Source organism: Marinobacterium sp. BA1, assembly GCF_041155135.1.
GTDB classification, from domain to species: Bacteria; Pseudomonadota; Gammaproteobacteria; order Pseudomonadales; family Balneatricaceae; genus Marinobacterium; species Marinobacterium iners.
Genome location: NZ_BAAFHC010000001.1, coordinates 3,781,635 through 3,896,977, shown reverse-complemented (window position 1 = coordinate 3,896,977; position 115,343 = coordinate 3,781,635). Strand labels below are relative to the sequence as shown.

Here is a 115,343-nt window from a genome sequence, read left to right as displayed (position 1 = left end):
GGTTCCAGTTGCCAGTAGTGTAAAGTACGCCATCAATCACCAGAGGCGTCGCTTCCAGTCCACGGGTAGATTCAAACTCGTGGTACCAGCTCAACCCAAGCTGGTCGACGGTTTCAGTATTGATCTGCTGCAAAGGACTGAAACGCTGCTCACGGTAATCACGCCCATGGGTCAGCCAGCTGCCCGTTTCCGAGGCGGCTTCAACCAAGCGATCGGCGGTAACCGGTGCAGCAAACACAGGCTGAAATGAAGCCCCTGCCAATACCGCAACCAAGGGCAGTGTATGTAATACAGAATGAATACTGCGCATAGTCACCTCCTCAGAACGGGATCGCCAGACGCAGGGTCACGCCATCTGTTTCAAAACCGTTTTCCACGCTAAGGTCACGGGTATATTCTGCCTGTAACTGGAAGTCCTGACCCACCCAATGGGTGTAGCCAATGCTCATGGTGTCGGTATCCATCTCATTATCCAGTGACATGCCATTAACGGACTCTTCACCACCAATCTGCTTCACATAGCGACCCCAGACATAACGCCCCGGACCCACATCGTAGGACAACATGGTGTTGAAGCGGTAAGCTTCATCCTTGGAGAGGGTGGAGTTGCCAAGGTAGTCATCGTTGTCGCCATACCACTCCACCTCACCGATCACGTCCAGATACAGCTTGTCGGTGAGACCCTTGGTATAACCGGCCTGCAAAACATAGCTCCAGCGGTTGGCGCCCACATTCACAGCTTTGTTGGAATCATATTCACCAGTCGGCATATAAATGAACGGGGTTATGCCGAACCACTGCTTGTTTTCGTTATCCGCCAACGGCCAGAAGGTGGAGCCAAAGAAAATGTCACCCACACCCTGACTGTCCTGTCCCGCCATGCCCACATCAACATCGACAATCGGCACAATCACCTGGGGGTCAGCCGGCATGCCCAGCAGCTCGGTGTAATGGATGAAACGCTGAATCAACGCGTTGGCCTCAAAGCCCGCGTTATTGGCTACAGTATTGCCATCTGCATTTACCTTATCGGCACTGCGGTGATCCAGATAGGTAACGGACAGATTAACCCCAGCAGGCGCAGGGATATAATCACGAGGATGAACCGTCTCGGCGATGGCCATAACCTGTTGGGAAACGAAGAGCGAGCTGGCCAGCACAGCGCCAGACAACAGTGTTTTCTTATAATATGTCATGGTTTCACTCCAGTATGTTGACTGGAGCAGATTAATGAGTCCTTAAGGCCGCTTAAATATTCTGTTTCCAACCTGTTTGTAACAAATTGAAACGCAATGTAACAAATTATTTACATTTGATTAACCCTGAAACATGGTATAGCATTGCATTAATAAAATAATGACAATAAGCCATGACAAAAGATCGCATAATATCTCCCAAAGGGCGACTTGAGCTTATTCCTTTCAGCCCTACCAAAACCAATTACACTCATTCTTCAGGCAAAATTCTGATTGAAGAGTACTCGCCCCTGCCTCGCGTCGATCTTACTCTTCCCGAGATGGACCATCATGTTCTTATTTTAAATAATCAGCCACCTGCATGCGAAGTGCTGTATAACTGCTCGGGTGAGCGCTACAGGGGCGTCTGGCAAAATAATGACTTTGCACTCGTTCCGGCTTTCAGTGAAAACGAGTGGGTGATCGATGAAGAGAACTCAACTTGTATCCACTTCCTTATTCCAACAACAGAACTGAAACTTTTTGCAGAAGAGGAAGCTGAAATAAATGGTGGTAATATCGAGATGGATCTTTTCTTCAATCGACAGGACGAAGTATTGAAAAGCCTTTCGACACTGCTTTACCATGAAATGCAGCAGAGTTATTACCACGGTACAACCTACGTTGAAAGCCTGGAAAAGGCGCTGATTTCACACCTGATACAGCACTATACGAACACATCTCTGGCACTGACCAACACCCCTGATATCCCATCCCACCGCTACACCAGGGTGACTGAATATATCGATGCCCACCTGGGGCAGAAAATCACATTGAACGAACTGGCAGCTCTCTGTCACTGCACACCTCATCACTTCTCGCGTGCATTCAAGCGTGATATGGGCATCACCCCCCACCGCTTCATTATCCGGCGCAGGGTGAACGCTGCCATAAAGCTGATTAGATCACAGGGAAGAAGTGGGTTGTCACTGTCAGCCATTGCTGATCTGTGTGGCTTTACCGATCAGAGCCACATGACCCGACATATCAAGCAGGAAACCGGAGCGACCCCGATGGAGATCAGGCGCAGTTAGTTAAGTATCAGCGTGTAGCCAACCCCTCTCACATTTTCAATTGCAGGCCCCTGATACTGCTTTTCTTTTCTAAATCGACATCTCAGCTTTGAAACCAATACATCGATTGACTTATCAGTTGGATCCCAATCTCTTTTAAAAACATATCTGGAGATCTCACTTCGCGTAATAATATCACCCTGCCTTTTCAACAACAGCTCCAAAAACCTGTACTCTTTCTGGCTAATTCTGAAAGACCGTCTATCGGGTGATACAACAACACTCATATTCTTCTGAAAAACCCAATTTCCAAATCGAATATTGTTTTTTTCATCATGATTGCCAAAGCGATCTATCCAGCGCTTTGCCGATCGAATCTGCAAGCAGAAAAAGGTATCGTATTCCAGACCTTCGTGAAAATCATCCACTCCTGCATTACGCAATATATATTCATCAGCCCTGCTCAGATTATTGGCTGCAAGTATAATTGGCACACTGGAACATGAACGTATTCCAAGAACAGATTCCATACTATCCTTATAGCCTGCAGAAGATATCAGAATAACAAGGCTTTCTCGGGTATCCAAAAGCGCCTGATATTTTTTCAACAAGGTACTATCAACCTTACCCGTTATTACACACTCAGGCCGGACGCAAAAATCAGTTTCGATCTGATCGCAAATAGCCATCGCAGGCACATCTGAAAATATAATGATTTTCATACATTCACCAGATCTTATAGTTATAGTCATGGCAAATTTACCCTTGATACGCTCTCTCTGTATTGCACAATCTTGATCGGTTTTAGTAGATTTCTGCAGCCCCTCCTGCTTGCGCATGACCCAGCCTGTGCCATGCTTGGAACACGCGATATTCAACGCTGAACAAACTACGCAAGGAGATCGTCATGAATACGCACACGATGGCCCGCTCACTGCTGGGTCTGGCACTGGGTCTGGGCCTCAGTGCATCGGTTTCAGCTCAGGGTTCCATGGGGATGGGCGCTGGTCCACACATGCAGGGGCAGGGACCGGGCATGATGGGCGGTTATGGTTCCATGATGGGATATGGCATGGGAATGGGCATGATGCATGGCGGCCCGATGATGGGTGGTATGGGCATGATGCCCTGTCCGATGATGGGAGGCCTTCAGGGGGGGGCCGGATATGCTGTCGAGCTGGACGAAGCGCAACAGAAACAGATGAGCAAAATACAGGAGCAGCTCTGGCAACAGCAACAATCCCACATGCAGGAGATGCAGGCCCACCAGCAGGAAATGATGAAGCTTTACCAGGACGGTCAGCCTGACAGCAAACAGCTGCTGCAGGCACACAAGCAGATGCAGGAACGTCAGCTGAAACTGTTTGAGGCACGCCTCAAGGCACAGGACGAGATGAATAAGGTGCTGACCGAAGAGCAGCGCCAGCAGATGTGGCAGCTGCAGCGTCAAATGTTCCGTCCTTGGCAGTAACGCCCGTTTTGGCAACGGGCGCTAGACCAGCGTCCCGTTGCGATAGTCATTGATCGCCTGATCAATCTCTTCCGGCGTATTCATGACGAAGGGGCCGTATTGTGCAATCGGCTCGTTAATCGGTTGCGCCGCCAGCAGTAACAGCGCTGCCCCTTCCGGACCCGCCTGCAGCTGGATCAGCTCACCTTCACCCAGCTCGGCCGCCTCATGCAGATTCAACCCTGCATCGTACATCTGTGCGCTACCTTCAAACAGATACACGAATCCGGCTCTGTCATCCTGCAGGGGCACACTGAACGTGGTATTGGCCGGCAACCTCAAATCCAGCATCAAAGGAGCTCGACTGATGCCGCTGACGGGACCCGAATAGGTCTGTCCGTTCAGCGTGATATCGCCCGCGATCAGTTTCACACGCGCCCCTGTCTGCAAGTCCTCAATATTGGTGATCTCCTCAGCTGCAAATTCCTGGTATCGCGCCGGAGTCATTTTTTCGGCTGCCGGCAGATTGATCCAGAGCTGAAAACCGCGCATCAGGCCCTCCTGCTGCTCTGGCATCTCTTCATGGATAACGCCACGTCCAGCGGTCATCCATTGCACGCCTCCGCTGCCCAGTACAGCCTCATTACCCAGATGGTCTCGATGGCGCATCTGCCCATCAAGCATGTAGGTGACGGTCTCGAAACCGCGATGAGGGTGAGCCGGGAAGCCGGCAATGTAGTCGTCCGGGTTATCGGAGAAAAAACAGTCCAGCATCAGAAAAGGATCGATACGCTGGCCGGGAGACTGGCCTACACTGCGCAGCAGACTTACACCGGCACCGTCACGGCTGGGGCGGGCTGTGATACGGCGCTTAATGGTACGGTCGGTCATCTCAAGACTCCTCGTGCACGGGGCAACGCTGATATGAATGGAATGACCCCATTATTGTATCTACCATGCAGATCAGGAATAGTAAAAAACAGCGATTAAAGATCAGTTTTGTTGATGATCAGGAATCAACCTTCCCACGCATCGACTTGATATTGCCGCGCTGCTTTTTCTTCTCGATCCGCTTGCGCTGTGAACTTCGAGTGGGTCGTGTCGGGCGTCGCGCTTTCTCCACCCGCGTCACACTGCGAACCAGCTCGACCAGCCGTTGCAGCGCATCTTCACGATTCTGTTCCTGAGTTCGGTACTGCTGCGCCTTTATCACGACCACCCCATCCTGAGTGATGCGGCTGTCGTTGGATGCCAGCAGCCTCTCCTTGTAGAACTCGGGCAGAGACGAGGCATGGATATCAAAACGCAGATGGATCGCACTGGCGACCTTGTTCACATTCTGACCGCCAGCCCCTTGAGATCGAATCGCATTGAGCTCGACTTCACTGTCGGCAATGCTGACGGCATTGGATATCTGTAACACTTAACGCTCCTGCTGTTCAGTACGAATTACCGCCAGCGAGACCATGGCCTGAATGGCCGCGTCAGATTCACGGGCCGTCGTCAGAGTCAATTGCAGTTGCTGCAGCGCTGCTGGAGCCGCCCAACGCCAGGCTCGCGTGTATGCCTCTCCGTTGAGTGGAGTATGTGTCGATTCATCCAGCACCTGCTGTACTTCCAGCGGCTCCGGTGCCGTTTTGGCCAAAGTGGCAAACCAGCGGCCGGTACTGTCCGGATCAGCTCTGCGCGCCATCACCGCGCAGAGATTGTCGCCGGCCGGAAGTGTGAGCACAAACTGGCCGAACTGACCTTCATAGGGCACCGGCCAGGCATCACCTTCACGCCCCTGCAAAAAAGGGGCTGCCTGTTGCACAGACAGTTTGGGCAGCCCCTGCTCTATCAGATTCGCCCTCAACGCACCATAGTCATCAAAATGCTTCAGGCAGAACGACATGTACACTTTCTGCAGAAACAGGGCGCGCTCTTCAGCATGAGCTGTAGTCGGTATCAGCATCAGGAGGGTTAGCAGCGCCGAAGGCAATTTCAATGTCACGGGTGTAATCCTTGCTTAAATGTTTGACACCAGTTTGAACGCTGGCAACAGGTCAGGCAAGCCGCATAAATCTGACAACCCTGATGTTATCAACTAGGCTGCAGGGCATAACAATAAAACATGCATTTTGCAGGGATATTAGCGCCATGTTCTGGATCAAGGCACTACTGATACTGACACTGGCCGGGCTTGGCATCGTGGTCAGCTGGGCGGTGACGGATACCGCGCTCAACATGACATCTGACCAGCAGTTCTGTGGCAGCTGTCACAGCATGAAACCGATGCAAGCCTCCTTCCTACGCGATCCCCATGGTGGCCGCTCCACCACTGGCGTGCAGGCATACTGCTCCGACTGCCACCTGCCCCATGACAACTATGTGAGCTACCTGTTTCAAAAAGCCCGCAGCGGTGCCTGGGATGTATGGATGGAGTTTGTCATCGGTGCCGAGGACGTGGACTGGCACGCCAAACGGTTACGCGCCAACGAATATGTCTACGATTCCGGCTGCCTGAAATGCCACAACAACCTGCAGTCCGGCTCTGAGCTCGACAACGCCCAATTCGTCGCTCACAAACCTTACTTTCTCGGCACTATTCAGGACCAGTGTGTCGATTGCCACCGCGTCGGTCATACCGACCTGGAACGCTTCCTGCCCCCGCCCCCGCAACTCTCGCCCATGCCCGCGACTGAAGGATGAGGAAACTGTCATGAGACTGATCAGAATACGCTGGTTACTGCTGCTGAGCCTGATACTCGGTCCTGCCCCCCTGCTTGCTGAAGAGGGCGGTGGCATCGACATGAATCCGGTACGCAGCATCGTATTCAGCAAAAGCCTGACCGAGCTGGACCAGAAGTGTGTCAGCTGCCACCAGGATGAGCACCCCGGTGTTGTGGCCGACTGGAAGAAGAGTCGCCATAGCCATGTCGGTGTGGGCTGTAATGACTGCCACGCTGCCAACAAGGGAGATGTGGATGCCCAGCTGCATGCCGAGGAAGGTCTCAGCAACGTCTATATCACACCGCTGGTCTCGCCCGACACCTGCGGTCGCTGCCATGCCCAGGAACAGGATGAGTTCAATCACAGCGGTCACTTCCGCGCCTATCGTCAGATCATTCCAAAGAACAGTCTGCACGCGCTGGTTAAGTTCCATGAAGGTCGTGATAACCCCGAACTTGGCAACGCCCCGGACGAGACCGGCTGCATGCAGTGCCACGGCACCGAGATCAAGCTGATGGCCGATGGCAAACCTGATCCGTCAACCTGGCCCAACTCCGGTATGGGCAACATCTATCCGGACGGGGCAACCGGCAACTGCGGTGCCTGCCACACCCGCCACCGTTTCTCGCTGGCTGAAGCGCGCAAGCCAGCCGCCTGCGCCAGTTGCCACATGGGGCCTGACCATCCCGATATTGAAGTATTCGAGAACAGCAAGCACGGCCAGATATACGCGACAGAAGGCCATGAGTGGACCTGGGACAGCCCCGCCGATGGCTGGGAGCCCGGTGACTATCGCGCCCCCACCTGTGCCACCTGCCACATGAGCGGTATTGGCAAACTCGGCTCCACCCACAACATTACCGAACGCTTGTACTGGAACCTCTGGGATGAGCGTTCCGAGAAGCGCAACTCCACTGACGTGATGAGTCCGTTGCTGGGAGATGGGGATCGCGGTCGCAAGCTGATGATGCAGGTCTGCAGCTCCTGTCACGGTGAGTCACACACCAAGGGCTTCTTCGCTCAGGGTGACAAGGCCGTCATGCTCTACAACGTGGAATATTATGACCCTGCCAAGAAGATGCTGGAGGATCTGAGAGCCAAGGGACTGCTTAAAGAGAATCCATGGACCGATGAGTTCCAGATTACTTTTTACCACCTCTGGCATCACGAAGGCCGTCGCGCCCGTCATGGAGCCATGATGGCAGGCCCGGACTACGCTCATTGGCACGGTTTCTTCGAGCTGCAGCAGGACATGTACAAGCTGGAAGCACTGTATGAGAAACGGATCAAAAGTGGAAAAATAGAGGACTGACCCTCAAGCGGTCGGTGACCGCCCTCAATGACGAGGGCCGGTCACCGAATCCATTAGTTGCTGTACGTCTTCAGCACTGGTCTGTTCAAAATTGTGCCAATCAAGGTAATACTCGCTCAACAATGGGTTGGCCTGCACCTGATCCGATTCATCATGCGCCTTGTGCAACTCGATATGCATCGGTGAAATAACCAGTACACGCTGTTCCTCTTCCCAAAGCACTTGTTGCAAATCATACAACGCATTCATGATGATGAAGTGTTTGCGGTAAAGCGCCAATGCACCGTCCGCGTTCAGTTCATCGAATGCGTGCTGCTGTTCCAGCGTACGCATCAAATGATACTCACTGACCCCTTCTGGGTGTTGTCGCAGTTCATTGAGCACCTGCGGCAGGATAGGATTGATCATGCGACACCTTCTGCACCTGTCTTTCTGTATAGGACCTGTTGCATTATAGTCAATGAGATTCCAGCGCCGGCAATACGGCAGACAAAGGATATGTGCGAGGTCAAGTATGGATGAACTCTGGCTGCTTTTTCTGGCCCTCCCCCTGTTTTTGTTGGTCGGCGCGGCGCTTGGCATTCGGGCCTGGGTAGTGACCCGCCAACTGCGTGAACAGGTAAGCCAGCTGCAACACCAGCTGAAGGCGCTGACGCAACAGGGCTTCCATCCGTCATCAAGCACTTCGCAACCTGATCAGGAAAAACGGCCAGCTTCAGCCGCTCAAGCAGCACCCATACCACCTGTACAGGAGCCCCCGGCAGATGCCAACTGGGGCATCATCACCTCAACTTCTGCAGCTTCAGCCGCACCATCCTCATCGCGCCCAACGCCTGACAAACCGCCATCTCAATCGCAGGCAGGGCTGATTAGACGCTTAACTGACAGCCTTAAAGAAAACTGGATGATCTGGCTGGGTGGCATCTGTGTCGGCCTTGCCGGAGTGTTCATGGTGCACTACTCCATCGAGCAGGGGCTGATGGGACCTGAAACGCGGGTCATTCTATCCATGATCGCAGGTGTGGGGTTGCATGGTCTGGCCGAGTGGCTCAGGCGCAAACGCGGCCAGAACGATGTATTCGCAGCGCTTGCCGGTGGAGCCAGTATCATCCTGTATGCCGCACTCTTTGCCGCTTTCAAGCTGCTGGAGAGTATTTCACCCGGATTGATCTTCGCGGGCATGGCGCTGGTGTCCTTTGCCACACTGGCACTTGCCCTGAGGCACGGACCCGTGCTGGCAGCACTGGGCATGTTGGGCGGCTATCTGGTACCCATTCTGGTCAGCACGGGTTCTGGGCAGATCGAACTGGCACTGGTCTACATCAGCATCCTGACACTGTTTTCGCTCTGGTTACTGGCCTATGTGGAACGCCTTTGGCTCTGGGCAGGTGTCATCATCGGCAGTCTCGGTTGGTGGGGTTTAAGTCTTGCCACTACACCTGCTGACGGGGTGCGCTCGCTTTATCTGCTGGCATTGGCGTATCTGTTTCTCGCCGTACCCGCTCAGGACTGGCTGCTGCAACAGACAGGGCCCGCTGCCAACCGCTGGCTCGATCTGTTGCATCAGGTTCGTGGCCAACGCCATTGGCCGGTATTGCCAACCCTGATTCTGATCGTATTGGCTCAGGGTTACACACTGGCACTTGAAACCGTCCATGCCAGCAGTTACCTCACTCTGCTGCTACTGCCTGCACTGTTATTGCTGGCAGCAAGCCGGCGCCCACTTTTCAACCCGCTGCCGGCACTGATACTGGCAACAACCGCGCTGGCTGTGGTGATGCCGATGCTGAGTTATTTCGGCGATCAGCTACTGTTTACAGCTCCCGATGCAACCACTCAGGCCGCACTGGTCTCCCGCTTTGTAATGCTGACCATTCTGTTCACGGCAGGCCCTGCATGGCTGGTGTTCAGGCGGGTGCAACATGCCGCCTTCTGGATCGGCCTCGGCTGTTTGACGCCGTTGCTGATGCTGGCACTGAGCTATTACCTGTTTACCGCTTTCAGCAGTGACTGGGCCTGGGGCGGTGCCGCATTAATACTGGGGCTGATCTACCTGGCTCTGTCACGAATCGCCCTGCAGCAACCCGGCAGCGACCTGGTGCGAGTACTGCTGATCAGCAGTGCCCACCTGGGACTGTCGCTGGCAGCCGTTATCTGGCTGGTGGATGCGACACTGACACTGGCACTGGCCGTTCAGTTGATCAGCCTGTCATTGCTGCAACGTCGCTACCAGCTGCAGTGGTTGCCCTGGGTTATCCGACTGGTGCTCGCCATCGTAGTATGCCGATTGACCTTCAACCCCTGGCTGTTGAGCTATGCCAACGACAGCCACTGGTCACTCTGGACCTACGGTGGCGCCAGCGCCTGTGCTGCCGCCGCTGCCTGGATTCTGCGAAGTGATGTGAAAATGACTGCCTGGCTACAGGGCGGTGCAGCCCACCTGCTGATACTCACGCTGGCAGCCGAAGTCCGCTGGTGGCTGTATGATGGCGATATTTTCCGGCAGGAATACAGTTTTCTGGAAGCCAGCCTCAACACCCTGATCTGGGGCAGTGCCGGTTGCATCTACCTGTGGCGTGCGCGACTCAGCCAGCATCTGACACGTTTCTATCAGGTGATCGCAACACTCCATCTGCTCGCTGCAGCCGCCAATCACCTGATATGGGTTTTACTAATTTTCAACCCGCTCTGGAGTAGTACCGAGATCAGTGACACCCCGCTGTGGAACCTGCTGCTAATCAGTTACGGTGCCCCCTCGTTGTTGCTGGTACTGCTATGGCGACAGCTGCCTGCAGCAATAGGTCGCTGGGCAGGACTGGCCGCCGGGCTGAGCCTGCTGCTGTTCATCTCCATGGAAATCCGCCACCTGTGGCAGGGTGAACTGAGTCTGGCCAGACCGACTCCGGATGGCGAGCTGTACACCTACTCCGCCATCTGGCTGCTATTGGCCTCGGCAGCACTGCTGGGGGGAAGTTGGCTCCACAGTCGGACACTCTACCGCAGTGGAATGGCATTGCTGCTGGTTGTGGTCGCCAAGCTATTCCTGATCGACATGTCAGACCTGACAGGGCTCTGGCGGGTAGCCTCCTTCATGGGGCTAGGGTTGGGACTGCTGGCGTTGGCATGGCTGCATCAACGGCTAACGCCGGCAGAAGACCTGCCGCATGAGCCTGCCCCTCGGACCGGAGCGGGCTCGTGAAGGGTCAGTGAGTGCTGACAGGCTCGGGTCGCTTCGCCAGCCGACGCCCGAGTCTGCGCAGATCTTCCAACAGCATGAAGTTGACCGGCACCATGATCAATGTGACGACCGTCGCAAAGATGATGCCGAAGCCCAACGAAACTGCCATCGGGATCAGGAACTGGGCCTGCACCGCCTTTTCAAACAACAGTGGCATTAAGCCGATAAAGGTAGTGAGCGAAGTCAGCATCACAGGTCGGAAGCGTGCAACCCCCGCAACCAGCACCGCCTGTCGCGTTGCCTCGAAGTGTGAGTGCTCTCCTCCCGCCTGCAGCTCCTTGCGCCGCTGGTTGGTGAAGTCCACCAGTACCAGGCTGTCGTTCACCACTACGCCAATCAGAGCCATCAACCCCAGCAGGCTCATGATGGTCAGGTCCATCCCCATGATCCAGTGACCAACAATCGCTCCAATGGCGCCAAAAGGAATCACCGACATCACAATCAGCGGTTGCAGGTAGGAGCGGAACGGGATTGCCAACAGGCTGTAGATCACGAAAAACACGAATGCCAGCCCCAGTGCCAGCGAGGCAAAGGACTCCCGCTGCTCTTCGGCCTCCCCTTCAAGGCTAAATTCTGCACCGGGATATTGCAGCACCAGCTCAGTCAAAAATTCGTTTAGATCGCGATTCAGCACCGTGGTATTGGTGTTGACCTTGTCCATATCGGCAACCACATTGGCGGTACGATACTGGTCAACACGGTAGATGGCCGAAGGGCTTTTGCCCGGCACCAGCTGCGCCACTTCATCCAACGGTACCTGCCCGGCACCCGGGGTGTTGATCAGAATCCCCTTGAGGCCGGCAATCGCCTGACGCTCTTCCAGCGGCAAACGTACCATCACCCTTACATCGTCTCGGCCACGCTGTACCCGCTGCACCTCGATACCGAAAAAGTTCTGCCGCACCTGACGAATGATGTCACTGCGAGTCAGGCCAAGCAGATGAGCCTGTGGTGTCAGCTCCAGCTGCAGCTCTTCCTTGCCGTCTGACAGGTTATCGGCGATATCAAACAGGGTGGGATAGGTTTCCAGTCGCGCCTTTACCTGCTGCGCCATGGCACGCAGATCATCCACATCTCCCGAGCGCAACTCGATGCTGACCGGGTCACTGGCTCGCCCTATTTCCGCTCTGAAAGTCAGCGTCTCGGCTCCGGGGATCGGCCCGATTCGCTCACGCCATTCGTTAATGAGTGTCGAAGCGCTCACCTCCTGCTCCCGCTCTTCAGCCGGCTGCAGCTCAAAGCGAATTCGGCCCGTTTCGGCACTGCCACCGGCACCGGTAGTGGAAAATATATTCATGATCACACTTTCACCGGTATTCGGATCCCGGTAGTCCTCCTGCAGTGCCCGAGCCGCTTCGACCATCCGCACGATATGGCGGTCGGTCACTTCAAAGGGGGTACCGCTGGGCATCGTCAGTGAAGCGCGCGCCGTATCCGCTTCAACCCGCGGGAAAAACACGAAGCGTGTCCAGCCCGACAGAATAAAGGCCAGTATCAGAATGAACACGCCGCTGAACAGCGCCAGTGTAGTCAGTCGATGTTTCAGGCTCAGCGCCAGCAACGGCTGATAATACTTGAGAATCATGCGCTCAAAACCATCGGCAAAACGCTGCTGCATCTGCGACAGCCTTCCCTGCTGTTCAACTTCGTTCTGACGCAGCTTGAGGTGCTTCAAGTGGGCCGGCAATACGAACTTGGATTCGATCAGCGAAAACAGCAGCACCGGAATAACAACGACCGGTATCTGGGCGAACAGCGCACCACGGGCACCCTCGATAAAGCCAATTGGCAAGAATGCTGCAACCGTGGTCAGCACACCGAAGGTCACCGGTACCGCTACTTCCTGTGTGCCACGAACGGATGCCTGCAGACCGGACTCGGCATTGCGCAGGTGACTGTAGATGTTCTCACCGGTGACGATGGCATCATCCACCACAATCCCCAGTACCAAAATAAAGCCGAACAGTGACAGCACGTTCAGGGTAACGCCGAACAGTGGCATAACCAGAAAGGCGCCCATAAAACTCACCGGTATACCGATAAACACCCAGAACGCGATGGAGGGGCGCAGGAACAAAGTCAGCAGCAGCAACACCAGGATGCCGCCCTGCAGTGCGTTTGTGGTCAGCGTTTTGATGCGGCTTTTGACCAGCAGTGAACCGTCGCCCCAGTAACTCAGCTCCAGCCCCTGCGGCAGGTTGGCCTGCTGCTTATGAACATAGGCCTTGACCTTGTCGGCCACTTCGATGGCACTTTGATCACCGACACGATAGACATCCAGCATTGCTGCAGGTTTGCCGTTAAACCGGGTACGCAACGCCGACTCTTCAAAGCCATCGGTCACGTTGGCGATATCCCTCAGTCGCAGCAGACTGCCATCGGTGTTGGCCTTGATGACCAGCGGCTCAAACTGGTCACGATAGTACGCCTGCCCCTTGGACCGGATCAGAATATCGCCGCCATCGGTGCGGATGTTGCCGGCTGAGAGATCCAGTGAGCTGTTGCCGATCCGCTCGGCCACTTCCGACAGCGTCAGATCGTAGGCGCGCAGCTGATCCTGTGAAAGCTCGATAGCGATCTCGTAGTTGCGTACCCCGTCCAGCTCGACCTGAGTGATCCCCGGCGTGCGCAACAGATCATCACGCACCCGCTCGGCATAGCCGCGCAGCTCCTGTTCACTCAGCTCTCCGGCGACGGCGACCGTAATCACGTCACGCTTGAAAGTGGCCAGTGAGATGACCGGTTGATCCGCCTCACTGGGGAAAGTGCCAATTTCATCCACGCGTGACTTCACATCCGCCAACAACTCACGGGCATCGTAGCCGCTGTCGACTTCGATCGTGATCGTCGCCCCCCCTTCCACTGAACGGCTGTTGATCTGTTTCACCCCTTCCAGATCACTGACCGCCTCCTCGACCCGGGTTGCAAGACTCAGCTCGGCATCTTCAGGAGTTGCGCCGCGCAGACTGACATTGACACTGATGGTGTCGGTCTCGAAACTGGGAAAAACCTCCAGCGGAATATTGTATTTGAGTGACATCAAACCGGTGAAGAGAATGGTGACCATCAGCAGGTTGGCGGCCACATGGTTGCGTGCGAACCAGGCGATCATGGCTGTTCTCCTGCTGCACGGCGCTGACCTTGTACTGCAGGCCCTTCGGAGCGTTGTTCCGATTCAGGCTTGGCCGCACCTCGAATTTTGACCTGAGTACCTGAAATCACCTGACCGAGCGACGTCAGCACCAGTTCGTCACCGGGCTCAAGCCCCTCGCCAATCAAGGCCTCGGTCTCATTCTGCCAGTCAATGCGGATCGGCTGACGCTGCAGTACACCGTTCTCAACACGGTAGACATAACTGCCCTGATAGATGGCACGGTTGGGAATCACGATTGCATCCGGAATTTCCCGCCCCTCGATGCGCGCAGTAACGTACTGCCCCACTTTCAGCGGAACCCGATCAACTGCCTTCTCGCCATAGGGGTCATCCAGCTGCGCCAGCACATGTAACTGACGGCTGGTGGCATCGATAGCGCCTTCCGTCTGCACAATACGGCCGCTCCAAACTTCACGCTGGACCAGATCAGAGATCAGCTCCACCCGTGGCTGTGTGCCACCGGTCTGGTCAAAGCGATATTCTTCGGGCAGATCCACAAAGCCAAGATCACGACTCTGCAACGGCAGACGCACTTCGAGATAGTCCACTGCGTAGATCTCGGCAAGGGTGGTATTGCTGGACACCACCTGCCCCAAATCAACACTTTTTTCCAGTACACGGCCGGCATAGGGGGCACGGATGCGGGTTCGTTCCAGATTAAGCCGCGCTTTGGCCAACACCGCCTCGGCCGACGCCAGACTGGCACGGGCACTGGCCAGTTGAGGCTTGCGCAACACCAGTGCCGGTGCTTGCCCGGAGTTCCCCAGACGCTCCCAGTCTGCAGCGGCCTGGTCGGCCCGTGCCTGTTCTTCGGCCAGTTGCTGTCGGGCACTGATCACGCTGGCTTCAGCCTGCGCCACTTCGGCCGCATAGTCACGGCTATCTAGCCGGATCAGCTCTTCACCCTTCTCGAAAAAGCCTCCAGCACGGAAATCAGCGGCCAGCCAGACAACCTCACCGCTAACCTGCGGTTGCAGAGTGCTTTGGGTACGTGGCCGAATGCGACCGTAGCTTTCGATCATCACCCGGTAGGGAGCAGCAGCAATGGTTTGGGTATCTACATTGATTCTGGCCGGTTGCGGCGGCTTACCACGGTGCACTTCAGGTGGATTGCTGTATATAAGCCAACCGAATGTGGCCATTACCAGAATGACGATCAGGGGAAGAATACGTTTGATCATTGTCCGGCAGGCTCCTGCTCAGGCTCTGTTGTTGGAAGGTCGGTTTGAAAAGTGCCGCCCAGCGCACGATACAGCTCGATCCGGTTCTGGAGCAGCTGGCGGCGCAGCCCCAATACACTGGTCTGGGCATCAAAGGAGCGTCTCTGGGCTTCCAGAACGGTGGTGTAGCTGGTCAAGCCCTTCTGATACTGCTCAAAGGCCAAGTTTTCGGCATGCACGGCATTGCGCTGAGCCTCAAGGTACTGAGCGTGGCGTTCGAGCAAACTCTGTCGAAGCGACAATGCATTTTCCACCTCGGCCAATGCGGCATACACTGCTTCCAGCCAGCGTTGTTCCAGCTCCTGCCGACGCGCCAGCGCCTGATCCTGCAACGATGCCTTGCGACCGGCATCGAACAGTGTTTGCGTCAGCCTCGCACCTATGCTCCAGCTCAGGTTGCCCAGTGACAACAGATCACTGAGGGCATCACTGCTGCCCCCAAGGCCCGTACTGGTCAGACCAAGGCTGGGAAAGCGATCACGGTGGGCAGCGGCCAGAGCCGCATCGGCTGATAATAGTTCCAGCCACTGCTGCTGCAGATCGGGGCGACGGGTCAACACATCGGCCGGCAAACCTGCCGGTATGTCAGTCTCCAGCCAGGGCAACGCGGCTTCTGCGATCAACCGAGCGGACGGATAGCGCCCGAGCAGCAACTCCAGCTCACGACGAATTTCAGCCAATTGCTGAGTTTGCTGTTCAACACGGGCGTTTTCGGCATGCAGGTTGTTACGCGCCAGATACAGGTCCAACGCCTCATTCAGCCCCTGGCGATAGCCGGATGCAATCACCTCGACATTCTGTGCCAGATTGTCACGACGCTGACGGTACAGGTCGAGCAGCAGCTGGGCTTCCTGCAGAGCAAACCACTGAGTGCCAAGTTTGACCACCAGCGATTGTTCCTGTTGTCGCAACCCGGCTTCAGCCGCAGCCAGATCAAGTCGGGCCTGACGCTGACGCGCACTGAGTCGGCCCCACAGATCCAGATCCAGGCTGATACTGAAATCGAGGGAGTCTACCCGATCACTGTCTTCCCTGCGGGTACTGCCCAGATTAAGTGCCAGCGAAGGCAACCGATCTGCACGGCTTATATCCACAGCTTCACGGCTGCGACTCACATTGTACCGAGCGGCCTGCAGTCCGGGATTGGCCGCCAGGGCTTCCGTCGCCAGTTCCTGCAAACGTGGATCATTCAGTTGTACCAGCCAGCCACGCAGCTCTTCCGAGACCGGTTCCGTGTCGCTCCCTTCAGCGCTGGTCCAGTTGTCGGGCAGTTCGGGTTGCGGCGACATCAATTTTGGCGGGCTGCTGCAGGCGCTCAGCACCAGCAGCATGGGTAAAAGGAGTAGGATTCGCACATCGGTTCCCTGTTTCGTACGGATACAAACCGGCAGCGCGCATCATAGAGTGCGCCAGCCAGTCCCGTGAGAGCCTTATATTAGAGGATTGTTCCTTTAGCGGCAGCGGCTTTTACAGATCTTTACATGCTTAGCCGCCGGAGCGGAGCAGTTCGTAAGCACGGCGAACTTTAATGAACGCCTCACTGTCTCCCCCTTTGTCAGGGTGAAGCTGAGCGGCCAGTTGGCGGTAACGACTGCGAATTTTTTCCTGGCTGGCACCGGCGTCAAGCTCCAGTGTTTCCAGAGCCTTGTGCCGCGCACCGGGGTGATCGAGTTGCTCCATGAAGCCGGCCAGCAGGCGCTGTACATCTCGTGCACTGGTGTGTTGCAGCTGCGTCCAGTCAAGATAGTAGTCACGCAGAGGATCGGCCGCTCCGGGGACAGATGCCTGCTCGGTGATACTGTCTACCGGTTCAGCATGGCAGCGTACACTAAGCGGAGAAATTTCAAGTCTCAGTTGTTCTTCGTACCAGAGGCGGGTCTGCAAAGTATAAAGACCGTGCATGATCATGAAGTGTTTCTGAAACAGGCGTAGCTGATAGTCATCGGCCAGTTCGGCAAAGGCAGGATGCGCTTCCAGCCCTTTCATCAGCCTGAACTCGCTGATCCCGTCCGGATGGGCCCTCAGCAGGGCCAGCAGTTCAGGGATCAGGGGGTTTGCAGCTATGTCAGGGCTCATTTCGACTCCGTTCAGCGCTGTATTTGTTCAGTGGCGGTCTGGCACAATGCACCTATTATTCGATTCAACTCCCCAGCTCAAACAAAAGGCAGACTCACCATGCTGTTGCGACTTTTTATCCTGCTGTTACTGGCGCCTGTTGTCCATGCTCAGGAGTGGAAAAAAATTCTTGATCTGGCACCTGAAGGCAGTCAGATGGCACTCGTGGTGGCACCCTTGAGTACAACGGGTGTCCTGGAGATCGATTACCGCGGCGACACTCTGCTGCCTCCGGCCAGCACGTTGAAACTGTTTACCGCCACAGCCGCCGAGCTGACCCTGGGGCCGGACTACCGCTTTCCCACTCGCCTTTGGCAACGCGGCCAACAGCAGGGTGGTCGCTGGCAGGGTGACCTGCTGTTTGAATTCACCGGCGCACCTGACCTGAGCGTGGCCCAGCTGGGTGAATTACTGACACAACTGCGCCAACAAGGTGTACGCGAAATAGAGGGAAACATTCTGCTCGATACCAGCCGTTTCAGCGGTTACGACCGTGCCCACGGCTGGCCCTGGAATAATCTGGGCGTATGTTACAGCGCACCCGTGGCGGCATTGACCCTCGAAGGCAACTGTATTCAGGCCAGCCTGAATAGCCGCGGCAGCGGTAAGCCCGCCCGCTTCTTTGTGCCGGCCCACCAGCCGATCGAAGTCACGTCCAGCGTAATGGTGCTGCCAGAAGAACAGATCGAACAACAGCTGTGCGAACTGGAAGCGCGCTTGGGTCCTGGCAACCGTTACCATCTCAGCGGCTGCATCAGTGATCAGCGTGATGTACTGCCGCTCAAGTTTGCCATCAACGACCCTGTTGCACACGGCAAGGCACGTATTCGTCAGGAACTCAGCCGACAGGGTATCGTACTAAGAGGCGATATTGTGCCGGGGGCACTGGGTTCGGGTTGGCAACTGCTGGCGCAGGTACAGTCAGCGCCGTTGGCTGAACTGTTGCAACAGACCCTGCAGCGTTCCGACAACCTGATTGCAGACTTGTTGCTTAAAACCCTGCCGATCCACTCCGGTGAAGCCGGCAGTTTTGCAAGCGGCGTCCGCGCCATGAAAACGATTATCCAACAGCATACCGGTGTTGACCTGCACCTGGCGGCTCTCAGTGACGGCTCAGGCCTGTCACGGGACAATTTGATTCAGGCCCGCCAGCTGGCCAACCTGCTGCGCTGGCTGGCTGCCCACTCCGAACTTCACAGCTACCAGTCACTGCCGGTTTCGGGTGCCAGCGGTACCCTGAAATACCGTGCCAGCACACGACAACCCCCGTTGCAGGGAGCGATCAAGGCGAAAACGGGCACCGTCAACGGAAGCCGCAATCTGGCCGGATACATCGATACGGCCTCAGGTGAACGCTATGTATTTGTACTGCTGCTGAGCAGTATCAGCCTGCCGGAAAAATTCCACGGCCCCAGCCCGATCACGGCATTTGAACGTGAGCTGCTGGAATGGATTTACCACAACGGCTGAAAAAACAAACCCGCCAAGTTCGGCGGGTTTGTTTTCATGTCCTGTTGGCGGCCAGAAAGATTATTTCTGTTTTTTGCCGTCTTCATTCATCAGCTTGCGAACCTTGATAAAGGCCCACACCATCACTGCAGCCATACCCACAATACCCAGCAGGCTCGGCGCCAATACCTCGAAGCTGTACAGATCAATCCCGAACATCACAATCACCTTTACGTTCGTTACCCTAGTTGGGAACAGATTACCTCTTAAGCCTGGAGCACATATTGACTCAGCTCAACGAGTCCTCCTCTCGACTTTTCAGCATAGCTCATCAGTACAATCCAACTTGAAAAACGCTCACATCTGGCGCATATCTAAATCAGCACATTCAAAAAGGAGATCACCATGTACTCACACAAGAACTGGACGCCGGAACAGATCAGCAAGATGAACGAAGAGAAATTCCTGATCGAGATGCTGGACATGTTCCGTTTTTCACCCTCCAACGATGACAACAGCGCTGTTGAGCAGATGCGTAAGCAGCTCGATGCAGTTGAGCAAATCCTGCAGACCAGGCTCGAGACCAAGCGCTCAAACTGATCCGCTCACCGGGCAGCCGTTCAGGCTGCCTGCTTTTCCCGTCTCCCCCGCTTAATCTTGCCCCTTAGCCCCCCTCCCACTGCCAGAACCTGAGCTGACTCATAATCTGCTTTTACATCCTCCCAGGCAGCTATCGACCATACCCAGCAATGAAAAATCAAAAATTGCTTAATGATTAATCATAAATATCATTTCGATCAATCAAAATATTCATAAATAACAAAAAGATCTAAGTAAAAAATGAAATATTTTCCTTTATAAACAATAGGTTATGCAAAAGCATATCCAGCTGCGAAAAATCCAGAATAAAATCTAAAAAATCCTTTATTTTCAATTGGTTATATATGAAATAACAGGCCTGTTTTTTTGCCATTCATCAGTATTGCATTTATAATTATCATTAATAGATAAATGATGAATCACAAAAGGATTAAGACGATGCAAGAGAAGGAAATAAAATTGCTTTTCAAGGCGGGGGTGTTTGATTCCTGCCAGGCGATTCCGGTCTCGATGTCACGCGGTTGGACCCTGAAATTCATCACGCGTGATCAGGAGGTGGTGACACTCAACCTGCAGCGCTCAAAAGGGGAACGGGAATTCAAAAGCCTGGATGGTGCAGCAGCGGTTGCCCGTCGAATCGGGTTCGACTGGCTCAACGTGCAGATTGGCGACTTGCAGTGGCGTGAAAAGGTGTCTTGAGGAGGAGTCGGCAGGTCAACAACCAGCCAACTCCCGTGTAGCGGTTTAATCAGGGTTGCAGACGTTCTATCTGCCAGCCGGTGTCATTGTACTGGTAGCGGAAGCGATCATGCAGGCGGCTCTCCCGTCCCTGCCAAAATTCGTACAGCTCGGGTATCAGCCGATAACCACCCCAGGTTAACGGACAGGGAATGACGGCTCCCTCAAAGGTTTGATCCAGTTCGGCTACGCGCTGTTCCAGCGTGATACGATGATCAATCGGGAAGCTTTGATGCGAAGCTGCCGCACTCAGCTGACTGCCGCGCGGCCGTTCGTGAAAGTAGGTCTCGCCCATTGCGTGATCAAGCTGCTCGACACGTCCACGGATCCGCACCTGACGCTCAAGTCCGCGCCAGTAAAACAGCAACTCGGCTTTCGGGTTCTGCTGCAACTGCTCCCCCTTCTCGGAGCGAAAATCAGTGAACCAACAGAAACCATCCGCATCGAAACGCTTGAGCAGCACAATACGTGCGGCTGGCCAGCCATCCGCACCGGCCGTGGCAAGAGTCATTGAGGTTGCATCGTCGGGATAGGCCTCCAGCGCCTGCTGCATCCAGTGACCAAACTGCTCCAGCGGGTCAGCCGCCAGCTCGTCACGACTCAGTCCCGCCGCCACATATTCGCGGCGCAGGGCACTGATTTCGGGGGTATCACTCATAGATTTCTCCAGTCGAATGGGCTCAAGCGGTTACTATAACCGAAACAATCAGGGTTATACTGCCCGGGATCACGCGGGGTGCAGTTCAGATCAAGGAGATTGAAATCGATGCATGGACCAAAACAGACAAGACGGATACTTGGGTTATTGCTGACAGGCTTGCTGCTTGGCGGCTGTGCAGCCAGTGGCAATGAGCGTCCGTTCCAGTTTAAAAACCTGGGCAAGTCCGAGATCGATATGGTCGCCGATCTGCATGTTGAAACAGTTACTCATCTGGCGCGAGAACTGGCTATCAAGCTGTACAAGCGCAACCCGCGGGAGCTGGCGAAAGTACCCGGTATGACCATCGAAAGACGCCTGGAATTGCTGCTGAACTCCCCTCGACTGATCACCCACCCAGAACTGAACAACCTGTATGCAGAGAAAGCCGTGCCACTGGCGTTTGATCCCGCGTTTCAGGGCGACCGGGTATTTGCACTGATGGTCGGCATTACCGGGATGCTGCACGCTTCGTACAGTTATCGTGACGAGTTTTACATGCTCAACGAGATGGATCAGCAAAAACTGTACAACTGCGCCCGTAATCTGGAAGCCGTGGCCTGGCGACTCAATACCTACCGGCAGGAAAACGGTGAGCCTTTCCTGTACGCCAACAGCCCAACCAATCTAAGCTACGAGCGCATTATGTCCAAGTTGATCGCCCATCAGGACATGATGGCAAAAATTGTCTCTGACTCATCCAACCGGGCGATCAATACCGTGGTGCATGGCATCGCATCAACCACCTTGCTGCCGATCTAGCTGCTACACAACGGCTTAAGCACGCGAATATCCGCGATTTTGTGGTTTTCGTTCAGAAACAGGGTGACATCAGCCTGATCAGGCATTTCGTCCAGCATGGCCCGGGTCAGGCGTTCATAGTGCTGAATGAAACGTTTGATTTCGTTACCATCCATGATTCGCAGATGGTCAGTCGGCTGCTGAGTGTCATAGATATACTGGATCCGCTCGGCCAGTTTTTTCTCCTGCAGCGAACGCCACTCATACACCGCATCCATACTCGGTACGCAGAGCATCAGCAATACATCCAAACGTGAAAACAGCTCTCGATAGGACCCTTTCAGCTGTTCATTGACATGCCGCCGCCAAACTCCGTGCGGGTCTTCGTTGCGCTCAAGAATATTCACCGGCTCAACCAGAGTTTCCTCCTGCTGCGGCTGCGCGCCGACGCACCAGCCCTCCAGCACGATCAGATCCGCGCCGCCGATCCATTCCTGCCACACCGAGTCGGGGCAGCGATCATCGATCGACTTGTCGAACACCGGAATTTTGGTCACCCGTTCGGGATCATCGGCGCACAGGCTGTCGATAATCTCCATGCCCAGCTCTACATCATGTGTACCGGGTACGCCTCGGGTGACAAACAGAGGATGAATGCTGCGCGCCATCGCCTCGCGGTCGGCACGGGTCTTGTAGATATCATCGATGGAGAAACCCACCACTCGCAGATCAAACCCTTCACCCAGAATCACTTCCAACAGATTGAACAGGGTCGACTTGCCGGCACCCTGCGCACCGTTGATGCCCAGCACCAGCGGTCCTTCCTGCTGTCGCTTGCGCGCCAGAATCCAGGCAGCCAGCGGCACATAGATCTCCTCGAACATCTCCTTCAGGCCAATATCCACCTTCAATGACTCCAGGGTGGCAGCGAACGCCTGCTCCACCGCCTGCACGGCATGACGACGTTCTTCAACACTGAGGCAGAGCTGGTCGCGTGGCCAGCGAGTAAGCAAACTCATGGGTGATCACTCTTGAAGCAGGGAACAGATGAACGGAACGAGAGTCTACCCCATATTATCCAAACACCGATACTTTGCACTCCGGGGTGATCCTGCACCCTTCAAACGGTATTTGACGCTATGCGCATCCTCCCCGGATTGTGTATAAACTGATTGTACAACACCCGGTTCGGGACCATTTAAAAACGCACAGGGAGCCAAGCATGAATCCGGAATTTCGCACCGAGCATGACAGCATGGGTGAGGTACAGGTACCCCGTGATGCCCTGTACGCCGCACAGACTCAACGGGCTGTGGATAACTTTCAGATCAGTGATCTGTGCCTGCCGGCTGCGTTCATCACAACGCTGGCCCAGATCAAGGCAGCCTGCGCACGAGCCAATGCGGAGCTGGGCCTGCTGGAAAAAGAGCAGGCAGATGCCATTGTTGACGCAGCCGACCAGCTGATCGCTGGTGAACATCTCGACCAATTCCCGGTGGACGTATTCCAGACCGGCTCCGGCACCAGCAGCAACATGAACATGAACGAAGTGCTCAGTGCGCTGATCAAGCAGCGCACTGGCCTTGAGCTGCACCCGAATGATCACATCAACATGAGCCAAAGCTCGAACGATGTGATCCCCACCTGTATCCATGTCAGCGCACTGCTGCAGCTGGAAAACAGCCTGATCCCGGCACTGCGCCATCTGGTCGGCATTCTGACGCGCAAGCGCTCTGAGCTGTCCCAGATCGTCAAGACCGGTCGTACCCATCTGATGGATGCCATGCCTATCCGCATGGATCAGGAGGTATCAGGCTGGCTGACACAGATACAGGACTGCATCGCACGACTGGAAAGCGTGCGCCCGCGACTGTTGCAGGTGGCTCAAGGCGGAACGGCGGTGGGTACCGGGGTCAACGCCCCGCGCGCCTTCTCACGCCTGTTCTGCCGTCAGCTCAGCATTCGTACCGGCTTGACCCTGCAGCCTGCACAGAACCACTTTACGGCTCAGGCCTGTCAGGATACGGCAGTTGAGCTGTCCGGCCAGCTCAAGACCTGCGCCACGGCATTGATGAAAATTGCCAATGATCTGCGCTGGATGAACTCCGGCCCACTGGCAGGTCTTGGCGAAATCGCCCTGCCTGCCCTGCAACCTGGCTCTTCCATCATGCCCGGCAAGGTCAACCCGGTGATCTCCGAAGCAGTCATGATGGCCGCCGCTCAGGTGTGTGGCAACGATGTCAGCATCAGCATTTGTGGCCAGCACGGCAACTTTCAGCTCAATACCATGCTGCCGCTGATTGCCTACAACCTGTTGCAGAGCGAGATGCTGGTCGCCAACGCTGCCGTCACACTGGCCGAAAAGGCGATCGAAGGCTTTACGGTCAACAGCGACAATATCGAGGCGGCCCTGTCGCGCAACCCGGTTCTAGTCACGGCACTCAACCCGGTTCTGGGCTATGAGCAGGCGGCCACCCTTGCCAAACAGGCCTATACCGAAGGTCGACCCATCGTCGACGTGGTCGTGGAACAGACCGACCTTGAGCGCGAAGAGGTGGAAGGTCTGCTCGATCCGCTGCGCTTAACTGGCATCGAATAGGCCGCTTCCGCTATACTTTTGCGCCTGAAATCTGGCCTAAAACCCTGCACTTTGCAGGGTATGACAGGAAACTTGCATGAACCGCGATCTCGACCGACTGCAGCCCTACCCGTTTGAGAAACTGGCCGTCCTCAAGGCCGGTGTTCAGCCCCCCAAAAGCCTTGAGCACATCTCGCTCGGCATTGGAGAGCCCAAACATCCGGCTCCGCCCTTCGTAACCGATGTACTGGCGGAAAACCTCAGCGGTGTTTCCACCTACCCGACCACCAAGGGGATGCCGGAACTGCGTCAGGCAATGGCAAGCTGGTGCGAACGCCGCTTCGGTCTGCAGACCGACAGCATGGACCCTGAGCGCAACATTCTGCCGGTCAACGGTACCCGTGAAGCTATCTTTGCTTTCACTCAGGCGGCGGTCGAGCGCAAGCCCGGTGCTCTGGTCATGTCCCCCAACCCCTTCTATCAGATCTATGAAGGGGCCACCTATCTGTCCGGGGCCGAACCTTACTACCTCAACTGCCTGGCCGAAAACGGCTTTATCCCCGATTATGATGCCGTTCCAGCGGATATCTGGCAGCGAACCCAGCTGCTGTTTGTCTGCTCACCGGGTAACCCAACCGGGGCCGTGCACAGTGTCGAGACCCTGAAAAAGCTGATCGCCCTGGCCGATGAACATGACTTCATCATCTGCTCGGATGAGTGCTATTCCGAGCTGTACCCGGACGAGGACAACAAGCCTGCCGGATTGCTGCAGGCCTGTGCCGAGCTGGGCCGGAACGACTATGCCCGCTGCATCGTGTTCCACAGCCTCTCCAAGCGCTCCAACCTGCCCGGCATGCGCTCCGGTTTTATCGCCGGTGATGCCAGCCTGCTGGAACCTTTCCTGCTCTATCGTACCTACCACGGCTGCTCCATGCCGGTTCAGCACCAGCTGGCCTCCATCGCCGCCTGGAATGACGAAGGCCACGTATACGAAAACCGCTGCCAGTATCGACATAAGTTCGATGCGGTGCTGCGCGTACTGCAGCCGGTGATGGATGTGAAACAGTCCGATGCCAGCTTCTATCTCTGGGCACCCACCCCGATGGCGGATGATGAATTTGCCAAGGGTCTATTCGCACAGCAGAATCTGACCGTGCTGCCGGGCCGCTACCTGTCCCGCGAAGTGGACGACGTGCTGCCGGGGTCCGGTTTTGTGCGCATGGCACTGGTGGCAACGGTATCCGAGTGTGTTGAAGCGGCCGAACGCATTCGCCGCTATATTGAATCCCTGTAAGGAGTTGCCCGTGACCACGCTGTACGGCATCAGCAACTGCGACACCGTGCGCAAGGCGCGCAAATGGCTGGAAGCCCGTGGTGTTGCATTTGAATTTCATGACTTTCGCAAACAGGGCCTTGGCGCTGACAAGGTCGCCCATTGGGGTGATGCAGCCGGGCTGGACAAAGTACTGAACAAGCGCGGCACCACCTGGCGTCAGCTGCCGGATGAGGTCAAGGCCACTACCGATGCGGCTGCCTTGCAGGCCTTGATGGTCGAACAGCCGACTCTGATCAAGCGTCCGGTGCTGGAACTGGACGACGGTCGGGTTGAAGTTGGCTTTAAAGACACCGATTACGCGGCCCTGTTCGACTGAACAGTGCCTCCCTTTTTGATGAATCGAACAACGGAGTAAACAATGGCGAATTTCGCATTTGGTTTGGGTGTAGGTACAAAATCGTCTGCCGGCGACTGGCTGGAGGTGTACTACAACGCACCGCTGCTGAACGCGGATGACACGCTGATTGCCGCCGTGGCCGACAAGGTGGGTTACGAGGGCGGCAACCAGACCATCGAACTGAACGCCTCCCAGCTGAAGGCACTGGAAGCGGCCTTCCTGTCCGTGGACGCCGAAGCTCAGGCTGAAGTGGTTGAGATCCTGGAAGGCACCCAGCAGCCGCTGGTCCTCTGCATCCTGGAAACCGACGCTGCGCCGCAGACCACCGCCGAGGTGTACCTGAAGCTGTCGCTGTTGTCGCACCGTCTGGTCAAGCCGCACGGCATCGACCTGAGCGGCATGTTTCCGCTGCTGCCGAATGTGGCCTGGACCAATGAAGGCGCCGTTGCACTGGACGACCTGCCGCGCCGTCAGCTCTCGGCTCGTGCTCAGGGCAAGGTGCTGGACGTATTCTCCGTCGACAAGTTCCCGAAAATGGCCAACTACGCGGTACCGGCCGGCATTCGCATCGGTGACGCATCACGTATCCGCCTGGGCGCCCACGTGGGCGAAGGCACCACCGTGATGCATGAAGGTTTCATCAACTTCAACGCCGGCACCCTGGGCGTGAGCATGGTTGAAGGCCGTATCTCCGCTGGTGTTGTCGTGGGCAACGGCTCCGATATCGGTGGCGGCGCGTCCACCATGGGCACGCTGTCCGGTGGCAACAACGTGGTGATCTCTGTGGGTGAGAACTGCCTGCTGGGCGCCAACGCCGGTCTCGGCCTGCCGCTGGGTGATCGTTGCACCATTGAAGCGGGCCTGTACGTTACCGGTGGTTCCAAGGTCACCCTTCTGGACGAGCACAACCAGGAAGTGGGCGTAGTCAAGGCTGGCGAACTGGCCGGCACCCCGGACCTGCTGTTCCGCCGCAACTCGCAGAATGGTCGCATCGAGGTGAAAACCAACAAGAGCGCCATCGAGCTGAACGCCGAGCTGCACAAGCACAACTGAGCGTAACAGCGCTGACCGACCCCGTTCACCCGATGGTGTACGGGGTTTTATTGTTTTCAAGCCGCAGGATTCAACATGACTTCGACCTCCCCTACGCTGGATCTGGCCATGGAGCTGATCAGCCGCCGCTCCGTCACCCCCGAGGATGATGGCTGTCAGGAACTGATGATCAGCCGACTGGAAAAGCTCGGTTTCCGCATCGAGCGCCTGCCGTTTGAAGAGGTGACCAACCTCTGGGCGCGCCGTGGCGACTCCGGTCCATTGTTCTGCTTCGCTGGTCACACCGATGTAGTGCCCTCCGGCCCCGAAGAGCAGTGGCAGTTCCCGCCCTTCGAGCCCTGTATCGAAGAAGGCTATCTTTGCGGTCGCGGCGCTGCCGATATGAAAGGCAGCATTGCCGCCTTCGTCACCGCTGTCGAACGTTTTCTCGCCAACCACCCGGACCATCAGGGCTCCATCGCCCTGCTGATCACCAGCGACGAAGAAGGCCCCTTCATTAACGGTACCACCCGCGTGATCGACCATCTGGAAGCACGCAACGAGAAGATCGACTGGTGCATCGTCGGCGAGCCTTCCAGCACGGAAAAAGTGGGTGATGTGATCAAAAACGGTCGCCGCGGCTCACTCAGCGGCACGTTGAAGGTACGTGGCATTCAGGGCCATGTGGCCTACCCGCATCTTGTGCGCAATCCGATCCACGAAGCCGCTCCGGCATTGGCTGAACTGGCGGCCACCGTTTGGGACGAAGGCAATGAATTCTTCCCGCCCACCAGTTTCCAGATCTCAAATATCAATGCCGGCACCGGTGCCACCAACGTGGTTCCCGGCCATGTGGATATTGCTTTCAACTTCCGCTTCTCAACTGAAGTGACCGCCGATGAACTGAAGGTGCGTGTGCGCGAGATCCTCGACCGGCATGGCCTTGAGTGGGATATCGACTGGATTCTGTCCGGCAATCCCTTCCTGACGGCGGCCGGCAGTCTGGTGGATGCGGCACGGGAGTCAATCCGCTCTGTAATGGGTTACGAAACCGAGCTGTCCACCTCCGGCGGCACCTCTGATGGTCGTTTTATTGCACCCACCGGGGCTCAGGTACTGGAGTTGGGGCCCTGCAACGCCACCATCCACAAGATCAACGAGCGTGTACGCGCCAGCGACCTGGATGATCTGTCGCACCTGTACGAAAACATTCTGGCTCGGCTGCTGGTTCAGGCATGAGTACATTTGCGCTGATCTGTCCGGTATGCAAGTCGCCCCTGCAACAGCAGGAGCAACGGCTTGGCTGTGAACACAACCACAGCTTTGACCGCGCCCGTCAGGGGTACTGGAACTTGCTGCTGCCGCAGCGCAAACGCAGCAAGGAGCCGGGCGACAGTGCCGACATGGTGCAGGCACGACAGCGCTTCCTGCAGGCGGGGCACTATGCACCGCTGGCACAGGCCATTATTGATCTGCTGCAGCCTTATGTGCAGACAACTCAGGCCGGAAACCTTCTGGATCTTGGTTGTGGCGAGGGCTGGTACACCGATCAGCTGCAGCGCCAGTTGAAACTGAACGTGGCCGGGCTGGATATTTCCAAACCGGCGGTACGCACCGCCAGCCGACGCAACCCCGATATTCTCTGGATGGTCGCCACTGGCGCGGATATCCCGCTGGCCGATGAATCGGTCGACATGGCCAGTCTGATCTTCGGCCGCCTGCTGCCTGAACCCACCGCTCGTGTTCTCAAACCGGGTGGTCTCATGTTGGTGGTCTACCCCGGCCCTGAGCACCTGCGTGCTCTGCGCGGTTTGATCTATGAACAGGTACGTGACAGTTCGGGCTTCAGCCCTGAGCAGGCACTGGCGCAACAGTTCGAGCCCGTCGCACTGGAAAGGCTGGCGTTCGAGTTCAGGCTCGACAACGCCGAGGCGGTGCAGGACCTGCTGGCGATGACACCACACGGCCAGCGCCTGAACAGCGCCGCCCGTGAGCGCATTGCCGCCTGCTCCGCCCTGACCGAACAGGCCGATTTCAGACTGAGCCTGTTACGCAAGCGATGAGCCGACTCAAGGACTGGCTTCGCCAGCAGGCACAGAACCCCCGAGGCAACCTGCGCCTGCTGCTCAGTGGAGCCGGGCTGTTCTTTTGTGGCGTCGGTGGCATCAGCATGGCCCAATACAGCCTGCCACCAGGGCTCAAGGCAGAATTGCTGGCACTGGCCGGCTTGATCCTAACCATCGCTGGCAGCATACTCGCCCTTATTGGTTACCTAAGCCTGAGCGTTCTGCGCATCTGGCACATTCTGGACGACGACGATGAGCAGCACCGAGATCCGCCACCCTGACATTGAGATCTATATCAAGAACCGTTCCCTGGAACAGATACTGCAGTGGCTGCGCGATCGGGCCGACAATGTTGAATCACACAACAGTGTCGGCGGCACGCACTCACTCACAGCCATTTTCAGCGGTCAGCGCATTCCGGTCATGATCCATGAAAAGGCGGTTGGCAAAGCCTGGATCAGCGTCTGGTTCCGCTCCGATGCCACCCCCTGGATACGTGACGTTGACTGTGCCCATGAAGTCGCCGCAGCACTGGACACCCAGGTTCGTTGCATCGTTTCTGGATGGCAGGATGGTGACGACCCGGACGAATGGTGGAAAATCGAAGGGGGTGAAATAAACAAAATTACCTGGCGCACCGACTGACAGGAAAACAGCCATGACACCCGCCCGCGAAACACTGCACGCACTGATCCTCGATGGACAGGGCGGCGCCCGTTCTCTTTCCTCCGAGGAGCTGGAACGTTGGCAACCAGAAGATGGCATTCTCTGGTTACATCTGGACTACACCCTCGACTCCACGCGCCAGTGGCTGGAACAGGACAGTGGCCTGCCGGAGCTGGCCATCGACGCCCTGCTGGCCGAAAACACCCGCCCCCGCGCCGCCATTCTGGATGAACACCTTCTGCTCGCGCTGCGCGGTGTAAATACCAACCCGGGGGCCGATCCCGAAGATATGGTTTCGATTCGCCTCTGCGTCGGGGCGCGACTGGTGGTATCAACCCGCAAACGCCGTTTGATGTCCGTCGCTAAGCTGCTGGCGCTGTTCGAGCAGGGGGAGGGCCCTCGCAGCAGCGCCGAGTTGGTCATTCGCCTCAGCGAACTGCTGGTGGAGCGGATGGGAGTGACGGTTGAAGAACTTGAAGAGCAACTGTCAGACCTTGAGCTGGACCTGCTGACCCAACCCGGCAGCGAGATGCGCCAGGCCGTGCGCAGTCTGCGCCGCCAGACCGTTACCCTGCGGCGTTACTTTGCACCTCAGCGGGACGCCTTCAACCAGATGCTCAGCGAACGCCTGAGCTGGTTTACCACTGAAATGAAGCTGGAACTGCGTGAAATCAGTGATCAGCTGCTGCGCCACATAGAGGATCTGGACATCATTCGTGAGCGTGCCGCCATGGCACAGGAAGAGCTGGCCAGCCAGCAGGGCGAACAGCTCAACCAGCGCATGTACGTACTGTCGATCATCTCAGCCGTCTTCCTGCCTCTGGGCTTTCTCACCGGGTTGCTGGGGATCAACGTGGGCGGTATTCCAGGTGCTGATAACGATTATGCCTTCCTGATTTTCCTGCTGTTGCTGGGCCTGCTGGTCGGCGGCCTGTTAATCCTGTTCCGGCGTTGGCGCTGGCTCTGAACGCCGGGCGCGCTGCTGCACCACCACTGCCGTAACGATCAGCCCCAGGCCAATGAAGGTTGCCGGGGCAATAGGCTCGTGTAACAGCAAGTAGATAAACACCAGCGACAGAAAGGGCGACAGGAATATCAGGTTGGACACACGGCTGACATGAGTCGCGGCACGCAGTGCGCCCAGCCAGAGCATGAACGTCAGCCCCATCTCGAACACCCCGACCCAAAGCGCCCCGAGAATGCCCTGAGTGCCGGGCCACTGCACTTCGCCTTGCCACAGCATCAAGCCCCATACCAGCGGCGTTCCGCAGAGAAAGCAGAGCAACAAGCTGACCGCAGGAGAACTCTCGGCCCGCGCATTGAGAATCCAGTACAGTGCCCAGATCAGAGTGCTGCCCAATGCCAGCGCCACTCCGAGCGTACTGTCAAACTGAAGTGCCAACAGCTGCCCTCGGGTCGCGATCACCAGTGCGCCAAAGTATCCCAGTGTCATGGCCAGCAGATCTAAACGCTGCAGCTTCTGCTTCAGTAGCGGCACAGCCAGCAGTGACAGGGTCAGCGCCCAGGTGTAGTTCAGGGCCTGAGCTTGTTGCGCCGGCAATAGATCATAGGCCTTAAACAGCACCAGATAGTACAGTGCCGGATTCAGTGTCCCCAGCAGCAGATAGAGACCGGAACGCTTGCGCCACTGCTGCAGCAACTCACGCCAGCGCTTCTGCCAGCTTACGCAGGCTGCCAGTACCAATGTGGAGAACAGGCCGGACCAGGCCAGCAGCTGCAACGGCGTCATGACCTGTAACGAGAGCTTGAATGCCGTTGCTACCGTGGACCAGAGCAAAACGGCACTGAGTCCAAGCAGCATGGCCCGCGACTGTGATTTTTCCGACATGGGTTATGATCCTTGCAGACACAAACCGACTAGGAAAACATATTGCGCTTGGCCTGTCAGGCCGTTGCGGTCAAGGTATGGCGTGCGGTCTCGATGGTACCGGCCAGTTCACTGGCGGCATACAGGGCGACTTGCTCAAAACGGTCTGACCGCAGTGCCTGCGCACGGGGTGTCCGGGCCTGAGTGTCCAGTCGGCTCACCAGATAGGCGTAGTCGCCGGGAATATGATCATTGATGGAATGATTAAGCCGCGACACCACTTCCGGCGTGTGCAGCTCATTCAGATCGGGATAGCTCAACGGCGCTGCCGGGGGCAGCTCGAAGCCGCTGCCGGGCTGAACCGGTGCCTGCGGGCGATAGATTTCCTGGTTGGATGCAATCAGACTGAGCAGAAACGCAAACTGGGCACCATTGGGCGACTGCACTGCCTGTGGCAGTGAGGCCGTATAGTTCTCAATTCGTGTCTGGATAGGATCTGTCTGCATCATGCCTCCGCCTGAGCTGGTATTATCGGCAAGCGACTGTAATCCTTTACCTTTTCTTCAATATCAGGGAAAAAACATGGCACGCTGGCGTCCGGCACAACCCAAAAGCTCGCCCTACATCACGCTGGAGGGCTACGAGCGTCTCAATAACGAGCTGAAATACTTGTGGAAGGTCAAACGCCCCGAGGTTACACAGGCCGTAAAAGAGGCTGCGGCCCAGGGTGACCGTTCCGAAAACGCTGAATACATCTACGGCAAGAAACAGCTGCGCGAGATCGACCGTCGCGTCCGCTACCTGTCGAAGCGGCTGGAACACATCAAGGTGGTGGATCGCGCCCCTGACGACACCAGCCGAATTTTCTTCGGCGCCTGGGTCACGTTGGCCGATGAGGATGACAACACGCGTCGCTACCGTATTGTCGGCGCAGATGAAATCGACCCGGCCAAAGGTTATATCAGCATTGATGCACCACTGGCACGGCAGCTGCTCAAGAAACAGGTGGGCGATGACGTGACCATCGAGCGGGTTGATCAGGATGAACTCTGGCTGGAGGTCGTCGCGGTTGAGTATAAGTGAGCCAAAATACGCCTACACTTCAAACACACATCAGGCGTGTAAACCCAGCTAAAACAGACTGTGATTACATCGTGTACCAGGCAAGCTCATACCCAAGCACAGCGACCTTCGGTCACAATGGCAAACAGTTGATTCTGCGTTCCAATACCCAGCTTTTCATAGAGGTTCTTGCGGTGTGAGAGCACTGTATTTACGCTCACGCCCAAATCCAGTCCAATGGCTTCAGAGCTATAGCCCAACACTATTCTGCAGGCCACATCCATCTCTCTCTGGGTTAGGCGATCACCGCAGCTGCGCGACAGCCGTGCTCTCACCCACGGCAGATCAAACCTAACCTGGGCCTCCGTCGAAAGACTGATATGACGCTCCAGTGTGGCGGCTATCAGTGCCGTGTTGTCCTGTAGAGCTCCCATCAGTAGACCTTTACGCTGGCGCGATTTGAGCCGGTACAGGTTCAGGCAATAAGCTTGCTCGCGGCCATGGCCTATAAACGCCAGTTTTTCACGGATGCCACAGCGCTCAATCAGGGTACGACGATACTCCGGGTCACTCAACTCTTCCGGGCGTAGCGTGAGAAGTTGTGTTGAGGGTTCATGTGCACCGGCATCCAGTAAGGCCCGGTTCGGGTCGCGCTCGTAATAGACCTCGTCGTACAGGCGGCGGCATTCCTGTGCCAGTGGCTGATCGATGGCTCCAGATGAAAACAGCGTTATGGGCGCTGTACGGCTGGCATCATAACTGATCAGAACACAATGGTCGGCACCGGTCAGTTCATGCATGCACTGCATCAGGCGGTGTTCAAATCCCTGACGGCCAATCTCACCCACAAGGCTAGCCAGGCTGTGTTGTACGGTTGTCGGGTTCATTGTCAGACCTCCAGGGCCCTGTTCTTGTTATGCATGGTATCTCTGGCGGACACCTTGATCCGAGTATTACATGCAGTTGCCACAATTTCGAGTACAGCTCACAAGATCCTGTGAGTGCCGGGCCCTCCCCGCCCGAGTAGTCTGAAACCACGTTTAAACAAGAATAAAAACTCGGAGGGATGCCTTATGGCTCTTACCAAAGTACAGCGAGCAGCTCAGGCCGCTGGCAAGACACTGGCCAATCGACAAACCCCGTTCATCTTCAACGAGTGGTATGTGGCCGCCCTTGGTCATGAGATTGGGCGGGAACTTAAGGCTCGCACCATTCTGGGTCGTCAGCTGGTTTTGTACCGTCAGGAAAACGGCGAGCCCGTGGCGCTGGATAACCGTTGCGGCCATCGCTCCTTCCCTCTATCACGCAGCAGTCTTGAAGGTGACACCATTGTCTGTGGATATCATGGTCTGCGCTATGATGCCAGCGGCAGCTGTGTCGAGGTGCCATCACAGTGCAACTGCGCCGGCATATCGATCCGCAGCTATCCACTTGTCGAGCAAGGGCCCGTTGTCTGGATCTGGATGGGTGAGCCTGATCAAGCTGATCCGAAACAGATTCCCGCCATGCCGATGCTGGACCAGGGTTGGATCACCTCCTGCGACTACATGCCTCTTAAGGCCAGCTACGTATACCTGCATGAAAACCTGCTTGATCTGACCCATCTGAGCTTCCTGCATGCCAACACCTTCGGTACACCCGACTATGCCGCCGCCGAGTTTGATACCGAAATCAGCGAAGATCGTTTTATCCTCAAGCGCTACGTGGTACCCACACGGTTGCCACCGGTTTGGGCCAAGCCCACCGGTCTTGGAGGACGGGATGCGGCACGGATCACCACGTCAGATTTCGTGTCACCGGCACTGCATATCGTACATGCTCAATTTTATGACATCGCCTTGCCTGAGTCTGAGCGACCCGATACCCGTATCAAGACGGCCCATATTCCCACGCCCGAGACCGCGACTTCTACCCATTACTTCGTTGTTCATGGGCGCAATTTTGCCCCCGAGGACGACAGCATCACCGACTTCATGCACCAACAACTAATGGCTGCCTTCCATGAAGACATTGTGGGATTGGAAGCAATGGAAGAACTGCTCAGCAATATGTCACCTGAAGATGAGTTCTTTGAAATTTCAGTAAAGTCCGATATTGCCAGCGTAGCCATGCGTCGTTACCTCAAGCGCCGTGCCGAGGCTGAACGCAGTCAGCACTCCGCACCAGGGGCAGTTCATTCACAGCCTGCCATCAATACAGCGGTAGAGGTGTAAACATGAGCATCCAAATCCATGTTATCGATGCCAACGGCCATCAGCAGCGGTTGCAAGCCGATCCCGGCAGCAGCCTGATGGAACTGCTGCGGGATCAATCCTCGGGCGTTGAAGGCATCTGTGGCGGCTGCTGTGCCTGCGGTACCTGTCACATCGTACTGGAGAGCGACTGGCAACCCTTGCTGGGTACAGCCCAACCGGAAGAAGAGGCACTGCTGGACGCACTGGATGAGCGTACATCAGGCTCACGCCTGAGCTGCCAACTGCGCCTGAGCCAAGAGATGGATGGTCTTAGCCTGCGCATTGTGCCGGCTGAATGTTGAGCCTTAACTTTCGGGAGAGTCGGTATGCAACATCTGGTTATTGTGGGCGGTGGGCATCTGGCTGCCGCCTTGATTACGGGGCTGTACAGGCAGGGTTTTGACGGTCGAGTGACACTGCTCAGCGCAGAAGACTCGCTGCCCTGCAACCGCCCGGTCCTGTCCAAGGAGTACCTCAAGGGTGAACTGACAGAGGAGGGACTGGCACTGGTTGCACAACACGTCTGGGACGACCCGCGCTTCACCTGTCAACTCAATACCCGAGTCAGTGAAATTGATCGACAGCAGAAAACCGTGGTGGCCAACGGCCATCTCGTACCATACGACCAACTGGTTCTGGCTACAGGGACAACGCCGCGTCGGCTGGATATCCCCGGTCATGAGCTGGCAGGTATTCATTATCTCAAGACACTGTCTGACGCCAGACAGCTGCGCGGTGCACTGCAGCCCGGTAAACGCCTGGCCGTGATCGGTGGCGGCTTTATCGGGTTGGAAATAGCGGCTGCCGCACGTCAAAACAGCATGGCCGTGACGGTTCTGGAAGCCGGCAAGCGAACTCTTGGACGCGTGGTAGCTCCTGAGGTGTCCGAGTGTTTCATGCAGCTGCATCAGAATCATGGCGTTGATATCCGCACGGGTGTCGGTGTGGAGAACTTTATGGGCCAGCAAGCAATTGAGGCGGTACGTCTGACAAATGGGGAAGTGTTGGCCGCGGATCAGGTTGTAGTGGGAATCGGGGTAGTCCCGGAGGTTTCACTTGCGCAGCAGGCAGGCCTTGAATGTGACAACGGCATTGTGATCGATCAATGCTGTCGCACCTCTGACCCCGCCATTCATGCTGGCGGTGACTGTGCTGTTCAGTTCAGCCCCCTTTACAACCGTAACCTGCGGTTGGAGTCGGTTCAAAACACCAGCGCCCACGCTCAGACCATCCTGGCACAGCTGGCCGGGCAACCAATACCCGAGCCAGCTGTTCCCTGGTTCTGGTCAACGCAGTACGAAGCACGCCTGCAAATTGCAGGTCTGAATCCGGATTACGACCAGCTGATCGCGCGTGGTCAGGATACTCAGGCGCGCAGCTGGCTTTATCTCAAACAGGGCCGACTGGTTGCATGCGATGCAATCAATCGACCGGCGGACTTTTTGCAAGCCAAGAAAATGATCATGACAGAAACCCAAATCGACATCCCAAAAGCGGAGGATATCAACATTCCATTGAGCCAATGTATCGCCTGATTCCAGCAATTTCATCACGAGATAACAATAAAAAGGATGCACCTATGCTGACATTCAAACGCACCAAGATTGCACTGCTTGCCTGTTTCATCTGCCTGCCAGTCATGGCAGAACCGGTCACACTTCACTTTGCAACCGCGGGTCCTCCTGGCCATGTTCAGAACAGTGTAGTTCTGCCGACATGGGCGAGTTGGGTTGAGGAGGCAACGGAAGGCCGGGTCAAGGTAAAGCTAGAGTATAATCTGGGAGATCAAAGCACCTATTTTTCAATGGTGGAAGATGGTGTGGCGGACGCCGCATGGAGTTTTCACGGCTATGTTCCCGGTCGATTCCAACTGTCAGAAATGGTTGAGCTGCCCGGCCTGGGTGTCAACGCTGAACTGGCGTCACAAGCCTATTGGGAGACCTATAACCGCTATTTTTCAGACTCACCTGAACACCAGGGGCTTGTCCTGATGGGACTGTTTACTCATGGCCCGGGCCAGATCCACAGCCGCAAGCCGATCAACTCGATGAGTGATCTAAAAGGTGCCAAAATCCGCCTTGGCGGTGGTGTTCAACAGGAGTTGGGCAAGCGCCTGGGGATCACGCCAGTTGCGGCACCTGGCCCCAAGGTGTACGAGATGATGCAACAGGGCATCGTGGACGGTGTATTCATGCCGGCAGCCAGTCAACGTGATTTTCGCTTGGCCGAAGTATCGTCCCACCTGACACTGCTGCCCGGAGGACTTTATCTGGGCAGCTTTGCAATCATTGCCAATGAAGATTTCATGGATAGCCTGAGCCCTGAAGATCGTGAAGCAATCATGTCAGTATCCGGGGCACGCCTGTCAGCCATGGCCGGTAAGGCCTGGGATCAGTCTGACCGAGAAGGTATTGAAATGGCAAAGAAAGAAGGTGTGAATATACATTTTGTCGATGCCAACGATCCACTAATGAAGGAGATTCAGCAAGCGACATCAGGTATGGACCAGGCTTGGAGCAAAAAGGTCGAGCGTGATCATCCGGACGCGGCAGAAGCATTAGAACATTTGCGTCACCTGGCATTGGAGCTTAAACAAAAAATGCAGGGTACTGCCACCAGCAATTAAACACCTCAGCCCCCTCCTGATTGCACGGGAGGGGGCTTTCGTGAAAGGCTGTTTGAATCGAAGCTTAGTCACGCAAGCCCGGTTTGACCAAAGCCCAAGACCCGCACCGCGCCCGCTCTAGACAACATCCTTTCCCGCATCAACAACACGATTGCGTCCCTTGCGCTTGGCTTCGTAAACCGCTCGGTCTGCCATGCGCAGCCACTGTTCAGAGCGCTGCCCTATTTCAGGCACCAGTCGGCAATAACCGATACTGACACTCACACGAACCTCCTGACCATCAGAGGTTGGCACTCGCAGTTGCTCAATACCGCGCCTGAGTGTTTCCAGCCGCTCAGCGGCATCAGCAGGCGAATTGGCCACTGCAAAAATAACGAACTCTTCCCCGCCAAAACGAATCAGATAATCGGTTTCGCGCCGGAAGTGTTCACGCATGGTACGGCTGATTGCACGCAGGCACTCGTCTCCCACTGCATGTCCAAACCGGTCATTGACCTGTTTGAAGTGATCGGCATCCACCATGGCCACCATAAACGACAAGCCGTTGCGCTGACATACCTGGTAACAGGCTTCATAGTGTTGCTCAAAACTGGTTCGATTTCCGAGGCCGGTCAGCTCATCCGTTGTACTTGTAACAGCAAGTCGTTCGTTGGCAGCTGCCAGCTCCCGGTTGAGGGCACCCAGCTTGCGATTCCAGTAAAACAGCATAAACAGAACAATGGCTGTTACCGACAGAATCTGCCACAACAGGGAGTAATCCACCCTCTGCTGGAGCCTGACGGTACGCCACTCACTGTCCATTCGATGCAGGTCTTCACTGCTCAGGCTTGATACCAGCTTTTGCATCAGCGTACCAAGATGTTGATCAGCCGCCGAGGTCGCCAGGGCCAGCTCAAGGTCCATGGGGACACGGCCAATAACACGAATATCAGCCAGCCCAAGGTCCTGCAGCTTCTGACTGGCCGTGGCCAATGTGCTGATGTAACCATACCACTCCCCACGTTGCAGCCCTTGAACCCCCTCTGTTTCATTGTCTACTTCTATCAGGTTCAGACCCGGGTAGCTTCGACGCAGCTCTGACAACAATGGTGAATCACGCACAATTGCAATCGGGTGCTGGTCAATATCACTCAGACTGCTGATAAAGGGCGCCTCAATGCGACCAAGTACAATGCTTGGCAATGTGTAAAATGCAGAAGTGAGGACAAGCCCTTCAGACTGCCCCTCTGATCGCCCAATTAGCGGCACCAGATCACATTTCCCCTCCTTCAACGCTGCGAGAGAATCCCTCCAATGCCGGGTCGGACGCAAGTTAAAGGTCACCCCTGAGCGGTGGCTGAAGATATCCAGCAGTGTGGCCGAAAGCCCCTGATGCAGGCCTCTGCTATCCAGCCCCTCAAGCGGCATCCAGTCAGGATGAATGCAGTAGCTGAGACTGTTGCTGCGTGTTTCAAGAAAATCCTGTTCTGCAGCACTTAGCCCCGTAAACGCCGAGTTGGTCTCAAGCTGTGCACCCAACCAGCGGTTCTCGATAGTTCGCATTTCCGTTGGCGTAATGGCGGCAAGGGCCGCATCGATGATCGGAACCAGTGGCTCAAGCTCGGGACGCAAGCCGAAGCGCAGATCCTCGCCACTCACATCGGGCAGGCTCAGCTCACCGGCGATGCGGACATCTGTAAGGCCCAATTCACGTACCCAATGATTGCCGTTTGGAAGGGCAGCCAGTACCAGATCCACCGTGCCGGAGGCCAAAGCCCGGAACATGGAGGCCTGATTGTCAAAGCTAATGACCCCTTCAGACGCCAGATCACGTACCTTGCGTTCGTAGAAGATGCCGGTACTGATGGCGACTTTCTGACCACGGAAATCATCGGGCGAGTTCAGGCGGAAGCCAGGCTTGCGGGTAAAAACCACGATAGGCACGTGGTGGTAAGGTTGTGTGAAACGCGTGAAGCTTCTGCGTTCTTTCAGATCGGAGATATTCGCGATGACATCTATTTCACCTTGTTGAAACAATTCAATCAGGACGCTCCATTGATCAACCACAGGCGTTGCCTGCAAGCCGGTCAAATCCATCACGCGTGTCAGGATGTCCACCGAGAGTCCCTGTACGCGCCCACCGTCCTCAAAACTCAGTGGCGCGTAATCGCTCATAAGCCCCACTCTCAGAGGGGCCTGTTGACGCACTGTCAGCTGCTGAGCCGGTGTAAGCTTCAAGGCCTTGTCATCCAAAGCCTTGCCGCCGAACTCCTGCCAGCGTTCGCGCAAGGCTTCAATCCAGTGCGGGTCGATGGCCGCCAGTCCTTCATCAAGCCTCTGGTACAGCTGGGGCTGATCCAGGTGAACGGCAATTCTGAAATCTTCCGTTTCCTGCCCACCCAAGGGTGCTGCAGCCAAGGGCTCGATATTCACAAACCCCTGCTGGCGAGCCATGTAGCGTAATGTCACCTCCGGGCCGATAATTGCATCAACCCAGCCAAAGGCCAATGCACGCACCAGATCCGGCTGCAAGCCATATTCCACAACCTCCAGACCGGACTCTTTCAAGATGCCTGCGTAATAAATATCAGTCAGAGTGCCAATCCGATATCCCTTCAGGTCGGACAGCGCCTCGATGGCGGGCAGCGGTCGATTTTCATCATGCATGATAACGGTATGGCGCAGATGGTAAGGCCGAGTGAACAACATTTTGTCAGCTCGGTCTTCGCGCCATGAAATCTCATCTACCGCATCCAGTTCACCACGCAAAAAGGCGCCATAGATTTCCGACCAACTCCCGACGCGATACTCAAACTCAACACCACTGGTGCGACTCAACTCTTCGAGGATATCAATGGAGAAACCACGTAGACCGCCGGGCCCAAGGCTTGAATAGGGTGCATTGTCAGCAACAATACCGATACTGACCGGAGAGTGCTCAGGCTCCGCCCTGACCTGGATCGTCAACAGGCACAGAGCCATTGTTATGAGCACAGCAAAATGAAGTTGAAAGGGCTTCATAAAATCCATTATTGATGCCACAGCCTCTTATTCACACCAGGCAACCCTGTGGTTATGGAGCCGTTAGCGGATAAAACAGCCACTATGATGTGAACAGCACAACAAAATTAGACATGCAAAGGCATATGCCAATCACGCTCTGAACATGATAACGGCTTTGGCAGGAAAAACGATGGCTTGGATCAGGAAGGAATCCGGAAATGGTGGGTCGTATAGGACTTGAACCTATGACCAATTGGTTAAAAGCCAACTGCTCTACCAACTGAGCTAACGACCCTCCGGCAGCGAAGAGTGGTGGGTCGTATAGGACTTGAACCTATGACCAATTGGTTAAAAGCCAACTGCTCTACCAACTGAGCTAACGACCCGCTCTTTGCAGTGACCATGCCAGACAGGCAAGGTCATCATGATTTGGCTCCTCGAGCTGGACTCGAACCAGCGACCAATAGATTAACAGTCTACTGCTCTACCAACTGAGCTATCGAGGAACTGTCCAAATCATCATCCTTAATGGCGGAGGGACAGGGATTCGAACCCTGGGGGCCTCTCGACCCGTCGGTTTTCAAGACCGGTGCTTTCGACCACTCAGCCATCCCTCCAAAGGATGGGCGCAGATTTTACAGTCCTGCGCCGAAGTGTCAAGCGCGAAGGCCAAATTATTTTGCAAGTTACCGAATTCACTGCCTTTTTACGGCTGTATCGCCCAGTTCTTCAAGCCTTCGCGGTGGAGCAAACAGATAGCCCTGTAGCTCATCGCAGGCCTGCTGCCCAAGGAATTCCGCCTGTTCAGGTGTTTCAACCCCTTCGGCCACCACCTTCAACCCCAACGAGTGGGCCAGCAGGATGATGGTTTGCACAATAATCCTGTCATCAGCATCGGTACTAATGTCACGCACGAAAGAGCGATCAATCTTGAGGTAGTCAATGGGCAAACGCTTGAGGTACTCCAGTGATGAGTAACCGGTGCCAAAGTCATCAATCGCCACTTCAACACCGAGTGCCTGCACCTCGGAGAGCTGCGCCACAGTGGTGTTGAAGCTTTCCACCAGCGCGCTCTCCGTCACTTCGATACAGAACTGCTCTGGCCCAAGGTGGTACTCTTCCAAAACCTCACGCAGTGCATCCACCCAGCTGCCACTCTGGAACTGGCGTGGCGACAGGTTGATAGCGACCTGCAGGCCTTTCAGCGGCGTTTGTTGCAGGTCTCGCCCCACCTGATGCAACAGCCAGACCGTCATCGACTCCAGCGCCTGGCTGGCTTCGGCAATGGGAATGAACTCAGCCGGCGATACCAGCCCCAACTCATGGCTGTGCCAGCGCATCAATGCCTCGTAGCCGCAGACTGCGCCGCCAGGCAGTACCTTGGGCTGATAGACCAGATACAGCTCGTCACGCTCAAGCGCTTCGTTCAACCCAGTTTTGATGCGTATATTGCGCTGGTTACGAGCATTGATTTGTGGATCGAAGAACGCATAGCGCCCTCGACCCTGCTCTTTGGCAAAGTACATGGCGGCATCGGCATGGCCTACCAGAGTGTCCTGATCCTCGCCATCACGCGGATAACTGACGATGCCGATACTGGAGCCGATGCGCACAGCATGCCCTTCGACTTTGAATGGGGTTTTCAGCTGATCAATCAGTTTGTTGGCGACCGCAGCCAGGCTGTCATCCCCTTCCGGCTGCGGCAGCAGTACAGTGAACTCGTCCCCCCCAAGACGGAAGGCACTGTCCGACTCCCGCAGGCAACCCTTGAGCCGCTCGGCCACCTGACACAGCAGCTGGTCTCCCACGGCATGGCCATGGCTATCGTTGACTTCCTTAAACAGGTCCAAGTCGATGAACAATAAACCGAAAGGTTCATCGTAACGCTTACCCCGACGAAGTGCTTCTGACACTCGGCGCATGAACTCAGTGCGATTGTAGAGGCCGGTCAGCGTATCGTGGTAGGCGAGATGATGCAGGTTGCGCTCTACGTTTTTCTCTTCAGTGATGTCCTGAAAAATGCCAAAGTAACCATCCAGCTCACCCTTGCGATTGAGTATGGTGCTGATTGACAGGCGCACTGGATAAACCGTTTTGTCAGCTCTGCGGTTCCACAGTTCACCGTTCCATTTGCCATTGCGCTGAATGTCCTGCCACATGCGGGCGTAGAATGCCGCGTCCTGATGCTCGGATTTCTGAACTGATGGAAGCTGCCCCAGCAGCTCCTCGCGACCGTAACCGGTCATATCAAGCAACGACTGGTTCACGTCCACAATGCGGTTTTCAGCATCGGTAATCATGATCCCTTCAGCCGAGTGTTCAAAAATGCGCTGGGCGATACGCGCCAGATTCTCGTTGCGCTCCTGCTCAGTCACATCGGTGGCAACAGTGCATAAGGCATAGGGCATGCCATCTTCCCCCACCAGGGGAAACTTGACCATGAACCAGTTGTGCATCTCCCCTTTTACCGGCAAGTTCGCCTGAAACTGCATTGCCTTGCCTGTTTGCATCACCTCGCGATCACGCTTTGCAACCTCTCCTGCCCAGGGTTCGGGAACCAGATCAAACACGGTTGAGCCATTCTCGTCAGGTTTTCCAAGGGTTTCGATAAACCGTTCGTTGACCATGCGGTAGAACCCCTTGGGGTCCTTGATGTACACCATGGAGGGGATAAAACGCAGGATATTTTCCATCTGTCGATTGGCCTGCAGCAATTGCCCCCGGCTTTGTTCAAGTCGCGCCGCCATCTTGTCAATGGCCTGTCCGATCAGGCTCAACTCATCGCGCCCCTTGAGGCCCGTACGCTGCCCCAGCTCATCGGCAGCCAGTGCCGCCGCCGTATTGGTGATCAACAGCAGGCGCCGACTCACCGCTCGCTCAATCAATATCCATGCCAGGGTCGCCAGCAGCACCACCGCCAGTGCTACCCACACAAAGAGCCGGTCCAGCCGGTGCAACAAGGGCGCCATGGAACGCTCAAGATCCAGCTCAACCAGCACCAACCCCCAGCTATCCTGCAGAGAAGCGTTCCGATCAAAGTAAATGTAGGGCATCAGGCCATACAGGGTATTTTCACCCGCATTCTGGTGCTGATAGATCGGTTGCCGAGAGGTTGTCGCTTGAGCGATCAGTTCAGGGGCAAAATGCAGTCCAAGGCTGCTCAGTGGCCGACCCACTTGAGCAAGGCGACTGGAGGCAATCACCTGTCCCTGAGGATCGGTCACTAACAGGTATTTGACTTCACGATGTGCGCTGCTGGCAGCGACTTCGCGTTTTACACCTTCCAGATCACCGTGACCTAGCATGTACTCGGTCGTACCCTGCAATCGATTGAGTGTATAGCGCAGGCTGTCTTCCATGTTCTGATGCAGAAGCTGGCCCAGATAGGGTTTGATCAGACCGAAGGCCAGTACCAGCATCAGAAGTGCAAACAGCACGATGGTGATAGGAATGATACGCCGCAGCGGCAACTCAGTGATCAGTTTCATAGCTCGGATAATCCGCGTAGACCAGCCCTGACAGGTCAGGCAACTGTTGCATCAGTCCCTGCTCAAGCATCAGCCTTGCCAGCGCTTCTGCCTGCTTTTGCAGCTCAGAAGGCTTGCCGCTCATCAGGACTGAGGAGCGTTTCGGGCCCGGCTGTTCCAGTTGTTGCAGGCTTCTGAGTACTTCAGCGGCCGAACCGCCAATACGGGCCGTCATCACCTCGGCCGCCGCCTCTGGCGACTGGTGCAGATATTCCAGCGCCCGATGCCAGGCATCTATAAGATGATGGATCTGCCTGCGGTGGGATTTCAGCAGTGACTCACGCACTACCAGCAAATCCACCACTTCTCCTGGAATCATTGAAGAGTCAAACAGTATGACCGCCCCCTGCGCCAACAACTGTTGACGAACGGGTTCAAACGTCACCACCGCATCCACCTGGCCTTTGAGCCAAGCTTCATGGTGTTCGTTAACTTCAAGATGAACAATCTCTACATCCGTGGCGCTCATCCCATGCAATGCAAGCGCACGTGACAGCATGTAGGCACCCAGTGCCGTCGCCTCTACCCCGACACGCTTGCCACTCAGGTCTTGTATCTGCTTAAAACCTGGACGCGCCAGAATGACATCAGCCCCGTTGGATATATCCGCCACCTGTACAATCACTGGCTTCAGGCCAGCTTCACGCAGACTAATCACTTCATCCAGTGTCAGCGCTGCCGCGTCAATGGCACCGTTGCGGTAGGCACGCATGACCTCACTGGCCGACAGGAGCTCAACCAACGCAACGTCATCTCCCGACAGATAGCCCCGTTCACGTGCAAGATAAAGCGGCTCATAACCGGGCCAGAGGTTTGTGCCCAGCTTGATAGGGGATGAAGGGGGCGACAGACACGCTGTCACCAGAAAGGGGATCAGCAGCAGACACAGTATTTGTAGTCGTCTCTTCAGCCGCATCCCGGCAACTCTCCATGACTAAATATGACGACAGTTTACCGCAACCAGGCAGCCAAGTCCTCGCTGCCGGAACCAAAACGGGATGCTCGATACCAAAGTTCCATACCCTGTGAATTACTCTACAGACCCGAGTCGAATTGTCTTCATGCATACATGTTATGCACTAAAGTATTCACAATCCACAAGCCTTTTCGATGCGGTTGATAACCTGATCCGTTTTGCTCACATATTCTGTGTAAAACCTCATGGATAAGTTCGGGACAGTGTGCAAAACAAAACAATAACTATCTGTAAATAAAAGATATTTCAAAAGCGTACAATTCTTGATCGAGATAGAGATGGTTTTCCTCAGGCCCGTTTTGTCAACCCCAATCCCGACACCAATTCCGTTAAGTTAACGCTTTATCTGAAGTAGAGCCTGATTTTTATTCACACCTCAGACAGGATCGTAAAACATTTCCCTTTGGCCTGTGCATGAAACCTGTATGGGCTGAGGATGAAAGTCCAGAACGCCCCTCAGGGACGCCGCGCCATCCACCACGCGTCTTCCCAGTATGGGTTATCCAGCCGCGAGATCATCACGCCACGACTGGTAGACGCGTGGATAAATTCGCCATTGCCGATATAGATGCCGGCATGTCGCTGCTTCCAGCCAGTCTTGAAAAATACCAGATCAGCCGGTTGCAGCTGATGCCGCTTTACCGGAGAACCTATACGGGCCTGTTTTTCGGTTGTACGGGGTAACTGGGTGCCATTTAGATCTGCATAGACCCGCTGGATAAAGCCGGAACAGTCCACACCTGAACGGTCCTGGCCACCGTAACGATAGGGGGTACCTGCCCACTGGCTGTAGTGGTCAAGGAGTTGCTGTCGCTGTGGATGATGCAGATCAGCGGGCGTATGGCCATAACGCGGAGCGCTGCTGCAGCCCGCCAGCAGCAGCGCCATGAGTGTCAGCAACGTAAATGAGCGTGGCATGACCGTCTCCTGAAGTATTCATGTTTAATGTTTAACCACTCAAGGCATTCAAGGTCAAGCCAATAACCCGCTTCAGTGCAGCTCTATCACGCGCTTTCTGCTAGTATGCTCGCAACTGATTTCAAGCGAGAAAAAACCCGTGTTTGCTGAACTGATGCTGCATGACCGCCTGCTCAAGGCGATCGATAAACTTGGCTTTACCCAACCCACCGCTGTTCAGCTGGCGGCTCTGCCCCCGGCATTGGAGGGCAAGGATCTGATCGTGGGTGCCGAAACCGGCAGCGGCAAAACGCTCGCCTTTGTTATCCCCATGCTGCAGCACTTTCTGGATAACCCATCGCCCAACACCGGCACCCGTGGTTTGATCCTGACCCCCACGCGCGAGCTTGCCGAGCAGGTGTGTCAAAGCGTCAAGGATCTGGCCACCTTTACCCGCGTCACCACCATGACCGTCTGTGGCGGCACCGGCTTCAAGGAGCAGGCCGCCGAGATGCGCAAGAACCCGGAAATTCTTGTGGCGACTCCAGGCCGCCTGATGGAGCACCTTGAGCGTGAAACCCTGGATTTCGGAGATCTGGAATTCCTGGTTCTGGACGAAGCCGACCGCATGCTGGACATGGGATTCCGTGATGAGGTGCTGGCGATCACCGAGATCTGCCGCAAGAATCGCCAGTCGATGGTGTTTTCCGCCACCCTGACCCACCCCGGGGTGCATGACCTGCTGCCGCGAGTGTTGAACGAGCCGGAACAGCTGCTGCTGAACACGCCGCAAAACGCGCAGGCCAACATCCAGCAGCAGATCATTCTGGCCGATGACGACAAGCACAAGGAGCGTCTGGTGGAGTGGCTGCTGGCCAACGAAACCTATGACAAGGTGATCATCTTCACTAACACCCGTGTCAAGGCGCAGTGGCTGGCCAAGAGCCTGCAGCGCCAGAACCGCCGCTCCGGAGTCCTGCACGGCGAGATGAGTCAGGATGAGCGCAAGCATGTGATGGGGCTGATGCGCAGCGGCAAGATCAATATCCTGGTTGCCACCGACGTGGCCGCCCGAGGCCTCGATATTCAGGGGCTGGACATGGTGATCAACTTCGATATGGCACGCAAGGGTGACGAACACCTGCACCGCGTCGGCCGTACCGGACGCCAGGACAAGCCGGGGTTGGCGATCTGTTTGATCGAGCATACCGAATGGAATTTGATGTCCAGCATTGAGCGTTACCTGCGCATCAAATTCGAGCGCCGCACCTTGAAAGGCGTGGAAGCCAACTACAAAGGGCCGAAGAAGCTGAAAGCCTCGGGCAAGGCTGCCGGTACCAAAAAGAAAAAGAGTGACGGCAAGGACGGCAAGAAGTCAGCCGCCAAACCCGAGGGCAAACAGCGCCTGCGTGATCGCAAACAGGTGGGCAAGCGCCGTACGACCGCAGCACCCAAGCCCCCTGCCGATTTGGCTGATGGCTTTATGCCGTTGAAGAAAAAACGTTCCGACAGCGACAGCTAATCCCGCGTTGTACTGCCACTGATGCCGGCCCGCTGCTTCCTGCAGTGACCGGCTTTCACCATCGCCTCCACCCCGACCTGTCCCCAGCGCATCAGAGTTCTCACCCAAAGAGCGATCGCTCTTTGTTGTTATAATCGCAACTTTATTTCGCAAAATCGACAACAAAAAGCATTATTTTTGCCCGAATCAGGCCACTGTTTTACATAATTGCAACAATCAAACTACATACATTCCCGCATTCACTGCTAGAATCCGCCTCCACCAGACTGCGTAAATATTAATCACTATCAGAATATGCAGGCTTGTTGACAACAAACAGGAACGACCATGTCTTCAACTTCACGAATTTTGTGTTCGCGTTTGCGTGAGCGCATCATGAGCGCCGAACAGGCCGCTGAACTGATCTCTCCCGGCGCCAACGTCGGCATGAGCGGCTTCACCGGTGCCGGTTACCCCAAGGCTGTACCCGCGGCGCTGGCCGAGCGTATTCGCCATCACAATGCCGCCGGCGGCAAACCGTTTCGGATCAATGTCTGGACCGGTGCCTCCACTGCTCCCGAGTTGGATGGCGCACTGGCGGAAGTGGATGGCATCGAAATGCGGCTGCCGTTCCAGAGCGACCCGATCTGCCGCGGGCGGATCAACAGTGGCACGATGGAGTATGTGGATTACCACCTATCTGAAGTGTCGCAATACGCCTGGTCAGGCTTTCTCGGCAAGATGGATATCGCCCTGATCGAAGTCGCCGGTATCCGCGAGGATGGCAGCCTGATCCCTTCTTCGTCCGTCGGCAACAACAAGACCTGGATCGAGCAGGCCGACAAAATCATTCTTGAGGTCAACGCCCAGCAAAACGCCAAGCTGGAAGGGATGCACGATATCTATTACGGTACCGCCCTGCCCCCCAATCGCAAACCGATCATGCTGACCCATCCGGCGGATCGCATCGGTGAAGCCTATCTGCACTGCCCTGTGGATAAAGTGATTGCAGTGGTGGAAACCTCGGCGGCGGATCGCAACTCCCCGTTCAAGGCACCGGATGCCACCTCCAGGCGGATCGCCGAGCACATTCTCGAATTCTTCCAGCGCGAGATCGAAATCGGTCGCCTGCCAAAAGAGTTGCTGCCGATTCAGTCCGGTGTGGGCAACATCCCCAATGCGGTACTGGAAGGGTTGGATGCAGGCCCGTTCAAGAACCTGACTGCCTTCACCGAAGTGATTCAGGACGGCATGCTGAAGATGCTCAAGTCCGGCACCCTGGGCGTTGCCTCGGCCACCGCCTTCTCATTGAGTCCCGACGGCATCCGCGAGTTCGATGAGAATATCGACCTGTACCGCGACAAGATCATTCTGCGCCAGCAGGACATCTCCAACCATCCGGAGCTTGCCCGTCGGCTCGGCATCATCGCCATGAACGGGCTGATCGAAGCCGATCTTTACGGCAACGTGAACTCGACCCACATCATGGGCAGCCGGATGATGAACGGTATCGGCGGTTCAGGGGATTTTGCCCGCAACGGCTATCTGTCGATCTTTGTCTCGCCCTCCACGGCCAAGGACGGCGCGATCTCCTCCATCGTGCCGATGGTGTCCCATGTGGATCACACCGAGCACGACGTGAAGATCATCGTCACCGAACAGGGTCTGGCGGATCTGCGCGGACTGTCACCCCGCCAGCGTGCCCATGCGATCATAAACAACTGTGCACATCCGGATTTCCGCGAACGCCTGCTGGACTATTTCAACCGCGCCTGTGCCAGCGGTCGCGGCATGCATACGCCACACCTGCTGGATGAAGCCCTGAGCTGGCACCAGCGCTACGAAACCGAGGGGCGGATGTAACCCGCCCCTCAATCCCGATGCTCTAAGCGTTTGGCGCCCCTCCTGAGGCGCCTTTTTTTGCTCAAACACCGCGATCAAGGCGCCGATAGAGCTCTGCCGGAAACCCCGCCGCCCTCATTCTTTCAACCACTGGCGCGTGATCATAGGTCAGTGCTTTCAAAACAACCTCATCCTGCTCGGGATCATAGATTGCGAACTGAGCTGAAGGGTACCCATTACGTGGCTGCCCGACCGAGCCCGGGCATATTAATGCGTGCTGGAAGTCACTCAGTGAAAGGCGTTCGTCAGTACGGTGACGATCCTGGCCTTCGGCGTCCCGCCCATACAGGCCCGGCATATGAGAGTGGCCATGAAAACAGAGCCGGCGCTGAAGCTCGCCCAGCTTGTCCAGATTCTCCCTGTAGGTCATCTCGTAAATATAACCATAGAAAAATTCAGGGTCCAAAGGGGACCCATGCAACGCCATCCACTGCGCAGTATCCAGCACCGGAGGCAGCCTCTTGAGCCACTTCAGCTGCTCATCCGAGAGCTGCTCCCGCGTCCACTCGGCCACATAACGGGCATTTTTTGACAGCCCCCGGTCAAAAGCCCCCAGGGCAATAGAATGATCATGGTTCCCCTTGATAATATAAAACCCGGAGCTCTGCAGCCGTTCCACCACTGCGATTGCATCGGGGCCGTAACCAACCAGGTCCCCCAGCACTACTCCCTGCTCTATTCCCTCCTGTTGCAACCAGTCAAGAACAGACTCAAGAGCTGGCATATTCGCATGTACATCCGCCAGTAAAGCCAACGGTCGAGCTGAATCCAGAGTTTGTTCGCTCCGGCCGCTCAGTACCTGTCCCTGAGCATTCAGGCCTGCTATGGAGTCGGCGTCAGGTACTGAAAGCTCTGCGGCATTCGGCATTGACCAGCCCATTGAAATCCTGCTGGTGTCACCTTTCTGCCCCCCCGGAGAATCGGTCAAGGTAGCGCAGATCAGATTGGCGATATCTCGTTTCTTGCCTGCCGGCATGAAGGCTGAGCGCAACTGATAGGCAATACTGGCGCGGTAGTTCAAATCTCCAAAAATCTGATCCAGTTGTTTGCCAAGATCCTTTGCCAAGGCTCTGGCAAAATCGCGGTCCAGCCAGTCCAGCTTGCGGATTAAGACGCCAAGCATCATTGAGAAGGAGATAAACTTGTCCCACTCATATAGTTCATCATCCACGTAAAAAAGCCCGCTATCGGCATCAAGAGCGTAGTTGGACAGCCCCTCATCCAATTTGACTTCAAATTCCTGTGCCTTTATCAAATACATTCTGAACATTTCGGAAAACGCCTGAAGAGCATCCGCTCGAGCCTGCTTAGTTCCCGGTTTTAACTCCAAAAACTTATGCAGTGGACGCAGCCGAGGCGTGATATTCCCTATCAATACTTCTTCATCCTGAAGCTTGACGCCATCCTGTTCAGAATATATATAAAACCAGGTTTTTTTCGGATGATGGATTTCCAGCTTGCATTCTCTTTCCAGCACTTTTCTCAGCCAGGGGTCGGCTTGCCGAGCGGTCAGCCTGAGGTCACGCCGAATTTTTACAACCTCATGATTGCTGGCATAAATTTGGGTCTCAGGGCGCCCGGTAAAATCACCGTTGACAGAGAGCATCCTGGCACCCTGTAACATCGTCTCGTGTATTTTCTCAGGACTAAAACCTTCATTTCTTCTGACTACACCCGCTATTTTAAGCTTTTTCTTCAGCATCAATTGACCCATGCATAATGAAAGAGCAGCAATCCATGCTGCTTGCTCTTTTTAAAAACTGGCAGCTATCAGGAAGGACAGAATTCTGCAATTTTAGGCAGATTGGTGCGGACTGCTGCCCAACCCATTCCCAGGTTGGTATTACGGCTGGTAATAAGCACAACCAGAGAATTAGGCTTTTCAGGTACCACCGCCATAAAATGATAGGTTTTTTCAGTACTCATCTGTACTTCCTGGATCATGTGGCGCACAGGCTGACCGCGCTGACTGGACAACAGCGACTCCACGGCTCGTACATTACGCCCGCGCATCATATCGACAGCGGCCGCCGCAACAGCTTCCAGATACGAAGAAGTAAAATAGGGGACATTATGGGCAACAGACAATAGCAGTCCGCTCTCCAGGTCAACTACAGCACATCCCAGAGCACCATCAACATCATTCACAATGCCCTGCATCATTTCATCCAATTTAGACATGATCTTTCAACTCACAATTCAAGATAATTGGTAATACATGCTACCGCTTTATTTTGCGCAGCACCCGATCCCATAAGCCAGAACTCGGCTTCTGGACTTCCTTTTTATCTTTTTTATTTTTTGTATCTTTAATAATCAATCCTTCGTAAAAGCAGGCCTCAACAAATCCCTTTACCTGCTCAACGTCCATACCAGTCCCCGCTGCTATATCGACCAGGCTTGCCTTATTTGTTCGCATAAAAGCGGCTACTTTAAGGTGTTCAGCCCTAAGTCCGGGAAGACTTACCGATGGCCATCCTGAAAGTCTAAAAACCGTATTTTCCGCATCAATTTCCAGGTTGTGAAAATTGGAGTGCAGAGCCATAAACCATTTTAAATTTGATAACGGCCTCTCAATAAAAATCTTCTTTTCCAATTCGGATAAAAGCCCGGCCTTATCAATGGCAGACATGTAAAACTTCTTGCTTAAAGAAACACCTTCCAGAAAAACTTGAATTTCAATACTCGAGTAAAATCGGCATTCTTCAAAATCTATCAGAACGACCTCACCTGACTGGATTAATATCTTATGGTAAAAATTATCACTTTTAACATCCACATTATGGATATATTCCGCAATAGTTCCTAGCCAGGACCGCTTTTCCCTGCTCAAGCCTTTCCCTGATGATTCCAGGCTGTTGCTGATTTCCGAACCCAATTTCACTGATGTCTGCCCCTCCGGCTGATCCATCACGTGGGTCAACGTGGGAACACTGGCAGTATTTTTAACAGGCACCCGGGGCACAGGGCGAAGCCTGTTCGAATGTTTCTCAAGCCAGGTATCTACCTGATTAAGAACGCTGACCAGTTCAGAAAAGATCGGAACGCCACTGGAGTCCATACCCAGAACAAAAAAACCATCCTCCGGTTTTAACTCTGCTGTACTATTACTTTTCAGATCGGTACAGCAGATCAGAGGCCTGAAATTCCCTGTCTTCTGATAATCCTCTTGCCTGCACAGCCAAACATCTGCATGCTCACGCCGAGGTTCCAGAACCCAGCTTGAGTTCAGCCGGATCTCGGCCAGTACAAGTACCGAGAGTAAGTTTTCCCTGTCCATCCCACATAACCCCTCAAAATAGAGGGATATTTCCCTTGTTGGCTCCATATCCTTCACTCTGCGTTGAAACAGGTCTCAGCTCGAAGAAATTACAAAACGAGCCGCTAAAGTTAAAATTCAATTTAATTTAAATTTGATGTAGTAAAAACGAACAGGCAACTCAGGTCATAAACCAATTGCAACAACCACATTATAAAACCTGATATCGGATTAACAATATCTAAAACCTCAAATATTTCAAGCAGGTATGATTTTATTAAAAGATATGAATGTATCAAATTAAAGACATAGAAATCATTATTCCCTGATAGAATTTATGGTTTGCAAGCGAATAGAGACATTATTTCATTCCCCTGATATATCCACCTGTCTGAATTAATTCAAGCCGCAACTCATTTTGTACACCTATCAAACCTTTTCTTTTGGTCATTACCTGACCGGTGCATCTTTGCATGCTTGATACCCCTGAAGGCGACAGAGCAGACGAGGGACAGAGGCTTTCTACGCACATCCTTTTTCAGCACCATTCAACTACGCTGTCAGTCAGGGATCTGTTAGATTTGAGTACAGGGCCATACAGCTGAAGGGGGAGATCAGGCACCATGCACAGCACGCAATTCCTACACATGCTGATCGCCCTGGCTCTGGGCATGCTAATCGGCCTCCAGCGCGGCTGGCACGAGCGCAACACCCCGGCCGGGGGCCGCATTGCCGGCATTCGGACCTTCGGCCTGCTGGCACTGTGTGGTGCTCTGGCAGGCATTCTCTCCTCCCCTCTGGGCCCCGGCATCGCCATCGCCATGGGGCTGGCAGTGACGCTGCTGCTGGGGCTGGCGCACTGGCTCGATTCGAATGATGACCACGACTACGGCATGACCACCGTTGTGGCCGGGATCGTCACCTACCTGACCGGCCTGCTCACCGTACTGGGTGACCTGAGCCTGGCCGTTGCCGTGGCGGTCATCACCACCATCGTGCTGCACTTCAAGCAGACGCTGCATCAGGCGCTGGAGCATCTGAGCGACAGCGAGATGCGCGGTATCCTGCAGCTGGCACTGATCTCGGCCGTACTGCTGCCGGTACTGCCCAACCAGAGCTACGGCCCTTGGGATGCACTCAACCCCTACGAAATCTGGCTGATGGTAGTGCTGATCGCCGGTATCAGTCTGGCGGCCTACTTTGCCATGCGCCTGACCGGGCCCGACAAGGGGGTGATGATTACCAGCATTCTGGGAGGGCTGGCATCCAGTACCGCACTGACCCTGAGTCTGGCACGCATGAATGCCCGCGTGCCCATGCCTCGGCTGCTGGCCTGTGGCATTCTGCTGGCCTCGGCCATCATGTATCCACGCATTCTGCTCGAAGTGGCTGTGATCAACCCCGAGTTACTGCCGCCGCTCCTGCCTCCGATGCTGGCCATGATGCTGGCCTGCGTAATCAGCGCAGTGTGGCTCTGGATCAAACGAGAACCCTATACAGAAGTGGATACCAGCAAGCTCTCGACACAGCCCTTCCAACTGATCCCGGCCCTTCAGTTCGGCCTTTTACTGGCGGCCATCCTGCTGATCGCTCACGGCATTCGAGAGCATATGGGCGAGCAGGGGCTGTGGCTGGTGTCCATTGTCGCCGGCCTGACCGATGTTGATGCCATCACGCTGACGCTGGCTCGCATGGCACAGGACAGCATCGGCAGCGAAACGGCCGTCACCGGAATTACCCTGGCCGCGATCACCAACACATTGGTCAAGGGTGGTCTGGCACTGTTTGCCGGCCATGCTTCACTGTGTCGCCCGCTCTGGCCCGGCTTGCTGTTCGCAGTTGCCCTGGCACTGCTAACCTTATGGATACTCTGAATCCGCAATCAATGGATGCTGACATGCACGAGACCTTGCTGAAACCCGAACAGTTGCGCCATCGCTGTGACCTTGAAGCGCTGGGCATCACCTCAACCACCGATATCACGCCGGACTACTCGGTTCTGGGGCAATCACGGGCGCTGGACGCGATTCAGTTTGCCATCGGCATGGATCATCCCGGCTACAACATTTTTGTCAGCGGCTCTACCGGCGTCGGCAAACGGGAGCTGGTATCCCGCATCGTCAGCGCCGAGGCCGCCAGCGGTGAAGAACCGAGTGATTGTTGCTACATCCACAATTTCGACCGCCCCAACCAGCCGTTCAAACTGATCATGCCCCGAGGCATGGGGCAAAACCTGCATGAAGATCTTCGCAAGCTGATTGAAGTCCTGCTGCTGCGTGTTCCGGCGCAGTTTAAAAGTGATGAATATCGTAACCAGCTGCAGCAACTGAACGACGAGTTTCAGGCGCGAGAGGAGCAAAACTTCAAGGCACTGGGGCAAAAGGCGCGCGAGTCCGGTATCACTCTGATGCGTACTCCCGGTGGTTATACGCTGGGGCCAGTACGTGACGGCAAGCTGATGACGCCGGATCAGTTCAACCAACTGCCGGAGGAAGAGCGGGCCAGAATCAAGGCGGCGGTGGACGAGCTGAATGAGGAACTGACCGAGCTGGTGCATGAGGTTCCAAAAATGCATCAGGAACATCAGGCACGCATCCGCGAGCTGGAGCAGGAAACCACACAGGGTGTCATAGACCCGGCACTGAATAATCTCCGGCAGAAATACGGCAGCCATACCGAAGTGCTCGACTTCCTCGATACCATCCATCAGGACATGATTGAGAATGTGGACGACTTTTTCCCCTCTGAAGAAGAGGAGCGTGCCCCGCTGCACAAACGTGCCCGCTCCGGTAAGTTCCGCCGTTATCAAATCAATGTGCTGGTGGGGCATGAGAAAAACGGCGGTGCGCCCGTTGTCTACGAGGACATTCCCAGCTACCAGAATCTAATCGGTCGAATTGAGTACGAAGCCCACTTCGGCACTTTGAGCACCGATTTCAGCCTGATCCAGCCCGGTGCTCTTCACCGCGCCAACGGCGGCTACCTGGTGGTGGATGCCCAGAAACTGCTCTCCTTCCCTTTTGCCTGGGAGGGCTTGAAACGTGCCCTGCGCAACCGTGAGATTCGCATCGACCCGCTGGAAAAGATGTACGGCATCAGTGGCACCCGCTCGCTGGAGCCGGAGCCGGTACCGCTCAATGTGCGCGTGGTGCTGATCGGAGACCGGCGCCTCTACTATCTGCTCAAGCATTACGATCCGGAGTTCACCACCCTGTTCAAGGTCTATGCCGACTTCGCCGAAGGCTTTGATCGTGACCGCGAGAACCTGCAGGGCTATATCGGCCTGATCGCCATGCTGGTACGTGAAGAGGGTCTGACGCATTTTGACCGCAGTGCGCTGGAAGCGGTGATCGAGCACAGCTCGCGCCAGATGGACGACAGCGAAAAGCTGTCGCTTAACCGCGGGCAACTGATCGACCTGCTGCGCGAGTCCAGTTTCTGGGCCTTGCGCCAGGGCGCATCACAGACCGGTCGCAGCCATGTGCAGAAAGCGATTGAGCAGCAGCGCTACCGTAGCAGCCAGTATTCCGAACTGCTGCAACAGCAGATCGAACGCGGCACCCTGATCGTCAACACCAGCGGCAGCGCCGTTGGGCAAGCAAACGGATTGTCGGTATTCCAGCTGGGCGATCAACGCTTCGGCAAACCCAGTCGAATATCGGCCACCGCCAGAATGGGTACGGGGCGCATGCTGGATATCGAGCGTGAAATCAAACTGGGGGGGCCGCTACACTCCAAGGGAGTGATGATCCTCGGGGCTTGCATCGGTGCCCGTTATGCCCGTAACCAGCCTCTTTCACTCAACGCCAGTCTGGTGTTCGAACAGTCCTATGGCCCGGTGGATGGCGACAGTGCTTCCGCCATCGAGCTTTGCGTGCTGTTGTCCGCCATCACAGGTTTGCCGCTGAAACAGAGTTTTGCCATTACCGGCTCGATCAACCAGCATGGTGAAATTCAGGCAATTGGCGGCGTCAACGAAAAAATCGAAGGCTTCTTTGAGCTGTGTTGCTCCCGTGGGCTGGATGGCAGTCATGGCGTCATCATTCCGGCCAGTAACGAGCCACATCTGATCCTGAGTGAAGAAGTAGTGGATGCCTGTCGCGAAGGGCAGTTTTCCATTCACGCTGTCAGCCAGTTGGATCAGCTGATTGAACTGCTGTTCGGACGAGAAGCCGGGGCTGCCGACCGTGAAGGGCGTTACCCACCCTCTACGGTAAACGGCATCGTGCAGCTGCAACTGTCAGACTGGGCAGAACAGGCGCGCAAGCTCGCCGCCAAGGGAGATGACTAGTCTTGTAAACCTTTTACTCACGCCACAGGCAGGAGGATTCAAACGATGAACGCAGATGAGGTGACACAAACCCTTACACTGGGGTCGAAACAATATACTTACAGCAGTCTGAAACAGGCTGCCGACTCATTGGGTGATATCAGCCGACTGCCCTGTTCACTCAAGGTACTGCTGGAAAATCTGCTGCGCCATATCGATACCGATGCGGTACAGCTTGAAGATCTGCAGGCACTGGTGGACTGGCAGCATCAAGGCGGCCACTCCGAGCGTGAGATCGCCTACCGCCCGGCTCGTGTATTGATGCAGGACTTTACCGGCGTTCCCGGTGTGGCTGACCTGGCCGCCATGCGTGATGCCGTTGCAGCGCTCGGGGCCGACCCACAACAGGTCAATCCGCTGTCGCCAGTGGACCTGGTGATCGACCATTCGGTGATGGTGGACCATTTTGCCAGCGCCGATGCCTTTCATGACAACGTCAAACTCGAAATGGAGCGCAACCACGAGCGTTATGCATTCCTGCGCTGGGGTCAGACCGCGTTTGACAACTTCCGCGTTGTACCACCGGGCACCGGCATCTGCCATCAGGTCAATCTGGAGTATTTGGGTCAGACGGTTTGGCGTGAGGAACGCGACGGCACAACCTGGGTTTACCCGGACACACTGGTGGGGACCGATTCCCACACCACCATGATCAACGGCCTTGGCATTCTGGGTTGGGGCGTGGGCGGCATTGAGGCCGAGGCCGCGATGCTGGGGCAGCCGATCTCCATGCTGATTCCCGAGGTTGTAGGCTTCAAGCTCACCGGCGCGCTGCGCGAAGGGATCACCGCCACCGACCTGGTCCTGACCGTGACCGACATGCTGCGCAAACATGGGGTGGTGGGCAAGTTCGTCGAGTTCTACGGCGACGGTCTGGCGCAGTTGCCACTGGCCGACCGCGCCACTCTGGCCAATATGGCGCCCGAATATGGTGCTACCTGCGGTTTCTTCCCGGTGGACGAGGAAACCCTGCGCTACCTGCGTCTGTCCGGTCGCAGCGAGGAGCAGGTTTCGCTGGTCGAGGCTTACTGCAAGGAACAGGGCCTGTGGCGCAACACAGGCGATGAGCCGATTTTTACCTCAACACTGGAGTTGGATCTGGATACCGTAGAAGCGTCGTTGGCAGGCCCGAAGCGACCTCAGGATCGAGTCGCGCTGAGCCAGCTGAAATCTCGTTTTGACGAGTTGATGGCGCTGAACCTCAGTGCCCCTCCAGCCGATGCAGTGAGCGATCTGGAAGCCGAAGGTGGGCAGACCGCACCGGGCACTCAGGGTGGAGCGGACGTTGAATACGCCGGAGAACGTTTCCGACTCAATCATGGTGCGGTGGTCATTGCCGCCATTACCTCTTGTACCAACACCTCAAACCCCGGCGTCATGCTGGCGGCGGGACTGCTGGCCCAGAAGGCCATCAACCGGGGCCTGAAACGCAAGCCCTGGGTCAAAAGCTCACTGGCACCCGGCTCCAAGGTCGTGACCGAGTACCTGCAGGCAGCAGGGCTGAACACCGCACTGGATCAGCTGGGCTTCAACCTTGTGGGCTACGGTTGTACCACCTGTATCGGCAACTCCGGCCCGCTGCCGGAACCAATCGAAATCGCGGTACGCGAACAGGATCTCACGGTGGCATCCGTACTTTCCGGTAACCGCAACTTCGAGGGCCGTGTTCACCCTGCCGTCAAAACCAACTGGCTGGCTTCACCACCGCTGGTGGTTGCCTTTGCGCTGGCTGGTCGGGTGGATATCAACCTGTCCGATGAGCCGCTCGGAACAGACCAAGATGGCAAACCGGTCTACCTGAAAGAGATCTGGCCCAGCCAGGCCGAGATTGCCGAAGCACTGGAGCGGGTCAACACCGAGATGTTCCAGCGTGAATACGCGGCAGTTTTTGATGGCGATGCTCAGTGGCAGGCGATTGAAGTGGCCACCGGCAAAACCTATGACTGGCCCGAGTCCAGCTATATACAACAACCGCCGTTCTTCAACGGCATGAGCCGCGAGCCTGACCCGGTACGGGACATCACATCTGCTCGTATTCTTGCTCTCTTGGGCGACTCCGTGACCACCGATCATATTTCCCCGGCCGGTGCGATCAAACCGGACAGCCCTGCCGGTCGCTACCTGCAGCAACTTGGAGTAGCGCAGAAAGACTTCAATTCCTACGGCTCTCGCCGTGGCAACCATGAAGTGATGATGCGTGGCACCTTTGCCAACGTACGTATTCGTAACGAGATGCTGGACGGGGTAGAAGGGGGTGAAACCCGCCATTTCCCCAGTGGTGAACAGTTGTCGATTTACGATGCGGCCATGCGCTATCAACAGGACGGACGCGAATTGGTGGTGATCGCTGGCAAGGAATATGGCACCGGCTCGTCACGCGACTGGGCCGCCAAGGGTACGCGTCTGCTCGGCGTGCGAGCGGTAATAGCCGAGTCATTCGAGCGTATCCACCGCTCCAATCTGCTGGGAATGGGGGTATTGCCGCTGGAGTTTGTCGATACCGACCGCAGGCAGCTGAACCTGACCGGCGAGGAAGAGATCAGTCTGACCGGGCTGGATCAGCTCAAGCCACAGCAGCAGCTGACCTTGAGCATCCGCTACCCTGACGGACGCGATGTTCAGGCCAGCGTGCGCTGCCGCATCGATACCGGCAACGAGCTGGCCTACTTCCGCCATGGCGGCATTCTGCACTATGTGCTGCGCCGGATGATCGGCGCTGCCTGATCAGGTTCGGAAGTGCACCACCATATCGTGCATTTCCACCGCCAGCCGTGACAGTTCGCGGCTGGCGGCACTGGTCTGGTTGGCACCGGCAGCGGTCTGGGTGGACAGATCACGGATGTTGACCAGATTCTGATCCACTTCACGGGCGACTTGTGCCTGCTCTTCAGCGGCACTGGCGATCACCAGATTGCGGTCATTGATCTGGCCAATTGACTGGAAGATCTCTTCCAGGGCGGTTGAGGCAGCATTGGCCCCCTGCAATGTGCGTTCGGCGCGCTCACGGCTGGTTTGCATCGACTGCATCACGTTGTCGGTACCTTCACGCATCGCCTGAATCAAGCGCTCAATCTCCGAGGTGGAAGACTGTGTACGCTGTGCCAGCGTGCGCACCTCATCCGCCACCACAGCAAAACCGCGCCCGGCCTCTCCCGCCCGCGCCGCTTCGATCGCTGCGTTCAGCGCCAGCAGGTTAGTTTGCTCCGCCACATTGTGGATTACATCCAGAATCTGACCGATGTTGCGACTGTGCTCGGCAAGCTCACCGACCTGTTTGGCTGTATGCTCCACATCTTCCGCAACCGCATGGATATCGGTAGTGGTAATACGCACCCCTTCACGGCACTGCACCGCCAGTTGATTAGATGCCTGCGATGCTTCGGAAGTGGTCACCGCGTTGACGGCCACATCATCCACCGCCGTGCTCAACTCTGTTATGGCCGTGGCGGCCTGCTGTAACTGATCACTCTGTTGCTGCAGGCCGCGCTGGCTTTCATCGGTCACCGAATTAAGCTCTTCCGCCGCCGATGCCAGCTGGCTGGATGACTCCATCAGCGAGCGGATCATGCTGCGCTTGGTCTGCTGCATCTCCTGCAACGAACGGAACAGATCACCGATCTCATTACGGCTTGCGGTATCAATTGCACGGGTCAGGTCGCCCGATGCGATCGCCTGAAAATGGCTTTGCGCCAGCAGCAGCGGGTCGATCACCTGACGCCGCACAAACCACAGGCTCAGACTCACCAGCAGGAGTGCCAGCAAAGTCACCGCTATCGCTTCTCCCGTGGCCAGATGGTAGGTGCCTTCCGCTGCTTCCATGCGCTTGGCGTTGTTGATACGCATCTGTTGCTGAAACTCCAACAGCGCCGCATAGTAACCCTCACTGGCGTCCCGGGCTTCCAGGTTCGCAGCCAGGAATGCGTCGCGGTTACGGGCCTCCAGCGCCTTGTTCAGACGCTCAATCGCCTGTTGGAACTGTGCGAAACGGCGCTCCATCTGCTGCGCGATCGGCCGGATCAAGTCAGACTTTTGCGCAACAACAAAGGGCTGGAACAGCTCGGCCGCTTCCCGCGCAAAGCGCACCGAAGCATCATGACTGAAGCGGGCATTGTCCAGATTACCGTTCTGGTATTCGGCTTCGGCACCAATCACCGCGAGCCGGGCACGCAGCACAGTGATCAGGGTGTTGGTGACAGGCACCGTTTGCTCACGCGTGATCCGATCCAGTTCGGCCAATGCACGATGAGCATCACGGGCGGCCAGCCAGGCGTTGATACTGGTCAGAACGAGTACGGCACTGAAGGTCAGCAGAATGACCAGCAGTGCCGTACGAATTTTTATATGGTTGAGTTTCATGAGGGCCTTCTAAACTGTTGTTTAAATGCGACTGTAAACGATTAGGATTTTCGCGTATTCAGTCGCAGAAGGCACAACTCAAATCAGCAACGCTGTGTTGCAGCCTCAGGCTGCTTCCTGGCCCTGCTGCGTCAGCCAGTGATTGATGGCACCAATACCCTCCAGTACCGGCTGTGCAACTTGCTCCAGATCGGCATCCGGCTGCAGCGCCAAGTCGCCATCAAAGTTCACATAGGAGAGCCGCGCGACCAGTTCCTGCGCCGGCATGCCGAATGCCGTGCCCGGCAGCAGGGCAACACCGGCCTCTTCCAGCAGCGCTGTGCAGAGCTGATCCGAGCCGTGGATTCCACGTCGTGCCAGCTGGTCACGCCAAGCGGCAAAGTCCGGGAACAGGTAAAAGCCGCCTTCAGGTGAAGCAGTGGCAACACCCGCCTCGTTCAAACGGGCTGCAGCCGCGTTGCCGATCAGGCTCAACACTTCACGCTCACTCGCTACATAGGCCTGAACATCCGGCCCAAATGTATAGGCCTCGATGGCGGCATACTGCACAGGAGAGCTGACGCAGGACCAGGTCTCGGATGCCACACCAAGCAGACGCGGCAACAGATTTCCCGCCAATGCTTCAGGCACATGCATAACGCCCAGGCGCCAGCCACCGGCTCCACACCACTTGGACAGCCCACCGGTTACCAGTGTGCCTTCCGGATAGTAGCGCGCCAGTGAACGATGCTGACCTGTATGGTTGAGCATGCCGTAGATCTCATCACTGATCACCAGAATGTTGTAGCGTCGCATCACACCAACCAGCGCCTGCAGTTCGGCTTCGCCGTAGGTGGTGCCACTGGGGTTGCCTGGATAGTTTAGCACTAGAATCAGCGGCAGTTCGGGCTGCTCACGCGCGGCACAGAACTTCTCCAGCTGCTCGGCGCTCAGTCGCCAATGACTTTCTGCTGTGGTCTGCAGCCGATGTACCGCATGACCAGCCAAATGCGCCTGCGGCTCATAGGAAACCCAGCTGGGAGAAATCAACAGCACTTCGGCGCGAGTAAACGCCGCCATCACTGCATAAATCAGCAGCTTGCTGCCCGGACCTACCAGTACACGCTCAGCCTGCCAGTCCACACCATCCTGTTCTCGATGAAATGTGGCTACAGCTTCACGCAGAGGCTTCAGCCCTTGCACCGGCAGGTAGGATTTGTCTGCGGCGTGCTCGCTCAGGCGTGTCGACACCTCCGCCGGCACCGGAAAGGGTGACTGGCCAAAACCGAAACGAAACACCTTGCGGCTGGCTTCAAGTGCACCGGATCGCTCGTTGATCAGCAGTGTTTCAGAGTGGTTGATGGGGCGAAGATAGGCATCGACTAACATGATTGCGGGTCCTGTGGGTATTGATATGTGGGGTAATATGGACCAGCTGAAAATCTTTTCAATAATGGACTATCATATGGAAAATTATTTTCATATTTCAGATGGATTTTCCACCAGATTCCTTATTTATCTTTTATTTTCATAAAGATATGAATATGAGGCAAAAACGGGATAAAAAGGAATAAAAATGCGATGAGCACCCCTTTCACCTTTCCACCCGGCTCGCTGGCTCAGCTGCGCAAGCTGCCATCCCTGCTCAAGCGCGGCGAGTTGCAGCTGCCAATGGGCAAACGGCTGCTGAACGCGCTCTGTCTGATGCTGGATGATCCTCGCCTGGTCGCGACCCAAAGCATCACCGAGCTGGCACAAGCTACGGGGGTCAGCCCCGCCTCCCTGACCCGGCTGGCCAAGCTGCTGGGCTTTACCGGTTTTGTGCAGTTTCAAGCCCTGTTCCGTCAGGCTCTGAGCCAACCGGGACGCTACTACAGCGCACAGGCCAGCGCACTGGTGAGCGGTGATCAAAATGCAAGTATATCCAGCCGGGTCGGTCAGCATCTGCAGCGTCAGATCCACAACCTGACCCAAAGCGCCGGCCAACTGAATGAAGAGCAGCTGCTGACGGCTGCCGGGATGCTGGTCAAGGCGCGCCGTATCCGTGTGGCGGGGCGGCGTCAGTCATTCGGCTTGGCGGTAATATTCAGTTACATGCTGGGACTGATTCGCGATGATACGGCGGTGGTCGGCGCGGCCGGAGAAGGTCAGGCGCAGGCGCTGGCCGAGCTGGGCAAGCGCGACCTGCTAGTGATGTTCGGTTCCGAGCCGTACAGTCGGGATTCGGTGATGCTTGCCCAGGTGGCACATCAATATGGCCTGCCCCTGCTGACCCTCACCGACAGCCATCACTCCCCCTTGGCACAGCTGGCCGATTGTACCCTGATCAGCTCTGGCGACAGTCCGCTGTACACCAACAGCATGATTGCCAGCCAGTTTTTGAGTGAAACCCTGTTGCTGCAAACGGCCCGCCTGCTCGGTGAAGATGCGGTGAAACGGCTGAGCCTGCGAGAGGAGTTAATCAATCGACTGAATGACGAATTTTAATACCGGCTTCCGCCAGACCTTCCGTCTGATCCACAACTTCAAGGATAGACTGGGTCTCCAGTACCTCAGTGTAAAGCCGATAACCGTTACGCCCATCCTGTTTAGCCGCATAGAGCGCGGCATCAGCCTGCCGCAGCACCTCTTCATGGTCTTCGGTGTGGGTCAGACTGGCACCAATACTGAAGGTCATGCTCAGGGATGCACCACAGGGTGTTCTGACTACCTGACCGCGGATTACTCGCAGCAGACGCTCACAGATATGTTCGACCAAGCCCCTGTCTGCATCACGGATCATGATCAGGAATTCGTCTCCCCCCCAGCGTGAGGCCGCGTCATACTCACGCAACACCGAGCGCAACACCGTCGCCACCACCACCAGGGCTTCATCGCCGACAGCATGACCGTAGCGATCATTGATCTCCTTAAACAGGTCCAGATCGATCCAGATGATGCCCAGTGGACGACCTTCGCGGGCACTGCGCTTGAGCTCTTCCCGCAAACGCTGATCCATTCCGCGTCGGTTCAGCAAGCCGGTCAATGGGTCGGTCTGGCTGAGCTGGTTCAGCGCTTCGGTCCGCTCCTGTACCTTCTGCTCAAGGTTGGTGCGCGCCTCGTATACCTCACGACTCATTTTTTCGAACTCTTCCACCAGCCGTGCGACTTCACCACTGGCACGCACATTCAGTGGCTCGCCGGTGTATTCTCCCTTACGGAAACGTCGAATGGCCCGGTCCAGCGCTTGAAGAGGCTCCAGCACCACCCGGCCCAGTACAATGTGAAACACCAGTACCGTAATCAGCAGCGAAATACCAAATATCATCAGAATGGAGTTAAACCGGCTTAGCGGCAGCAAACGGTGCAGGTCCATCAGGGTGACTTCATACCAATCAATATCAGGCAGATACGCCACCCCGGCAAGATAGCGTTTGCCATCGAGGGTGACAAACCGACTGATCACTTCCTGGGGATCTTCCTTCACCTGCGCCATGGCCTGCTTCAACTGTGTGTAGTCTTCGCCCGGCATCATTACGCTCAAACGGCTCTGTTCGTTGTCACTCTTGGTGAGACTGGCAAAATCGATCATCGACTGATCACGATACAGCTGGATCGCGCCCTGATGATTCACGAACAGACTGGTGATGCCCTCTTCACCGCTGTCGACAATATCATTGAGGAAACTACTGAGATTAAGGCCGGTACCGGCAACTCCCAGAACCTCACCCGAGGGATTACGCAGCAGCACATCCACCCATAGCTTGGTAACGCCGAGGTGAGCATCAGGGTTAACATTGATATGCAGGTCGCGGTTCTGCTCGATCAAATCGAAGAACCAGCGATCTGCCGGCTCAGAGGCACTGAGCCGGTAACGCATCTGGTCGCCGGCAAACTCGTTTTCGGCATTGTTGTAATAATAGTGCCCATTGCGCAATATACCGAGGAAATAGTTGCTGTCGGTAAAGCTTTCGCGGTAACGCTCCAGCTCCATCAAGCCATGATACTCGGCGAGGATGTTATCCGGGTCTTCCAGCCATTCGATCAACACCGGTGAGCTCGACAGCTGACGTGCAAGCACGATCTCACGCAGCAGCGGTTGCAGCACCCGCTCCTTATCGTAAAGAACCTGCTTTTCAACGTATCTGAGCGCCCACTCCGTAATGATCCGTTCTGCCAGGGTCTGAACCGAGATCCAGACAGCAGCGGCTGACGCAAGAATCAGTACGACTGCGAGGAGGCTGAGCCTTGATTTAAGATTCAACCAGCACTTCTCCCCTTCCTCGACCCTGAGGGTGTGTCACTATCTGGTGACATATGAATGTATTGAATGACTATAGATGATAACTGATCGGTTAACCGAGAAAAGTAAAAAATCCGCTCAATGAAAAATCTTTTCCCTTTATAAGACATTTCTTTCGCGCATTGCCTCAAGGGCACCACTGATCCAGTGTATCCAGATAGTTGGCCCGCTCCCAGCCGGAGGGGTCCTCGGCACGGGCATAACTGACACTGCCGCGCAGCTGATCCAAAGATTCATATTCATGTTGATCCAGCCAGTTCAGGATCGTGTCCCGCATCTGCTTCAGCACACCCTCTCCCTGCTGCATCAGCACGCTGGCCAATTGAGCGACTTCGGCACCGACGAGCTGAGTGCGAATAACATCTTCACCGGTATGCACGCCACCGGTAATCGCCATATCCAGCGCCACTTGAGCACGGATGATTGCAGCCCAGCGCAGACGCTCATTCAACTCGGCCGGGCTGGACAGCTGCAATTGGGGTTTTATCTTCAGCGTATCCAGATCCAGCGTTGGCTCAATAAAGCGGTTGAACAGGACCACCGCATCAGCACCCGCTTCACGCAACAGGTTCACCATATGCACCGGGCTGGAAAAGCGGGACGACAGCTTCACCGCCAGCGGCAACTGCGGTACGGCTGACCGTACTGAGGTGAGGATATCCAGATAACGCTGTTCCACTTCGGCGCCGCTCTCGCGTACCGAAGCCGCTATATGATAGATGTTCAGCTCAAGTGCATCGGCGCCGGCCTCTGCCAGTTGCACGGCATGCTCTGCCCAGCCGTCTCGGCTGACCCCGTTGAGGCTGGCGATCACAGGTACTTTCAGGCGCGACTTCATACTCTGTAGCCGTTCGAGATAATGCTCTTCAGCGGTACGGAAGGCATCAGGTACGGGCAGGAAATCATCCGATTCAAAGTGCCCTATTTCCTGTTCATACAAGAAATGATGCAGCAGCTCATGGTCACGGCTGCACTCCTCCTCAAACAGGCTGTGCATGACAATGGCCGCAGCCCCTGCATCTTCGAGCCGACAGGCGCCATCCAGTGTGGCCGTCAACGGTGAAGCTGAAGGTACCAGTGGACTATCCAGTTCAAACCCCAGATAGCGGGTATGCAATCGCTTACTCATTCTGGCCTCCTGTTTCCGGCTCTGTGCCGGCAGGCGCACTCTCTGCCGATGCACTTTCTACGGCGGACCAGCTCAGTCCGGCCAATTGTTCATAGCGGTGGTAGCGTTCGTTAACCTCCCTCTGGGCCTGCTCCAGAAACACCTTGGACGCTTCGGGGTTGGCCCGTGCAAGCATGCTGAAACGCGCCTCGGAACGGGCGAACTGAGCATAGGGGATGGAAGGCGGTTTGGAATCCAGCTTGAGCGGATTCTCGCCCTGCTCGGCCCGGCGCGGGTCGTAGCGGAAGAGTGGCCAGTGACCGGATTCCACCGCCAGGCGCTGATGCTCATGGTTGTCGCCAGCCAGATTAAAACCATGCGCAATACAGGGTGAATAAGCGATGATCAGTGAAGGACCGTCCCAGCTTTCAGCCTCCTGAAAGGCGTGCAATGTCTGCATATCCTTGGCGGCATAGGCAACATGAGCGACATAGACGTGCTCGTAATCCATGGCGATACGGGCTAGATCCTTCTTCGCCACCGGCTTGCCGCCGGCGGAAAACTTGGCGACGGCACCGCGCGGCGTCGCCTTGGAAGTCTGGCCACCGGTATTGGAATAGACCTCGGTATCCAGCACCAGAATATTGACGTTACGACCGGACGCCAGCACATGATCAAGCCCACCGTAGCCAATATCGTAGGCCCAACCATCACCACCGATAATCCAGACACTGTGACGACACAGTTTGTCTGCCAAGTGATAGAGCTCATGCGCACGCAAGTCATCCATTCCCTGCAGGCACTGGCGCAGCCTCGCAACCCGCTCTCGCTGGGCACGGATACCGGCCTCATCGTTCTGATCAGCCTGCAGCAACTCCTCCACCAGGTGCGCTTCCAGTCGGTCACTCAAGGCCTGCAGCAGCTCAATAGCGTATTCCGTTTGCTTGTCCAGCGCGGCCCGCATGCCGAGGCCAAATTCGGCGTTGTCTTCAAACAGGGAATTGTTCCAGGCAGGTCCACGCCCTTCCGCGTTCATCGTCCAGGGAGTAGTCGGCAGGTTGCCGCCATAAATAGACGAACAGCCAGTGGCGTTGGCAACCAGCATGTGATCACCGAACAGTTGGCTGAGCAGCCGAATGTAAGGCGTCTCACCACAGCCGGAGCAGGCGCCACTGAACTCGAACAGCGGCTGCATCAGCATGGATCCTTTCATGGTGCTGGCCTTGAGCCCGGTACGGTCAAACTCCGGCAGCTGGCGGAAAAACTCCCAGTTAGCCCGTTCACGTACCAGGATATCGTCCTTGGGAACCATGTTCAGCGCCTTACGGCTCTGGTTCGATTTGTCATGAATTGGGCATATCTCGACACAGAGGGTACAGCCAGTGCAATCATCAGGCGAGATCTGATAACTGATCAATGTACCCTCAGGGAAGTCTTTCGCGCCTTTGATCGGCACTGCCTTGAAGCCCTCAGGCGCCCCTTTCACCAGTGTCTCGGGAAACGCCTTGGAACGGATCACCGAGTGCGGGCAGACAAATACGCATTTACCGCAGTGGGTACAGAGCTCCTCTTCCCATTGCGGCAACTCAAGTGCCAGATCCCTCTTTTCATAGGCCGCCGTGCCACTGGGCCAGGTACCGTCGATGGGCACCCGGCTGACCGGTACCCGGTCGCCGCGCCCAGAAATCAACTCTGCCGTGACTTCGCGCACAAAAGTAGTCGCGTCAGCAGCATTCACTTGGTGCATCGGTATCAGGCTCTGTGCCTGATCCGGCACGTCAAAGGGCTGCAAATGTGCCAGCGCATTGTCGATGGCTGCAATATTCATCTGTGCAATACGCGCGCTGCGCTTGCCGTAGGTGGACTCAACAGCGGCTTTTACCTGCGCAATCGCCTCATCCCTTGGCAGAATATCGGTCAGCGCAAAAAAGCAGGTCTGCATGATGGTATTGATGCGTTTGCCAAGCCCGACATCAGCCGCCACTTGATAGGCATCGATCAGCCAAACCTTCAGCTGCCTGTCGATCATCTGCCGCTGCACCGGCTGCGGCAGCGACTGCCAGAAAACCTCTCCCGTCAGAGGCGTATTGATCAGCACGGTGGCTTTCGGTTTTGCCTTTTCCAGCATCGGATAGCGATCCAGAAAAACGGGCTGATGACAGCCAACAAAATCAGCCTCACCGCTTTGAACCTCGTAGGCCGAGCGTATTGGCTCAGGACCAAAACGCAGATGCGAGACGGTGACCGCACCGGATTTCTTCGAATCGTAGACAAAGTGCCCCTGCGCAAACCGACCTGGCTTTTCTCCGATAATGCGAATGCTGTTCTTGTTGGCGGATACCGTTCCGTCTGCTCCCAGGCCGTAAAAAACGGCCTGCACCTGCTGTCTCGCGGCACGGTTGCGAAAGCTTTCATCCCAACGCAGGCTCAGGCGCGTGACATCGTCGTCAATACCGATGGTAAATTCACGCTTGCCTTCCGGGCGGGCCAGATGGTCGAACACCGCCTTGACCATGCCGGGAGTAAACTCCTTTGATGACAGGCCAAAGCGCCCACCCAGAATGCGCGGCAGTCCAGTGCCCCGCCAGGCATCTTCGCTGCAGGCGTTGAAAACAGCTGTGGTGATATCCTTGAGCAGCGGCTCGCCATCCGAGCCGGGCTCCTTGGTGCGATCCAGCACCGCAATGGCACGCACAGTGTCCGGCAGCTGTTGCAGCAGCCGCTCAGAGGCAAAAGGCCGGAACAGGCGTACGTTCAGCAGCCCAACCTTTTCGCCTTCGGCATTGAGATGTTCTACGGTTTCAACCACCGTCTGGCTGGCTGATCCCATCACCACAACGACCCGTTCGGCATCGTCGGCTCCGCTGTACTCATACAGCGAATATTGGCGGCCCGTCACCGCTGCAAAGCGATCCATTGCGTTTTGCACAATGGTCGGAAAGGCGTCGTAATAGGGGTTACACGCTTCGCGTGACTGAAAAAAGAGATCCGGGTTTTGTGAGGTGCCGCGAATAAAGGGGTGCTCGGGAGACAGTGCTCGGTCACGGCAGGCCCTGATCAGACCGGGGTCGATCAGCTGTTGCAGCTGGGCCGTTGTAACCAGCTCTACCTTGCTGATTTCGTGGCTGGTACGAAAGCCGTCGAAGAAGTGCAGCACCGGCACCCGCCCTTCCAGCGTGGCCATCTCGGCAATGGTGGCCATATCCATCACCTCTTGAGCATTGCCTGAAGCCAGGATGGCAAAGCCAGTGGTGCGTGCAGCCATCACATCACTGTGGTCACAGAAAATTGACAGTGCGTGAGTTGCCACCGAGCGCGCCGCAATATGAAACACCGTCGGCGTCAGCTCACCGGCAATCTTGAACATGTTGGGGATCTTCAGCAGCAGCCCCTGCGAGGCGGTGAAGGTGCAGGTTTTGGCTCCGGCCTGAAGTGAACCGTGTACGGCACCAGCGGCACCAGCTTCGCTCTGCAGCTCAATCACTTCCGGCACACTGCCCCAGAGATTGGGGCGCCCCGCATTGCTCCAGCTGTCAGCCAGCTCACCCATCACCGAAGCCGGCGTTATCGGATAGATGGCGATGACATCATTGAGCTGGTGGGCGATGGTGGCAGCTGCTTCGTTGCCATCCATCATCCGTGTTTCTGACCTGGCCATGCCCAACTCCTGTTATCCGGGATTAAGCGTTCAGTATGGCAGATCCTGCAGTAGCCGAGATTGACCTGTGCCAACCTCAGCCACGCTCATTCAACGCCCCGTGAACTTAGGGTCCGTTAACAAAGGGATCAAACGGACTCTCCACGACCGAAAAGCACATCCACAAGATCGCGGAAACTGGACGCCTGAAGATTGATTTCGACCGGCACCTGCAAACGACGGGCAATTTCACTGGCAGAAATAATGCCGCAGATCTCCTGTGACTCCGGGTCAACCACCAGCATGTGCATGCTACCTTCATGACGCAGCGTCTTGAGCAGATCGCCGATGGTACCCTGTTGCAGGGCTGACAACGGCACTCCGCGCAGCTTGTCACGACTGACCATCACGTCCTTGATACTCAGGTCCTCACGCTTGAGGCCCAGGCTGGTAGCTTGGCTAAGCACCTTGCGACTTTCCAGATCGATCACGGTCAGGATGCCGCGGAAAGCCTTGCTGCTGTCGGTGACGATGACCGAACGCACATGCACCTTGCGCATCGCCTGGGTGGCATCACTGATGCTTTCGGTCAGATTCATGGTCAGTGGTGGTGTTTGACGAAAATCGGTCATCACCAGTTGTGCCGGTGAATCCAGGTTGGTGATGGCGTGATCTGCACCTTCAGCAAGGCGGGTGTAGTCCTCAAGGCCGATGGTTTTCAACTCATGGTAGTTCTTCATGTTCTTTTCCTCGCGCTGTACCAGCGCTTCGTTCGGTAATCCAGATCGGCCTCTAGCCGATAGTGTTATGGCTGCCACAAAAGCAGGCGAACGGCGGTGCGCGTGACCGGTAAGAAGCCTCAAAGGTTGATTCCCTTTGATCAGCTATTTCGTCGAGACAAGGAGCAGGCAGGCTGTCACAGGAGGTGTGTAATGGCTGCGGCAGAAACAAATCGGTGTCAGTCTGGGTGTTATCCAGCAGCAAATCGGTACTGTTGACGGCAAGGCTTTCGTCTCCCGGTTTGGGGACTGCACCGCCCTCAAAACCGTAAAACAGCAATACTGCCAAAAGAAACAGAACGGTCGGCTTTCCGATCGTTCTTGCCGAAGGCATCTCGGCAACATGAAACCAACAGGCAAATTTTGATCGCAACGGATCAACCTCAACAGACAAAGGTGTCAAATTCAGGATAGGCCTGTCAGCTTGAGTGTCAATAGGGTTACCCCTGAATCACACGTCCGCGGTACACCATCAGTGGGGTTCTGGACCCATCCGGCGCTGCCACAGAGTCGGTCGGCTCGTCCTCTTCAACGAGCGGATGTGCAACAGCCGGCGTGTCGCGATACCCCAGGCGTTCCAGCAACTGCTCCGCCTGGTCAGGCAACAGGGTTTCCATCAGTGGATAGATCAGCTCGGGTGTAAAGGAAAAGCGCAGTGGTGCCAGACTGGCCAGCTGAGCCACCGCGTTTTCATTGTGCAGCCCGTTATATGCAACACCCAGCAGTTGCCCCTTGGACAGCACAACCTGAGCCGCATGATTATCTGCACTGACCACAAACAGGGTGCCTGTTGCCCGCTGTTGAACAAGTTCAAAGAGTTGCGCTGTCAGTCCACCGAAATCAGCCGCAAGTGTGCCCATGGTTGCCTCCGTTTATCCATGACCGCTAACTTTACTCGGATACAGAAGGACTCAAGCAAGAAACGGACCAGTCCCACTCACCGCGCTGTCAGGGCTAGAACGGGTCCGTCGGCCGGAAAACCGCACCTAAATGGTGCAAAGACCTATCCGAACTGGGGCGCGTCGAAGTTTTCCGGCTCGTCAGTATATATACAAACATTCCAGTCTTCGGCCAGACCATCTTCAGCCTTGCAGTAACGCTCGAAGAATTCGACGATTTCCCTGCGTTGGCAGTGCGCCTCAAAGCTTTCCATATCGCTCCAGATTTCGTGGAACACAATCGGAAAACTGGTGCCTTCGGCAAAGGGGCTGCTGATTTGACGCGTCACCGTGTACTGCACACAGGCATCTTCACGGTGGGCGTTGGGTTCCAGCATCTGTAATGCGCGAAACAGCTCGGCTTCCTTGCCGGGCCGAGGCTTAAACTGGGCAGTGCAATAAACCAGTGAGGACATGCCGCCTCTCCTTACTTTGGTGTTCAGGGTTGGGAAAAAATACGGTCCAATTGAGCTGTGTAGGGCCTAACACTCTGCTTGTCTGCCGCCGGTACCTGCGCCAGTGTGCGTGCAATACTCACCGCCTGCTCCATCTGCTGACGCATCTCCGGTGGCACCAGCTGCAGCATTTGCGGATCCATTCCCTGCATCTGCTGTGCCAGCTGCAGGATTTCAGGGCTTTCCGCCTCGGCCTTGATCGCACCGTAAGCGAGCACAACACGGTCACCGGTCAGCGCCCAACTCTCCGCACTGGTAAAGCCATATTGGCGCACAATCCGACCCAGCTCGCTGTAGTCATCAGCTGATTCTCGCTGCAACACTTTTACCCCCCGGGTGTGGGGGTCAAACAGCTCACCGTTGCGCGGTGTGATTTCACGTTCGAGGAAGCTTTGCTTGCCTTCGGCCTGCAGCTTTTCACCCAGCTGCCGCACCGGCCCCAGGCTATCGATATAAGCCTCTATCGCCGCTTCACCCAAACTGTCTGCTTGCACTCCCAACGGGAGTGCAAGCAGGAACATGAACAGAAAACAAGATGAGAAATACGCGCGCATAGGCACCTCCCGGGTGTTAAAAGTGGCAAGGGTTTTGCTGGTTTCAATCGCGGCCCCGTATGATGGCGCGAGTGTAGCAGATCCTGCAGGGGCCACCTATCGAGGTTACGCAGATATAAAAAAACTGTGTAATAATCAAACCGATAGTCACCAACAAATATAACAGGCGGCACCTCAGCCGGGACAGCCGCCCTGACTAGAAGCCCATAGGGGAATAACATGAAGCAGACGTTCGGATCTTTCGGAAAAACCCTGCTGGCGGCAGGTTCACTGCTGGCCGCAGTCTCCAGCGTACAGGCTGAATCTCTGAAAATCGGTATTGCAGGCCCTGTTACCGGCCCCGTTGCCCAGTATGGTGACATGCAAAAGATCGGCGCGATGATGGCGATCCGCCAGATCAATGAGGCCGGTGGCATCAACGGTCAGACGCTTGAAGGCATTATTTACGATGATGCCTGCGACCCCAAACAGGCTGTGGCCGTCGCCAACCGCATCGTCAATGATGATATTCGGCACGTAATCGGCCACCTCTGCTCCAGTTCAACTGAACCGGCCTCGGATATTTACGAGGAAGAGGGCGTATTGATGATCACCGCCGCATCCACTTCTCCCACCATTACCGAAAAGGGATATGAGCTGATTTTCCGCACCATCGGCCTGGACAGTCTTCAGGGCAGCCTGGCGGCGGCGCATATCCGTGATCACGTCAAACCGGAGCGGCTGGCCGTTATTCACGACAAACAGCAGTACGGTGAAGGCCTTGCCACAACCGTCAAGGATCTGCTGGCTGCCGATGGCATCGAAGCCGAGATGTTTGAAGGTGTTACTCCTGGCGACAAGGACTTCTCGGCGCTGATCGCCAAGCTCAAGCGCAACAATATTGATTTCGTTTACTACGGCGGTTACCACCCGGAGTTGGGGCTGATTCTGCGACAGTCCCGTGAAAAGGGCTTTGATGTACCGTTCATGGGTCCTGAGGGGGTAGTGAATTCGGACTTGGCTGCCATTGCAGGCGAGGCGATGGAAGGCGTACTGGCCACCGCCCCGAAAAGCTTTGACCAGAACCCGGAAAATGCCGCGTTGACCGAAGCCTTCAAGGCACGCAATGAAGACCCTTCAGGTCCGTTCGTGTTCCCGGCTTATGCCGCAATACAGGTTATGACCGACGCCATCAAGGCCACTGGCGAAACCGACCCCTATGCGCTGGCAGAGTATCTTCGAGCCAACCGCTTTGATACCACCATCGGCGAGATTGGTTTCGACGCAAGGGGGGACCTGACCGAATCCACCTTCATGGTGTACCGCCTCCACGCCGATGGCAGCAAGACCGCTCTCAGCGAATAACCTCCGTCCCGTCTGAGCCCCGTCTACCTGACGGGGCTCGCAGTCTGGAGAATGCAGATGAGTGAAACCGCCCTCTATGTCCTGCAGCAGCTGATCAACGGACTGACCATCGGCTCAACCTACGCCCTGATCGCCATCGGTTACACCATGGTGTACGGCATTATCGGCATGATCAACTTCGCCCATGGCGAGGTCTACATGATCGGTACCTATACCGCTTTCATCACCATCATCGGACTGATCACCATGGGGGTGGGTTCATTACCGATCATCCTTTTGCTGGCACTGATCACGGCGGTGATTATTTCATCCACCTATGGTTATGCAATCGAGCGGGTGGCCTACCGGCCCCTGCGTGGCGGCCCGCGTCTGATACCCCTGATCACGGCGATTGGCATGTCGATTTTCCTGCAAAACTATATCCGGCTGGCCCAGGGTTCGCGCGACCTGGCGATGCCCTCGCTGATTTCGGGCGGTATCAGCTTCGGTGATCCGGCCTTGTTTGAGGTGAGCATTTCATGGATGCAGATGATCATCTGGAGTGTGACGCTGGTCTCGATGACGGCACTGGCACTGTTCATTTCGCGCTCACGCCTGGGACGTGCCTGCCGCGCCTGCGCTCAGGATTTGAAGATGACCAATTTGCTCGGGATCGATACCAACCGCATCATCGCGCTTACCTTTGTCATCGGGGCGGCACTGGCGGCTGTAGCGGGCGTACTGCTGGGACTCTATTACGGCACCATCAACCCCTACATCGGCTTCATGGCAGGCCTCAAGGCCTTTACCGCTGCGGTACTGGGGGGTATCGGTTCCATTCCGGGTGCCATGCTCGGCGGCCTTATTCTGGGCGTCACCGAGGCCCTCACGGCTGCCTTTTTCCCGTCCGAGTACAAGGATGTGGTGGCCTTCAGCCTGCTGGTACTCATTCTTCTGTTCCGCCCCACCGGCCTGCTCGGCAAGCCGGAAGTGGAGAAGGTATAGGAGGGAGCCAATATGCAGAGAGCACTTTTCCCGGCACTGTTTTCCGCGCTGGTCACCTTCCTGCTGACCTGTCTGGTGATCGGTGTCAAGCTGGAGCAGGACGGCCCTGAACTTACCGTAGTCAATGCCGATGCCGCCACCTGGGGCTGGATCGCGTTTGCGGTTGTGGCCGTCTTTCTGGTGCAGCTGTTTCATCAACCCCTGAGTGCCTTGAAACAGCGCCTGACGACCCCGCACATCAGTGCGCTGCTGCCACGAGAGCAACTGCGCAGTCGGCTCACCCCCTGGCTGATTGCACTGGTGGTTCTAGGCCTGTTCATCTGGCCTTTCATGGTGTCTCGCGGTTCGGTGGACCTGGCCACCCTGGCGCTGATCTATGTCATGCTGGGGCTTGGCCTCAATATTGTGGTGGGATTCGCCGGGCTGCTGGATCTGGGGTATGTGGCCTTCTATGCCGTAGGCGCCTATACCTACGCATTGCTGTCGGAATATTACGGCCTTTCCTTCTGGGCCTGTTTGCCCATTGCCGGGCTGATGGCCGCCACGTTCGGGTGTATTCTGGGCTTTCCGGTACTGCGTCTGCGCGGGGATTATCTTGCCATTGTGACGCTGGGATTCGGTGAAATCATCCGTATTTTGCTGAACAACTGGACCGATGTCACCGGTGGCCCCAATGGCATCAGCGGCATCGAAAAACCTACCCTGTTCGGGCTGGAGTTCAGTCGCCGAGCCGCCGAAGGCAGCCAGACTTTCCATGAATTTTTCGGCATCGATTATGACAGCAGCCACCGAGTGGTTTTTCTGTACCTGGTTGCACTGCTGCTGGTGTTGTTCACCATCTATGTGATCAATCGGGTGCAGCGCATGCCGATCGGGCGCGCCTGGGAAGCGCTGCGCGAAGACGAAATAGCCTGTCGTTCGCTGGGCTTGAATCCGACCGTGATCAAGCTGTCGGCCTTCACCATGGGCGCCTCCTTTGCCGGCTTTGCGGGCTGCTTCTTTGCCGCTCGGCAGGGCTTTATTAGCCCCGAGTCATTCACGTTCATCGAATCAGCCATCATTCTGGCCATTGTCGTGCTGGGTGGAATGGGCTCCCAGCTGGGGGTCATTCTGGCCGCCATTGCCATGACCATTTTGCCGGAGCTGGCGCGTGAATTTCAGGAATACCGCATGTTGATGTTTGGTGGCGTGATGGTCCTGATGATGCTGTGGCGCCCGCAGGGCCTGTTGCCGATGAAACGCCCCCAGCTGGAGCTTAAAACCTCATGACCAATCTGCTGGAAGTCTCGGGCCTGATAATGCGTTTTGGCGGCCTGCTGGCGGTGGATAATGTCAGCCTTACCGTCAAGCCTCGTCAGGTACACTCAATCATCGGCCCCAACGGGGCCGGCAAAACCACTGTGTTCAACTGCATCAGTGGTTTCTACCGCCCCAGCGGCGGTCAGATCCTGTTTCGCGACCAGCCGATCGAACGGCTCACAGGTCATCGCATATCGCGGCTTGGCCTGGTCCGTACCTTTCAGCATGTGCGCCTGTTCAACAGCATGACGGTAATCGAAAATCTTCTGGTGGCCCAACATCGACACCTCAATACCAACTATTTTGCCGGGCTGCTCAATACGCCGCGTTACCGCAAGCGCCATACCGAGGCGATGACGCAGGCCGTGTTCTGGCTTGAACAGGTAGGTTTGCTGACATTTGCCAATCGCGAAGCCGGTTATCTCTCCTACGGACAGCAGCGCCGACTGGAGATTGCGCGTTGTATGGTCACCCGGCCCAGCCTGTTAATGCTGGATGAGCCGGCAGCAGGACTCAACCCGAAAGAAACCTCGGAGTTGGATCAACTGATCCTGCGACTTCGGGACGAGCACGACATTTCGGTTCTATTGATCGAGCATGACATGGGACTTGTCATGGGGATCTCCGACCATATTACGGTGATCAATCAGGGCGCACCTCTGGCCGACGGCACTCCACTTGAAGTGCGTGAAAATCCGGATGTAATTAAGGCCTATCTGGGAGAGAGCTGATGCTGAAACTGGACAAGGTCTGTACCTACTACGGCAAGATCCAGGCACTGCACGATGTCACGCTGGAAGTGAACCGTGGTGAAATCCTGACCCTTATCGGCGCCAACGGTGCCGGCAAAACAACCCTGATGATGACCATCTGTGGTGATCCCCGTGCCCAGAGCGGCCAGATAATGTTTGACGGTAAACCCATAGAGCAGCTCAAGACCTCCGACATCATGCGCAAGGGGCTGGCCGTGGTACCGGAAGGACGTCGCATTTTTCCGGGCATGACCGTGGAAGAGAACCTGTTCATGGGCAGTTTCTTTCGCTCCCGTGGCGAAGCTCAGGCTCAGCTCGACCATGTTCTGGAGCTGTTCCCTCGTTTGAAGGAGCGTTTCAATCAGCGCGGTGGCACCATGTCCGGGGGGGAGCAGCAGATGCTGGCCATTGGCCGTGCATTGATGAGCAAGCCCCGCCTGTTGCTGCTTGATGAGCCTTCACTGGGTCTGGCGCCGCTGATTATTCAGCAGATTTTCGGCATCATCGAAAAACTCCGGGATGAGGGCGTCACCATTTTTCTGGTGGAGCAGAACGCTCATCAGGCGCTCAAGATTGCAGACCGGGGCTATGTACTGGAGAATGGGCGCATTGTGATGAACGGAACCGGTAACGCCCTGCTCAACGACGACAGCGTTCGCAAGGCTTATCTCGGCGGTTAACGGACAGGACTGATGCGCTTACTGATGATCTCGCTGCTGGCACTCTTCGCCAGCCTCACATTGCTGATTGTCGGCAATTCCTTCCTGATCACCCTGCTCGGGTTGCGTTTCAGTCTGCTCGGTATTGATGCTTCCACCATCGGTATGGTGATGGTGTGCTATTCAGCCGGGTTTGTGGTGGGTTCACTGTATGCGGACAGAATTGTACGCCGCGTGGGCCATATCCGTGCCTTTGCCGTATTTGCAGCCCTGGCTGCCATGGCGGCGCTGATCTATCCGCTGACCTACAATGTCTGGTATTGGGGCATTCTGCGCGGTATCGGCGGGCTCACCATCGCGGCGCTGTTTATCACCATAGAAAGCTGGTTCAGTGCGGTGGCCACCAACGCCAACCGCTCCAAAATCTTCTCCATGTACCAGATTGCGGCCTACTCGGCTGCCGCTGGCGGCCAACTGCTGATCGGCAACGGCAACCCGATCAACTATGCCCTTTTTACCCTGTCGGCACTGTTTATCATTGCCGGCATCATCCCGTTGTCACTGTCCCGCATGCATTCCCCCGAGATCAGTGAAGCCACTCAGAAAATGTCGCTGTTACAACTGCTTCGGCTGGCACCACTGGGTGTTGTTGCCGCTTTTACTGGAGGCATTTTCCTCGGTTCCTTCTACTCACTGGTACCGCTGTTCGCCAGCCTGACAGGCCTTGAAAACAACCAGATATCAATCTACATGTTTGCCTCCATTCTCGCGGCCATGCTCTGTGCCTGGCCCATTGGCTGGATCTGTGACCGGGTGCAGCGCAGCTATGTGCTGCTGGTGATCTGCGTGCTGGCAGGCCTCGCCAGCGCCGCCAACGCTCTCACCGTCAATGACCCCTTCACTTGGCGCCTGATCGCACTCTGCGTGCTGATGGGGCTGGCCTCTACGGTGTACTCAATCGCCGTGGCGATCACCAATGATATGATGGACAGCTCCCAGATTATTGCCGCCAGCTCAGGCCTGTTGCTCAGTTATGGCCTTGGCAGTGTACTGGGACCGCTGGTCAGCTCAGCGCTGATGGAACGGTTTGGCCCCGAGGCCCTGTTCCATACGCTCGCCGTTGCCCTGGTCAGCATGGCAGTGTTTACCCTTTATCGACAGTATCGTGTACCGCCCATGCCGGTAGATGCACAGGAACACTTCATTCCAGCCATCCCGGATGTACATGTCATTCCCGAGATCGACCCGCGTAATGAAGAGTTCGTGGATACACCGATCGAAGAGCTGTTCCGGGAGGAACCGACATCGCCTGAAGTCGAAAGCGGTGACGAAGGCGAACTCATGGCCAAGCCTGAGCCACCTGTGGCGGAAAGTGAGAGCACAGAGCCCACAGAAGCAGAGGGTCCTCACCCTCAGACCGATGAGGACTCACCCCGCAACGGCAACTGAAAGGCTTCGGCGCAGCCGAACCCGTTACTGCTGGATGAACTGTAATCCCAACGTTCCAGTTGCAGCTGTCGGCGCAGAGATTGCCACTCAATCAGGTTGAACGAGTTTGGCTTGCCGTCACGGACCCGCCGCGAAATTGCAGTCCCGGCCTGAGCGGTCCAGCACTCTGAGTGAACCCCGGGGTAACGCCGTTCAAGGGGAGCACAAAAGGGATAGTGGATATGGCCGCCCAGATACAGCACCATCCCGGCGTCACTCCACTGCCGTACCGCTGCTTCCGCGCCCTCACCGACATTGCGTTCATCACTTTCCAGTACCCGGTCAACGGGATGGTGCCCCATCACGATTTTAAGTGATGCCGAACTGCGCCTCAGCCGTTGTTCCACATGCGCAACCGTTTCCGGCTGGAAGCAACCGTCCACGTGTCGGTCAGGTCGAGTCGTGTTAACCCCGATGACCAGCAGATCTGCATCTGTATACTCAGGCGCCAGATTGGGACCAAAGCTTGATCGAAAGTGGGCATAAGGGGCCCAGAATCGCTGCCAGAGATTAAACAGTGGAATATCATGATTGCCCGGGACCGCCAATACAGGCGCAGCCGGCAACTGCGCCAGAAAAGACTCGCATCGTCGAAACTGCCCCCGCCGCGCCCGCTGCGTGATATCGCCACTGAGCAGCACAAGATCAGGCTGCAGGTTGCATATAGTGGCGGTCAGTGCCTCGATCACCTCAGGCCGCTCAGTACCAAAATGCAGATCCGACAGTTGAATCAGCCGCATCGCCTGCCTCCTGTGGGCACCAGACACCGGTAGGCATCATGTCGGGTTTCCAATACCAGCGGAGAACGACAGCGGTGCAGCTCACCATCCACCGCGACGGTCAGTCTGCGCCTTCGGGTCGAGACCCGCAGGCATTCGGTCAGAAAACAGTCGAGTTCTTCCAGTCGCTTAAGCTCACCTCTAAGACTTGCCCACAGGTATCGGCACAGGGCCAGCGGACTGTCCGAGCGCATGACAAACACGAGCATCTTGCCATATTTCAGAGCCTCTACCTCCGGCAGGTCAAAGCTCTCAAGCTGAGTAGGGCTGACACTGGCCAGTAACATGGGCGCGGTTTCGACATGTTGCTTTCCGTCATGCTCAAGGCTGAGCCTTCGCCCCCGTGCGCGCGTCAGGAACACCCAGATTCCACTAAGCAATGAGACCAGACGATTGCGGCCGGTCACCGCACTGACCTGCTCTCGCGCCGCAATTATTCGAGGGTAGACGCCGATGCTGGCACTGACGCAGAAAGGGATGTCATTGATAAAGGACAGCGGACAATGCTGCTCCCGCCCATGCAGCAGAACATCGAGTGCGGCCTCGGTATCGACCGGGATGTTTCGGTCACGCGCAAAGAAATTGAATGTCCCGCAGGGAATCACACCGAGCGTCACATCACTGCCTGCCAATGCAGAGACTGCTGCATTGAGTGTTCCATCGCCACCGGCAACAACCAATATGGCCCCCGTTTCAATACAACCCCGGACCTGCTGTTGCAGTTGCGGCAGCAGCGCCGTCTTGGGCCTCAGCCGTTGCAGGGACTGAAGGCAGTTTTCGGGAATCCGGCGCCGAATCAGCTGCTCCAGATCAGCGTCAGCCTGGTCACCCGCCCGGGTATTGATACAGATCCGAAACTGACGCCTGGCATCTCCACTCATCAACAACTCCTGGTACTCAAGGACCGCCCTGCACCCTGAAGCTCTGGATGTCAGGCGCTGTTGGCACCAGCTTAACTGAATGCCTGTCGTTACGACCAGTCTCCGCGAAGGTTTAGCCGCGACGGTTGAGCCCTGCCGGCTTGACCACTTACATACAATGGTGGATGATAAATGGCTATCAGCGAGGACCCTCTCATGCAGCCTGCCTGTTGCACACTCACCATCATGCGACGCGTCGAAACCTTTGGCATCTCACCAAAGGTGCGATGCCGTGCCGTGCTGCCGAGCCCTGATCTTTCCTGATCCCATTGAACCAAGGCCGCAGCAGTTTCTGCGGCCTCTGTCGCTGAAACCGCGGTCTAATGACACGGAGCGGTTATGTCATCGGTCCCCATTGCCTATCTAGCCGTGGTCCTGATCTGGTCCACGACACCACTGACCATTGCCTGGAGCAGTGAAAGCGTTGACCCGGTCATGGCCGGCTGGGTCAGAATGTTGATCGCCTCTTTGCTCGGACTGGGTTTGCTGCGACTGTTGCGAATTCCACTGCCGTTGCACCGCGAGGCACAGACTACTTATGCCTGCGCCTCTCTTGGCGTATTCGGAGCCATGTGCTGCACCTATATCGCGTCACGCTACGTGCCTTCCGGGCTGATTTCGATCATGTTCGGCCTGGCACCGATTCTGTCAGCCATTCTCGGACAGTGGATACTTAAGGAGCCTGCTTTGCGGGCATATCGCTGGATCGCCTGTACACTCGCCTTTGCCGGGCTGGGTGTAATCTTTACCAATGAGTTGGCCCTGGGAGGAGACAGCCTGCCGGGCCTTCTGCTGCTGTTTCTGGCCGTCTTGCTATTCAGTCTGAGCGCAGTGCTGGTCAAGCGCACCGGAACCCAGACTCACCCCCTGGCGCATACCGTAGGCGCCTTGCTCTGGTCGCTGCCCGGTTTTGGCCTGACCTGGTGGCTGCTCGGCGGTGAACCGCTGGTGATAGATCCGGACAGTCGTTCGTTCTGGGCTATCCTGTATCTGGCAGTTTTCGGCTCACTGGTCGGCTTTGTCAGCTACTTCCATGTCTTACGCCATTTGCCGCCCAGCACGGTGGCGCTGGTCACGCTGATCACCCCAATCTTCGCCCTGCTGCTTGGACACCTGCTGAATGACGAGCCCCTGACCGCAAGCCTGTGGCAAGGCTGTCTGCTCGTGGTTGCCGGGCTGGCTCTGTTCTTTTGGGGCCACCGATTACCATTGCGCCAGCCTGCCTGAGGAGACTCTTGATGAAAATCCTGACGCTGATTCGTCATGCAAAATCCAGCTGGGCCGACCCTGCCCTGGCCGATTTCGAGCGCCCACTGAACCACCGGGGACAGTGCGACCTGCCGGGGCTGGTGCAGCGCATGCAGCGGCAGGGCCCCAGACCCGACCAGCTGCACTACAGTCCAGCCTTGCGGACGCGCCTGACGGCAGAGCCATTGAAGGACGCCTTCAACCTGCACGATGATGAAGCCCTGTGCAGTCCGACTCTGTATGAAGCCGATGCATCCGCCCTGTTGGACGTGCTGCGAAGGCTGCCGAACTCCGTCAACCACACCATGCTGGTGGGACACAACCCTGGGCTGCTGGAGCTGGTACAACAACTCTGCCCCGAGGCACCCGAACGCCTGCCGACCGGGGCCATCATTCAGCTGCAGTTGATGATCAGCCACTGGTCCGCACTGCAGTGCGGGTGTGCCCGTAAGCTCTGGCTCGACTATCCAAAGCTGCACCGTTCCGCCAGAAAATAATGCCCTGATCCGCTAAAATCAGCCCCTTTGATACATTCAGATGGAGAGTGGTTTTGAACCTCTACCTCGAAACACTGGGTTATACCGCCAATATTGTTGCACCGATCTTCTTCATCCTGTTTCTGGGCTACCTCCTGCGTCGCCTACAACTGATTGATGATGCTTTCGTTGCTACCGGCTCCAAACTGGTATTCGTGATTACCCTGCCCGCACTGGTATTTATGTCCATTGCACGCATGGACTTCCATGCCGTATTCAATCCACAACAGCTGGGCTATGTACTGGTCACCATTCTGCTCTCTTTTGGCCTGATCTGGTGGCTGGCTGCACGTTGGATCAAGGCGCCCGAAGATCTGGGCGTATTCATTCAGGGCTCCTTTCGCAGCAACTACGGCATCATCGGCCTTGCCGTCAGCTTCAACCTGTTTGGTCAGGATGGACTGGCTCAGGCTTCACTGCTGCTGGCGCTGGTAATCCCACTGTTCAATGTGCTCTCCATCATTTGCCTGAGCATTCCCATGCAACGCAGCGAAGCGATGCGCCTGAGCGATACCCTGCTGGAGATTCTGAAAAACCCGTTGATTCTGGCTGTGCTGCTGGCCCTTCCGGTATCCTGGTTTGGATTGCAGCTACCCGAGGTTGTGGCCCGGACCGGCAATTACTTTGCCAACCTGACCCTGCCTCTGGCCCTGCTCACCATTGGCGCTTCACTCAACCTGAAAAGTCTGCACGACACCTCATCGCAGGCATTCTGGGCAACCGCACTGAAGCTGGTTATCCTGCCGCTGGTGCTGACACTGGGAGCCTGGCTGTACGGCTTTGAGGGGCAAGAGCTGGCAATCATGATGGTGCTGTTTGGCTGCCCCACCGCTGCCGCCAGTTTTGTCATGGCCCGCGCGATGGGCGGCAATGCTCAGCTGGCCGCCAATATCGTACTGACAACCACACTGGGGTCGGTGCTGACACTCAGCGGAGGAATCTATCTGCTGCGCCTGCTGGGCGTGATCTGAGGCGGACACAAAGAGGTAAAAGCAGATATGCTGAAATCACTGTTTACATCTCACTATGACAAGCTCGCCGCCGCCATAGTGAAGGGCGATGAAGAGCGCACTGTCAGACTGCTGGGCAAGCTCTCGGCAGACGCGCTGCAGCAGGTTAATAACGATGGCCGACCGCTGCTGGAACTGGCCATACTGTCACGCCAGCCGCGCATTCTGCAGCTGCTGCTTCAGCGTACTCCCGCACCACTGCCAAAGGCATCCTGCGGCACACCATTGACCGTATTGGCACTGCGGCAGACTGAAACGAGTCTTCACCTGCTGTCGGCACTGCTCAGAGCCGGAGCCGACAGCAACCTTATCCATACCGGTCGTCCCCTGCTGCATCACTGTATCGAGTATTGTCGAGATGCTGAGCTGATGCTGCACCTGAGCCGGCTGCTGGAGCACGGTGCTGACATCAACCAGCCTGACGATACCGGCACCACATTGTTACTTCGGCTGCTGCCCACAGGCAACCTGCCATTACTGCAGTTTCTGCTGCAATCCGGTGCCAAGTGCGAACCTCAATGGCTGGAAAGCATGGAAGACCCGGCGCTGCTCTCTCAGCTGCGCCGGACTCTGGATGACATCAAGATTCGGAACATGATGCTGGGCCGCTAAGGCCTCAGGCGGCGGGGGCTACCACCCCCAAACGAGGAATCTCGATTGCAGGGCAGCGGTCCATGATCACCTCAAGCCCCGCTGTTTCGGCACGTTCAGCCGCATCTTCGTTGATCACACCCAGCTGCATCCAGACCGCTGGGGCACCAATCTCGATCGCCTCATCCACAACGTATCCGGCATCCACTGAGTTGCGGAAAATATCGACCAGATCCACCTTGCCCTCAATCTCAGAGAGTTTCGACACAACCTTCTGCCCCATCAGTTCCTGTCCAGCCAGCGCCGGGTTGACCGGAATCACCTCATAGCCACTGGCCAGCAGATAGGACATTACCTGGTAACTGGCACGGTGGGATTTGGCGCTGGCACCCACCAGCGCAATACGATGGCTGCGTTCGAGCAGTGTTTTAATCTTGTTATCCTGCATCACGCGTTTTCCTTTTACAGACTGGACATTCAGGGTCAGGACGCAGCCTGAGGCTGCGCCATTGCATACGTTTTCCATCCAACAGCAGTAACCTGCCGGTCAGAGGCTCACCAATACCGGCCAGCAGTTTGAGCGCTTCCATCGCCTGCATGCTGCCGATCACGCCCACCAGCGGAGGAAACACGCCAGACTCGCTGCAGGTAAGTGACGCTTCATCACCCTCTTCATACAGGCAGCGATAGCAGGGCGACTCGGCATCACGCGGATCATAGGCACTGATCTGGCCATCAAAGCGGATTGCAGCACCGGACACCAGCGGCACGCCGGCGGCAAAGCAGGCACTGTTGAGCGCAAAACGGGTGGCAAAGTTATCGCTGCAATCCAGTACCAGATCCACTTCACGCACCTGACGCTCCAGCGCTTCACCCTGCAACCGCTGATCCACTGCCGTAATCCGGACAGACGGATTGATCGCTTTCAGGCTGGCCTCGGCCGAGCTGACCTTGGCTTCACCGCAGGCCGCTTCGGCATGAATAATCTGACGCTGCAGGTTGGTCAAATCTACTCGATCATCATCCACCAGCACCAGTTCACCCACACCCGCCGCGGCCAGATAGGCAGCCGCCGGGCCACCCAGCCCTCCGAGACCCACGATCAGAATGCGCGCGGCCTGCCAGGCATCCTGACCGGCAATATCCACCTCCGGCAGCATGATACTGCGACTGTAACGCAGCAGCTGATCATCACTGAGCATTGTCACCTCGCAGGACTGTATCACCGGGCCAGCAGCCACCACTGACACGATCATTGCCACCGTAGTCGCGGGCACTGAACACCTGTGCATACCCCAGCTGCTGCAGCAACCGGCGCACTGCCTGCGCCTGATCGTAGCCATGTTCCAGCAGCAGCCACCCTTGCGGGCTCAGGTACTGACGGGCTGCCGCCGCGATCTGTTCGATATCGGCCATTCCCTTGCGTTCGGCAGTCAGGGCGCTCAAAGGTTCAAAGCGTACGTCACCCTGTTGCAGATGCGGATCATCCGGATCGATATAGGGTGGATTGCTGACGATCATGTCAAACCTGCCGTCCAGCGGTTCGCACCAGCTGCCCTGGCGAACCTCAACATTAGCCAGTTCATATTCGGCCGCATTGATCTGGGCCAGCTTAACGGCATCCGGCTGCAGGTCGGTGGCCACCAGCTGCCATTCGGGTCGCTCACTGGCCAGCGCCAGTGCCAGTGCACCGGTTCCCGTACCCAGGTCTGCAACCCGGGCAGGGCCGGTATCCAGCCGCAGCAGCGCCTGTTCTACAAGTACTTCGGTATCCGGGCGTGGAATAAGGGTGGCAGGACTGACCCGCAGACGCAGGGTCCAGAAGTCACGGTAGCCCAGCAGATGCGCCACCGGCTCACCGGCCCCGCGCCGCTCAAGCAGTGCCAGAAAGGCCTGTTGCTGATCAGAAGTGAGGCTTTTTTCCGGCCAGGTAAACAGCCAGCTGCGCGGTTGTTGCAACACGTCGCACAGCAGTAATTCGACATCCAGGCGCGCACTGTCGCTGACCGCTTCAAGATCGGCCGCACGTGCCAGCGCAGCCGCAACTGTCAGGCATTTATTCACCGGACAAGGCACCCAACTGCTCGGCCTGATACTCGTTGCGCAGCGGCTGGATTACCTGATCCAGGTCTCCAGCCATCACTTCATTCAGGCGGTAGATCGTCAGATTGATACGGTGGTCGGTGAGACGTCCCTGCGGAAAATTGTAGGTACGGATACGTTCGGAGCGATCCCCCGAACCGACCAGACTTTTTCGGGTGCTGGCCTGTGCCGCCTGTTGCTTGTCCAGTTCCGCCTGCTTCAGGCGTGATGCCAGCAGCCCCATCGCCTTGGCGCGGTTCTTGTGCTGTGAGCGCTCCTCCTGACACTCCACCACAAGCCCGGTGGGCAGATGGGTAATGCGGATTGCGGAGTCGGTTTTGTTGATATGCTGGCCGCCAGCACCCGAGGCACGGAACGTATCCACACGCAAATCGGCCTTGTTTATCTCGATCTCGGCGGATTCGTCCAGCTCCGGCATGATCGCAACGGTACAGGCCGAGGTGTGGATGCGCCCCTGCGATTCGGTCTCGGGGACACGTTGCACGCGGTGGGCACCAGACTCAAACTTCAGCTGAGCATAGACATCCTGACCGACCACTCGGCTGATGATCTCCTTGTAACCGCCGTGCTCACCCTCGTTGGCACTGATTACCTCGACCCGCCATCCCTGACGCTCGGCGTAACGGGAGTACATGCGAAACAGATCGCCGGAAAAAATTGCGGCTTCATCACCGCCGGTACCAGCACGCACTTCCAGGAAGACGTTGCGGTGATCATCGGGATCCTTCGGCAGCAGCAGAATCTGCAGCTCGGCTTCCAGCTGTTCGATACGCTCGCGGGCCGACTCAATCTCTTCGCGCGCCATTTCACGCATCTCAGCATCGTCTTCCTGCAGCATTTGTTCGGCGGAGGACTGGTCCTCTACCGCCTGCTGCCAGCGTGAAAAACTCTGGGCCACCGGCTCCAGCTCGGAATATTCGCGGGAGTAGTCTCGGAAACGGGCCTGATCGGCGATCACTTCAGCATCGCTGAGCAGCGCAGCCAGCTCCTCAAAACGCTCGCAAAGGGACTCAAGCCGGTATTGTATGGAGGCTTTCATCGTGACGCAGACTCCTGTTGCTGTCTCATGAACCGCTGTGGTCGGGGGGTGTAAGCTGATACAGTTCCTGTACCAGTTGCAGCAGCTCTTCACGCCCTTCGGCGGACGCCTGGCGCAGCTGAACGGTCGGTTGATGCAGCAGTTTATTAGTCAGTCCGTGGGCGAAACGCTGCAGCACGTCTTCAGCCGGTTTGCCATTGGCCAACATGCGCATGGCTTTTTCCAGCTCCTGTGCTGCCGTTTCATGAGCACTCTGTCGCAGCAGGGTGAGGGTATCAACCGCATCCAGCTCACGCAGCCGACGCATGTACTCCAGGGTGCCGGCTTCAATGATACCTTCGGCATCACGGGCCGCACTCTGACGCTCACGCTGGTTTTCCTCAATCACTTCCTTGAGGTCATCAACGGTATAGAGGTAGACATCGTCCAGCTCACCCACCTGAGGCTCGATGTCACGCGGCACCGCAATATCCACCATAAAGATCGGCCGGTGCTTGCGCTTTTTCAGCGCCGCTTCCACTGCACCCTTGCCCAAAATCGGCAACTGGCTGGCAGTGGAGGCGATCAGAATATCGGTCTGGGGCAGCTCGTCGGGGATCTGTCCCAGCTCGATGGCACGCCCGTTGAACTCCTCGGCAACGGCCAGCGCGCGTGCAAGTGTGCGGTTTGCCACCGTAATCTGCTGCACGCCGGCACGCTTGAGATGGCGTGCAACCAATTCGATGGTCTCACCGGCCCCGATCAGCAAGGCCCGGCTTTTGCCCAGATCGGCAAAAATGTGTTGCGCCAAGCTAACGGCCGCATAGGCCACCGAAACCGGGTTTTGGCCGATGGCGGTCTGAGTACGCACATTTTTGGCCACCGAAAATGTGCTGCGGAACAGCCGCCCCAATTCAACGCTGACCAGCCCCTCCGCCTGAGACACCGAGAACGCAGACTTGAGCTGTCCCAGTATCTGCGGTTCGCCCAGCACCAGCGAGTCCAGCCCGCAGGCCACGCGCATCATATGGCGTACCGCTGCATCGTCCCAATAGGCGTAAGAGCAGCGCTGCAGCTCCTCTACGTCAAGGTCGTGATAACGCCCCAGCCATTCCAGCAGAGCACGGCTACCCTCCAGCTCGGTAGTAGAGCAGTAGAGTTCGGTCCGGTTACAGGTGGACAGAATCGCCACTTCGGAAAGCCGGGCATGCAGCCGCGCCTCATGCAGCGCCTGAGCCAGTTTTTCCGGTGCGAACGCCACCCGCTCGCGTACTTCGACCGGTGCCGTTTTGTGATTGATACCTAACGCCAGCAGAGCCATAGAAGGTTCGTATCACCCCATTACAGACAAGCGCGTAATCATACACCTTTGCCGCGTCCGGATTAACCCACCCGTGGCAGTTCTGCGTACAGAGCAGGACAACCCGCCGTCGGACAGTTGCAGATGGCATGACAGCCCCGACTCAATTGCTCTATAGTGAGATTTCCAACCCACCAGGATCGGAAACGTGCATCAGTTTATGAACAAACCTCTGCTGATCAGCCTGATCACCAGCCTGCTGATCACCGGCTGCAGCCAAATGGACAGGACGCCCTCTTCCGCCAATGCGGATACTCTTGAGCTGGCGCCAACCACCACCTATATCAAGGGCGAGCTCAACGCCGACAGCCTGTACCAGCTGTTAAGTGCCGAGCTGGCCGGCAAGCAGGGCCGCTTTGACCTTGCTCTTGAGCACTATCTGAACCAGACGCGGCTGACCCGAGACCCTGCGGTAGCCGAGCGCGCCACGCGTACTGCCCAGTTTCTGCGCCGCACGGATGCCGTCATGGAGACCAGCCGGCTGTGGAGTGAAATCGAGCCTGGCAACATTGAGCCACTGCACATCCGGGCCAACATCCTGCTGCATGAGCGCCAATTTGAGTTAGCCCTTCCCCTGCTCGAACAGGTATTGGAGCAGGGTGGTGACGAGGCACTGACCCTGATCGCAGCTCAGAGCGAAGAAATGCCGGCCGAAGTTGCCGAGCACTACTATGACTTGCTGACTCGACTCAACCGACAGCAGCCAGAGCAGCTCGACTATCTGCTGACTCGGGTACTGCTTCTGCGCAAGCTGGATAGAACCACAGCAGCTGCCGAGCTACTGGACGCCGGTCTGCGCGTGGAGCCCGACCAGGCTGAACTGGTACTGCAACGTGCCGAGATCTATCGCCAACAAGGACAGCCGGCCCAGGGGCTCAAACTGGTCCAGCGCGCCCTGCGCCAGGAACCAGAACATACACGTCTGGCCGCCTCACGCGCCCAGTTGCTGCTGCTGTCTGGCCAAACTGAAATGGCCTGGGAAGCGATCCAGCAACTGCTGCAACAGCAGGAGGACAATCAACAGCTACGCTATTATTTCGCTCTTTTGTTGCTTGAGAACAACCGGCCCGAACAAAGCCGTCGACTGCTGCAACAGCTGCTGGACCAACAGCCTGACAACTCGGCACCACATTTCTATCTTGGGGTCATTGCTCAGCAGCAGGAGCAGCGAGAGCTGGCTTTGGAACATTTCCTTCAAGTCGATCAGGGCCCCAACCTGATTCAGGCCTACGCCCGCGCCCTGAGCTTGTTTGAAAGCGCCGATGATCAGGCCAGAGTCACCGCACTGATCGCAACAGGTCGAGAAAGTCATCCGGATCAGCGGGAAGATCTGATCATCCTGCAAGTCGAGTGGCTCGACCGGGTCGGCCTGCGCCCCGAGGCACTGGCCATTCTGAACCAGTCGCTGGAGCAGTCTCCCGACAGCGTTAACCTGCTGTACACCCGTTCCATGCTGACCGACCCCGAACAGTCACAACAAATGATCAGTGACCTTCGCCGTGCACTGGTCCTGTCTCCTGACAACCCGATGCTGCAGAATGCCCTCGGCTACACGCTGACACTCTACACAGACGAACTGGAAGAGGCGCACGCCCTGATCAGCCGCGCACTTGCACAGCAACCGGAAGATGCCGCCATACTGGACTCAATGGGCTGGGTTCTGCACAGGCTGGGGCGCAATGAGGAGGCGCTCCACTTTCTGCAACAGGCTCATTCCCGCTACCCCGAACCAGAAGTAACGGCTCATTTGGTGCAAGTGCTATGGGCGTTGGACCAACAACAGCGAGCAACCGAACTGCTGCTGCAGGCACTGGAACAACAGCCAAATGATTCACACCTGCTGGAAGCCTCCGATATGATCGGAGTCACGCCATGAGGCCCCTTTTACCACTGCTGCTGGTATTGCTCCTGGGTGGCTGCAGTCAGTTGCAAACCCGTGAGCCGACAATGCCCACAGATCCACGTCCAGTACTGCAGCTTGAGAACTGGTCACTGGAGGGGCGCATCGGCATTCGCCATGATGGCGAAATCAACAGCGCCAATCTGAGCTGGAAGCAACAGCCGGCTGCCTATCAGATAGCCCTGACCGGCCCGCTTGGCCAGGGGGGGCTGCGCATCGAGGGCCGAGACAATAGTGTCAGTCTGCAGCAGTCAGGATCTGACGAAATCCACCGGGCAACAACGCCCGAGGCCCTGATGCAGCAACTGCTGGGCTGGCACCTGCCCCTGTCCCATGCACGCTACTGGGTACGAGGCGTGCCCGACCCCAGCCTGCACTGGCAGGCGTTGATGGACGAGCAGGGTTTCAGCCAGGCTGGCTGGAAGGTTGAATATGACCGTTACACTCGCGCCGGCACACTGGTGCTGCCGGAGAAGATACGCCTGACCCGCCCGGATCTGCGCATTACACTGGTTGTTAACCACTGGACGACCGACCTGCAGCCTTGAGCCGATCGAATTTGGCAACAAATTTGCCACAGGGGTTGATTTCGACAGGCTCTTTGTTGAGAATATGCGCCTTCTTGGAGCGTGGTCCACACCACAGGAGACGACAGGGGTATCGCCAAGCGGTAAGGCACTGGATTCTGATTCCAGCATGCGGAGGTTCGAATCCTCCTACCCCTGCCAAACACCATGACAGACTTCCTCTCTACTACATCTAACTCCGACGCAATCGAGAAGGTAATCGCCGTGTCTAAAATGATGGTCTTCACCGGCAATGCAAACCCGGAGCTGGCACAAAAAGTTGTCGAACGCCTGGACATTCCCATGGGCAAGGCACAGGTTGGCCGCTTCAGTGACGGCGAAGTAAGCGTCGAGATCCAGGAAAATGTTCGTGGCAAGGATGTATTCATCATCCAGTCAACCTGCGCGCCCACCAATGACAACCTGATGGAGCTGATTGTATTCGCTGACGCAATGCGCCGCGCCTCGGCCACCCGCATCACGGCTGTTATCCCCTACTTCGGCTACGCCCGCCAGGATCGTCGTCCGCGTTCAGCGCGTGTACCAATCAGCGCCAAGGTCGTGGCCAGCATGATTGCCAACGTGGGCATCGACCGCGTACTGACGGTTGATCTGCACGCTGACCAGATTCAGGGCTTCTTCGACATTCCTGTAGACAACGTTTACGGCTCCCCGGTATTGCTCGATGACATCGTGGATCAGCAGTACGATGATATCATCGTGGTGTCCCCGGATGTGGGCGGCGTTGTCCGTGCCCGTGCCGTTGCCAAACAGCTTGACTGCGACCTGGCGATCATCGACAAGCGTCGTGAGCGTGCCAACGAATCCCAGGTGATGAACATTATCGGCGACGTGTCCGGTCGTACCTGCATTCTGGTCGATGACATGTGTGACACTGCCGGCACCCTGTGCAAGGCTGCCAAGGCACTGAAAGACAAGGGTGCCGCCCGCGTAGTCTCCTACGTGACCCACCCGGTTCTGTCTGGCCCGGCAATCAACAACATTATCGGCTCTCAGCTGGATGAACTGGTCGTTTCCGACACCATCCCGCTGTCCGAGCAGGCGCAGAAGTGTGACAAGATTCGTCAGCTTTCACTGTCACCTCTGCTGGCAGAAGCGGTACGCCGCGTCTGCAATGAAGAATCCATCAGTGCCATGTTCCGCTAACCGGAACGGGCACTGAACCACGGGCACGTCCCGTGACTTGAAGGTCCACCATGGACCGCCCACATGCTGCATGCTTCTGGTCGCGGGGGTATGCAGCTTTAATATATAAGGTATATAAAACATGGCTAAATTTACTGTAAACGCTGTTGCCCGTGACGATCAGGGGAAAGGTGCGAGCCGCCGCCTGCGTCGTGAAGGTCTGGTACCGGGCATCATCTACGGCTCTTCCGAGCCCAAGGCGATCTCCGTGATCGGCAAAGACCTGTACCGCATGCTGCTGGAAGACGGTTTCTACTCGTCCATCCTGACCCTGAACCTCGACGGTCAGGACCAGCCGGTTATTATCAAGGATCTACAGCGCCACCCGTCCAAGCCGGTTGTACTGCACGCTGACTTCCAGCGCATCGATAACAACCAGAAGATCAAGCTGCAGGTTCCGCTGGCCTTCGTGAACTTCGAAAAGTCTGCTGCCGCCAAGGCCGCAGCCAAGTTCGCTCAGGAAGCTGCCACCGTTGAAATTTCCTGCCTGCCGAAAGACCTGCCAGAAGCTCTGGAAGTGGAACTGGGCCAGATCGAAATGGGCCAGACCGCTCACCTGTCCGACATTTCACTGCCGGAAGGCGTTGAAATCGTCGCCCTGCGTCGCGGTGAAGACCACGACCAGAGCGTTGGCTACTGCTACGCACCGCGTGGTGCTCGCGCCGCCAAGTAAGTTCTGACAGACAGGCAAAGGCATGAATGACCGGATTCAACTGATCGTCGGTCTCGGCAACCCCGGGACAGAGTACAGCCAGACCCGTCACAATGCCGGCGCCGAGCTGGTGGAGCAGCTTGCTGCCCACCAGCACATCTCCTTGCAATCGGAGAAGAAATTCTTCGGTCTCTATGGCAAGGTGCTGATCAACCACCAACTGGTCCATCTGCTGATTCCCACAACCTACATGAATCGCAGCGGACAGTCCGTGGCAGCTCTGGCCAACTTCTACAAGATTCCTACCAGCGACATACTGGTCGTGCACGATGAGCTGGACATCCAGCCCGGCACCGCTCGCCTGAAACAGGGCGGCGGACACGGCGGACACAACGGCCTGCGCGACATTATCAGTAAGCTGGGGAACGACCGTAATTTCTATCGTCTGCGCCTTGGCATCGGCCATCCGGGCAGCGCTGCCCAGGTTTCCGGCTTTGTACTGAGCAAAGCACCGGTGGCTGAACGCGACAAGACACAGGCTGCCATTGATGAAGCGCTGCGTGCGCTGCCCCTTGCCGTCAGCGGTGACTGGGCACGTGCCATGAACCAGCTGCACAGTTTCAACGGCTAACCTCAATACAGGATCTGATCATGGGTTTCAAATGCGGTATTGTCGGACTTCCCAATGTCGGCAAGTCCACGCTCTTCAATGCCCTGACCAAAGCGGGCATCGACGCCGAGAACTTTCCTTTCTGTACCATTGAGCCGAATGCCGGCGTTGTTCCCATGCCGGACCCACGCCTCAATGCACTGGCCGAAATCGTCAAACCCGAACGCGTCCTCCCGACCACCATGGAGTTTGTGGATATCGCCGGCCTGGTTGCAGGCGCCTCCAAGGGCGAAGGTCTGGGCAACAAGTTCCTGGCCAACATCCGCGAAACCGATGCCATCGCGCATGTGGTGCGCTGCTTCGAAGATGACAACGTTATCCACGTTTCCAACCGTATTCATCCGCTGGAAGATATTGAAACCATCAATATGGAGCTGGCTCTGTCGGATCTGGATTCCTGCGAAAAGCAGCTTCTGCGTGTTCAGCGCAACGCCAAGGGCGGTGACAAGGACGCGATTGCAGCCAAGGCACTGCTGGAAAAAATGATCCCGCACCTGGCGGAAGGTCTGCCTGTACGAGGACTTGAGCTAAGCGATGACGAGCGCAAGCTGGCCCGCAGTTTCCACCTGCTGACCACCAAGCCAACCATGTACATCGCCAACGTGTCCGAAGATGGCTTCGAAAACAACCCCTACCTGGATCAAGTGAAGGAACTGGCCGCCTCCGAAGGCGCCGAGGTAGTTGCCATCTGCAACAAGCTGGAGTCTGAAATTGCCGAGCTGGAAGACGAGGAAAAAATCGAATTCCTGCAGGAGATGGGTATGGACGAGCCCGGCCTTGACCGCGTCATCCGCGCCGGTTACAGCCTGCTGGGCCTGCAAACCTATTTCACCGCCGGTGTAAAGGAAGTCCGCGCCTGGACCGTCAAGATCGGTGCTACCGCGCCTCAGGCGGCTGGTGTGATCCATACTGACTTCGAAAAGGGTTTCATCCGTGCTGAAGTGATCAGCTACGACGACTTCATCGCCTACAAGGGCGAACAGGGCGCCAAGGACGCCGGCCGCTGGCGCCTGGAAGGCAAGGAGTACATCGTCAAAGACGGTGATGTGGTTCACTTCCGCTTCAACGTATAAGTCCATCGCCTGACACCGACACCGGTGCCAGGCCCCGTCATGGCAGGCGATATCGCCTTTCGCCTGCCATGACCATGCGTCTGGACTAGAAACGCACACTCATCTGAATATATCCCTCCTGCACATCACTCTCATCCGAGTGCTCGCCTCTGTAGCCAAATCTGATATCGGTATTTTTCGATACCGGGACAACCAGGCCCGCGTCCAGCACAACCGTATTTTCGGCAATCGGCGCGCCCTTGATCGTGAAACGGCTGTCGCCCCCCAGGAAGCGGTGCTCACTGACCGTGTCAATATCCTCAACAGCATGGCGCCAGCTGATAGAGCCCTGTACACGCACCGGCAAGGGGTCCGCGCCCAGCTCTGCACCACCACGTACACCAACATTGGCAAAACCGGTATTCGACTCCGTGCGTTCCACCGCCAGAGCCGCCGAGCCGCCTGATTCCTTAAACGCATCATTACGCTGGTTCAGCCAGGACAGGCCCACAAACGGCTGTACCCAGCCGGTGTCGGACTCGAAGCGATAGCCGGTTTCGGCAAAAGCCTGCCAACTGCTGGCGTCATAATCGGCTTTCAGTGTCTGGCCCACCGCATGGCGCTGCGTTTGCAACTGGTGCTGCCCAAACGTGCTCCCCAGACTGAGGTGCCAATTGTTATCCCAGTGGCGTGAGGCGTAGACGCCCAGATACAGACTATCCACCTCGGCAGACGACATCCGCGCAGAAAGGTCCATATCGCTGTCCTGATAGCCACCCAGTACCCCAAGGCGCCAGCCGTTTTGCAGGTAGCCATCCGCGCCCAGCAACAGCCCCCGGCTTTGGCTATCCAGTGTAGCGATGCCACTGTTGCCATTCAGTTCAGCGTCGCTGTACAGCATGTCAAACCAGAGTCCGGTACCCGCTTGCTGTGATGTGGGCTGCAGCCGTTCCAGTGCCGCCAGACGGATACCATCGCTCTGGGTCGCCAGCTGGGCGCGAGCACTGGCATGCAGCTCACCCGACAACGCATTCAGCGCCGCCCTCGCCTGTGCTTCGCTCATATTCAGAACCTGATCATAGAGCGGATGCCCCTCCGCCAATCTGAAGGCACTGTCACCGGTGCTGCACTGATTGCCGGACATGCCATCCAGGCAGAAGCTCTGGATGGGTTCGGGTTCGGGTTCGGGTTCGGGTTCGGGTTCGGGTTCGGGTTCTGGCTCTGGCTCTGGCTCTGGCTCTGGCTCTGGCTCTGGCTCTGGCTCTGGCTCTGGCTCTGGCTCTGGCTCTGGCTCTGGCTCTGGCTCTGGCTCTGGCTCAGGCTCAGGTGGCGGTGTGATGACCCGTAGATCACTAATCAGATAATAGTTGTCGCTATCATGGTCAGTGCGGAAATCCAGGTAAGCGTAGTCATCGGTCACGGCCTGGTTGCCGTTAACGGTCAGGCCACCGGCAGCCTGAACCACGGTGTAGCGGGCGCCATCGGCATAGTTGGTCGAACCATTGTCGGTGCCGTTCTCCGGTGTTACATGAACCAGCGCGCCGTCCTCGATGGTGGCACTACCGGCCACATCCACCAGGTCGTTGTGTGTGCCGGCGGTGGTGCCGCCGCCCGTCAGCTCCACCCGGTAGGTGGCACCTGCCCCCAGGGTCCAGTCGCCGCCCACCGCGAGCGTGCCGATGGAGTTGCCCGGGGCGACGGTACCGCTGTTGACCGTCACCTGACCCACCGACCCGCTGCCACCCAGGGAGCCGCCATTGACCAGGATATGGGATTTCGCTATCGAACCGTTGACCACCAGGGTGCCATCGGAGATGGTGGTGTCACCGGAATAGGAATTGGCCCCCGTGAGGATGGTGGTGCCGGTACCGCGCTGGTTGACGCTGGACGTTCCGGTGGAGTTGTCTACGATATCGGCCTCCAGGGTCAGGGTGTCGGTCTGGTTGAAGTTGATGGTCCCCGTATTTCCATTATATAAAGGGTCGATTCGGAGACGATCAGCGTCAAGCACTCCCGCGGTGGTCGCGGCCGCAAGGTTGTAGGCGCCAAAATTCAAGGTGCCCTTGCCACCGCTGTCACCCCCGAGAACAACCGTTCCATCGCCCCCATCAACTGAAACCGTCCCTCCGTTCGCCAGGGTCAGGGAGCCGCTTCCATACTCGCCGAGGAGCAGATGCGACGCCTTGAGGTTCGACCCGGTGCCGTCCACAGTTACCCGACCAGTGGCACCCGAGCTATTCCCCACGTGCAGAACTGAGGCAACATCCACCTCACCGCCATCGTGGACCTCCAGGGTGCCCTCGCCAGTGCTTCCAAGCAAGAGACGGTCTGTCAGCCGCCATTGCGCGCCACTGCCGCCGACGCTGACCACCCCGGTACCGCCTAAGCCGACAGCGGACTGGTGATTGGTCACGGAACTGCCCGCCCCGATCTCCAGGGTTCCGGTCTGGCTGGCGGTATCGCCCACATACAGCCGCGCCGCGGCATGACTGATGCTGCCGCCATCCCGGACCGACAGGGTGCCGTTGGCGATACGGGTTTCGCCGGTGTAGGTGTTGGCACCGGTCAGAGTCAGGGTGCCGGTGCCCTGTTTGCTCAGGGATACCGGCGTGGAGCTTTCTCCCAGAATGCCGCTAAAGGTGGCACTGTCTGCGCCCTCTACGGTAAACGTAAAACCGGGGAAGTGATCCGGGAAGGCCTGGTCATCACTGAAGGTTGCGCCATCGGCGAGTGTCAGGCCAGTACGGTAGCTGTCAGCCGTCAGGTCGTTGCCATCCCCGCCTGTCTTGGAAATAACAGAAAACAGTTCACCGTCACTGCCGAGTCTGCCTACATCCGGAGTAAAGCTGCCAGCGATGGGATCAGCCCCATCATTATCGATCAGGGTGTGCTGACTATGGATTGGCAGGCTGCCTAGTGCACCCAGAGCAATGATGTCAATAATCACACCATCGTTCAGGGTCACCCCACCGACCACCGCCAGAGTGTCCGAAGCCCCGGCACTGTCCACCTCGAATTGCAGTGTGGAACCGGTGTTGGCGGTCACATCACCGGTGCTGAGCGTGCCAATGGAGTTACCGGGGGCCAGGCTGCCGCCATTGAGCATCACACCCGCAACCGATCCGCTGCCACCCAACACGCCGCCACTGACAATAGTCTGTGAGTTGGCGATAGAGCCATTGACCAGTAGGGTGCCATCGGAGATGGTGGTGTCTCCCGAATAGCTGTTCGTGCCGGTCAGAATGGTGGTACCTGTGCCACGCTGGTTAACGCTGGCCGTTCCCGTGTGCTCAAGAATATCGGCCTCCAAATTCAGGGTATCGGTCTGGTTAAAATTGAGGGTGCTAAGTCCGTACACCGCTTTGATGCTGCCGGCTTGTAGAACGCCAGCCGTGGTGGCCTCCCCCAGGTTGTAGGTGCCGAAATTCAGAGTGCCACTGGTCGACCAGTTACCCTCAAAACGAACCTCACCACTGCCATCATTAAGGGATACTAAGCCACCGTTTGCCAGGGTCAGGGTGTCACTGTTTCCCAGCCTCAACTTCTCCCCTCTGAGAACCGACCCGGAGCCATCCACGATGATCTGGCTAGCTACGCCTGGAGCATTACTCCCCACGTACAGCTCTCCAGTGATATCAACCTCACCGCCATCGTGGAGCTCCAGGGTTCCTTCGCCGTCTTGTCCTATATAGAGCCCATCCATCACCTCCAATCGCGCACCACTGCCACCAACACGAACTACGCCGGTATTGCCAATATAGGACCGGTGACTCGTCACGGAGCTATCCGCCCCGATCTCCAGAACCCCGGCCTGACCAGCGACGTCTCCCACCGTTAGTCCTGTCGCCCCATGACTTATACTGCCGCCATTGCGCACGGCCAGGGTGCCATTGGAAATGGTGGTACCGCCGGTGTAGGTGTTGGCACCGGTGAGCGTCAGAGTGCCGCTGCCGGTTTTATTGAGACTACCGGAGTCTGAGTAGTCACTTATAACGCCAGAGAAAACAGAGTCGGTATTCAGGGCGCGAACTTCCAGGCTTTTCCCGTCATCTATTGTCACCTGACCACTGCCTTCAAGACCACCGATGGCGCCAGACTCGAGCAATCTGAGCTCGCCATTGACGATATGTCGGGATGCAGCACTAAGAGCGTTGGGCGTGCGCCAAGCATTCACTAGAATCCCGCCTGCTTCTATGGTGGTGTCGCCGGTATAAAGCCCGCTATCATTGGCGGCCAGATGAACGGCCACGCCCTCTGAAACCGTGAGTCCACCGACCCCCGATATGCCGCCAGCAACAAGGACAGTATTGTTCGATGCTGAATCACTGGTAGCCACCGTAAGGGTGCTATCGAGCACTACCTCAGGGTTAATATATACTTCAAAGCTAGCTTCCGAAGGTGATGACATATCAATCGTCGCGTTTACCCCGGCAAAAGTGAGTTTGTCATCCACACTAGCCGCATCGACGTCAATAAATGGGAAAACCGGGTTCGAGGTGGAGAAGCTCAGCCTGTTCACGGTTAGATCGCCAATATCATGGATCGACTCATAGCCGTTGTCATAATCGACATATTCGAAGTTCAGCTGCAGGTCCGTACCAGACACCGGTGCCGAACCGTCCGCCCAGTTGCCACCATCCGACCAGTTCCCGGACGCCGCCGTGAAGGTTTCCTCTACCGCGCTGGCGGGCGATGCACCCAGCAACAGGCCGCTGAGCAGGACAGAGGCTTTGGTTTTACCCTGGCGGCGGCTGATCTCGGCAACCGCCATCCAGACCTGAAGCGCTTGATTCCAGACAACACGATAGGCGTGATTCATAATTACCTCCCTGTAAACGCTTGATGGCCCAATGGCTGGCTCGAGTTTTAATACTTGATTATCGTCAAACGGCTGTTGGCCCACTATCGGATATCCGCAAACAACGCCTGCCCTTAGGATTAATCCGGGCGTTGTGCGAGGGTTTCGGATGGCCGCTGCCCGAACAGGCGCTTGTACTCTTGGGAAAACTCGCCCAGATGGACAAAGCCCCAGCGCATGGCGACCCGGGTGACAGTTGTGTGGGCCGGCAGTGCGATTAACAGCTCTGCACGTACCCGGTTGAGCCTGAGCGTACGTAGATAGGCAATGGGGGTGAGCTGCATGGTGCTGCGAAAGGCATACTGCAGCGTACGTTCCGACACGTCTGTGGTGGCGCAAATATCGGTAATGGAGGGCACATGCCCCACTTGCAGGCAGGCATCCATGTAGTCTCGGGCGGTCGAGACCAGCCGCTGGGCTCGCCAGCCGGCACGGACGCTGCGGCAGACACCGGTATCGATCGCGGTTGCCTGACTGAGCGCAACAACAACGCTATCACGCAGCAGCCGGGCGCAGTTGGCCAAGGGCAGCGGGCCTTCCGGGCTACGGTGATGAAGCAGGGCGTTGAAATCAGCCATCAGACCGGCCGTGAGCTTGCTGTTGAACGCTTGCGGCGCTTCAGGACGCAGCGCCTCATCGCCCTGACCAAGAATACGCGCCCCGTCCAGCAGACTGTCTTGATCGAGACAGAGGTATAAAGTTTCGCTTTCCGGCATCACCCGAATATCAAGATCCACACCCCTGGGCAAAAAATAGAGCCAGGAATCCATCGGGTTTAAAAACTGGGAGAAGCGCATTCCCGGAGCAACCGTTTTTGCAATGGAAATCGCACACAGGTTACCTTGAGTGATGCCGCTTTTGTGCACTATCTGGTTCTGGCGCTCATGTACAAGGTGCATACCATTCAGTGACAGCGTTGCACACTCGCCCTGGTAACACCCCGCGCTTAACTGGTGTATTTCCAGATCAAGCCAGGGCTGAGCAGCGGCCTGCAGCGAGGCATCATTCAATACGAAAGGTGTCGGCTTGCGATAAGTGGACATCGTTAAACGATGCATGTGACTGATTTTTACTTCAAGCATCGTGTTTTATGATTTTCGCGCACTTTTATGCGTTTTGAACACTCAGTAAGTTCTGGTAGCGTAAAAAACGACTGTGTGGTTTTACCCCCAACTGACTCAGCCTTTGGCCCGCCATGAATAAAAACAATGATGCTTTTGAACACTTGAACAGCGATAGCCATGCTCTCTGGGATTTTGAAGCCCAGGACTTTCCACTGCCGGAGGGCAGCGGCATGGGGCGCCTGCAACGCTATGATTTCAATGATTTGCTGCGGCTTTATCGGTCCGAATTCAGGGTCCAGCGCGACTGTGTAATCGACACCAGTGCGGCCGAGACCGAACTGCCCAACCTGCTCTGCAGCGTGCTCCTGTTAAGCGGCGAAATGCTGCTGGAAACCCCGGATGGCAAACAATATGAGATCACTCCGCAATCCGGCATCGTCTACCGCGTGCGTGATAATGGCACCCGTTTTCTTATGAAAGGCGGACAGACGCTTCGACATATCGGGGTAGCCGGTAAAATATCCGGCCTTCACAAGCAGCTTGGTGAGGCACTGCCCGGTGCTTTATCCTGCTTTTCGTCATTTCCTGAGTCTGGTGTCGTCAGCCGTGAAGTACCGGTCAACACCCGCCTGCGCAGCCTGTTAACCAATGTTTTTGCACCCAGTACCAGCGTATCCGACCCGCTTCAGGAGATTGCACTGGAGGGGGTTTCCATGTCTATTCTGGCGGAGGTAGCTCGGACAATAATGGCAAGCGACACAGAGGGCACAGACAGAGCCCCACTCTGGGGCGAGCATATATTTGAAAGTCTGACAGGTTACATCCGCGGCAACCTGGATGCTCCACTTAAGACAGATGATATATGCCAACGCTTCGGCATTACCCGGCGCCAGCTCACCCAACTGTTTCAGGTATCAGCACAGTGCTCTCCCAGAGAATTTTTGCGCCGTGAGCGACTGGAACACGCACGGGTGCTGATCGAGCAGAAAGGGGCTCCGATCAAGATGGTTGCAGCTGCGGTGGGCTATAGTCATGCCAGTAACTTCTCCAAAGCCTATCGCCAGTACTTCGGGGAAACACCAGGCCATACTGTACGATTAAAAGCGACTGATATATACGCCGAATAAGACTGTGACCATCTCCGAAACGTCTATTAATGGGGCATGGTAACCGCAATGCCCCGCCTGTCGGCAGTCTGCCACAAACACCTTCCGTTTTTTTAAACTTCCTTGCTTTCAAGCCGTTGACAGCGTTACGAAAACAGGGAATAATTCGCGGCCTTGAAAGCTTATGGCAATGTAGCTCAGTTGGTTAGAGCAACGCATTCATAATGCGTGGGTCGCAGGTTCGAGTCCCGCCATTGCCACCATGCTTTCAGATCCAGGGGTATAGCCAAGCGGTAAGGCAACGGGTTTTGATCCCGTCATGCGGAGGTTCGAATCCTCCTACCCCTGCCATTTGTGGCAATGTAGCTCAGTTGGTTAGAGCAACGCATTCATAATGCGTGGGTCGCAGGTTCGAGTCCCGCCATTGCCACCATTCTTTACAGGGGTATCGCCAAGCGGTAAGGCACTGGATTCTGATTCCAGCATGCGGAGGTTCGAATCCTCCTACCCCTGCCATCCTGCTCCATATCCTCCCACTTTCTTGATTTTTCACAGACCTGACACGGCATTCATTTGTCGTTAATATGGGGCACTAATGATCCCCCGTTACTTCAGGTATACAACATGAGTGGTTCCACGGACGAGCTATTACATGCACTGGCCAGTCAGGCTCAACACGATGCTCGCAACATAAACCTGCTGTTTGCCGCCTGTGATGGCATCCAGATGGACCAGTTGCTGACCACCCTCAGAACAGCCCATTTTTCGCCTCGCGGCCAATCTGTACAAGGCTCTGACGAGCTGCTGAATGTACTCAGTCAGCGCTCTTGGGACTTGCTGATCTTTGCCAGCAAGGATCACTACAGCACAGAACTGACCCCCGCCAAGGCCTTGGATCTGTTGAATCGTCTTAACCGTGACATACCGGTGATACTGCTGTCGCCAGGTCATGAATACCATGACCCAACCCACTGGCTTGGCATCGGTGTACAAGCGATGCTTCCCGAACGTAACCACGAATTACTGCTGCTCGAGCTGAACCGGGTGTACGCCCAGCTGCAAACACGCCGTGAACTGCGTAACACACAGAACCGACTGGCACAGCTGCAGCAACGCAATCAGACACTGGTAGAAAGTTCATCCTTGGCAATATGCATGCTGCATAACGGCCTGATCCTGCATGCCAACAAAAGTTTTGCCCACCTGTTCGGTTATGATAATGCAGAGCACCTGCTCGAACACTCACTGCGTCAGCTGCTTGAAGAGCGCTTCAGGGATGATCTGGACCAGATACTGCGAGAGTGCGATCACAGCAGCTCTGCATTGCAGCGCAACCTCACCGCCCAGAGACCAGACGATACCCGCTTCGAGGCCCGTTTCAGCTTCGCGCCATCCGAATACGATGGACGTCCCTGCCTTGAGGTCGAGATCATCACCGATTTCGACGCATCGGAAGAAATTTTCCGCGACATAAATCCGATCAGCGGCCTGAACAACCATCAGGCATTCATGCGTGCACTGGAAGTTGCCTGCAATAACGCCCGCCGCGGAGGGCAGGACCGCAACCTGATGCTGCTGACACTGGATCATCTGGAGGTGATTCGAACCGAAGTTGGCATTGACGGGGTTGATCTCATTTTGCGTGATATCGCCAGCATTTTGAAACAGAAAGTGAGCCGTGCCCACCTGCTGTCCCATTTGGATGACAACAGTTTTGCCATCATTCTGCACACCGCCGATCCCAACAAGGCTGTCGACATTGGAGAGCAGCTTTGCCACGCCGTCAGCAGCCATATCTGCCAAGTACAGAACACGGCCATCCACACCACCTTGTCAGTAGGTATAGTCGTCATCAACGACAGCGCTCCGACGCCAGTAGAGCTGGTTTCCCGCGCTCGCATGATGGCCGAGAGCCTGCATCACGGCAACCGGCCCGGCAATGGTGTCAGTCTGTATCAGGAAGAGAAGACGCTGCTCTCCAGCAGCGATGCCAAAATGAGCAAACGCCTGCTCAACGCGCTCAAAATGGACCGATTCCGACTTCTGTACCAGCCGGTCGTACCGCTGCGATTGGAAACGCCGACCCAGTATTACGAGGTACTGCTGCGCTTGATGAGTGACAGTGACAAGGAAATCTCTCCCAATGCGTTCATCGCCCAAGCGATAGAGCCTGAGGTACTGGTTGAGCTGGACCGCTGGGTCATCAAGCGGGCACTGTCGGAGCTGAGCAGCAAGCAGAACATTGAGAAGCGCACACACCTGCTGATCAACCTATCCGGCCCCTCGCTGCGTAGCGCAGAGCTGGTGCAGTGGCTGGGAGAAGAGCTGCGCAGAAGCCACGTACCCGCCGAATACCTGGTATTCGAAATCAGCGAAAGTGATGCTGCGGTTGATTTGATTGCGGCACGACATTTTGCCCGTGCCATTCAGCAACTGCACTGCCAGGTATGCCTGAAACATTTCGGCAGCTCACCCAACTCGGAACATGTACGCAAGGAGCTGGATTCTGAGTTTATCAAGCTGGATGGTTCCTACATTCAGGACCTGCAGAATCGCAACCTGACCATGGAATCACTGGAGGAAATGCTGGCCCCACTGAAACAGCAGAACAAGCTGATCATCGCCCCTTTGGTTGAAGAAACCCGTGTGATCAGCGACCTGTTCAGCGCCGGTGTTCATCTGGTTCAGGGGCACTATCTGCAACCCCCGCGGGAGCAGATGGATTACGATTTCTTTGAGGGATAGGAGCGTCAACGACAGCCTGCTCAGAGCAGGCTGTCGCGGTCCCGAAAACCGATCAGGTACAGAATGCCGTCCAGCCCAAGTGTCGATATTGCCTGCTTGGCACTCTGACGCACCAGCGGTTTGGCCCTGAAGGCGATCCCCAAACCAGCGATGGACAGCATCGGCAAGTCATTGGCGCCATCCCCTACGGCGATGGTCTGTTCCAGTCGCACACCTTCCTTTTCAGCAATTTCACGCAACAGCTGGGCCTTGCGCTCACCGTTGACGATGGTACCCACTACCTCGCCTGTAACCATGCCATCTTGAATATCCAACTCGTTGGCATACACATAGTCAAAACCGAGCTTCTGCTGCAGGAAGTGACCAAAATAGGTAAACCCACCTGACAAAATGGCGGTCTTGAAGCCCAACGCCTTCAAATGCCCCACCAGCTCAGTTGCGCCTTCAGTCAAAGGCAGGCGCTCGGCAATGCGTTCAAGAACCGAGGCATCCAGCCCTTTGAGCAGCGCCACGCGGCGGCGGAAGCTCTCGTTGAAGTCGATTTCACCTCGCATGGCGGCTTCGGTAATCTCAATCACCTGCTCACCAACACCTGCCTCTTTCGCCAGCTCATCGATTACCTCGGCCTCGATCAGAGTCGAATCCATGTCGAACACCACCAGACGCCGGTTACGACGGAAAATATCATCCTTCTGAAAGGCGATATCCACATCCATATCGCTGGCCGTCTTGAGGAACTCTTCACGCAGCGCAGCGGCATCAGCCGGTAGCCCACGCACTGAGAACTCGACGCAGGCGCGAGTCTGACGCGCACCTTCATCCTGCAGTGAGATACGCCCGGACAGACGGCTGATATTATCAATATTCAGGCCATGGTCGGCGGCAATGGCGGTCACACGTGCAATGTGCTCGGCACTGATGCGTCGTGCCAACAGAGTGATGATATGGCGCGACTTGCCCTGACCTTCGACCCAGTGTTCATAGGCCGCGTCATCCACTGGCTCAAAACGCACCAGCATGTTCATCTCATGTGCCTTGAACAGAACATCCCGCAATAGAGGAGACGACTCGGATTCTTTCGGCACCTGAATCAGAATACCCAGCGAGAGCGTGTTGTGAATGACCGCCTGGCCGATATCAAGGATATTGATATGATAGCGGGCGAGGATCCCGGTGATAGCCGAGGTCACGCCCGGACGGTCGTCACCGGAAATTGTCAGCAGGATGATTTCGTTCATCGCACCCTTCCGTTAAGTGAGGCATTGCTGGTATCACCAGCATCTGGCTGCGATTATATCAGAGCGACCGCACTCGACGCAGTGCTGTCCTGTCCTTTTAGCACGAGGAGTCATTTTGCTTGAGTCACTGCTACAGGCATTACCACTGACACCGACAAGCATTGTGGTGCTGATTGCCCTGATTGCGATGCTGGAATCTCTGGCGTTTGTCGGCCTGCTGCTGCCCGGTGTTGCCCTGCTGTTTGCATTGGCTGTCATGGCCGGCTCAGCAGGAGTGTCACCGTGGGTCTGCCTTCTGGCAGCGTTCACGGGCGCGGTGTGTGGTGATGGAATAAGCTTTCTACTGGGGCGCCATTCCGCCACACCCATCCGCCGCCTTGACTGGCTGCAAAGACACCCCGAATGGCTGCAACGGGGCGAAGCATTTTTCCGGCGCTGGGGCGGGCTCAGTATCGTCACCGGTCGGTTTGTTGGTCCGATTCGTCCTGTCATTCCGTTTGTGGCCGGCAGCTGCGGCATGCCTGGCCTGGCTTTCACCTTCTTCAACCTGATCTCGGCTTTGGGTTGGGCGCCATTGTATCTGCTGCCCGGATACTTCACCGGCCGAGGGCTCACCACCGCCTCACCTCAACTGGCCCCGCTTTTCTGGTCAGCAGCTGTACTGCTGTTTACCCTGCTGCTGTTTCAACAGTTTCATCACCGACTGAAACCACATGGCAAGCTTCACACTTACTGGAGCCGAATACTCCCCGCCCCCTGGCCGCCCGGACCAACACTACTGCTGCTGTGTGCGTTGACCGCTCTTATCGGCATCACCCTTATTAACCTTGACTCTGCAGGCGACCAGATCAATTCGGCTTTGCTCATACCCCTTCGCTCAATAGGAGATGCCTTGCCACAAACGGCACTGGTGATGACGTTGATCGGTGATATTCCACTTGTTGCCGGGCTTTCACTCCTGTGTGCGCTGTTTGGGCTGGTGCGTGGGGATGGCTGGCGCGGCTGTGGAGTATTTGCGGGGGTTATCGGCGTCATTCTGCTTAACCATGTACTGAAGCAACTCTTTGGCCTGCCGAGGCCTGAAGGAAGCAGTCTTGCCAATTTCAGCTACCCAAGCGGGCATGCCTCAGCTGCCGCCGCGTTCTTTACTTTGACGGCCGTATGGCTGCTGCATAACAGGGATCATCAGACTCGCCATTTGGGTTATCTCTGCACCATACCCTTGATTCTGGCGGTTGCGCTATCCCGTCCAATGCTGGGAGTACACTGGCCCATGGACGTGATAGCGGGAGTGGCCGAAGCATTGGTGATCACAGCCATGTATCGGATATGGCTATATCACTGGCCAGCGCCAGTCAGAATACCACTGAGCTGGGCGGGGATACTGTGTGTCATCACAGGACTTTATGTGGTGCTGACATTCGACCTGGCTGCCGGGCGTTACCCCGGCAGCTGAATCAAGCATCAACCCTTGCGCTTTTGCCGCGCCTTGGGAGGGTGCTTGCGCTTCTGAGCGGCCTTGCGCTTGGTGGCAGCACCGGCGGGCTTATCCCCGCCAGTACGGCCTTCAGGCTTTTTTGAGCGACGACGCCCCTTGCTATGATCCGGCTTGCCGCGACCATCCGCGATCTGACCCTTGGCCAGCTTTTCACGCTGACTGGTTCGCTTGGGTTGTGCAGCGGCAGGCTCTGCTGCCAGCTCAAAGTCGATCTTGCGTTCATCCAGATCCACACGCACAACTTTGACCTCAAGCTCGTCACCCAGCTTGAAGACGCGACGGGTACGATCCCCGACCAAGCGCTGCTTCGCTACTTCAAAGTGATAGTAGTCACTGGGCAGTGAGGTAATGTGGATAAGTCCCTCGATATACAGGTCTTCCAGCTCTACAAACACACCAAAGCCGGTGACAGCTGCCACCACACCGGTAAACACTTCGCCAATCTGGCTTTGCATGTATTCACACTTGAGCCAGGCCACCACATCACGGGTGGCCTCATCAGCACGCCGTTCGGTCATGGAGCAGTGTTCACCCAGCGCCAGCATCTGCTCAAGCGAATACGGATAGCCAAATGCGGCATTGGCGGTAAACTTCTTCGGCCGCTCGACCGCCTTCGCCTTGCCATCACCGTGAATCGCACTGCGAATGGCGCGGTGAACCAACAGATCAGGATAGCGTCGTATGGGCGATGTGAAGTGCGCATAGGTCGGATAGGCCAGGCCAAAGTGGCCCAGATTTTCAGGGCTGTATACAGCCTGCTGCATCGACCTGAGCATCATGGTCTGGATAATGTGACGATCCGGCCGCCCCTTGATTGACTCGGCCAGCTTCAGGTAATCCTTTGGCTCGGGGCTGTCACCACCAGGGAGGTTAAGCCCCAGCTCACCCAGGAAGGCTCGCAGATTCTGCAGCTTCTGTGCCTTGGGCCCTTCATGGATTCGGTACAGAGCCGGCTTGCCGTACTTACCCAGAAAACGTGCGGTTGCCACGTTAGCGACCAGCATGCACTCTTCGATGATCTTGTGCGCATCGTTACGCACCACGGGAATAATCTCATCGATTTTGCGTACCTGATCAAATACGATACGCGTTTCAACGGTGTCAAAATCAATGGCTCCGCGGTCATCCCGCGCCTTGCGCAACGCCTTGTAGAGCTGATGCAGCTGCTCTACATCAGGCACTACGGCGCTGTACTGCTTGCGCAGGTTCGCACTGTCTTCATGCTCGGCATCCAACATTGCCCCTACCTTGGTGTAGGTCAGGCGCGCCTTGGAGTTGATCACCGCTTCGTAGAACTTATAACCCGACAGTTTACCGGCCCGGCTGATGGTCATCTCGCACACCATGGCCAGACGATCCACATTGGGGTTCAGCGAGCAGAGCCCGTTAGAAAGCAGTTCCGGCAGCATCGGAACCACAAACTCGGGGAAGTAGACCGAGTTGCCGCGCTTGACCGCTTCACGGTCCAGCGCCGAATCAGGGCGTACGTAGTAGGACACATCCGCAATCGCCACCCACAGACGCCAACCACCAAAGGTTTTTTTCTCACAGTAGACGGCATCGTCAAAGTCTTTGGCGTCTTCACCGTCAATGGTGACAAAAGGCAACTCGCGCAGATCGATGCGGTTCTGTTTGTCCTCTTCGCGCACTTCCGGTGTCAGCTCACCGATCTGCTGGTGCACATCCGCTGGAAACTCATCCGGGATTTCATGGTTGTGAATGGCAACCTGAATCTCCATTCCCGGCGCCATGCGATCACCCAACACTTCCACAACACGAGCGCGTGCAGGCTGCTTCCGGTTGGGATACTGGATGATCTCAGCTACTACCAGCTGGCCGTCTTCATACTCCAGACCGGTAGTCGGGTCAGGGATAATCATCACCTGATTGGTGATGCGTTGATTTTCGGGGATCAGCGATCCAAAACCACTGTGGCCATCAAACTTGCCCACCACCTTGGTGGTGCCACGTTCCAGCACTTCGACAATCTTGCCTTCGCGTCGGCCCTTGTGATCCACTCCGATGGACTGGACCAGTGCCCGGTCACCATCAAACACCTCACGCATGTTGCGCGGGCTGAGGAACAGGTCATCGCCACCGGCGTCCGGCTTCAGGAAGCCAAATCCATCACGATGTCCTATCACGCGGCCGGGAATCAGATCCATTTTCTGAATCAACCCGTACTCGCCCTTGCGGTTGGAGATCAGCTGACCATCTCGACACATGGCGATCAGGCGCCGGCGAACACCTTCAACACTGTCTTCATCATCAATACCCAGCTCCCGACACAGCACGGGATGACTGATCGGGGCGCCCCACTTCTCGAGGAATTCAAGCATGAAGTCACGGCTCGGTACCGGCTGTTCATACTTTTCAGCTTCCAGCTGAAGGTTGGGGTCTTTGTCTTTCCAATTCTTGCTCATTCAGTATCCAGTTGTTTCTGTACGATCTTTTGACCGATACAGCGGCCTTTCCTTCAGAATAGACCGTCAATATGTAAAAAATAAAGCCGGCGTTGCCGGCTTTACAGATCTCAGGGAAGTTCTTCGACCTCTTCGCCCTCTTTCTTCTCGGGCGGCATCAGGTCTTCGCGACTCACCTGCATTAAAATCAGTGCATTGGCGGCCACATAAATGGAGGAGTAAGTACCCACCAGCACACCAACCAACAAAGCCAATGCGAAACTGTGAATCATTTCGCCACCAAAATAGAACAGCGCAACCAGCACCAACAACGTCGTCAATGAAGTCATCAAGGTACGACTGAGTGTCTGACTCAGTGAAGCATTCATGACCTCAATGTTGTCTTCCTTACGCATGATGCGGAAGTTCTCACGAATCCGGTCGTACACTACGATGGTATCGTTCAGCGAGTAACCGATCACGGCCAGCACGGCAGCCAGCACCGTCAAGTCAAACTCGATCTGCAACAGCGAGAAAACACCCAGCACAATAACAACGTCATGCACCAGTGCCACTACTGCTCCCAGCGAAAATTTGAGCTGAAACCGAAAAGCAAGATAGACCATGATCATGAACAGTGCCAGCAGCATGCCCAGACCACCCTGCTCACGCAGTTCTTCGCCTACCTGTGAGCCGACAAATTCATTGCGGCGCAGCTCCACTGTTTGATCGGACCCGGCACGCAGGGCTTCCAGCACCTTGTCACCGAGCTGCGGGTCGTGATCAACCTGCAGCCGGATCAGGATATCGCGCGAGGAGCCGAAAGTTTGTACAACCGCATCCGGAAAGCCTTCTGCACTCAGCTTCTGGCGCACATCTTCCAGACTGACCGCCTGCTCATAACCGACTTCAACCAGGCTGCCACCAGTAAAGTCGAGGCCAAACTTGAGGCCGTTGACCGCCAGTGATGCAATCGACACCAGCAGCAAAACTGCGGAGAACGCCAGCGCCAGCTTGCGTATCCCCATGAAATTGTAAATCTTCTTTGCCGTCGTCATGGGGGTTCCTCAGATCATCAGTTTCTTCAGCGTGCGGCCGCCATACACCAGGTTCACCAGTGCACGGGTCACCAGCAAAGCAGTGAACATGGAGGTCAGAATACCGACCGACAGCGTAACGGCGAAGCCCTTAACCGGCCCAGTACCCATGGCGAACAGTATCACGGCTGCGATCAGCGTCGTCACGTTGGCATCAAGAATGGTTGTAAAGGCACGACTGAAGCCGGCATTAATGGCGGACTGAACCGGTAGCCCATTCTTCAACTCTTCTTTTATGCGCTCAAATATCAACACGTTGGCATCTACCGCCATACCCACGGTTAACACTATACCGGCAATACCCGGCAGGGTCAGTGTCGCTGACAACAGCGACATGACCGCCATCAGCAGGACCAGGTTCAAGGTCAGCGCGATATTCGCCAGCAGACCAAACACCTTGTAGTAGACCAGCATGAATACCAGCACCAGCGCGAAGCCGATCTGCACAGACAGCGTACCCTGCTCGATGTTGGTGGCACCAAGGCTCGGACCGACCGTACGTTCCTCTACGAAGTACACTGGCGCAGCCAGCGCACCGGCGCGCAACAGCAGTGCAAGTTCAGAGGATTCCTGAGCGCTGTCCAGTCCGGTGATGCGGAACTGGTTGCCCAGCGTACTCTGAATGGTCGCCAGCGAGATGATGCTTTTCTCCGTATAGGGGATACGACGCTCAACGCGCTCACCCTCGACGGTCTGTACCAGTGTACGCTGCTTGTGCTCGACAAACAGGACTGCCATGCGGCGCTGAATCGCGTTGCGCGTCACGCGGTTCATCATCTGACCACCGGGGCCATCCAGTGTGATCGACACCTGTGGCATGCCGTTCTCGTCAAAGGCAGCCTGTGCATTGGAGACACTGGAACCGGTGATGATAATGTCCTTTTCCAGCGCCGCAGTACGGCCTGGCTGGCTGCGGAAGTCATATGTCTCGGTGAGGGCACGACTGGTGTCCGGCAATGCTTCAAGTCGGAACTCCAGGTTCGCCGTTTTGCCGATCACGCGCTTGGCAGCCGCTGCATCCTGCACACCCGGCAGCTGGACCACGATGCGATTGCGCCCCTGCCGCTGCACCAGTGGCTCAGCAACGCCCAGCTCGTTGACACGGTTACGCAGGGTCGTGAGGTTCTGCTTGATGGCGTAGTCTTCGATCTGGCGGATAGTCTCTTCAGTCAGATTGATGTAGAGAAAATAGTCCTCGCCATCGGCTGCGGCATCCACCATGAACTCGGGCCAGGTGCGACGCAACAGTCCCTGCGCCTCGTCACGCACGGCAACATCATCGAAACGGACCGACAAACGGCCGTCTTCAAGATGGTCAACCATACGATAACGCAGTTTTTCTTCACGCAGTTTGGTCTTGATCTCGCTGACATATACATCCAGCCGCTGAGCAACCGCTTGCGCCATGTCCACTTCCATCAAGAAGTGCACACCACCACGCAGATCAAGGCCCAGCGTCATGGGACCGGCACCAATGGCCCGCAGCCATTCAGGTGTCGTCGGTGCCAGATTCATCGCCACGGTATAGTCGCTGCCCAGTGTCTGGGCAATCAGTTCGCGCGCTTCAAGCTGGGCATCAGAACTTCCAAGACGGACCAGGCCGACACCGCCCTCCTGCAATTCCGTTGCCTTGGCCGTCAGACCGACCTCTTCCAGGCGCTGTTCAATGGACGCCAGCGTACCCTGATCAACGGGAGCCGCATTACGGCCGGCTGACACCTGAATTGCATAGTCATCAGGATACAGATTGGGAGCTGCGTACAGGCCGGCAATCACCAGCACCAGCAGGATCAGGAAATTTTTCCACAGGGGGTAGCGGTTGAGCATCGTGCTCCATCCTCACCAAAAACGAAAGCGCCACCTGAACAGTGGCGCCGGAACACAGACGAGCGATCAGATATTCTTGATCGTGCCCTTGGGCAGTTCGGCCGCAACGTGGGCCTTCTGGAACTTCAGCTCAGTGCCTTCGGATACTTCCAGTACCACGTAATCATCGCTCAGGCGCAACACCTTACCGATGATGCCACCTGCCGTGATCACTTCATCACCTTTTGCCAGACCGGCGATCAGGTTTTTGTGATCCTTGGCACGTTTGGCCTGGGGGCGCCACATGAAGAAGTAGAAAATCAGACCAAAGCCGACCAGGAACAGGATGTTAAACATACCCGGATCCATGGCGCCAGCGCCTTCAGCGTAGGCCGGAGAGATGAAAAAGCTCATTCAGGTTGTACTCCCGATTACAGTGTCAGTGATGCGTTTCAAGCCGTCAGCGGCGGCGTTTCCTGCCCCCGCTGGCGATAGAATTCGTCTACGAAGTCGCTCAATTTACCCTGTTCAATGGCGTTGCGCAAACCAGCCATCAGCTCCTGATAGTAGTGCAGGTTGTGGATGGTATTGAGCTGCGCCCCCAGGATCTCCTTGCACTTGTCCAGATGGTGCAAATAGGCGCGACTGAAGTTCTGACAGGTATAACAGCTGCAGGTTTCATCCACAGGTGCCGTATTGGTTTTATTGGCCGAATTGCGAATCTTGACGATGCCGTTGCGAGTGAACAGAAAGCCGTTGCGCGCATTGCGGGTCGGCATGACGCAGTCGAACATATCGACACCACGACGCACCCCTTCGACCAGATCTTCCGGTTTGCCCACACCCATCAGGTAACGGGGCTTGTCCTCGGGCATTTTCCACGCCAGATGATCAAGAATGCGCACCATATCCTCCTTCGGCTCACCCACCGAGAGACCACCGATGGCATAGCCATCGAAGCCGATTTCGGTCAGCCCGGCAAGGGACTCATCGCGCAGACTCTCGTACATGCCACCCTGGATAATCCCGAACAATGCCGAAGGGCTTTTACCGTGAGCCTTTTTGGAGCGCTCGGCCCAGCGCAGCGACATGCGCATGGAGTCGGCCGCTGCCTTTTCCGTTGCCGGATAAGGCGTGCATTCATCGAAGATCATCACGATATCGGAGCCCAGTTCACGCTGAACCTGCATCGAGCTTTCCGGCGTCATGAACACCTTGCTGCCGTTTACCGGCGACTGGAAGGTCACACCCTCTTCGGTGATCTTGCGCAGCTTGCCAAGACTGAACACCTGAAAGCCACCGGAATCGGTCAAAATCGGCCCCTTCCACTGCATAAAGTCATGCAGATCACCGTGCTGCTGTACGATCTCGGTACCCGGACGCAGCATCAGATGGAAGGTGTTGCCCAGAATGATCTGGGCGCCGGTAGCTTCGATATCCCGCGGCAGCATGCCCTTGACGGTGCCGTATGTGCCCACCGGCATAAAAGCGGGCGTTTCAACCACACCACGGGGAAAGGTCAGACGTCCACGACGCGCCTTGCCTTCACTGGCAAGGGTCTCGAACTGCATAAAACATTCTCTGCTCACAAAGCGTCCTTATCCGCCGCATCACGGCGGGTCAAAAACATGGCATCGCCATAACTGAAAAAACGGTAACGCTCGGCCACGGCATCGGCATAGGCCTGCATGATCGACTGATGACCTGCAAAGGCACTGACCAGCATCATCAACGTCGACTCAGGCAGATGGAAATTGGTAATCAGCCGATCCACCGTACGAAAGCGATAGCCCGGGTAGATAAAGATATCGGTATCGCCATAGAAAGGGGCGATTTCGCCGGACCGGCTCGCCGTCTCAAGACAGCGCACACTGGTCGTTCCTACCGCTACAACTTTATTGCCCCGGGCCTGAGCGGCTTTCACTGCCGCACAGGCCTCATCGGAGACTTCGATATATTCGGCGTGCATGTGGTGCTCGGCAATGGTGTCGACCTTGACCGGCTGAAAGGTGCCCGCGCCTACATGCAGGGTGACAAAGGTTTGCTCGATGCCTTTGTCCTTCAGCTGCTGCAACAACGCTTGATCAAAATGCAGCCCTGCCGTCGGAGCCGCAACGGCACCGGGCTTACGATTGTAAACGGTTTGATAACGCTCGCGGTCAGACAGCTGATCCTCACGTTTCATATAGGGCGGCAGCGGCATGTGACCGTGCCGCTCCAGCGCGGACACCAGATGGTCGTCCAGATTAGTAAATCTGAGCTGGAACAGGTTTTCCTGACGCCCCGTTACTTCGGCCTCAAGCCCGCCTTCAAACAGCAGCCGCGCACCCGGCCTGGGCGCACGACTGGCCCGAATGTGCGCCAGCGCGGTGTTTTCGGAGGTGACCCTTTCCACCAACATCTCGATCTGGCCGCCACTCTCTTTCTGCCCGAACAGCCGCGCCGGAATCACGCGGGTATCGTTAAACACCAGCAGATCGCCGGGCTGCAG

At 56.4% G+C, this 115,343-nt stretch carries 98 protein-coding genes and 9 tRNA genes (2 of these 107 cut by a window edge); 53 read left to right on the top strand and 54 right to left on the bottom strand.

Annotated elements, in window-relative coordinates:
* Both ACAM29_RS18725 and ACAM29_RS18720 read right to left on the bottom strand, forming a co-directional pair.
* Positions 1-310: the start of a PQQ-dependent dehydrogenase, methanol/ethanol family gene (locus ACAM29_RS18725; RefSeq protein ID WP_369625044.1), read on the bottom strand. The gene continues 1,808 nt to the left of window position 1, outside the view; 310 of the gene's 2,118 nt are visible here — the first part of the coding sequence; it begins with the start codon at positions 308-310; the stop codon falls past the left edge of the window.
* Positions 311-320: 10 nt separating this feature from the next.
* On the bottom strand, positions 321-1,196 hold the full coding sequence (locus ACAM29_RS18720; RefSeq protein WP_369625043.1) for a transporter: 876 nt from the start codon (positions 1,194-1,196) through the stop codon (positions 321-323).
* 173 nt (positions 1,197-1,369) lie between these two features.
* On the opposite strand from ACAM29_RS18720, the gene ACAM29_RS18715 reads away from it, so the two are divergent.
* On the top strand, positions 1,370-2,269 hold the full coding sequence (locus ACAM29_RS18715; protein ID WP_369625042.1) for a helix-turn-helix domain-containing protein: 900 nt from the start codon (positions 1,370-1,372) through the stop codon (positions 2,267-2,269).
* Here the strand turns inward: ACAM29_RS18715 and ACAM29_RS18710 are convergent.
* Positions 2,266-3,087, bottom strand: a complete 822-nt coding sequence (locus tag ACAM29_RS18710; RefSeq protein ID WP_369625041.1) for a winged helix-turn-helix domain-containing protein — start codon at positions 3,085-3,087, stop codon at positions 2,266-2,268. The two genes, ACAM29_RS18715 and ACAM29_RS18710, sit on opposite strands and share 4 nt — an antisense overlap.
* A 68-nt stretch (positions 3,088-3,155) precedes the next feature.
* On the opposite strand from ACAM29_RS18710, the gene ACAM29_RS18705 reads away from it, so the two are divergent.
* Positions 3,156-3,719 (top strand): Spy/CpxP family protein refolding chaperone, encoded by a 564-nt coding sequence (locus ACAM29_RS18705; RefSeq protein ID WP_369625040.1) that lies wholly within the window; start codon positions 3,156-3,158, stop codon positions 3,717-3,719.
* Between the two features lie 21 nt (positions 3,720-3,740).
* Here the strand turns inward: ACAM29_RS18705 and ACAM29_RS18700 are convergent, their stop codons facing one another.
* The 3 genes from ACAM29_RS18700 to ACAM29_RS18690 form a co-directional block, all read right to left on the bottom strand.
* Positions 3,741-4,589, bottom strand: a complete 849-nt coding sequence (locus ACAM29_RS18700) for a pirin family protein (protein ID WP_369625039.1) — start codon at positions 4,587-4,589, stop codon at positions 3,741-3,743.
* A gap of 118 nt (positions 4,590-4,707) precedes the next feature.
* Entirely contained in the window at positions 4,708-5,121 is a 414-nt protein-coding gene (arfB, locus tag ACAM29_RS18695) for an alternative ribosome rescue aminoacyl-tRNA hydrolase ArfB (RefSeq protein WP_369625038.1), read from the bottom strand.
* Positions 5,122-5,691, bottom strand: a complete 570-nt coding sequence (locus ACAM29_RS18690) for a hypothetical protein (protein ID WP_369625037.1) — start codon at positions 5,689-5,691, stop codon at positions 5,122-5,124.
* A 146-nt stretch (positions 5,692-5,837) separates the two neighbouring features.
* Here ACAM29_RS18690 and ACAM29_RS18685 point away from each other — a divergent pair, with 146 nt between their 5' ends.
* Positions 5,838-6,389 carry a cytochrome c3 family protein gene (locus ACAM29_RS18685; RefSeq protein ID WP_369625036.1) on the top strand — a complete coding sequence of 184 codons (552 nt, stop codon included), beginning with the start codon at positions 5,838-5,840 and terminating at the stop codon, positions 6,387-6,389.
* A 10-nt stretch (positions 6,390-6,399) separates the two neighbouring features.
* Positions 6,400-7,722 carry a multiheme c-type cytochrome gene (locus tag ACAM29_RS18680; RefSeq protein WP_369625035.1) on the top strand — a complete coding sequence of 441 codons (1,323 nt, stop codon included), beginning with the start codon at positions 6,400-6,402 and terminating at the stop codon, positions 7,720-7,722.
* 24 nt (positions 7,723-7,746) lie between these two features.
* Here the strand turns inward: ACAM29_RS18680 and ACAM29_RS18675 are convergent, their stop codons facing one another.
* Entirely contained in the window at positions 7,747-8,130 is a 384-nt protein-coding gene (locus tag ACAM29_RS18675) for a DNA-J related domain-containing protein (protein ID WP_206835892.1), read from the bottom strand.
* A 106-nt stretch (positions 8,131-8,236) separates the two neighbouring features.
* Between ACAM29_RS18675 and ACAM29_RS18670 the strand changes: the two genes are divergently transcribed.
* A complete protein-coding gene (locus ACAM29_RS18670) occupies positions 8,237-10,921 on the top strand; it encodes a DUF2339 domain-containing protein (RefSeq protein ID WP_369625034.1) in 2,685 nt (894 codons plus the stop codon).
* Positions 10,922-10,925: 4 nt separating this feature from the next.
* Here ACAM29_RS18670 and ACAM29_RS18665 read toward each other — a convergent pair whose 3' ends face one another.
* From ACAM29_RS18665 to ACAM29_RS18650, 4 genes are all read right to left on the bottom strand, one after another.
* Positions 10,926-14,072: an efflux RND transporter permease subunit gene (locus tag ACAM29_RS18665; RefSeq protein ID WP_369625033.1), complete on the bottom strand. Its 3,147-nt coding sequence runs from the start codon at positions 14,070-14,072 to the stop codon at positions 10,926-10,928.
* The gene (locus ACAM29_RS18660) at positions 14,069-15,295 is read right to left on the bottom strand and encodes an efflux RND transporter periplasmic adaptor subunit (RefSeq protein ID WP_369625032.1); all 1,227 of its coding nucleotides are present in this window, start codon (positions 15,293-15,295) and stop codon (positions 14,069-14,071) included. Before ACAM29_RS18660 ends, ACAM29_RS18665 begins: the two co-directional genes overlap by 4 nt.
* On the bottom strand, positions 15,292-16,689 hold the full coding sequence (locus ACAM29_RS18655; RefSeq protein ID WP_354408494.1) for an efflux transporter outer membrane subunit: 1,398 nt from the start codon (positions 16,687-16,689) through the stop codon (positions 15,292-15,294). Before ACAM29_RS18655 ends, ACAM29_RS18660 begins: the two co-directional genes overlap by 4 nt.
* 130 nt (positions 16,690-16,819) lie before the next feature.
* A complete protein-coding gene (locus ACAM29_RS18650) occupies positions 16,820-17,410 on the bottom strand; it encodes a DNA-J related domain-containing protein (protein ID WP_369625031.1) in 591 nt (196 codons plus the stop codon).
* 99 nt (positions 17,411-17,509) lie between these two features.
* Between ACAM29_RS18650 and dacB the strand changes: the two genes are divergently transcribed.
* Positions 17,510-18,919 carry a D-alanyl-D-alanine carboxypeptidase/D-alanyl-D-alanine-endopeptidase gene (gene dacB / locus ACAM29_RS18645; protein ID WP_369625030.1) on the top strand — a complete coding sequence of 470 codons (1,410 nt, stop codon included), beginning with the start codon at positions 17,510-17,512 and terminating at the stop codon, positions 18,917-18,919.
* A 60-nt stretch (positions 18,920-18,979) separates the two neighbouring features.
* Here the strand turns inward: dacB and ACAM29_RS18640 are convergent, their stop codons facing one another.
* Positions 18,980-19,117 carry a hypothetical protein gene (locus ACAM29_RS18640; RefSeq protein WP_175527677.1) on the bottom strand — a complete coding sequence of 46 codons (138 nt, stop codon included), beginning with the start codon at positions 19,115-19,117 and terminating at the stop codon, positions 18,980-18,982.
* Between the two features lie 186 nt (positions 19,118-19,303).
* Here ACAM29_RS18640 and ACAM29_RS18635 point away from each other — a divergent pair, with 186 nt between their 5' ends.
* Positions 19,304-19,498, top strand: a complete 195-nt coding sequence (locus ACAM29_RS18635) for a hypothetical protein (RefSeq protein ID WP_091827314.1) — start codon at positions 19,304-19,306, stop codon at positions 19,496-19,498.
* Positions 19,499-19,936: 438 nt separating this feature from the next.
* A complete protein-coding gene (locus tag ACAM29_RS18630) occupies positions 19,937-20,197 on the top strand; it encodes a hypothetical protein (protein WP_091827313.1) in 261 nt (86 codons plus the stop codon).
* 49 nt (positions 20,198-20,246) lie between these two features.
* Here the strand turns inward: ACAM29_RS18630 and pdxH are convergent, their stop codons facing one another.
* Entirely contained in the window at positions 20,247-20,894 is a 648-nt protein-coding gene (gene pdxH, locus ACAM29_RS18625) for a pyridoxamine 5'-phosphate oxidase (protein WP_369625029.1), read from the bottom strand.
* 108 nt (positions 20,895-21,002) lie between these two features.
* On the opposite strand from pdxH, the gene ACAM29_RS18620 reads away from it, so the two are divergent.
* On the top strand, positions 21,003-21,695 hold the full coding sequence (locus tag ACAM29_RS18620; protein WP_091827311.1) for a hypothetical protein: 693 nt from the start codon (positions 21,003-21,005) through the stop codon (positions 21,693-21,695).
* Here ACAM29_RS18620 and ACAM29_RS18615 read toward each other — a convergent pair.
* Complete coding sequence (locus tag ACAM29_RS18615) at positions 21,692-22,693, bottom strand: hypothetical protein (RefSeq protein ID WP_369625028.1); 1,002 nt, start codon at positions 22,691-22,693, stop codon at positions 21,692-21,694. The two genes, ACAM29_RS18620 and ACAM29_RS18615, sit on opposite strands and share 4 nt — an antisense overlap.
* Positions 22,694-22,896: 203 nt before the next feature.
* On the opposite strand from ACAM29_RS18615, the gene ACAM29_RS18610 reads away from it, so the two are divergent.
* The 9 genes from ACAM29_RS18610 to ACAM29_RS18570 all read left to right on the top strand — a co-directional run bounded on the left by ACAM29_RS18610 (position 22,897) and on the right by ACAM29_RS18570 (position 30,656).
* The gene (locus ACAM29_RS18610) at positions 22,897-24,273 is read left to right on the top strand and encodes a class II fumarate hydratase (RefSeq protein WP_369625027.1); all 1,377 of its coding nucleotides are present in this window, start codon (positions 22,897-22,899) and stop codon (positions 24,271-24,273) included.
* Between the two features lie 76 nt (positions 24,274-24,349).
* Entirely contained in the window at positions 24,350-25,546 is a 1,197-nt protein-coding gene (gene dapC / locus ACAM29_RS18605; protein WP_369625026.1) for a succinyldiaminopimelate transaminase, read from the top strand.
* Between the two features lie 10 nt (positions 25,547-25,556).
* On the top strand, positions 25,557-25,904 hold the full coding sequence (locus ACAM29_RS18600; RefSeq protein ID WP_369625025.1) for an ArsC family reductase: 348 nt from the start codon (positions 25,557-25,559) through the stop codon (positions 25,902-25,904).
* A gap of 42 nt (positions 25,905-25,946) precedes the next feature.
* Positions 25,947-26,978, top strand: coding sequence for a 2,3,4,5-tetrahydropyridine-2,6-dicarboxylate N-succinyltransferase (gene dapD, locus ACAM29_RS18595; RefSeq protein WP_091827306.1), 1,032 nt, complete (start codon positions 25,947-25,949; stop codon positions 26,976-26,978).
* Between the two features lie 75 nt (positions 26,979-27,053).
* Positions 27,054-28,196, top strand: a complete 1,143-nt coding sequence (dapE, locus tag ACAM29_RS18590) for a succinyl-diaminopimelate desuccinylase (protein WP_369625024.1) — start codon at positions 27,054-27,056, stop codon at positions 28,194-28,196.
* A complete protein-coding gene (locus ACAM29_RS18585; protein WP_369625023.1) occupies positions 28,193-29,020 on the top strand; it encodes a putative RNA methyltransferase in 828 nt (275 codons plus the stop codon). The genes dapE and ACAM29_RS18585 overlap by 4 nt, the downstream gene beginning before the upstream one ends.
* Positions 29,017-29,304 carry a hypothetical protein gene (locus ACAM29_RS18580; RefSeq protein ID WP_091827303.1) on the top strand — a complete coding sequence of 96 codons (288 nt, stop codon included), beginning with the start codon at positions 29,017-29,019 and terminating at the stop codon, positions 29,302-29,304. Before ACAM29_RS18585 ends, ACAM29_RS18580 begins: the two co-directional genes overlap by 4 nt.
* Entirely contained in the window at positions 29,276-29,668 is a 393-nt protein-coding gene (locus ACAM29_RS18575; RefSeq protein ID WP_206835940.1) for a hypothetical protein, read from the top strand. Before ACAM29_RS18580 ends, ACAM29_RS18575 begins: the two co-directional genes overlap by 29 nt.
* Before the next feature lie 13 nt (positions 29,669-29,681).
* Entirely contained in the window at positions 29,682-30,656 is a 975-nt protein-coding gene (locus ACAM29_RS18570) for a zinc transporter ZntB (RefSeq protein ID WP_369625022.1), read from the top strand.
* On the opposite strand, the gene ACAM29_RS18565 is transcribed toward ACAM29_RS18570, so the two are convergent.
* Together ACAM29_RS18565 and ACAM29_RS18560 are read right to left on the bottom strand one after the other, a co-directional pair.
* Positions 30,624-31,538 carry a DMT family transporter gene (locus tag ACAM29_RS18565; protein ID WP_369625021.1) on the bottom strand — a complete coding sequence of 305 codons (915 nt, stop codon included), beginning with the start codon at positions 31,536-31,538 and terminating at the stop codon, positions 30,624-30,626. The genes ACAM29_RS18570 and ACAM29_RS18565 overlap by 33 nt on opposite strands.
* A 56-nt stretch (positions 31,539-31,594) precedes the next feature.
* Complete coding sequence (locus tag ACAM29_RS18560; RefSeq protein WP_369625020.1) at positions 31,595-32,026, bottom strand: hypothetical protein; 432 nt, start codon at positions 32,024-32,026, stop codon at positions 31,595-31,597.
* Positions 32,027-32,099: 73 nt separating this feature from the next.
* Between ACAM29_RS18560 and greB the strand changes: the two genes are divergently transcribed.
* The gene (gene greB / locus ACAM29_RS18555) at positions 32,100-32,600 is read left to right on the top strand and encodes a transcription elongation factor GreB (RefSeq protein ID WP_369625019.1); all 501 of its coding nucleotides are present in this window, start codon (positions 32,100-32,102) and stop codon (positions 32,598-32,600) included.
* A gap of 86 nt (positions 32,601-32,686) precedes the next feature.
* Here greB and ACAM29_RS18550 read toward each other — a convergent pair whose 3' ends face one another.
* A complete protein-coding gene (locus ACAM29_RS18550; RefSeq protein ID WP_091827297.1) occupies positions 32,687-33,466 on the bottom strand; it encodes a helix-turn-helix transcriptional regulator in 780 nt (259 codons plus the stop codon).
* 186 nt (positions 33,467-33,652) lie between these two features.
* Between ACAM29_RS18550 and ACAM29_RS18545 the strand changes: the two genes are divergently transcribed.
* The 4 genes from ACAM29_RS18545 to ACAM29_RS18530 are packed head-to-tail and all read left to right on the top strand — an operon-like array spanning position 33,653 to position 37,439.
* Positions 33,653-34,792 carry a Rieske 2Fe-2S domain-containing protein gene (locus tag ACAM29_RS18545; protein ID WP_369625018.1) on the top strand — a complete coding sequence of 380 codons (1,140 nt, stop codon included), beginning with the start codon at positions 33,653-33,655 and terminating at the stop codon, positions 34,790-34,792.
* A 2-nt stretch (positions 34,793-34,794) separates the two neighbouring features.
* Entirely contained in the window at positions 34,795-35,115 is a 321-nt protein-coding gene (locus ACAM29_RS18540) for a 2Fe-2S iron-sulfur cluster-binding protein (RefSeq protein WP_354408537.1), read from the top strand.
* Positions 35,116-35,139: 24 nt separating this feature from the next.
* The gene (locus tag ACAM29_RS18535) at positions 35,140-36,348 is read left to right on the top strand and encodes an NAD(P)/FAD-dependent oxidoreductase (protein ID WP_369625017.1); all 1,209 of its coding nucleotides are present in this window, start codon (positions 35,140-35,142) and stop codon (positions 36,346-36,348) included.
* A gap of 44 nt (positions 36,349-36,392) precedes the next feature.
* The gene (locus ACAM29_RS18530) at positions 36,393-37,439 is read left to right on the top strand and encodes a TRAP transporter substrate-binding protein (RefSeq protein ID WP_369625016.1); all 1,047 of its coding nucleotides are present in this window, start codon (positions 36,393-36,395) and stop codon (positions 37,437-37,439) included.
* A gap of 117 nt (positions 37,440-37,556) precedes the next feature.
* Here the strand turns inward: ACAM29_RS18530 and ACAM29_RS18525 are convergent, their stop codons facing one another.
* The 8 genes from ACAM29_RS18525 to ACAM29_RS18490 all read right to left on the bottom strand — a co-directional run bounded on the left by ACAM29_RS18525 (position 37,557) and on the right by ACAM29_RS18490 (position 45,842).
* Positions 37,557-40,400, bottom strand: a complete 2,844-nt coding sequence (locus ACAM29_RS18525) for a transporter substrate-binding domain-containing protein (RefSeq protein WP_369625015.1) — start codon at positions 40,398-40,400, stop codon at positions 37,557-37,559.
* Between the two features lie 240 nt (positions 40,401-40,640).
* Positions 40,641-40,716: transfer RNA gene (locus ACAM29_RS18520), tRNA-Lys, on the bottom strand.
* Between the two features lie 15 nt (positions 40,717-40,731).
* Positions 40,732-40,807 (bottom strand) — tRNA-Lys (locus ACAM29_RS18515).
* 44 nt (positions 40,808-40,851) lie between these two features.
* Positions 40,852-40,927: transfer RNA gene (locus ACAM29_RS18510), tRNA-Asn, on the bottom strand.
* A 23-nt stretch (positions 40,928-40,950) separates the two neighbouring features.
* Positions 40,951-41,038: transfer RNA gene (locus tag ACAM29_RS18505), tRNA-Ser, on the bottom strand.
* Positions 41,039-41,116: 78 nt separating this feature from the next.
* Entirely contained in the window at positions 41,117-43,909 is a 2,793-nt protein-coding gene (locus ACAM29_RS18500; RefSeq protein ID WP_369625014.1) for an EAL domain-containing protein, read from the bottom strand.
* Complete coding sequence (locus tag ACAM29_RS18495) at positions 43,893-44,864, bottom strand: ABC transporter substrate-binding protein (protein WP_369625013.1); 972 nt, start codon at positions 44,862-44,864, stop codon at positions 43,893-43,895. Before ACAM29_RS18495 ends, ACAM29_RS18500 begins: the two co-directional genes overlap by 17 nt.
* 516 nt (positions 44,865-45,380) lie before the next feature.
* The gene (locus tag ACAM29_RS18490) at positions 45,381-45,842 is read right to left on the bottom strand and encodes a C40 family peptidase (RefSeq protein WP_091827289.1); all 462 of its coding nucleotides are present in this window, start codon (positions 45,840-45,842) and stop codon (positions 45,381-45,383) included.
* Positions 45,843-45,981: 139 nt separating this feature from the next.
* Here ACAM29_RS18490 and ACAM29_RS18485 point away from each other — a divergent pair, with 139 nt between their 5' ends.
* A complete protein-coding gene (locus ACAM29_RS18485) occupies positions 45,982-47,343 on the top strand; it encodes a DEAD/DEAH box helicase (protein WP_369625012.1) in 1,362 nt (453 codons plus the stop codon).
* A 327-nt stretch (positions 47,344-47,670) separates the two neighbouring features.
* On the top strand, positions 47,671-49,185 hold the full coding sequence (locus tag ACAM29_RS18480) for an acetyl-CoA hydrolase/transferase family protein (RefSeq protein ID WP_369625011.1): 1,515 nt from the start codon (positions 47,671-47,673) through the stop codon (positions 49,183-49,185).
* Positions 49,186-49,246: 61 nt separating this feature from the next.
* Here the strand turns inward: ACAM29_RS18480 and ACAM29_RS18475 are convergent, their stop codons facing one another.
* The 3 genes from ACAM29_RS18475 to ACAM29_RS18465 form a co-directional block, all read right to left on the bottom strand.
* Complete coding sequence (locus ACAM29_RS18475) at positions 49,247-50,830, bottom strand: metallophosphoesterase (protein WP_369625010.1); 1,584 nt, start codon at positions 50,828-50,830, stop codon at positions 49,247-49,249.
* 164 nt (positions 50,831-50,994) lie between these two features.
* Positions 50,995-51,405, bottom strand: coding sequence for a hypothetical protein (locus tag ACAM29_RS18470; RefSeq protein WP_369625009.1), 411 nt, complete (start codon positions 51,403-51,405; stop codon positions 50,995-50,997).
* Between the two features lie 40 nt (positions 51,406-51,445).
* A complete protein-coding gene (locus ACAM29_RS18465; protein ID WP_369625008.1) occupies positions 51,446-52,504 on the bottom strand; it encodes a hypothetical protein in 1,059 nt (352 codons plus the stop codon).
* A 602-nt stretch (positions 52,505-53,106) separates the two neighbouring features.
* Between ACAM29_RS18465 and ACAM29_RS18460 the strand changes: the two genes are divergently transcribed.
* From ACAM29_RS18460 to acnA, 3 genes are read left to right on the top strand one after another with little or no spacing between them, the layout of a single operon-like run.
* Positions 53,107-54,357 (top strand): MgtC/SapB family protein, encoded by a 1,251-nt coding sequence (locus ACAM29_RS18460; protein ID WP_369625007.1) that lies wholly within the window; start codon positions 53,107-53,109, stop codon positions 54,355-54,357.
* A gap of 23 nt (positions 54,358-54,380) precedes the next feature.
* Positions 54,381-56,774 carry a Lon protease family protein gene (locus ACAM29_RS18455; protein ID WP_369625006.1) on the top strand — a complete coding sequence of 798 codons (2,394 nt, stop codon included), beginning with the start codon at positions 54,381-54,383 and terminating at the stop codon, positions 56,772-56,774.
* Between the two features lie 45 nt (positions 56,775-56,819).
* Entirely contained in the window at positions 56,820-59,537 is a 2,718-nt protein-coding gene (gene acnA / locus ACAM29_RS18450) for an aconitate hydratase AcnA (protein ID WP_369625005.1), read from the top strand.
* On the opposite strand, the gene ACAM29_RS18445 is transcribed toward acnA, so the two are convergent.
* On the bottom strand, positions 59,538-61,169 hold the full coding sequence (locus tag ACAM29_RS18445) for a methyl-accepting chemotaxis protein (protein ID WP_369625004.1): 1,632 nt from the start codon (positions 61,167-61,169) through the stop codon (positions 59,538-59,540).
* 105 nt (positions 61,170-61,274) lie between these two features.
* A complete protein-coding gene (locus ACAM29_RS18440; protein WP_369625003.1) occupies positions 61,275-62,537 on the bottom strand; it encodes a pyridoxal phosphate-dependent aminotransferase in 1,263 nt (420 codons plus the stop codon).
* Positions 62,538-62,729: 192 nt separating this feature from the next.
* Between ACAM29_RS18440 and ACAM29_RS18435 the strand changes: the two genes are divergently transcribed.
* The gene (locus tag ACAM29_RS18435; protein WP_091827282.1) at positions 62,730-63,635 is read left to right on the top strand and encodes a MurR/RpiR family transcriptional regulator; all 906 of its coding nucleotides are present in this window, start codon (positions 62,730-62,732) and stop codon (positions 63,633-63,635) included.
* Here ACAM29_RS18435 and ACAM29_RS18430 read toward each other — a convergent pair.
* From ACAM29_RS18430 to ACAM29_RS18395, 8 genes are all read right to left on the bottom strand, one after another.
* Positions 63,610-65,391, bottom strand: a complete 1,782-nt coding sequence (locus ACAM29_RS18430) for a diguanylate cyclase (protein WP_369625002.1) — start codon at positions 65,389-65,391, stop codon at positions 63,610-63,612. The two genes, ACAM29_RS18435 and ACAM29_RS18430, sit on opposite strands and share 26 nt — an antisense overlap.
* 166 nt (positions 65,392-65,557) lie before the next feature.
* Positions 65,558-66,559 (bottom strand): dihydroorotate dehydrogenase-like protein, encoded by a 1,002-nt coding sequence (locus ACAM29_RS18425; protein WP_369625001.1) that lies wholly within the window; start codon positions 66,557-66,559, stop codon positions 65,558-65,560.
* Positions 66,552-70,196, bottom strand: coding sequence for a pyruvate:ferredoxin (flavodoxin) oxidoreductase (gene nifJ, locus ACAM29_RS18420; protein WP_369625000.1), 3,645 nt, complete (start codon positions 70,194-70,196; stop codon positions 66,552-66,554). Before nifJ ends, ACAM29_RS18425 begins: the two co-directional genes overlap by 8 nt.
* 128 nt (positions 70,197-70,324) lie before the next feature.
* Positions 70,325-70,915, bottom strand: coding sequence for a CBS domain-containing protein (locus ACAM29_RS18415; RefSeq protein WP_091827279.1), 591 nt, complete (start codon positions 70,913-70,915; stop codon positions 70,325-70,327).
* 52 nt (positions 70,916-70,967) lie between these two features.
* Entirely contained in the window at positions 70,968-71,288 is a 321-nt protein-coding gene (locus tag ACAM29_RS18410; RefSeq protein WP_369624999.1) for a hypothetical protein, read from the bottom strand.
* A gap of 106 nt (positions 71,289-71,394) precedes the next feature.
* Positions 71,395-71,814 (bottom strand): hypothetical protein, encoded by a 420-nt coding sequence (locus tag ACAM29_RS18405; protein ID WP_091827277.1) that lies wholly within the window; start codon positions 71,812-71,814, stop codon positions 71,395-71,397.
* A 143-nt stretch (positions 71,815-71,957) separates the two neighbouring features.
* Complete coding sequence (locus tag ACAM29_RS18400) at positions 71,958-72,308, bottom strand: putative quinol monooxygenase (RefSeq protein WP_091827276.1); 351 nt, start codon at positions 72,306-72,308, stop codon at positions 71,958-71,960.
* 23 nt (positions 72,309-72,331) lie between these two features.
* On the bottom strand, positions 72,332-72,901 hold the full coding sequence (locus ACAM29_RS18395; protein WP_091827275.1) for a hypothetical protein: 570 nt from the start codon (positions 72,899-72,901) through the stop codon (positions 72,332-72,334).
* A 219-nt stretch (positions 72,902-73,120) separates the two neighbouring features.
* Between ACAM29_RS18395 and ACAM29_RS18390 the strand changes: the two genes are divergently transcribed.
* The 6 genes from ACAM29_RS18390 to ACAM29_RS18365 are packed head-to-tail and all read left to right on the top strand — an operon-like array spanning position 73,121 to position 79,388.
* Complete coding sequence (locus tag ACAM29_RS18390) at positions 73,121-74,245, top strand: high-affinity branched-chain amino acid ABC transporter substrate-binding protein (protein WP_091827274.1); 1,125 nt, start codon at positions 73,121-73,123, stop codon at positions 74,243-74,245.
* 57 nt (positions 74,246-74,302) lie between these two features.
* Entirely contained in the window at positions 74,303-75,229 is a 927-nt protein-coding gene (livH, locus tag ACAM29_RS18385) for a high-affinity branched-chain amino acid ABC transporter permease LivH (protein ID WP_369624998.1), read from the top strand.
* A gap of 12 nt (positions 75,230-75,241) precedes the next feature.
* Complete coding sequence (locus ACAM29_RS18380; RefSeq protein WP_369624997.1) at positions 75,242-76,498, top strand: high-affinity branched-chain amino acid ABC transporter permease LivM; 1,257 nt, start codon at positions 75,242-75,244, stop codon at positions 76,496-76,498.
* Positions 76,495-77,259, top strand: a complete 765-nt coding sequence (gene livG, locus ACAM29_RS18375; protein WP_369624996.1) for a high-affinity branched-chain amino acid ABC transporter ATP-binding protein LivG — start codon at positions 76,495-76,497, stop codon at positions 77,257-77,259. The genes ACAM29_RS18380 and livG overlap by 4 nt, the downstream gene beginning before the upstream one ends.
* Entirely contained in the window at positions 77,259-77,960 is a 702-nt protein-coding gene (locus ACAM29_RS18370) for an ABC transporter ATP-binding protein (protein WP_369624995.1), read from the top strand. Before livG ends, ACAM29_RS18370 begins: the two co-directional genes overlap by 1 nt.
* 12 nt (positions 77,961-77,972) lie before the next feature.
* Positions 77,973-79,388, top strand: coding sequence for an MFS transporter (locus tag ACAM29_RS18365; protein ID WP_369624994.1), 1,416 nt, complete (start codon positions 77,973-77,975; stop codon positions 79,386-79,388).
* Here ACAM29_RS18365 and ACAM29_RS18360 read toward each other — a convergent pair.
* Positions 79,352-80,167, bottom strand: a complete 816-nt coding sequence (locus ACAM29_RS18360) for a metallophosphoesterase (RefSeq protein ID WP_369624993.1) — start codon at positions 80,165-80,167, stop codon at positions 79,352-79,354. The two genes, ACAM29_RS18365 and ACAM29_RS18360, sit on opposite strands and share 37 nt — an antisense overlap.
* Positions 80,158-81,087, bottom strand: coding sequence for a diacylglycerol kinase family protein (locus ACAM29_RS18355; RefSeq protein WP_206836104.1), 930 nt, complete (start codon positions 81,085-81,087; stop codon positions 80,158-80,160). The genes ACAM29_RS18360 and ACAM29_RS18355 overlap by 10 nt, the downstream gene beginning before the upstream one ends.
* Positions 81,088-81,465: 378 nt before the next feature.
* Between ACAM29_RS18355 and ACAM29_RS18350 the strand changes: the two genes are divergently transcribed.
* The 4 genes from ACAM29_RS18350 to ACAM29_RS18335 are packed head-to-tail and all read left to right on the top strand — an operon-like array spanning position 81,466 to position 84,532.
* On the top strand, positions 81,466-82,353 hold the full coding sequence (locus ACAM29_RS18350) for a DMT family transporter (RefSeq protein ID WP_369624992.1): 888 nt from the start codon (positions 81,466-81,468) through the stop codon (positions 82,351-82,353).
* An 11-nt stretch (positions 82,354-82,364) separates the two neighbouring features.
* On the top strand, positions 82,365-82,871 hold the full coding sequence (locus ACAM29_RS18345; RefSeq protein WP_369624991.1) for a histidine phosphatase family protein: 507 nt from the start codon (positions 82,365-82,367) through the stop codon (positions 82,869-82,871).
* A 53-nt stretch (positions 82,872-82,924) separates the two neighbouring features.
* Positions 82,925-83,881, top strand: coding sequence for an AEC family transporter (locus ACAM29_RS18340; protein WP_206836112.1), 957 nt, complete (start codon positions 82,925-82,927; stop codon positions 83,879-83,881).
* A 27-nt stretch (positions 83,882-83,908) separates the two neighbouring features.
* The gene (locus ACAM29_RS18335; RefSeq protein WP_369624990.1) at positions 83,909-84,532 is read left to right on the top strand and encodes an ankyrin repeat domain-containing protein; all 624 of its coding nucleotides are present in this window, start codon (positions 83,909-83,911) and stop codon (positions 84,530-84,532) included.
* A 4-nt stretch (positions 84,533-84,536) separates the two neighbouring features.
* Here the strand turns inward: ACAM29_RS18335 and ACAM29_RS18330 are convergent, their stop codons facing one another.
* Genes ACAM29_RS18330 through hemA form a run of 5 tightly spaced genes read right to left on the bottom strand, consistent with a single transcriptional unit; the run spans position 84,537 to position 88,953 of the window.
* Complete coding sequence (locus ACAM29_RS18330) at positions 84,537-84,959, bottom strand: CoA-binding protein (protein ID WP_091827262.1); 423 nt, start codon at positions 84,957-84,959, stop codon at positions 84,537-84,539.
* Positions 84,949-85,713, bottom strand: coding sequence for a molybdopterin-synthase adenylyltransferase MoeB (gene moeB, locus ACAM29_RS18325; RefSeq protein ID WP_206836119.1), 765 nt, complete (start codon positions 85,711-85,713; stop codon positions 84,949-84,951). Before moeB ends, ACAM29_RS18330 begins: the two co-directional genes overlap by 11 nt.
* Positions 85,703-86,575, bottom strand: coding sequence for a peptide chain release factor N(5)-glutamine methyltransferase (gene prmC, locus ACAM29_RS18320; protein WP_369624989.1), 873 nt, complete (start codon positions 86,573-86,575; stop codon positions 85,703-85,705). The genes moeB and prmC overlap by 11 nt, the downstream gene beginning before the upstream one ends.
* Complete coding sequence (prfA, locus tag ACAM29_RS18315; RefSeq protein ID WP_354408594.1) at positions 86,568-87,653, bottom strand: peptide chain release factor 1; 1,086 nt, start codon at positions 87,651-87,653, stop codon at positions 86,568-86,570. The genes prmC and prfA overlap by 8 nt, the downstream gene beginning before the upstream one ends.
* A gap of 25 nt (positions 87,654-87,678) precedes the next feature.
* A complete protein-coding gene (gene hemA / locus ACAM29_RS18310) occupies positions 87,679-88,953 on the bottom strand; it encodes a glutamyl-tRNA reductase (RefSeq protein WP_091827258.1) in 1,275 nt (424 codons plus the stop codon).
* 199 nt (positions 88,954-89,152) lie between these two features.
* Between hemA and ACAM29_RS18305 the strand changes: the two genes are divergently transcribed.
* The 7 genes from ACAM29_RS18305 (at position 89,153) to ychF (ending at position 95,059) form a co-directional block, all read left to right on the top strand.
* Positions 89,153-90,868 (top strand): tetratricopeptide repeat protein, encoded by a 1,716-nt coding sequence (locus tag ACAM29_RS18305; protein WP_369624988.1) that lies wholly within the window; start codon positions 89,153-89,155, stop codon positions 90,866-90,868.
* Positions 90,865-91,440, top strand: a complete 576-nt coding sequence (lolB, locus tag ACAM29_RS18300; protein ID WP_369624987.1) for a lipoprotein insertase outer membrane protein LolB — start codon at positions 90,865-90,867, stop codon at positions 91,438-91,440. Before ACAM29_RS18305 ends, lolB begins: the two co-directional genes overlap by 4 nt.
* 105 nt (positions 91,441-91,545) lie before the next feature.
* Positions 91,546-91,620: transfer RNA gene (locus tag ACAM29_RS18295), tRNA-Gln, on the top strand.
* 63 nt (positions 91,621-91,683) lie between these two features.
* The gene (locus ACAM29_RS18290) at positions 91,684-92,625 is read left to right on the top strand and encodes a ribose-phosphate pyrophosphokinase (protein WP_091827255.1); all 942 of its coding nucleotides are present in this window, start codon (positions 91,684-91,686) and stop codon (positions 92,623-92,625) included.
* Positions 92,626-92,746: 121 nt separating this feature from the next.
* The gene (locus ACAM29_RS18285; RefSeq protein ID WP_369624986.1) at positions 92,747-93,337 is read left to right on the top strand and encodes a 50S ribosomal protein L25/general stress protein Ctc; all 591 of its coding nucleotides are present in this window, start codon (positions 92,747-92,749) and stop codon (positions 93,335-93,337) included.
* Between the two features lie 22 nt (positions 93,338-93,359).
* The gene (pth, locus tag ACAM29_RS18280; protein ID WP_091827253.1) at positions 93,360-93,947 is read left to right on the top strand and encodes an aminoacyl-tRNA hydrolase; all 588 of its coding nucleotides are present in this window, start codon (positions 93,360-93,362) and stop codon (positions 93,945-93,947) included.
* A gap of 20 nt (positions 93,948-93,967) precedes the next feature.
* Complete coding sequence (gene ychF / locus ACAM29_RS18275) at positions 93,968-95,059, top strand: redox-regulated ATPase YchF (RefSeq protein ID WP_091827252.1); 1,092 nt, start codon at positions 93,968-93,970, stop codon at positions 95,057-95,059.
* Between the two features lie 85 nt (positions 95,060-95,144).
* On the opposite strand, the gene ACAM29_RS18270 is transcribed toward ychF, so the two are convergent.
* Together ACAM29_RS18270 and ACAM29_RS18265 are read right to left on the bottom strand one after the other, a co-directional pair.
* Complete coding sequence (locus tag ACAM29_RS18270; RefSeq protein ID WP_369624985.1) at positions 95,145-99,857, bottom strand: autotransporter domain-containing protein; 4,713 nt, start codon at positions 99,855-99,857, stop codon at positions 95,145-95,147.
* Positions 99,858-99,976: 119 nt separating this feature from the next.
* Positions 99,977-100,939, bottom strand: a complete 963-nt coding sequence (locus tag ACAM29_RS18265; protein WP_369624984.1) for a helix-turn-helix domain-containing protein — start codon at positions 100,937-100,939, stop codon at positions 99,977-99,979.
* A 152-nt stretch (positions 100,940-101,091) separates the two neighbouring features.
* Between ACAM29_RS18265 and ACAM29_RS18260 the strand changes: the two genes are divergently transcribed.
* The 6 genes from ACAM29_RS18260 (at position 101,092) to ACAM29_RS18235 (ending at position 104,811) form a co-directional block, all read left to right on the top strand.
* Complete coding sequence (locus ACAM29_RS18260; protein WP_369624983.1) at positions 101,092-102,087, top strand: helix-turn-helix domain-containing protein; 996 nt, start codon at positions 101,092-101,094, stop codon at positions 102,085-102,087.
* 165 nt (positions 102,088-102,252) lie between these two features.
* Positions 102,253-102,329, top strand: a tRNA-Met gene (locus ACAM29_RS18255).
* A 13-nt stretch (positions 102,330-102,342) separates the two neighbouring features.
* A tRNA-Gln gene (locus ACAM29_RS18250) sits at positions 102,343-102,417 on the top strand.
* 5 nt (positions 102,418-102,422) lie between these two features.
* A tRNA-Met gene (locus ACAM29_RS18245) sits at positions 102,423-102,499 on the top strand.
* A gap of 8 nt (positions 102,500-102,507) precedes the next feature.
* A tRNA-Gln gene (locus ACAM29_RS18240) sits at positions 102,508-102,582 on the top strand.
* A gap of 108 nt (positions 102,583-102,690) precedes the next feature.
* Entirely contained in the window at positions 102,691-104,811 is a 2,121-nt protein-coding gene (locus ACAM29_RS18235) for an EAL domain-containing protein (RefSeq protein ID WP_369624982.1), read from the top strand.
* Positions 104,812-104,831: 20 nt separating this feature from the next.
* Here the strand turns inward: ACAM29_RS18235 and serB are convergent, their stop codons facing one another.
* Entirely contained in the window at positions 104,832-106,049 is a 1,218-nt protein-coding gene (gene serB, locus ACAM29_RS18230; RefSeq protein ID WP_369624981.1) for a phosphoserine phosphatase SerB, read from the bottom strand.
* A gap of 115 nt (positions 106,050-106,164) precedes the next feature.
* Between serB and ACAM29_RS18225 the strand changes: the two genes are divergently transcribed.
* Positions 106,165-107,505 (top strand): phosphatase PAP2 family protein, encoded by a 1,341-nt coding sequence (locus ACAM29_RS18225; RefSeq protein ID WP_369624980.1) that lies wholly within the window; start codon positions 106,165-106,167, stop codon positions 107,503-107,505.
* Positions 107,506-107,513: 8 nt separating this feature from the next.
* Here ACAM29_RS18225 and rnr read toward each other — a convergent pair whose 3' ends face one another.
* The 6 genes from rnr to queA all read right to left on the bottom strand — a co-directional run.
* Entirely contained in the window at positions 107,514-109,970 is a 2,457-nt protein-coding gene (gene rnr / locus ACAM29_RS18220; protein WP_354408614.1) for a ribonuclease R, read from the bottom strand.
* A 110-nt stretch (positions 109,971-110,080) separates the two neighbouring features.
* Positions 110,081-111,007 (bottom strand): protein translocase subunit SecF, encoded by a 927-nt coding sequence (gene secF, locus ACAM29_RS18215; RefSeq protein ID WP_206836149.1) that lies wholly within the window; start codon positions 111,005-111,007, stop codon positions 110,081-110,083.
* A 9-nt stretch (positions 111,008-111,016) separates the two neighbouring features.
* Positions 111,017-112,873: a protein translocase subunit SecD gene (gene secD / locus ACAM29_RS18210; protein WP_369624979.1), complete on the bottom strand. Its 1,857-nt coding sequence runs from the start codon at positions 112,871-112,873 to the stop codon at positions 111,017-111,019.
* A gap of 66 nt (positions 112,874-112,939) precedes the next feature.
* Positions 112,940-113,266, bottom strand: a complete 327-nt coding sequence (gene yajC / locus ACAM29_RS18205; protein WP_091827774.1) for a preprotein translocase subunit YajC — start codon at positions 113,264-113,266, stop codon at positions 112,940-112,942.
* A gap of 38 nt (positions 113,267-113,304) precedes the next feature.
* On the bottom strand, positions 113,305-114,423 hold the full coding sequence (gene tgt, locus ACAM29_RS18200) for a tRNA guanosine(34) transglycosylase Tgt (RefSeq protein ID WP_369624978.1): 1,119 nt from the start codon (positions 114,421-114,423) through the stop codon (positions 113,305-113,307).
* A gap of 14 nt (positions 114,424-114,437) precedes the next feature.
* Positions 114,438-115,343 carry the 3' portion of a tRNA preQ1(34) S-adenosylmethionine ribosyltransferase-isomerase QueA gene (gene queA / locus ACAM29_RS18195; RefSeq protein ID WP_369625158.1) on the bottom strand. 147 nt of this gene lie beyond the right edge of the window, so 906 of the gene's 1,053 nt are visible here — the last part of the coding sequence; its start codon lies off the right edge, out of view; the stop codon is at positions 114,438-114,440.

Excerpts from the sequence above, each read along its gene's own strand:
- ACAM29_RS18470 (WP_369625009.1), bottom strand. The coding sequence starts at position 51,405 with ATGTCTAAATTGGATGAAATGATGCAGGGCATTGTGAATGATGTTGAT.
- ACAM29_RS18365 (WP_369624994.1), top strand. The coding sequence starts at position 77,973 with ATGCGCTTACTGATGATCTCGCTGCTGGCACTCTTCGCCAGCCTCACA.
- ACAM29_RS18715 (WP_369625042.1), top strand. The coding sequence starts at position 1,370 with ATGACAAAAGATCGCATAATATCTCCCAAAGGGCGACTTGAGCTTATT.
- ACAM29_RS18265 (WP_369624984.1), bottom strand. The coding sequence starts at position 100,939 with ATGTCCACTTATCGCAAGCCGACACCTTTCGTATTGAATGATGCCTCG.
- ACAM29_RS18390 (WP_091827274.1), top strand. The coding sequence starts at position 73,121 with ATGAAGCAGACGTTCGGATCTTTCGGAAAAACCCTGCTGGCGGCAGGT.
- dacB (WP_369625030.1), top strand. The coding sequence starts at position 17,510 with ATGCTGTTGCGACTTTTTATCCTGCTGTTACTGGCGCCTGTTGTCCAT.
- ACAM29_RS18405 (WP_091827277.1), bottom strand. The coding sequence starts at position 71,814 with ATGGGCACACTTGCGGCTGATTTCGGTGGACTGACAGCGCAACTCTTT.
- ACAM29_RS18530 (WP_369625016.1), top strand. The coding sequence starts at position 36,393 with ATGCTGACATTCAAACGCACCAAGATTGCACTGCTTGCCTGTTTCATC.
- lolB (WP_369624987.1), top strand. The coding sequence starts at position 90,865 with ATGAGGCCCCTTTTACCACTGCTGCTGGTATTGCTCCTGGGTGGCTGC.
- ACAM29_RS18465 (WP_369625008.1), bottom strand. The coding sequence starts at position 52,504 with ATGGACAGGGAAAACTTACTCTCGGTACTTGTACTGGCCGAGATCCGG.
- ACAM29_RS18550 (WP_091827297.1), bottom strand. The coding sequence starts at position 33,466 with ATGAACCCGACAACCGTACAACACAGCCTGGCTAGCCTTGTGGGTGAG.
- ACAM29_RS18370 (WP_369624995.1), top strand. The coding sequence starts at position 77,259 with ATGCTGAAACTGGACAAGGTCTGTACCTACTACGGCAAGATCCAGGCA.
- ACAM29_RS18495 (WP_369625013.1), bottom strand. The coding sequence starts at position 44,864 with ATGCGGCTGAAGAGACGACTACAAATACTGTGTCTGCTGCTGATCCCC.
- ACAM29_RS18285 (WP_369624986.1), top strand. The coding sequence starts at position 92,747 with ATGGCTAAATTTACTGTAAACGCTGTTGCCCGTGACGATCAGGGGAAA.
- acnA (WP_369625005.1), top strand. The coding sequence starts at position 56,820 with ATGAACGCAGATGAGGTGACACAAACCCTTACACTGGGGTCGAAACAA.
- serB (WP_369624981.1), bottom strand. The coding sequence starts at position 106,049 with ATGAACGAAATCATCCTGCTGACAATTTCCGGTGACGACCGTCCGGGC.
- ACAM29_RS18460 (WP_369625007.1), top strand. The coding sequence starts at position 53,107 with ATGCACAGCACGCAATTCCTACACATGCTGATCGCCCTGGCTCTGGGC.
- ACAM29_RS18410 (WP_369624999.1), bottom strand. The coding sequence starts at position 71,288 with ATGCCTTCGGCAAGAACGATCGGAAAGCCGACCGTTCTGTTTCTTTTG.
- ACAM29_RS18640 (WP_175527677.1), bottom strand. The coding sequence starts at position 19,117 with ATGTTCGGGATTGATCTGTACAGCTTCGAGGTATTGGCGCCGAGCCTG.
- ACAM29_RS18575 (WP_206835940.1), top strand. The coding sequence starts at position 29,276 with ATGAGCAGCACCGAGATCCGCCACCCTGACATTGAGATCTATATCAAG.
- ACAM29_RS18400 (WP_091827276.1), bottom strand. The coding sequence starts at position 72,308 with ATGTCCTCACTGGTTTATTGCACTGCCCAGTTTAAGCCTCGGCCCGGC.
- ACAM29_RS18610 (WP_369625027.1), top strand. The coding sequence starts at position 22,897 with ATGAATCCGGAATTTCGCACCGAGCATGACAGCATGGGTGAGGTACAG.
- secD (WP_369624979.1), bottom strand. The coding sequence starts at position 112,873 with ATGCTCAACCGCTACCCCCTGTGGAAAAATTTCCTGATCCTGCTGGTG.
- ACAM29_RS18335 (WP_369624990.1), top strand. The coding sequence starts at position 83,909 with ATGCTGAAATCACTGTTTACATCTCACTATGACAAGCTCGCCGCCGCC.
- ACAM29_RS18355 (WP_206836104.1), bottom strand. The coding sequence starts at position 81,087 with ATGAGTGGAGATGCCAGGCGTCAGTTTCGGATCTGTATCAATACCCGG.
- livH (WP_369624998.1), top strand. The coding sequence starts at position 74,303 with ATGAGTGAAACCGCCCTCTATGTCCTGCAGCAGCTGATCAACGGACTG.
- ACAM29_RS18670 (WP_369625034.1), top strand. The coding sequence starts at position 8,237 with ATGGATGAACTCTGGCTGCTTTTTCTGGCCCTCCCCCTGTTTTTGTTG.
- ACAM29_RS18545 (WP_369625018.1), top strand. The coding sequence starts at position 33,653 with ATGGCTCTTACCAAAGTACAGCGAGCAGCTCAGGCCGCTGGCAAGACA.
- secF (WP_206836149.1), bottom strand. The coding sequence starts at position 111,007 with ATGACGACGGCAAAGAAGATTTACAATTTCATGGGGATACGCAAGCTG.
- ACAM29_RS18720 (WP_369625043.1), bottom strand. The coding sequence starts at position 1,196 with ATGACATATTATAAGAAAACACTGTTGTCTGGCGCTGTGCTGGCCAGC.
- ACAM29_RS18235 (WP_369624982.1), top strand. The coding sequence starts at position 102,691 with ATGAGTGGTTCCACGGACGAGCTATTACATGCACTGGCCAGTCAGGCT.
- ACAM29_RS18620 (WP_091827311.1), top strand. The coding sequence starts at position 21,003 with ATGCATGGACCAAAACAGACAAGACGGATACTTGGGTTATTGCTGACA.
- livG (WP_369624996.1), top strand. The coding sequence starts at position 76,495 with ATGACCAATCTGCTGGAAGTCTCGGGCCTGATAATGCGTTTTGGCGGC.
- ACAM29_RS18535 (WP_369625017.1), top strand. The coding sequence starts at position 35,140 with ATGCAACATCTGGTTATTGTGGGCGGTGGGCATCTGGCTGCCGCCTTG.
- ACAM29_RS18475 (WP_369625010.1), bottom strand. The coding sequence starts at position 50,830 with ATGCTCTCTGTCAACGGTGATTTTACCGGGCGCCCTGAGACCCAAATT.
- hemA (WP_091827258.1), bottom strand. The coding sequence starts at position 88,953 with ATGGCTCTGCTGGCGTTAGGTATCAATCACAAAACGGCACCGGTCGAA.
- dapD (WP_091827306.1), top strand. The coding sequence starts at position 25,947 with ATGGCGAATTTCGCATTTGGTTTGGGTGTAGGTACAAAATCGTCTGCC.
- ACAM29_RS18435 (WP_091827282.1), top strand. The coding sequence starts at position 62,730 with ATGAGCACCCCTTTCACCTTTCCACCCGGCTCGCTGGCTCAGCTGCGC.
- ACAM29_RS18490 (WP_091827289.1), bottom strand. The coding sequence starts at position 45,842 with ATGCCACGCTCATTTACGTTGCTGACACTCATGGCGCTGCTGCTGGCG.
- ACAM29_RS18455 (WP_369625006.1), top strand. The coding sequence starts at position 54,381 with ATGCACGAGACCTTGCTGAAACCCGAACAGTTGCGCCATCGCTGTGAC.
- ACAM29_RS18700 (WP_369625039.1), bottom strand. The coding sequence starts at position 4,589 with ATGACCGACCGTACCATTAAGCGCCGTATCACAGCCCGCCCCAGCCGT.
- ACAM29_RS18415 (WP_091827279.1), bottom strand. The coding sequence starts at position 70,915 with ATGAAGAACTACCATGAGTTGAAAACCATCGGCCTTGAGGACTACACC.
- ACAM29_RS18500 (WP_369625014.1), bottom strand. The coding sequence starts at position 43,909 with ATGAAACTGATCACTGAGTTGCCGCTGCGGCGTATCATTCCTATCACC.
- pth (WP_091827253.1), top strand. The coding sequence starts at position 93,360 with ATGAATGACCGGATTCAACTGATCGTCGGTCTCGGCAACCCCGGGACA.
- tgt (WP_369624978.1), bottom strand. The coding sequence starts at position 114,423 with ATGCAGTTCGAGACCCTTGCCAGTGAAGGCAAGGCGCGTCGTGGACGT.
- ACAM29_RS18395 (WP_091827275.1), bottom strand. The coding sequence starts at position 72,901 with ATGCGCGCGTATTTCTCATCTTGTTTTCTGTTCATGTTCCTGCTTGCA.
- ACAM29_RS18585 (WP_369625023.1), top strand. The coding sequence starts at position 28,193 with ATGAGTACATTTGCGCTGATCTGTCCGGTATGCAAGTCGCCCCTGCAA.
- ACAM29_RS18580 (WP_091827303.1), top strand. The coding sequence starts at position 29,017 with ATGAGCCGACTCAAGGACTGGCTTCGCCAGCAGGCACAGAACCCCCGA.
- greB (WP_369625019.1), top strand. The coding sequence starts at position 32,100 with ATGGCACGCTGGCGTCCGGCACAACCCAAAAGCTCGCCCTACATCACG.
- ACAM29_RS18570 (WP_369625022.1), top strand. The coding sequence starts at position 29,682 with ATGACACCCGCCCGCGAAACACTGCACGCACTGATCCTCGATGGACAG.
- yajC (WP_091827774.1), bottom strand. The coding sequence starts at position 113,266 with ATGAGCTTTTTCATCTCTCCGGCCTACGCTGAAGGCGCTGGCGCCATG.
- ACAM29_RS18445 (WP_369625004.1), bottom strand. The coding sequence starts at position 61,169 with ATGAAACTCAACCATATAAAAATTCGTACGGCACTGCTGGTCATTCTG.
- ACAM29_RS18675 (WP_206835892.1), bottom strand. The coding sequence starts at position 8,130 with ATGATCAATCCTATCCTGCCGCAGGTGCTCAATGAACTGCGACAACAC.
- ACAM29_RS18540 (WP_354408537.1), top strand. The coding sequence starts at position 34,795 with ATGAGCATCCAAATCCATGTTATCGATGCCAACGGCCATCAGCAGCGG.
- ACAM29_RS18350 (WP_369624992.1), top strand. The coding sequence starts at position 81,466 with ATGTCATCGGTCCCCATTGCCTATCTAGCCGTGGTCCTGATCTGGTCC.
- ACAM29_RS18260 (WP_369624983.1), top strand. The coding sequence starts at position 101,092 with ATGAATAAAAACAATGATGCTTTTGAACACTTGAACAGCGATAGCCAT.
- ACAM29_RS18685 (WP_369625036.1), top strand. The coding sequence starts at position 5,838 with ATGTTCTGGATCAAGGCACTACTGATACTGACACTGGCCGGGCTTGGC.
- nifJ (WP_369625000.1), bottom strand. The coding sequence starts at position 70,196 with ATGGCCAGGTCAGAAACACGGATGATGGATGGCAACGAAGCAGCTGCC.
- ACAM29_RS18440 (WP_369625003.1), bottom strand. The coding sequence starts at position 62,537 with ATGTTAGTCGATGCCTATCTTCGCCCCATCAACCACTCTGAAACACTG.
- dapC (WP_369625026.1), top strand. The coding sequence starts at position 24,350 with ATGAACCGCGATCTCGACCGACTGCAGCCCTACCCGTTTGAGAAACTG.
- ACAM29_RS18630 (WP_091827313.1), top strand. The coding sequence starts at position 19,937 with ATGCAAGAGAAGGAAATAAAATTGCTTTTCAAGGCGGGGGTGTTTGAT.
- ACAM29_RS18650 (WP_369625031.1), bottom strand. The coding sequence starts at position 17,410 with ATGAGCCCTGACATAGCTGCAAACCCCCTGATCCCTGAACTGCTGGCC.
- ACAM29_RS18560 (WP_369625020.1), bottom strand. The coding sequence starts at position 32,026 with ATGATGCAGACAGATCCTATCCAGACACGAATTGAGAACTATACGGCC.
- ACAM29_RS18525 (WP_369625015.1), bottom strand. The coding sequence starts at position 40,400 with ATGGCTCTGTGCCTGTTGACGATCCAGGTCAGGGCGGAGCCTGAGCAC.
- ychF (WP_091827252.1), top strand. The coding sequence starts at position 93,968 with ATGGGTTTCAAATGCGGTATTGTCGGACTTCCCAATGTCGGCAAGTCC.
- ACAM29_RS18665 (WP_369625033.1), bottom strand. The coding sequence starts at position 14,072 with ATGATCGCCTGGTTCGCACGCAACCATGTGGCCGCCAACCTGCTGATG.
- ACAM29_RS18565 (WP_369625021.1), bottom strand. The coding sequence starts at position 31,538 with ATGTCGGAAAAATCACAGTCGCGGGCCATGCTGCTTGGACTCAGTGCC.
- ACAM29_RS18345 (WP_369624991.1), top strand. The coding sequence starts at position 82,365 with ATGAAAATCCTGACGCTGATTCGTCATGCAAAATCCAGCTGGGCCGAC.
- ACAM29_RS18425 (WP_369625001.1), bottom strand. The coding sequence starts at position 66,559 with ATGAGTAAGCGATTGCATACCCGCTATCTGGGGTTTGAACTGGATAGT.
- ACAM29_RS18705 (WP_369625040.1), top strand. The coding sequence starts at position 3,156 with ATGAATACGCACACGATGGCCCGCTCACTGCTGGGTCTGGCACTGGGT.
- ACAM29_RS18660 (WP_369625032.1), bottom strand. The coding sequence starts at position 15,295 with ATGATCAAACGTATTCTTCCCCTGATCGTCATTCTGGTAATGGCCACA.
- ACAM29_RS18305 (WP_369624988.1), top strand. The coding sequence starts at position 89,153 with ATGAACAAACCTCTGCTGATCAGCCTGATCACCAGCCTGCTGATCACC.
- ACAM29_RS18635 (WP_091827314.1), top strand. The coding sequence starts at position 19,304 with ATGTACTCACACAAGAACTGGACGCCGGAACAGATCAGCAAGATGAAC.
- ACAM29_RS18615 (WP_369625028.1), bottom strand. The coding sequence starts at position 22,693 with ATGAGTTTGCTTACTCGCTGGCCACGCGACCAGCTCTGCCTCAGTGTT.
- ACAM29_RS18480 (WP_369625011.1), top strand. The coding sequence starts at position 47,671 with ATGTCTTCAACTTCACGAATTTTGTGTTCGCGTTTGCGTGAGCGCATC.
- ACAM29_RS18710 (WP_369625041.1), bottom strand. The coding sequence starts at position 3,087 with ATGCGCAAGCAGGAGGGGCTGCAGAAATCTACTAAAACCGATCAAGAT.
- prfA (WP_354408594.1), bottom strand. The coding sequence starts at position 87,653 with ATGAAAGCCTCCATACAATACCGGCTTGAGTCCCTTTGCGAGCGTTTT.
- rnr (WP_354408614.1), bottom strand. The coding sequence starts at position 109,970 with ATGAGCAAGAATTGGAAAGACAAAGACCCCAACCTTCAGCTGGAAGCT.
- ACAM29_RS18360 (WP_369624993.1), bottom strand. The coding sequence starts at position 80,167 with ATGCGGCTGATTCAACTGTCGGATCTGCATTTTGGTACTGAGCGGCCT.
- ACAM29_RS18680 (WP_369625035.1), top strand. The coding sequence starts at position 6,400 with ATGAGACTGATCAGAATACGCTGGTTACTGCTGCTGAGCCTGATACTC.
- ACAM29_RS18380 (WP_369624997.1), top strand. The coding sequence starts at position 75,242 with ATGCAGAGAGCACTTTTCCCGGCACTGTTTTCCGCGCTGGTCACCTTC.
- dapE (WP_369625024.1), top strand. The coding sequence starts at position 27,054 with ATGACTTCGACCTCCCCTACGCTGGATCTGGCCATGGAGCTGATCAGC.
- ACAM29_RS18270 (WP_369624985.1), bottom strand. The coding sequence starts at position 99,857 with ATGAATCACGCCTATCGTGTTGTCTGGAATCAAGCGCTTCAGGTCTGG.
- ACAM29_RS18330 (WP_091827262.1), bottom strand. The coding sequence starts at position 84,959 with ATGCAGGATAACAAGATTAAAACACTGCTCGAACGCAGCCATCGTATT.
- moeB (WP_206836119.1), bottom strand. The coding sequence starts at position 85,713 with ATGCTCAGTGATGATCAGCTGCTGCGTTACAGTCGCAGTATCATGCTG.
- pdxH (WP_369625029.1), bottom strand. The coding sequence starts at position 20,894 with ATGAGTGATACCCCCGAAATCAGTGCCCTGCGCCGCGAATATGTGGCG.